Raw genomic sequence first — 115,343 nt, 5'->3', positions numbered from 1 at the left:
TTGACCAATATTCCTCACTGCTGCCTCCCGTAGGAGTCTGGTCCGTGTCTCAGTACCAGTGTGGGGGATCATCCTCTCAGAACCCCTAGACATCGTAGCCTTGGTAAGCCGTTACCTTACCAACTAGCTAATGTCACGCATGTTCATCTTGTACCGCCGGAGCTTTAATCACCAAGTCATGCGACTCGGCAATACTATGGGGCATTAATCCAAATTTCTCTGGGCTATTCCCCTGTACAAGGCAGATTACATACGCGTTACTCACCCGTGCGCCGGTCGTCGTCTAGTAGCAAGCTACTTCCGTTACCCCTCGACTTGCATGTGTTAGGCCTCCCGCTAGCGTTCATCCTGAGCCAGGATCAAACTCTTCGTTGTATAAAAAGTTAATTAATTTAGCTCAACAAAAACTCAAAAATCTATTAGATTGACGGTTGCTTTTTTGTACTTGTCATTATCAAAAAAAATCTTCAAAGAACGTTTAGTTCATAAAAAAATCAACTCTAGTGAATTGATCTTTTACTAAAACGGCGGCGACCTACTCTCCCACATCTCTGCAGTACCATCGGCGCGGTAGGGCTTAACTTCTCTGTTCGGAATGGGAAGAGGTGGAACCCCTATGCAATAACCACCTTAAATTCTAAATACGGTTATTTATATCTGACTTAAATGTTATAATCTAACATTATCAGCATACATAGTTCAATATATCTTTTTGACATGCTCCTGGAAAAAGTAATCTAAATACAACTAATCTTTTGTTCTAATGAAAGTTTCGGGTAATTAGTACTGCTCGGCTTTGGTCTCACAACCTTTACACCTGCAGCCTATCAACGTCGTAGTCTCCAACGACCCTCTAAGGAAACCTCATCTTGAGTGGAGCTTCGTGCTTAGATGCTTTCAGCACTTATCTCTTCCAAACGTAGCTACTCAGCAATGCACCTGGCGGCACAACTGATACACCAGAGGTTTGTCCACCGCGGTCCTCTCGTACTAGCAGCAGCTTCTCTCAAGTTTCCTGCGCCCACAACAGATAGGGACCGAACTGTCTCACGACGTTCTGAACCCAGCTCGCGTGCCACTTTAATGGGCGAACAGCCCAACCCTTGGGACCTTCTCCAGCCCCAGGATGTGACGAGCCGACATCGAGGTGCCAAACCGCTCCGTCGATATGAGCTCTTGGGAGCGATCAGCCTGTTATCCCCGGAGTACCTTTTATCCTTTGAGCGATGGCCCTTCCATACGGAACCACCGGATCACTATGCTCTACTTTCGTACCTGATCGACGTGTTGGTCTCACAGTCAAGCACCCTTGTGCCATTACACTCTACAGACGGTTACCAATCGTCTTGAGGGTACCTTTAGAAGCCTCCGTTACTCTTTTGGAGGCGACCACCCCAGTCAAACTACCCACCACACAATGTCCTCATTGCTGAGTTAGGTTTCAAACAAGCAAAGGGTCGTATTTCAAGGACGACTCCACAACGCCTAGCGACGCCATTTCATTGTCTCCGACCTATCCTACACATTACTTGCCCAAAATCAATGTGAAGTTGCAGTAAAGGTTCACGGGGTCTTTCCGTCCCGTTGCGGGTAATCGGCATCTTCACCGATACTTCAATTTCACCGAGCTCATGGCTGAGACAGTGCCCAGATCGTTGCACCATTCGTGCAGGTCGGAACTTACCCGACAAGGAATTTCGCTACCTTAGGACCGTTATAGTTACGGCCGCCGTTTACCGGGGCTTCATTTCAGCGCTTCTCCGAAGATAACGCCCCCACTTAACCTTCCGGCACCGGGCAGGTGTCAGGCCTTATACATCATCTTTCGATTTAGCAAAGCCCTGTGTTTTTGATAAACAGTCGCCTGGGCCTTTTCACTGCGGCTCCCCTTGCGAGGAGCGATCCTTCTCCCGAAGTTACGGATCGATTTTGCCTAGTTCCTTAGCCATGAATCACTCGAGCACCTCAGGATTCTCTCCTTGACTACCTGTGTCGGTTTGCGGTACGGGTCTATATAATCTACGTTTAGAGGTTTTTCTAGGAAGCCCTTAGGCACACTATCCAATCGTCCGAAGACTCTCGGTACTATCGGGTTTCAGCTCAACGTGCGGATTTGCCTACACATCTCATAACCTACGCCCTTCAACGTACTATTCCGTCAGTACGCGGTGCTTTCATCACTCCGTCGCCCCATCACAACTATATAAAGTACGGGAATATTAACCCGTTGTCCATCGAGTTCGCCGTTCGGCTACCCCTTAGGTCCCGACTAACCCTGATCCGATTAGCGTTGATCAGGAAACCTTAGTCTATCGGTGGGAGGGTTTCTCGCCCTCCTTATCGTTACTTATGCCTACATTTGCTTTTCTAACCGCTCCAGCGCGCCTCACAGCACACATTCAACGCAGTCAGAATGCTCCCCTACCACTTAATGGTAGTCCATTAAATCCATAGCTTCGGTGATATGTTTAATGCCCGATTATTATCCATGCCCGATCGCTCGACTAGTGAGCTGTTACGCACTCTTTAAATGAATGGCTGCTTCCAAGCCAACATACTAGCTGTCTATGCAATCAGACCTCGTTTGTTCAACTTAACATATACTTGGGGACCTTAGCTGATGGTCCGGGTTCTTTCCCTTTCGGACATGGACCTTAGCACCCATGCCCTCACTCCTGGTAATCATATTACAGCATTCGGAGTTTGTCTGGAGTTGATAGGCGGTGAAGCCCTCGCATCCAATCAGTAGCTCTACCTCTGCAATACTATATCCAAGGCTGCACCTAAATGCATTTCGGGGAGTACGAGCTATTTCCGAGTTTGATTGGCCTTTCACCCCTACCCACAGGTCATCCAAGAGCTTTTCAACGCTCCCTGGTTCGGTCCTCCATCTTGTGTTACCAAGACTTCAACCTGCCCATGGGTAGATCACACGGTTTCGCGTCTACCCCCACTAACTTCGACGCCCTATTCAGACTTGCTTTCGCTTCGGCTCCGAGCCTTAAGCTCTTAACCTTGCTAGTGAGGAGTAACTCGTAGGCTCATTATGCAAAAGGCACGCCGTCACATCTAATGATGCTCCGACCGCTTGTAAGTGTATGGTTTCAGGTACTATTTCACTCCCCTGTTCGGGGTACTTTTCACCTTTCCCTCACGGTACTGGTTCTCTATCGGTCTCTTAGGAGTATTTAGCCTTACCAGATGGTCCTGGCAGATTCAGACAGGGTTTCACGTGCCCCGCCCTACTCAGGATACTGCTAGATCATATTTGCTTACGTGTACAGGACTATCACCCTCTCTGGTGTAACTTTCCAGTTACTTCTACTTCACGCATAATCTCATATCGCAGTCCTACAACCCCAACAACGCCGAAACGTCATTGGTTTGGGCTAATCCGCGTTCGATCGCCACTACTAACGGAATCACTTTTGTTTTCTCTTCCTCCGGGTACTTAGATGTTTCAGTTCTCCGGGTTTGCCTCTGACATAGTCAGATAACCAATAAATTGGCTGGGTTGCCCCATTCAGAAATCTTCGGATCAAAGGTTGTTTGCACCTCCCCGAAGCTTATCGCAGCTTATCACGTCTTTCATCGCCTCTAAGAGCCTAGGCATCCACCATACACCCTTACTTACTTTCTATTATAATTAACCTTTAATGTTAATCTCGATATCTGTTGTATTCTTTTACAGATTACTTTTTTCCAGAATGTCAAAGAACTTATATACACCGATCTAATCAAATTAAATCTAACTAAATCAATATAAATGTGTGGAGAATATCGGAGTCGAACCGATGACCTCCTGCGTGCAAGGCAGGCGCTCTAGCCAGCTGAGCTAATCCCCCAAATAACCTCGTATAAATAATATTACGATTGTAGTCCCGCCCAGACTTGAACTGGGGACCTCTACATTATCAGTGTAGCGCTCTAACCAGCTGAGCTACGGGACTATGTCTAAAACATAACCACCTTAGTTTTTCAGCCTAACGCTATCCACTTTGGTTATGTGGGTATATAAGGTTTTTTGATATGACAAGAAAAAACAACCTAATCTCGTCGATTTTCTTTAACCGTTCTTGTCGGCTCCAGAAAGGAGGTGTTCCAGCCACACCTTCCGGTACGGCTACCTTGTTACGACTTAACCCCAGTCACTAGTTTTACCCTAGGCCGCTCCTTTCGGTAACAGACTTCAGGCACCCCCAGCTTCCATGGTTTGACGGGCGGTGTGTACAAGGCCCGGGAACGTATTCACCGCGCCATGGCTGATGCGCGATTACTAGCGAATCCAGCTTCACGGAGTCGAGTTGCAGACTCCGATCCGAACTGAGACCAGTTTTAGAGATTAGCATCCTGTCGCCAGGTAGCTGCCCTTTGTACTGACCATTGTAACACGTGTGTAGCCCTGGACATAAGGGCCGTGCTGATTTGACGTCATCCCCACCTTCCTCTCACCTTACGGTGGCAGTCTCTCTAGAGTCCTCAGCTTAACCTGTTAGCAACTAAAGATAGGGGTTGCGCTCGTTATGGGACTTAACCCGACACCTCACGGCACGAGCTGACGACAACCATGCAGCACCTTGTACGTCGTCCGAAGAAAAGTCTATCTCTAGACCGATCGCCGTACATTTAAGCCCAGGTAAGGTTCCTCGCGTATCATCGAATTAAACCACATGTTCCTCCGCTTGTGCGGGCCCCCGTCAATTCCTTTGAGTTTCAATCTTGCGATCGTACTCCCCAGGTGGATTACTTAAAACTTTCGCTTAGCCACTGACTGTGTATCGCCAACAGCGAGTAATCATCGTTTACGGCGTGGACTACCAGGGTATCTAATCCTGTTCGCTCCCCACGCTTTCGTACATCAGCGTCAGTTATACCTTAGTAAGCTGCCTTCGCAATCGGTGTTCTGAGTAATATCTAAGCATTTCACCGCTACACTACTCATTCCGCCTACCTCAAGTATACTCAAGTAATACAGTTTCAATGGCAGTTCTACAGTTGAGCTGCAGGATTTCACCACTGACTTATATTACCGCCTACGTACCCTTTAAACCCAATAAATCCGGATAACGCTTACACCCTCCGTATTACCGCGGCTGCTGGCACGGAGTTAGCCGGTGTTTATTCATATGCTACCTTCAGCTACTTTCACGAAAGTAGGTTTATTTGCATATAAAAGAAGTTTACAACCCATAGGGCAGTCATCCTTCACGCGGGATGGCTGGTTCAGACTTGCGTCCATTGACCAATATTCCTCACTGCTGCCTCCCGTAGGAGTCTGGTCCGTGTCTCAGTACCAGTGTGGGGGATCATCCTCTCAGAACCCCTAGACATCGTAGCCTTGGTAAGCCGTTACCTTACCAACTAGCTAATGTCACGCATGTTCATCTTGTACCGCCGGAGCTTTAATCACCAAATCATGCGACTCGGTAATACTATGGGGCATTAATCCAAATTTCTCTGGGCTATTCCCCTGTACAAGGCAGATTACATACGCGTTACTCACCCGTGCGCCGGTCGTCGTCTAGTAGCAAGCTACTTCCGTTACCCCTCGACTTGCATGTGTTAGGCCTCCCGCTAGCGTTCATCCTGAGCCAGGATCAAACTCTTCGTTGTATAAAAAGTTAATTAATTTAGCTCAACAAAAACTCAAAAATCTATTAGATTGACGGTTGCTTTTTTGTACTTGTCATTATCAAAAAATATCTTCAAAGAACTTTGTATCTTATTCATCCATCGTCGCCGTTGCGCCGATGTTTTTGCGGTTGCAAAGATAAACGATTTTATCTTTAAACTCCAAATGTTTTCTTAAATAATTTCTCAACTTAATTGAGACTTAAAAAACACTCTCCGCTTTTTTCTAGAACGTGGCTGCAAAGATAACTCATTTCATTTGAAAGATCCAAATGAAAAGTGAAATATTTTTTCACCTTATATTCTAGTCAAAATTTCAATGTCCTACCTACCTCTAATCATGCCCTGTTTTTCTATCAGCTTCTTATGTCCTCTCTTTCTCATCTCGCTAGAATCAATGGAGCCACACAGCGGAAGGGATAATATTCAGTTCACTGTAAATATGTCGGTAGAACGTGTGCATTTGTTCTCAAATGCGATGCAAAGAAACATCATTTTCACCCACTATTCCAAATAAAATAACATGTTTTTTCTTAGAAAAAAACAGACCTCCACCCCCAGCCCCTTACGACCAACCTGTTACGCCCAAAACTTTTTTCAAACAAAACACACAACACCCCATATCCTATCCACACCACACTCCTCTCCCATCTCAAAAAATGCATCCGTTATATATATAGCCCCATTCAAAGAGAAAAAACACCAGAATCAAATTTCAAACACACCACATCAACCACGCCCTAAAATCAGCACGACAAAAACACCAACCCGAGATAAACAGCCACCAAAACCACACCTCTCCCTGACCAACCTCGCACCTAATACGTCGTTAATACGTCGTTAATACGTCCTTAATATATACTTAATCCGTCCTTTGTCCATGGTTTAGCCATGATTCGTCCATGGTTTGTCCATCGATTTCGGGGGTTTCGATGGCTGAACCATGGATCAATGATGGACGAATCTCGGACAAAGGACGTATTAAGGACGGGTTAAAGACGGATTAGGGATGAATTAAGTCCGAGGAAGGTACGAGGTTGGTCAGGAGGAAGTACAGGTTGGGTGTAGATTAAACTCCCAATAGATATATTGTAGAGCCACATAACCTTGATATACTGTTTAAAAGTTAGTGACACCTAACTTGCTTAAAACACCGAACACTTGTGAGGTAGAGCTCAAATAAAGATATATAGCTTCAACTATCCCAGCAGAACATTTAGGTATAAGTAAATAGTAGGTTCGATATAAGATAAGTATGATTATACTTTCGAGGGTTATGCAATGAAAAAATGAGAGGCAATAAAGAACTACCTACAGAGAAGTTATTTTTGGATGATGAAGAGGGTACTAAATCAATGGGGATTTTCTCAGAATAAAATACAAGTTAATGCAATATAAATATATTTTTGCATACAAATACATTTATTCACAACACTCTAATTGTACGAACCGTGTAAATTCGGAAGAGATATTCTGTCATTTTACATCGCGTGAAGGATAAATGATTGATATTTACCAATAATAACCACAAATACAGATGAAACACCTAACTTTTATTATTGCACTACTTCTTTGCATTAATGCGTTCTCTCGCAACACAAAGAACATAGATAAGCTAAGTACATCAGATGTAAGTGCAACCAACGATAAGAAGAAAATGCATCGATTTCTATCGATCAATGAATACAGTAATGCAAGAGAGGCATATCTCAAGTTACGCGATAATAAGCACTCAAACTCTGTCATGACATATTCGGAATGGATCTATTGCTCTATTATCTTTGGTGATAAAGAAAGGTTTTTAGAACTCATAAGACTTAACTACTATCCTAGCTCGACCAATACTACAAAAGGCAAACAATCTAAATATCACAACATTAATACTCATCTTATTCAATATTACCAATCCTATTGGGATGAAATTAGAGAACGAAGCAAGGTCGACAAGTCGATGACGCAAGAACAGATTAATATGTACACTTATTTCTACATGGCCACCTGCAAAAATCAAAGTGAGAATGTTAGAATAAAGACAAGTGACGCACTTAAGGCGTATATTAAGAGTAATTCTGCTTCGGAAAATATATACTTCATTGAATGGCTTCAAGGAGAAATGGTTCGGGAGAGTGAGGAAGATTTTCAAAAAGGTAAAAGAAGAGATAAAATGATTCTTCTTGAAGTAGGAGGATTTAATTCTAAAGGGGGTGCTGGTATATATATAAGCGGAGCAGATGTATACGACAACTTTATGATTATATCTACTTACGGTTTCAGTTTACCCAAAAGCAATCCAGAATATTCGAGTTCATGTAAGACCTACTACAAATTCGTAAATCTTGGAATAGGTCCCATCATCCATTTAGGCAGAGGTTTTATTGCTATAATAGGAAAGTTAGAGTATTCAAGGAGTATGATCAGTGTAGATAATAAAACATACCTTGAGGGGAATAGCCTAAATTTTGTTCCGTCATTAAAGTTACAGCAGCCAATTATTCCTATTCGAAGGAGTAGTTCTTCATTCAATCTACACTTAACCATAGAAGGAAACTATGGAATAAGTATTAAAGATTATAATGGAAAAGGGAGTACACATAAAACCCTACTATTTGGCTTACAGACCTATTTTTAAGTTGAAATATCTTGCATCAGGTTAAATCCTGTAATGAACCATATCCATGTGTCATAAAATCAATATAGCCATCACAGGGTTCTGAATGATTAACTATGCCACATGGATATTTTATTAGGTATGATACTAATATCCTACACCTAAAATAGTTTAAGCGTATAGATTACAGTTTCCATTTTCCACCGAGCCACACATAACCACCATTAGAAAGAGACCAAGCACCTGAAATCCACATAGCTTTAGTAGATGGTTTTTTTACCCATCGAGGTTCTACATATACATACTCATTGTATTTTTTGTCGTACCTCCACTCTCCTTTTATTAACACATAGCCATCACCTGGTTTTTGAATATGAACCACTACATTAGGATTTGCAGGGCGTTTTGTGACTACACGATAGTGATTGCATGTGTGGTAAACGGGTTTACTATGATAAGTACAACCATGATAGGTATACTTCTTTGGATGATGATGTTTTGGTTTAAGCTTATGGTGATGACCAGAATGATGATGGCAATGGTGATCACAATGTTTCTTTTTATGTTTCTTGTGATGATCCTTCTTCTCTTTATGTTTCTTTTCGTGATGTTCATGCTTAGACACGGAGGCGACATAAACATTCTTCATTCCGGTCTGAACATATGCCTTTGCATCTACACTTCCTATAAATATAAAGGAGAGTAGGCATGCGGTCAAAATAAGTGACATTTGTTTCATAACAATATATTTAATACACAACAATTGCCATTATACACATAATCATCATAACTACATAGTTAACAAAGAATAAAAGATGTTTCACGTGAAACACTTTTTACCATAAGAGGCTATAAAACATCAACTAAAATCATTAACCACTGTATATCAATGTATTATCTTTTTGGCACCTATAGTGTAATTAATATCTTGATAGTAATAGGCTCAAATCATACCTTTGAAGTTAGTACCAGATGTTAAACATCATTTTCCCCCACAATATTCCAACCATACAAATATTAATCTCAACAAAACATGAAGTATTTAATTACATGTATCATATTAGTAGTTACAGGAACAAAGTTGTTCTCTCAAGTGAAGCCCCTAATCAATGTCACAGATATAATCGAAGGAGAGTTTTCTACATTTCGAGTCGAACCACTAAGCACTAAAACTCTTGCAGATAAATATCATTGGTTGATTCGTAAAAAAGGTACAGGCAAGAGTATATATTATGAAAGGGAGATGACACAAAGACAATATACACAACAGTGGACCGATGTTGGAGATTTTACGGTATATGTACGCATGAGAGATAAAAATGGTTGTTTATCACCTCAGATCCCAATGGACTTTACAGTACATCCATCTCAATGGTATATCAAGCCTATACCATTAAATATAATACAATGTAGTTTAACACCAAGCAGAATATCTATAGGTACAATAAAGTTAGTACCAAAACCAGATGCTTCAATTTCTTTTAAAGTAGCATTTACTGCAACCATCGCAGGTGAATATACCATACAATATCAAGTGGAAGATGGGGCAAAACGGAAAGATATGGAGATACGCTACACAGCCAAAAGAACGACTATTCATGAAGCCAGCTATGTCGATATTAACATTGACCAAACCGAATTTGATAGCTACTATACGAATACGACTGATAGTCCAAAGATATTAACGATAAGTGTTATAAGTATCACTAATCCACACAAACAACCTGTAGCAGAAAAAACTGGTGGTATGAGTTCATTTACAGCAACCATTAATCCACGACCACAAATTGAGTTTAAATAGTAGTGTATTCTGAATTGCCATATTATTGTAACAATAAATCGATGAATAGCAGACCTAATAAGATTCTATTACTTCTTACCATAGTATTTTTAGTTTGTCAGGGAGGTAAAGCACAAACTAAAACATTTATTCAGGGAGAGCCTATCAAATTCTCACTTATCGAGAAGGATAAATGGACTTATGAGTGGTGTATTGAAAACTCAGTAGGAGCTATCAGTAAGCTGGCTTCAATAACTTCAGAGAGTGGAATAATTCCATTTACAGAAGTAGGGACATACAAGATACACGCAAGAGGTATAGATTCTCATGGATGCTATTCAGATTGGATAACAAAAAGCTTTAATATCATCAACGGAACAGTTGGAGTGGAAGATCACCTCGTATTATATGAAAACACATTAGAGAGTTTTGACCTATCGATAAATGATCAATATCTTCCAAAGTCTTCAGAATACGAGTGGATGACAATAAGTAGGAGTTCTTACTCTATATCTAGGCGAGGAAAGGTGGATATTTCGAGTAAACCGTTTAATTATGCTGAGGTTATTAAATATAAGTTGAATAAGTCACATAAGAAAGAGCCGTTAGTGATAATTCAGAGGCAACCCTCAGACTTCACTAAAAACATTTTGGTCTGCAACAATGAGAGCTATATTTTAAGATCTTCGGGAGGTGTCAAAGGGACTGTTTCGAATAATGACTACAGTACTTTTGGACATAAGTTATCCTATCATGGAGTTACAAAAAAGACAAAAATTGGGAATGCAGTCCATATGGATGAGAAAGGTTCATTTGAATACATTGGGACAAATAAGATTACTGGATATGATAGTTTTAATTACCATGTCACAGACTTATATAGTGGTATAATCCGCCGGGGCACGTGTTATATTTATCCACAACAGACAAATGACATTTGCTTAGACAACATATATTACATCCATACACACAACAACATAGAGGGAGACGTAAGTGTAAATGATCAAATTAAGACAAAGTCCTTTAAGAAATTGACCCAAGAAAAGTATGGCAAATTAATAGTTCAGGAAAATGGACATTTTAATTACACCACAAAACAGACTAGTGGCTTTATTGATAAAATTATACTAGAGACAAAGGTAGACGGGAAATCAATCAAGTCCAGATGTTATTTTATTTCTACACCAAAACATGAAAACTTCAAGTCAATAGGACTAGAGAGTAATGTTACGTGTGCGCCATATGATGAGCCTATTGAAGTCACGTTATTTAACCTTCAGAAAGAGACCTACTATGAGTTATTTGATGGTCAGCATCAACCCTTCACCCCCAACCTCACTGTATTTAGCAAAGATGGTAAGGATAAACAGGTAAGCATTCCAACGATAGGCAGGCAAACTCCAGAAGAGATCATTGTTGAAGCCTATCACCCTAATATTAGCACAAGAGAAGAAGTTGGAGTTCATCGATTCAAGAGACATCCTTCATTGGATTTTAACACCAATGTTACGACAGATATTAATAATTCAAATATCGTTTTTGAGTTTCAATCACTCCATGATATAAAGAGTCATTACTCCATATTTGATGCGCCATTTGACGGGGCATTGATTGGTGAAACAGACAAGGAGTTTATAAATATACTGAGTACGACAATACATGGAGAGAAGGTATATATCCAAAGTAATGACAAACTATGTTCCTCTCCGCTGAAGATGGTGAATATTGATATCTCTTCATTATTAGAGATAAAACCTTTCAACACAATAACACCTAATAATGATGGAAAGAATGACACTTGGATTATACGTAACATTGAGCGTTACCCGGAAAACAATGTACATATCTTTAATCGTTGGGGAGATCAGATTGCCAGCTTTAGCAACTATAACAACCAAAGTGTCGTTTGGAAAGGCATATCAAAGAATAAGAATTTGGTTACCGATGGTACATTCTATTACATGATTGAAGTTCCCAATTATCCTCCGCTAAAAGGATGGATCTACGTGAGAGGAGGTCGTGATGATATCTAAACTATTTAAATTTAGCATACTCTTTATTACTCTATGTACAATACGGTTTAATGCCATGGCCCAACAAGATGGGATGAATAGTCAGTATTTTTTTCATAAAATGTATATAAATCCTGGTTATGCTGGAACCATCGATGAAATTCAATCGACATTGACAAGACGAGATCAGTGGGTCAATATTCCAGGATCTCCCAAGACGACCTCAATAATGGTACATGGTCCCATGGGAGAATACAATTTTGGGGTTGGAGGTATTTTTATATTAGACCAACTTGGCCCAGAGAGTAAGAGCTCATTTCTACTGAATGTTTCTTACCAAATTCATATCAATTACAAGGTAAAGCTATCATTAGGAATTCAAGCGGGATTAATTAGTGACAACATTCGATGGGAAGATATAGAGGTAAAAGATAAGTATGATCCTCTTGTTTATGAACAGGAGAATAGTAGCCGATACTCTCCTGATTTTAATGTAGGGATATACTTATACGGATTATCATGGTATGCAGGTGTTTCAGCGAGACATTTAACCCAGAGTGAGTATGCATATTCAGAAGGTACGGTATACAAAAGTGCGTATAGTCTATTATCTAGACATATCTATCTATTCAGTGGTGTAATATTTCCACTTACTAGGGATCACTCTATATACATGAAGCCATCGTTTATGTTGAAATATCTTCAATCCACAGGTATACAGTATGATGTTACTACAAATTTTCTTTTTATGAACCGTTTTTGGCTCGGAGCGACCTATAGGAATACCAAAAGTATTATCGCAATGACTGCATTCAATATAACTCCATCAATCACACTAGGATACTCCTACGATATTGATCTGGGTAAGACATTAAAATTTGGTAGTAACAGTCATGAAGTAATGATTAGTTACAGTTTGAAAGATAAGAAAAGAATCATTAACCCTAGACAGTTTTAAACACATGCGAAAAGTTCTTCTACTTCTCATATTTATCGGGTTTCAATTCAGCATCTGTTTGGCACAAAAGAGGCAGGCAGATAGATACTACCGTAATGGTCGTTATAAAGATGCGGCCCCATATATTGTAAAACTATTAGCGTCAAATAGAATCGATACGGATAGTATTAGAGCACAGTACCACTATAAGTTGGGCAACTGTTATCAACATATCGGGGAAGAATCTAAAGCCTGTATACATTATAAACAATCAATAGATATTGATCCCCATTGGGAATGTATTAGACAATATACAGGTTTGTTGTATCAAGAGAAGAGATACACCGAAGCTCTAGGCTCTTTTAAGGATTACTATACGCATAGTTTATCAGAAGAAGCACTGCAATGGGTTTCATTCTGCAAGCGAATTATGATAGAGGACAAAGAGGTTCACCCAGCTATTGCATGTAAGAACCTTAAAAGTTTAAATTCGACACAATCAGAGATTGCACCAGTACTTGATGGTCATACGTTGCGATTTGCGAGCAACAAAGATCAGACAGATCTTAAGAATATGGAGTTTATGGTAGATCGACTAAATGTATACCACATTTATAAGCATGATACAATAAGTGAGCATACGCAGAAAGATTTTGTTAGTCTTGATAATAAATACCATTGTATACCGAATTTTGTTGATAAAGCACAATTGTGGTACACTAGAACTGACATCAATAGGGACCATAATGAATATACGAAGACTAAAAAGAGAAAGCTTTCGATATACAAGACTCAAAACAAAAGTGGTAATAAATGGGCTAAATCACATCGAATAGTATTTCCAGGATTTGAAGAGAAGTCTATCGGACATATCACTCTTAATAGTCAAAAAAGTGTAGCAGTATTTGTTGGAGAAGAGAAAGATAGTCCATCACAGTCTGACCTATATATCTCACACAAAAAGGAAGGGAAATGGGAAGTCCCAACAAACTTAGGAAATGTGATCAACACAAAAGGTAATGAACTGTTTCCTCGAATTATATCAGATAGCCTATTACTTTTTAGTTCTAATGGACACTATGGGTATGGAGGATACGATTTGTACTATACCCATCTTTACAAAACAGATTCTGTCGGAATTCAACATCTACCTCAGCGTATAAATAGCCCGTATGATGAGATAGGAATAGATTATAATCGAACGAACCAAACGGGATATATAAGTAGCAATAGACCACAAGGAGAAGGGCAAGATGATATCTATAAGTTTAATGCAGATATCTTTAGCTACTTTATTTACCATGTACATATAAGAGACACCAATAGTCGTAAGCCAATATATAAAGCGAGATTATTATGTTTGAATAGAGATTCTCTACATAAAGAGAGTGATTTAAATGGAAAGGTTCACCTTAAAAAGATCCCACAAAGTAGAATGAGGGTATTTATTCATGCAGCGGATTATAGAGATACGGTGGTATCCATCAAGGCCCAAAGTTTACTCAAAGAGAAAGTGTTTAATACAATCTACCTTAGTCCCCGTAAGAAAGAGAAGAAGCATGTTTACTTAACTCATCAAGTATATTTCGGGTTTGATTCATATCAAATTCCCAATAAAGACAGAAGTGAACTCCAAAGAATCGCAGATCAATTAAAGGAGAATCCATCTCTGAAGATTTACCTATCAGGCCACACCGATAAGATTGGAAGCAATCGATATAATGTTGTTCTTTCGAAAAACAGGGCTGCTTCAATAAAACAACAGTTAGTTGGCATGGGGGTTTCATCTAAGCAGATTGAGATGAAATATTTTGGTGAAGATATTCCTAATAATAAGAAAGTTAAACAGTTTAATCAGAATGCGAAGGATCGTAGGGTTGAAATATATATCACCTCTTTGGGAGTTGAAGAGCAACAGATTCCGAATTACATAAAAGATCAGTTACTATTTGAGAGATATAGAAAGAATCAACATGGTAATATAACAGAGAGAAATAAGGTTAAAAGAGAAACAACCCAAGGGGTAATTTACTTTAGATTTAATAGTATCCGTTTAGGTAAATATGATAAAGATAAATTAGACTTAATTGCTCAGAGACTACAAAACAAACCACATTTGACAGTTAAAGTTTATGGTCACACAGATGAAAGAGGTAGTTCTGTATATAATAAGAGGCTTTCAAGACTAAGAGCCGAGATGGTAGGAAATTATCTAAAAGATAGAATGACGAATACGATTTTGATACAAGTCAAAGGATACGGAGAGGACATTCCTTCACAGCAATCAATGAAAACAGATAATCAATATCTAAAACATTTGTATAATCGAAGGGTTACTATCACACTCTCAATTTAAACATACTAATATAAATATAATGAACAGATTTTTTTTACTACTTATTTATCTTCTACCAGTGATCTCATTTTCACAAGAAAAGATTATTCTTTGGAATAGCTCCAACATCAGTGTTACTGAAGTCACTTCAGATGGAAAACCATCCAAGTATCGTTGGGTGATAACTCAGAACAAGCCAAAGAGTATAATTATAAAGGACGATATATCAGTCAATAAATACATAACACATTCATGGGAAGAACCAGGAGATTTTGCAGTTGCAGCTCAGATGATCAATGAAAAAAATTGTGTAACAGAACAAATCCATGTAGACTACAGGATTATTGAACCAGAATGGAGTATCATTCAGAAGCGTAACTTGACACAATGTAGTTATATAACCCCAGCCAAATATGGGAGCCCATTACCTGCAAAAATGCTAGCATCAGCAACTGTTGATTTTGTTCAAATAGACTTACGGTATAATTGCATACCCAAAGGAGGATATAATATTGAAGTCACCTTTAACGATGGGAAAAATAATGAAAAGAAGACTTATAAATATGCATCAAAAGTTGATGTTCTTAGCGAACAAAATTATTCATTAAAGCTATATGCTAAAGATTTTGTAAAAACATGGACCAACAAAAGTGGTAGTGGAAAAGATATCACAGGAAATATTGTAATTAAATACACGATTAAAGGGAAAACTAAGATTGCGAAACCAGGTGCAGCTATTTCTCCATTTAAGGTTACCATATCACCAAAACCAAAGATTAAATTTGATTAAGATATTGAACGAGGATAACATCTAAATTATGGTGTTATCCTTAAAATTTAATGTTCCTATCTTATTTACTCTTTATCTTGAGGTCTAATGACGATGTATTACCATACCCGTTTATAAGTATTTTATTTTTCTCAAGGTTAATTTCAATGAGGGCATAATTATTCTCTTCAGTTCCATCCACAACTGATTTCATTGTATAATAATGAATATTATTATGCAGACAGTAGTTTCCATCGTGATGGTGACCTTGAAATACTGCCATTACCTTACTTGATTCTTCTAGTATCTTTCGTACTTGATAAGCATTCGTAATGGATATTCTTTTATCTGGAAGGTTGAAATCGTCTAAAGGATGATGGGTAAAAACGATTACAGGAAGAGACGTCTTGGTCAAATCCTTTTTTAACCACTCTAACTCTTCAGAAGGTATATATGCATCAAACCATTCGAAATTACCAGCATCGTAAGGTATACCATTCGACTTAAAACAGGTATCTAGAACAACATAGTGAACTCCACACTCATCAAAAGAGTAGTAGCTTTTTTCTTTCGATATTCCACTGTTTACCACCCTAGAGAGGAACTCTTCTTTTGAGATACTATCAAGGTCATGGTTTCCTAGAGCATGATATCTTTTTCCTTTAAATGCAGCAAAAGCGGACTCTATTCTCTCTAAGAAGTGAAGCGTGGTCTGCTTAGATGGGTTCTTTTTTTCATCTTTAATATCTCCGAGACAAACAACAAAAGAAGGTTGCTTTGAATTGAAAAAAGAGATTGCTTGTTTAAACTTAGCTAATGCTCTTCGATAATAACGATTCCATTCCAATTTAGGATCTCTATCGGCATAATGAACATCCGTAATCAATCCAAATGAACAAACATGAGAAGAGGATGAACTACGACATTGTGAAAATGTCAAGGCCATCCCCGTTAATACTGTATTCTTTAAAAATTCTCTTCGTTTCATATCCCCAAGGCTTTAGTATTTCATCAAAGATACAAAGAAATATTCTTATCTTTTATGATCCACATCTCCTCCAGAAGAGGATGATACATCAACTTTTTTTGGTGTTCCATAATAGTCGATTTTACCACCAGAGGAGGCACTTCCAATAAAAGCATTGAGAACAGTTAATGTAATGTCTGCCCCTGAAGATGCTCTAACCTTTGCAACAAGAGCATTTAGTTTAGGACTATCAAAGTCTCCACCTGATGATGCTGAAACATAAAGTTCATTTGCCTTTCCTTCTAATTCCACGTCTCCTCCACTAGAGACTCTTGCATCAATTCTTTTGGCATCCACATTAATTCTTACATTTCCAGCAGAAGAGGCTTCTGCATAAAAATTATCACAAACAAAATTTCCGACACCTTCTATTGTACCACTGCTTGTTGTCTTTGCTCCTTCGAGTCTTGGAAGGGTAATATAGACATTCATTTTGGATGATCGTTTTATGGACTTACTTACAAATATCCTTAACTCACCTCCTTGTACTTTGGTAGTGATGTTATCTTGTAAATTCTCATCTGTCTCCACGACAACTTCAAACTGATCACCAGAGCGAACTTTGGCAAAAATAGCTGTAGCAACATGTATCCGTGTGAAATTATCTATGTCTCTAGCCTCTCTTGTTACAATACCATTTCCCTTTTCACTTCTCTGCACTTTCATTGCAAAACTATCGTGTTGAAAGCTACAAAGAATCGTAAATATGACTGTAAGAAACAGTAGTCGATTCATCTTTTCATTCCAATACATTGTTCTTATATTTTAATAGATAATTGGTTAATTTCGAATAAATAACTGGCCATGTGATACTTGTTCCACCTTAGCGACAACAGGAGTACCTTTGACATTTACATTAGATCTGGTACTAATATCTCCAATAATTGTCTTTTCCGAAAATATATTTGCTTTTGTACTGTTCGATGCATGAATCTCCGTGTGGTTAGACTTAAAATTAGATGCTTGATATTTAGAACTATTCTCAGAATATATTAATTGTTTATCACAAGATCCCTTAAGAGACAAATAACTTGAGTTAGAGATATATGCCTCCATCTTTTTTGCCTGGATATGCATCTTCACTTTCGATGCATTCGATAGACAGATTACGACATGTCCAAAAACAAAAGTATCTTTTGAGTGAACCTCTGCCCCATCATCTATATTCAATGAGAATATTGTCGGCAAATATACCTTAACCTTGATTCTTTTGTTTAGCATCTTGTCAGTATCTACAAATACTCTCAACTTACTTTCCTTGACTTCTAATTTTACGATGGCTTCCGAAAGGTTATTCATCTGCTCTACGCCATAAAAATCAGACTTAACAAGCTCCACATCTAAGTTGTTTTGGATACACAAGGATGTGAATTCTTGTAGCTCATAAAACTTACTGTTCTTACTATTCTTCGCGTTACAATTAAAAATTGATCCTAAAGAGATCATTAAAACCAATGATATATAAGCTAATATTTTCATGATATTTTATTTGTTTATAAGCCAAAAGACTTAAATTTAGACAACTAAACACTTAATGAATACCAGTATATTTTTATTGAGATCTCATATGTATGACGTACTCCAATGAAAATAGTTACAATAAAAATTTGTTAATTCCTGTATCATGAGAAGTAGAAGACAATATTCGCAATTAAATCATATCTATGATCACTTGTATCAAGGAGAACTACTTCGTGCCATACAAGAGCTAGAAAAAGAGAGCACCAACCATAATGAATCAGATATTTCGTATCAAATTAAGATACAGAAAGATGTCTATAAAAACATGCTTCACTTTACCTCTCAAAATGCTGTAGATCCAGAGAGAGAGAAGGTATATCACCAATTAAAAGAGAAACTTCTTAAACTCACCGATAAGCTTCTATATAAGATTCAAATGAAGTTTCAGAATAGCTTTTATGGTGTCGAAGCGAGCAAAATAGAGAACGGTAGAATTCTATCCATTCAAAGTGTTATTGAATCTATTGATGATATCTATATACAAAGTGCGACACAGAAAGTACTAAAAGATGCATTTAATGAGAAAGAACAAAAATCACGTACCTATAATATTCTCAAAGAGTTATTCCATCATTGTGTATTTGGTAACCAATTAACGATTGATCACTTAAATCATATTGAAGGCCTTTCAAGTTCATCACCACTCGTCGAGAACTATATGAAGACATTAATTAGTGGTATTACAATTGGAACTTTATTGCATTTTAACTCAGAGAAGATCGAGATTCTTCTCTCCTACTGTTCTCATAAAGATGACGAGGTAAGCGTACGATCATTTATTGGCATTCTTCTTATTTATGCTTGGCACCATGAACGCTTCTTATCCAATATTCAACTTGCGAAAGGTGTAGATAAAGCGTTGGAGTCGATGAGCTATTTAATTCATCCCACCCTTAAGATGATGAGTCGTAACTACCATATTCCATGGGTGAAACGTTTTCTTGATAATGAGATTATGGAAGAGATGAAAGATCTTTCTTCAAAATACAAGAGTGATGATCTACATGCTCCATTTGATGATGATGAAGAGAATCCAGTATGGAAAAAGATTATCGAAGAATCCCCTAAACTAGAAGAGAAAATTCGGCATCTATCTGAACTTCAAGGTAAGGGAGTAGATGTCTATTACGCATCATTTTCAAATCAGAAACAATTTCCATTCTTCAAAGATCTATCATCTTGGCTAATGTCTTTTCAATGGGACTATCTTGACCTATCTTCATTCGCCTTTTTTGATCACGAGATGACCGATATTGTGAAGGAGTCAAATATGTTATGTGAAAGTGATAAGTATTCATTCTACTTCTTGCTTCATGCAACACCAGAACAACAAAGAGAGGCAATGATTCATGGGATTAAAGAGGAGTTCGCACAACAAAATGAAGTTGAAAAAGAAGAGACAAAGATTAACCCCAATAATGAGGAGAAAACTATTGCACGAAAATATTTAATGGATTTGTTTCGTATGATAAATCTATTCGGAGGTCTTCAATCACTAAAACCACTATTGAATGATGCAATAGAGCCCTCGACTCTTGAAATATTTCGTAAATATATCAACCAAGAAGTTGAACTAAATATTGCAGACTTCTATTTTGACAATAAATATTACGAGGCTGCGGGCGAAATATATCAGACATGGATTCAAAATGATACTGAAGGTAGCATTACACAAAAGTGTGGTTATTGCCTACAAAAACAAGAACGATATAAAGAGGCAATAAAAATATACAAAAGAGCTGATATCATCACGGACAAAACATTGTGGAACCAGAAAAAGATTGCTTTCTGTTATCGCAAGATAGGTCAATATAAAAAAGCCATTAAATGGTACCAAAGTGTATTAAAGCTCAATCCAGATCATATACCCTCAATTCTTGCGATTAGTAGTTGCTATATTGAAGAGCAGTTGTATGATGAAGCCCTAGAAATCTTATCCCAAGCATATTGTAATGTGTCAGAAGACCATAGAATACAAAGTGCAATTGGATGGGTATTATTTTTAAAAGGAGATTATCATCAAGCATTAAATTACTTCAATGAAATAGAGAACAATATATGGATGATAGAAGAGTATAAGGGACATGCCTACTTCTGTCTTGAGAGTTGGGATAATGCGATCGCCTCTTTTAAACGATGCATGAAACTATCTCCATATAAAAGTGTAGAGATGTATGAGAGGATTGTAGAGAAAGAGAGTATCTATATCCAGAATAAAATATCAAATACTTCTATATCTCTATTAAAGGATATGCTATATACTATAATGAAAGAAGAGAGCTTGTAGCTCTCTTCGACCTTAAAAACTAAATACCAAATTTTATAAACTATCGTTTATTTCCTTTGTTATGTCTTCCTTTATGATGCCCCATCTTTTTCTTTTGCATCATTTGGTCAAACTTTACTCTTTGTTCATCAGACAGTAAAGCTCTTATATCTTGAGTTGACTTTGCCTTCTCTTTTGCAATGTTAGTCATCAAGTCACTCATTTTATCAATATTCTTATTAATCGCCTTCATGTCAGGAGATTCTGCAGTTACAAGCGTTTGCTGGTGTGCTCTAGTCTCTCTTAATTCATCAGCCCATGGCTTACAAATTTTTTGAGAAGCCATACGAATATCTTTCATTTGAGCCTGCTGCTCTTCAGAAAGTTCCATAAACTTCATCATTTTACACTTTGCCGATTTCGGACACTGCTTTCCTTGAGGACCATTTTGAGCAGATACTGACATAACCCCAATAAAAAGGATCAATAATGTAGAAGCGATAGTATTTCGAATGATGTTTTTCATGATGTCTAAAATTTAATTATTACCCATGCGAACTGATGTAATTCTGTGATTCGAATCTTAATTACACTTAATTTGATCCTTTAAAAGAGAAAAGGTTTAATTAATGCGACATTTTTTTTAATTTTATTTCCACACTTCTCCCCTTCCCAAAACGACCAAGTACCAATCTACATAATAGTCATAGGAGTCACTTGAATGAAAAGAGAAATTACATTTGATCTAAAAGAAGAGAGTCACAGAAATTTTGCCAAATGGATAGTGGAAAGCTATAATGGCACATTTGATGGAACCTATGGTGTTTTTGATAACCATTCGGGTAAAGGTGAGGTTTGGTATTATGGATGGAAAGACCTTCTAGAAGTGGCTGTCATCGAAAATGTACTATACGAAGAGACTCATTTTATCAGAAAGGCAACACATGAGAACAAGTGGCTATTGCTTGTCTACAACCTTTCACAATCTGTTAATCAAGAGATCAAAACAGACAGGAATCTACTTGGAAAATTGAGCGATGGGATATTTGCTCATAGTCTTAGTTACGATTCAACATACATATATCAAGCTCATCAGTTAAACAGAGCCATTATACTACGTATAGATAAGTCTGCAATATCTCGCTTTACTAAAAATCATAAGATCCTGTCTTTTTTTGACAAGAACAATACTTTCGCTTTTTATGAACAGCTAAATGCTGAAACATTTAAGAAGGTAATAAAAATCTTCTCATCACAACAAGACCGGGACTTCTCAGAAGGACAAACGATGAATATATCTATCGAGTTAATCCTCTCCTTCTTCCAACAGATCAAAGAGAGACAACTTAATTCATCTATTGGTAGAGGATTACACCCCAAAGATATTCAACTCATGCAGATGGCAAGGAAATTTCTTGCCACATCATATTACAATAAAATAACACTTCCAGAGCTTGCCGACAAGTTAAATATTAGCGTCAGTAAATTAAAGAGAGATTTCAAAAAATATTACAACACCAATGTCACACAGTTTTATACTGACATCCGAATGACAAAAGCATTTGAACTTCTAGAGACTGGAAAGCACCAAGTCGGTGATGTTGCTGAAATTATCGGTTATGAAAGCTTACCTCAGTTTACGCAAACATTTAAGAAGTATCATGGTATTCTTCCAAATCAGGTAATTACAAAAACTACAAGAAATAACAGTTTGAGCTATATCAAACAATCATAGAGCTTTTTTGAAAAACAAAGAGGTGAAAACATGATCTATATTTGCAATACATTCAGTTACAAAATGGTAACGGTTATTTCAAATATCAAAAATTAGTACTTTAATTAGAATAGATCATGAAAAAATCATTAATGCTAATAGCTCTTTTTATACTAGGGGTATCCTCTAATGTAATGGCAGCGAAAAAAAGTGATAAACCCAACATCGTTGTTATCTTCGGTGACGACATAGGTTGGTTTAATATCAGTGCATACAATATGGGGATGATGGGATATAAAACTCCAAATATCGATCGTATTGCACATGATGGTATGATGTTCACTGACTACTATGGAGAGCAGTCATGTACGGCAGGCCGTGCAGCATTTATGACAGGTCAAATTCCAGTAAGAACAGGACTTACAAAAGTAGGGATTCCGGGTGCACGAGTAGGCCTTCAAGCTGAAGATCCAACCATTGCGGAGCTACTGAAACCACATGGATACGTGTGTGGGCAGTTTGGTAAAAACCACTTCGGAGACCGTGATGAATTCCTTCCAACCAACCATGGTTTTGATGAGTTTTACGGAAACCTGTACCACCTAAACGCAGAAGAAGAACCTGAACATGCAATGTATCCCAAAGATGCTGCATTCCGTAAGAAGTTTGGACCTCGTGGTGTTATTCATTCATATGCAGATGGACGTATTGAAGACACTGGTTCATTGACTATCAAAAGAATGGAGACATGTGATGAAGAGTTCAAAGAGGCTGGATTCGATTTTATGGAGCGAGCTGTCAAATCAAATAAACCATTCTTTGTATGGATGAATGCAACAAGGATGCATGTAAACACTCACTTAAAAGATGCTTCTAAGAACAAAACAGACTATGGTATCTATGCTGATGGTATGGTAGAACATGACCAATGGGTTGGAGATATTCTTGACAAACTGAAAGAACTAAAGGTAGACGAAAATACTATCATTATCTATACTACGGATAACGGTGCTGAAGTATTCTCATGGCCTGACGGAGGTACAACACCATTCCACGGAGAGAAAAACACATCATGGGAAGGTGGATTTAGGGTTCCATGTATGATCAAATGGCCAGGTCATATACAACCTCATCAAGTATCTAATGAGATTGTATCCGCTCAAGATTGGTTACCTACGATTATGGCAGCAGTTGGGGAAGACCATGTAAAAGAAGACTTATTGAAAGGAAAGAAAGTAGGGGATAAAACATTCAATGTACATATTGATGGTTTCAACATCCTACCATACCTAAAAGGAGATATGAAGGGCTCTCCAAGAGATTACTTCTTCTATTTTACGGATGATGGTAAATTGGCAGCAGTTCGTATGGGAGACTGGAAACTTATGTTCCTTCGCCAAGATGCTAAAGGATTTGATGTGTGGGGAAATCCATTTACACCACTCAGATTACCTAAGATCTATAATTTAAGAATGGACCCATTCGAAAGAGCAGATGAAGAGTCTATTAACTACGATCGTTGGATGTTTGACAATGTGTTCTACCTATACATGGGACAAGATAAAACAGCTGAATTCTTAAAAACATTCTTAACCTACCCTCCTCGTCAGAGACCAGGAAGCTTTAATGTGGATGAAATCACTGAGAGATTCTTGAAAGTACAAGACTAATTTGATGTTTGAGTAACCAAATATTGCAAAGAGAGGTTTTCCTATTAAGGAGCCTCTCTTTTTGTAAAAAGCAGAATCATGATTAGAAACCAAATACTTGATCTTAAAGCGCAGATGTCTAATTCAATAATTGGACAAGAGAAGCTTATCGATCGACTCATCATTACAATTTTATGTAATGGTAACCTGTTGTTAGAAGGGCTACCAGGGCTGGCAAAAACAAGAGCAATTAAAAGTATGTCAAAATACATTGATGCCGATCTTAGTCGTATCCAATTCACTCCCGACCTACTTCCATCAGATATTACAGGAACAGAAATTCTAAATAAAAGTGACAATGAAATTACTTTCACTTTTGAAAAAGGCCCAATATTCAGTAACCTAGTTCTTGCAGATGAAATCAACCGAGCTCCTGCAAAAGTGCAATCAGCACTACTAGAAGCGATGCAAGAGAAACAGATATCCGTTGGAAGTACGACACACAACCTGCCCAAGTTGTTTATGGTTTTAGCAACACAGAATCCAATAGAACAAGAGGGAACTTATCCTCTACCTGAGGCTCAAATGGACCGTTTCCTAATGCATGTAACCGTACAATACACAGATAAAGATGCAGAAAAAGAGATTCTTAGATTGGTTCGTAATGAGGAGTTAAAGGATGGGAAATATGAAGACGACTGTAAAAGGGTTATACCACAAGAAGCAATATTTAAAGCAAGAGAGGAGATTGGAAATATAAAAGTAAACGATATCGTTGAACAGTACATTGTGGATATCATTGATGCCACCAGATATCCAGAAAAGTATGATCCTGAAATGAAAGGATGGATTGAAGCAGGAGCATCTCCACGTGGAACTATTGCTTTAGACAAAGCTTCTAGAGCAGTTGCTTGGCTTCAAGGAAGAGACTATGTTACACCAGAAGACGTAAAAGAGATCGCTCTTGATGTACTCAGACATAGAATTATGCTAAGCTATGAAGCAACGGTTAAGAACATCAACATTGACCATGTTGTAGATCAATTACTATTGAATGTTGCAGTAATATAATATAAGGATATGAAAACACATCTCTCTACCACCATCAACGAAGATCATCGAATTGTAACCAACAATTCAAAGTTACAACAACTACAATATGATATTGCGAAAGTGGGATTTTCACCCAAGAAGGTGGTTCAAACTATACTTACGGGAAGCCATAAATCAAAACTAAGAGGTAGAGGAATGGACTTTGAGGAAGTACGTAACTATGCTAAAGGAGATGATGTAAGAAACATTGATTGGAAAGTAACTGGTAGAACGGATGAGCTACACTCTAAAGTCTTCACCGAAGAGAGAGAACGTCCAGTTTTTATTATAACAGATCAATGTAGTAGTATGTTTTTAGGTACCAAGGAGTATTTAAAATCAGTAATTGCAGTAGAATCAGCTGCACTAATCGCTTGGAAAGTCCTTGCTGTTGGAGATAGAATTGGAGGACTAATATACAATGATACCAACAAGTTTACACTTCCACCAAGGAAAAATAAGTCTCATGTTTTAACCATGATAGATCAGCTCACTGATTTTAATCACGCTCTACTCAACAGCAAAGTTCTAAAACCAAACGATAACACCTTGGGGGAGATTATCTTTGAGATAAAAAAAAGGATAACCCATGACTACTTGGTTGTATGGATCAGTGACTTCAATCAATATAGGTCATCACATACAAAAGATCTTGTCGCGCTAAGTGAGCACAATGACGTTATTCTTGTTCAAGTATCAGATCCTTTAGAGACCAATTTCAATCCACAACAGATTACATTCTCCAACGGAGATGACCAATTTCAATTTGAGAGATCATCTGAAAAAAGAGTTAAAAGAGTAACAAATCATTTTAAAGAGAAACAGAACCAGTTGGAAGCACTATCCACCAACTACCCTATTACACTTCTTAAGTTATCAACAGAAAGTAGTGCAACACATCAGTTTAAAGAGATTTTGAGAAAAAGCAGATAGTTTGTTATGATAGATATTACACCCCAAACGTACTTCTACAAGCTTAAGGACATGCACCCTATAGCAAGACCTAAAGATGTTATCTTTTGGCCAGAGACCATTGGCTGGAAAATAGTTACATTGCTTCTACTTCTAACAATTTCGTATATCATATATAAGCTGATCACTAGATACAATCGTAGAAAGTATCGAAAACATGCAATAAAAACCATTACAGATGCATTCCGCTTACAAACCAAAGGTGATCTATCACAAGAAGAGTATATCAAGATATGCTTAAGCCAATTTAAAATCGTGGGGATAGAGAGTTATGGTCGAAAAGAGGTTGCATCATTAAAAGGGGAAAGGTGGGCTATATATATAAATGATCGAGCTGGTAAAGAATGTATTGCCCCAAACCTGTTATGTAAAGCAGAGAAGACACTCTATAGTCTAACAGAAAAACAGATGATGGATACCAAAGAGTTAAATAAGTTGAATAGACAAATTATCAAGTGGATTGGAGGTCATCATGTTTGAATTTGAACATCTAAATATTCTATACATTCTCCCTCTTCCACTTCTGATTTGGTTTATTATGCCAACCCTTCATCATAAAAGATCTGCACTAAAAGTCCCATTCTTTGATGAAATGCTTCAAGCAGGAGGCCTTAAATCACGAAAAAGAACCGCAATATATAAACGAAAGTTAATGGAGTGGATATGTTTATCATTGTGTTGGATACTAATGGTTATGGCACTTGCTAAACCACAAATTGTTGGAACACCAGAAAAGGAAGTAAAGAATGCACGAAACTTACTACTTGCAGTTGACCTATCTGGAAGCATGGCTACAACAGATTGGGAAATAAACGACGAAAGATGTTCACGGTGGACAGGAGTTCAAGATGTCCTACACCACTTTATTGAAAAACGAAATGGAGATAGAATCGGTGTCATTTTCTTTGGATCACAAGCATACCTGCAAGTCCCATTTACCACCGACCTCAATGTCGTAAATCATTGGATTGATCAGGTGGCTGTAGGGATGGCTGGAGGTAAAACAGCAATGGGAAATGCCATAGGTTTAGGTATTGAACTTTTCAAGAAAGATAGCATCGATACCAAAACGATGATACTGCTTACGGATGGTGTTGATAGTGGAAGTCACATCAATCCTCTACAAGCAGCAAGACTTGCGTCAAAAGACTCTATTGTAATCCATACCGTTGGAATAGGACGAAAAGGCTCGGGAGTCTATGATCTTGATGAAAAATCGCTAAAATCAATTGCCTCTCAGAGTCATGGAACCTACTTTAAGGCAACAAATCAAATTGAACTTAATCGAATCTATGATACTCTAGACAAGATGGAGCCAATTGAATTTGAAGATAATGGATTTACCCCAATTACACCACTGTATTATTATCCTTTAGGATTAGCATTAGGCATCCTATTACTTCTTAATACAGTTCATGTAATTGTTCTAATCATAAAACGAACTAAAAGTGATGAATAAGCTAAACATCAACTTCGAAGCATTCCATTTTATTCGTCCGAATCTTCTGTGGCTACTGATACCTATCGCACTATTGTCACTGTTTGTATTCTTAAAACAGAAAAGGGATGTTAAATGGAAGAATCAGATTGCAGGTCACCTTCAGTCTGTAATGATATTAAAGGGATATGAGGGAGTTGCAAAAGCCAACTATCTTCATCTTTTTATCTTGACACTATCGGCCCTAGCGCTAAGTGGACCAACCTACAAAAAATTTGAAAAACCAGGTGCCAATATAAAAACCAAGGTTACGATTATGTTGGATGCTTCTCGTTCGATGAAATGTAAAGATATCTCGCCGAACAGGATAACTAGAGCAAAACAGAAAATTACAGATCTTGTGGATATGAATTATGGAGCAGAAACTGCCCTGATCGCTTATGCTCAAACGGCTCATATTGTTATGCCATATACAAGCGATCCCAATATTATCAAGATACAATCAAAAGCCATTAATACTGATATTATGCCTATACAAGGGACAAATTTAGAGGCAGCATATCAATTAGGAAAGCAATGGAGTTTGAAAGATTCAATCCCTACAACATGGGTGGTAATAACAGATGATATTTCCCATAAAGAGAGAGTTATTACAGAAGCTTTTTTGAACTCAAACCCCCAACTATATATTGATTTTCTACTTGTATCTACTCCTGAAGGAGGACCTATACCTATTTCAAAAGGAAGATTTCTTAAAAATAAGCAAAGACAAACGATAATATCAAAACTATCAACAGAAGAGGTTCTGTTGTTAAATAGACATAGCCGAGTTACGATACAACCTGTTTCAGTAACCCAAGAAGATGTTGATGGCATCTCATCAAACATCAGACAGAGGTTGTTATATCAAAAAAATGGAGAAGAGAAAGCCGACGATTGGGAAGACATGGGATACTATTTATTGGTAGTTATAGCCATAGCAATGTTACCTCTTTTCAGAAAAGGCTCAGGAATCCAGTGGGTAATATTGCTCCTAATAGCACCACTATTCAACAGTTGTAATAACACCCATGAAGGGATATCTAACTCATTGGATGAAACAAATCGATGGCATTGGGAAGAACTTTGGTCTACTCCAGACCAATTAGGAATGAAATATTATCACAAAGGAGATACCTTAAAGGCAATGAAACATTTTAAAGACCCAATGTGGAGGGGGTTTTTACTGTATCATCAAAACAACTACGAAGCAGCTGCAGCAGAGTATTCAAAAATTAGAAATAGTGAAGGATATCTAAACTTCGGAATGTGTATGTCTGAATTAAAGAACTATAGTCGTGCAAAGGAGGCATTCGAACATGCACTCTTAGCAGATCCAAAGAATAGTAATGCAAAAGACAACCTAAAGGAGATAAACCGACTGATAGAACAGAAGCTTAAAAATTATCATGAAATTAGTAATGATGAGGATCGACAAAATGGTAAATCACAAGAGGATGAAACACTCAAAGAGAATAAGGGGGACGAAGAACAACAAGAAGGCAAAGGAAAAAACCCTCCACCTGAAGAGAACGACAACATTAACCCTGATAATAAAGGGGATGATGACTACCAAGCAATAGATCCCAACGAACCGTTAACCAAAGAGGATGTTTCAAGCAAGATACTTAATCAGATGAATAATGATCCATCGATATTCTTACGACGAAAATTTCAATACGACATTACACAGGTAAAGATTAGTAGCGAACTAAAAACAGAAACACCATGGTAAGAATCAACAATATACCTTTTACTAGAATATGGACTAGTACCATCTGTTTTTTCGTCTTTTTATTTCCAGTAAAAGCAGACTATTTCTCAAAAGTAACTCTCTCAAAGAGAGAAGTGTTACCGATGGAATCAACAGTACTCTCAATATCGGTCTATACAACAACATGGTTTACAAGATCTGCAGATCTCTACGACTTACAAATTAAGAATTCGTTTACCATTCGAACAGGAAGGCCACAAAGCTCATATGAAAACTTTAATGGGAAAAGATATAATATTCAAACCTTTACATATCATATTTATCCACTTAAAGTAGGAAAACAAGAAGTGCCGCAAATTGAAATACACTTTGCGACACCAGAAGAAGGTCAATATAAAGGAAAAGAGGTAAAAACAGTCACAAAAACAATATCGTTTGAAGTAGTACCTATAAAACAAAAGTTTCATGGTAAAGAATGGTTAGTCGCAAATGACATATCTATCCACCGAGTGTTTAGCCCAAACAAAACACACTGGAAAGTAGGTGATGTCGTAACAGAGACCATTAAAATTAGGGGGAAAGGGACATTAGCCTCTTTGATCACTCCTATTGTTCACGACACTCTTGAGTGGGCCACAATATACCATGGGAAGATTAAGAGAACACAAAAAGTGTCCGAAAATAATGTGATAGCAACAGTCATCCAAGAGTCGCAATTTTTAATCGAAGAAAAGGGAACATACTCAATTCCTGCAATACAACTGCACTATTATGACCCTACTCTTAAAAAAAATAGAACAGCAAATGCACGAGGTACGCAATGGAAAATTAAAAGCAACCCAAATTTAACAGCTCTAAAGCAACTTCAAGACTCGCTTAAAAAACAGAATAGAGCAAAGATCACTTCAGATGAAGAGATTTCACATCCTTGGTATGACAAACTTCATTGGAAGCATATACTAATAGGAGCTATACTATTAGTAATTATATGGAAGTTCGCTGTTCTTCTTATTCGGATAGGAAAGAAGTTAATCAAACGTTTTTGCGACATGAGAGATCAAGAATGGTATCTATTTTTTAGAATCATAATATGTTCAAATCAGAAAGAACTCTACATTCGAATAAACAAGTGGTATTTAAAACTAGGAAGGAAAAACAATGAAGCATTTACTACTGCTATTCAAGATAGCAAACAAAACAACCTTATCCACTCATACAATATGTTATGTGCTTCACTTTTTGATCCTAACAACAGAAGAAATATATCCAAAACAAGGCTTAAATTGGGATTAATCCGATGGAGGTGGACAATGTATAAGAAAACAGAGATCATCCCAAACATAAACCCCCAATAGTTAGTATAAGCTTATACAGAGGCTCAAGAGATAGAAAGTAAGTCCACACACAATTCATCTTAAAAAATTAGTATCTAAGTTATGATTGTAGTGGACTTAATTTATTATCCCTGACATATATAGGTAAATGATTTGACAGACAATTAAATATCTCGACTTCTACCCTCTTCTCTATATTTGTCTAGTAAATTCTTCATCATCTTAACCTTTTCAGGATATTTCGAAAATAGATTGTTTCGCTCTTGAGGATCCTCTTTTAAATTAAAAAGCAGACCATGTTGACTCTTATCATCAGCAGTATAGTTTTCTTGCTTATTATACCACCCTGGTACAGGTGTATGACCACCTGAATAACTATCAATTAGTACCCAATCTCCCACTCTGATAGCATATCTATCTTTCTTTGTATTTTGCACTGTTCCTCTTCGAATCGGCTCTTTATATCTCTTCCCTTCTAACAACGGTAATAGATTATAGCTATCAACGGCATCGTTTCTTTCTAGATCATATCCTACAATTGTTGCAAGAGTAGAGGCAATGTCAACCTGACTAATAACTTGATCAGACATACTGTTTTTCTTAATATGCTTAGGCCACTTCATCACAAAAGGTACACGGTGACCACCTTCCCATGTATCTCTCTTTAGTCCTCTCAATTTCCCCATACTTCTATGGTCAAAGTTACGAACTCTTGCATAAGCATATTTTTCTGGTCCATTATCAGCAGTAAAAATAACAATGGTGTTATCATCTAACCCTGCACGCTTCAATGCTCTATTAACACGTCCAACAACATCATCTGTTTGCACAACAAAATCGCCATAAGCACCTGCTTCCGATTTTCCTCTAAACGCTTCGTTAGGTATAATTGGTGCATGAGGACATGGAAGGGCTAAGTAAAGAAAGAACGGCTTATTCTTCTTCTGTGAGGCGATATAATGCTCCATTTTAGATGTTAATGTTGGTAGAACATTATATGGGTCCCAACCTTTAACCATTGGACCAGGACGAAATTCCCATCCACCTTCTAATGGCCGCTTATCTTTCAACTTTAAGGGAACTGTTGGCGCCTCTACAAATTGATCATTCTCAATAAATGCATATGGTGGGAAGTTGATTGTACCATCACCAAAATAGTAATCAAAACCTTGGTTTAATGGTCCCCCTTTGATTGGTTGGTCTGTAACAAGTTCATTTGGAGCATATACTTTTTTTCTACTCTTCTTTGAACTGTTTGGATCAAGATTAAATTTCCAATCCCAACCTAAGTGCCATTTACCAATACATGCGGTCTGATAGCCTTTTTTCTTTAACATTCGTGGTAACGTAAACTCATCCTTCTTAAAAACAGACTTCCCAAATGCATTCACAATATTATGCATTCGACGCCAATGGTATTGACCTGTCAATAGAGCAAAACGGGATGGGCTACAAATACCAGAACTACTATGTGCATCACAAAATTGGATGCCCTCACTGGCAAGTTTATCGATATTTGGGGTCTGTATCTTTCCTTTCGGATTCTGATACGAGACATCACCATATCCCATATCATCAGCATATATAATGACAATATTAGGGGTTTTAACACTCTTCTTTGCTTTTGATGTTGTTCCGAAGAACATACAACTGACAAAAGCTAGTGCGGTTAGATTGTTGATCAAATGTTTCATTAGTTTGTATTTTGATTTAATACGATCACACCAAAATTACCGAGATCGGTGGATTCCACGTGAAACAAACGAAACAGATGGTAATAGTTCTGTAACTATTATCAGGAAGTAGATCCCATCTACTCATTTTTTCAAACCATAAAGATTGGGACTATATGAAATGATACTAAAAGAGACTGCTATTTGGCTATTCCACGATTTTCATAATGTGTATCCACACTCACTCTACAAGTATTATACCATCAATCAACAAATATTTCCCACTACTCTAATACAGTATAAAAACGGTTTTTAAACGGTTCCAATACGGTGATGGTTCAATATTCGTTCACGGTTCCTCATAGTTCCTTCAATAATTCGGTCATTTTTATGGAGCAACTATGAATGAGTTCTAAGTTAAGATTAAGGCTCTTTCCGAAACTTGTTGGTGACCATCTTGAATAGAACAATGCTCATATACCATTATCACATCCGACGACATAAATATCACCTTACTCTGACCAACAAGCTACTATCACCTGCTTTTCCCCTGAGATGGCTCGAAGTTCATTCCAAGTTCACTCGAAGTTCATTCATCGATTTCCCATTTTGGGTGAGGGAATTTCGAATATAGTTCGAATGATACCCAAGAAAAAGCAGGTGATAGTAGCATGTTAGTCAGGTGATGGTGGCTCTAAGGGTTCTTTATGAATCTCTATTTATCTAAAATGTCATCATCTCGCAGGTTGTAACCTTTAGGACAATATTTCAATGATTCGTGATCTTCTTCCATCTTGAATGTGTTGTCCAATAATCGCACCGCTTGAATAGGCATCTAAACTCTTCTATGTTACTAGTTTTGGTGAAGGCGATATGTGGCATGGAGAAAACAGGAGTCTGATTGCAATCGATTCTATTTCCAAGCTCGAGCTGCGTGTTCCTAAGAGGGTACATAAAGACCATGAATTACCCTATTAAGATCGTTCATGATTCTTATGATAACTTGGATTGGGAAAGTGCTTCTACTTTAGGAAATAACCGACATCTTAGATAGGGTTTCCTTCGTAGTTTATTGATACTTCAAGGATACTTCATTGATAGTTCATTCATCAAAAATGTTAAATTGATCCATAATCTATCAAAATACAATGAATTCACTTTCATAATGACAACCTTCAAATATTGTACATAGCAAAGAAGTACATTTTTTTCAATATGATTATCACATAAAGGCTATAGAATCTTTTTGGACATCTTGATGTCCTTGCAATTGTACATAAAAGGCTATCGTTATAAGTAGTCAATGAACTAAATGCGAATTCCTCCATAAAGCTCTATTAAGTGAGGCGATTAATAAAGATGTATAAGTTGGATGAAAGAGAAGTTATTGAGGTAGATTAATAAAAAATCCCCTATTTATTTCTGATAGAATAAATAGGGGACAAAATATTTTGTTATGAACACGAAAACGTTACATCCTTTCTAACAAAGATGTAACGTTATGAAGAAACCTGATGCTTTTTTTAGAAAAAAAGCAAACCACTTACTTTTGCAAATCATACTTATACGTTTTAGAACCAGAATTTACAATAACATTTAGTGAAGCACCATCCTTGATTCCAGATAACGCGAAAGCTTGAGAGATTGCCGTTTTAGACCCCAAATTTACTCGATATAAAACTTTAGCTTCTTTATTGAAAGTAATTTCAATATCGTCACTCGTTTTATTTACATAACTAACAAAAAGTTTCCCATCTTTAATAAAAAGCATAGGTTGATTTGAACTGTTGTTCAATGCAGACGCATCTGCGAATTCAATGTTTACAATCTTCCCAAGGCTATCAGTAGAGTTATCTGTATCTGCTGCTGATACACTAAGAGTAGAAGTGATAAATACGATTGCTAATAAAGTAAGTAGTTTGTTCATAACACAAAAAGATTTACAGAAATAATTAAAATTCGATTAGTAGTATTACCATAAGCGTGCCAAAAAATATCACCAAAGAATAATAATACTGGTTATCAGTGACATACAGAAACAACATTTATGGCACATCATTTTAGACAACAATAATCTACATAAATGTAGCAAACACATAAACTGGTTACATTTATGTAGATTATATAATAAACACTCTCACAACAAACTGTAATACTACTAGTTACATAGAATGTAATATATACAATTCATTTAAAAGATTTGTATTGTGTTATAAAACACATACATTTATGTAGATTTACACATGCCATCGATTGCAACAATTCATATCTAATTAGTTAGTGGCAATAATTCGTTACCTTCGTGAAGAATAACAATCGCAAAATAATGAAGAAAATAAGCGCTGTATTATTTGATATGGATGGTGTTTTATTAGATACAATGCCACTACATGAGGCTGCATGGAGCCAACTTTTCAATGAAGAGAATATTCCTTTCGATGCAGAAGATGCCTACTTAAATGAGGGAAGAACAGGTATTAGTATGATTGAAACGGTGTATCATAAAACGAAAGGTAGTACACCTAGTAAGGAGTACACACATAAGTTATATGAAAGGAAAAAAGAGATTATGAAGCGCTTCCCTCCTGTTGTAGAAATAATAGGAATGCCTAAAGTATTAGAATTCCTCTATTCAAAGGGAATTAAAATAGGTGTTGTAACAGGATCTGGACAAAGGAACATTATCAATAAGTTGCAACAATTTTACGACAAAATTGTTATAGAAGAGAACATTATCACCGGTTTAGATGTAAAGAATGGTAAGCCTCATCCCGAACCATATGTAAAAGCATTAGACCGAGTAGATATTACTGCAGAAGAAGCTATTGTAATCGAGAATGCCCCACTAGGTGTAGAAGCAGCAAAGGCTGCTAATATATTTACCATCGCTATTAACACGGGGATTTTGGATGATAAAGTTTTAGAAGAAGCAGGAGCTAATAGGGTCTGTAAAGACAGTGAAGAACTGCTTCAAATGCTCAGAGATTATATCCACTAGGCAACAAGGTGAATGTAATAAGGATTCGAAGCCCAAAAGCCAACTCAGTATGGAAGCTTCAACAATACCAATTATTTTTTTTCTAGAAGAAGATAAATCTACGAGAGAGAAACTTAAAAAGATGTTTAAAAAGCTCGGAGATCAAAACATTAAATGGTTTGAAAAAGAGGTAGATTGTTTGTCAGAATTAGACAGCAAACCAGACATCATCATTCAAGATAAAACAGAAGATAGGACGGGTGGGTATACATTACTTTATGAGACAAAAAAAATGTGTCCACACACTAAATACTACTTTTGTTGTTCTGAAAAAGATAAACTGTATGCTGAAAAGGGAGTAAAAATTGGAGCCGATGAAGCATACATTATTAACGACGCTAACTTTGAGGTTATTGCAACAAAAATTCATCAAGAGATTATTAAAAAACGTCTTGAAAAATTCTATCATAGTGCAAACGTTGGCATGTGGGAGTTTTTTGGAATTATTTTACTATTCATGATAATTGTTTTATCAGTAATCTTTTTAAATCCAACTCTTTTTTAATAACAATATTACATAAAAGGCAGTTTCATTAGTTTGAAACTGCCTTTTATGTAAGTTAGATATACCAAACTAGTCTTCGTGTTTGATTACACGGCCAGCTTCAAGGTATTCTTTATATTCATCCATATTTGCAAGAAGTTCCTTAGCTTTTTTGATCTCTATATCATCTTTTAATGCCGATTTAATCTGCCCCTTTTGATAATAATATCTTACGATCAATTCACCTTTAAGAAGGTCACAAATCTCAGGTTTAAAAGCTTTAATATCTTTCTCTAGGTTTGGAGCAAGTTTCTTCTTCAATGCATCAAAGTCATCTTTCGAAAGATCATAGTACTTCTCCTTCTTAGCTTTTGCAACCACCCTTTCAAGTAATTTTTCACTCACACTCTCATATGTAAAGTCATGCTTGGTTACATAGCTTACGAAATCATTATAAATATCGTCTGTAATCTCAAAGTCTTGAACAGAAGGTATCTCTTTGTGCTCAGCAACAAATTTAGTTGCATAGTCAAAGATCATAAACTCTCGAATTAAATTTATTGAAATGCTACTGAAATATTCAGGCTTGATCTCAAGATCAGGAGTAATACCACCACCATCATATACCTTACGTCCACCCCTAGTGTTGAACTCAGTAATTAATGAGTCAGGAATAGTTCCTACACTACCATCATCATTTCGATGAGAATAATCTAAAGCTTGAATACATCTTCCTGAAGGGATATAATATTTCGCTGTAGTCACCTTTAATTTAGAGTTGTAGCTTAAATCACGTGTTGTTTGAACAAGACCTTTACCAAATGTTCGATTACCTATAACAACACCTCTATCCAAATCTTGAATAGCACCAGTAACAATCTCCGAAGCCGAAGCTGATCCTCTATTCACCAACACTACAAGTGGCATTAATGTGTCGAGAGGAGCTACAGGTGCTTTATAAACCTTATCCCAAGTAGATACTTTTCCTTTAGTACTTACGATCTCTTCTCCTTTATTGACAAACAAGTTTGCAATTTTCACGGCTTCAATAAGAAGACCTCCAGGATTTGAGCGAAGGTCAAACACTAGCTTTTTCGCGTGATGTTTCTCTTTTAATTCAAGAATGGCACGTTTCACATCATCACCACAATTAAGGGTAAAGCTTTTTAATCGAACATACCCCACTTCATCATTTAACATTCCATAATAAGGAACCGCATCCACATGAATCTTTTCTCTTTTCACTTTGAAAGTAAGAGGCTTCTTTTCACCAAAACGGCTAACCTTAATCTTAACTTCCTCACCTACGGTACCTTTTAGAAGGTTACTAACCTCTTCAACTTTTTTTAATCCTTGTATTTTTACACCATCTATTTCAACGAAAACATCACCAGCTTTCAGACCTGTCTTTTGGGCTGGAAAACCTTCATATGGCTCTGCCACAACTACCAAACTATCATGCTTACTAATAACAGCACCTATACCACCATATTCACCAGTGGTCATAAATTCAAAATCATCCATATCCTGTTCAGGAATATAGACCGTGTATGGATCTAGTGTTTCAAGCATCTTATCGATACTTGTCTTGACAATCTTATCTGGTGAAATACTATCAACGTAAAACAGGTTCAGTTCTCTAAACAACGAGTAATAGATATCTAAATTCTTCGCAATAGTAAAATTCTTACTATCTCGATTAAAACTAAGCAGTCCAACCATTAACGTCCCTAATATGACAAAGGACACTACAATTTTTGTATACTTTTTTTTCATCTATGGAAAGTGTTTTTATTGTATTTATTATTTTTTTCAGCACTAATAAATAAAAGCTAATTATATGATATTCTCCATTCTATCGACAAACAAAAATAGGCAAACAAGCTCTAAATAAAAGCATAAACTATTCTTACTATAATGATTTAGGTTTACTTTAACAGTTTGCATCTCAATAAAGATTCATAATAGAGTTAAAAATAGAACATATTACGACCTAACATGGTTTAGATAGAGTAGGATATAAATTAGACAAAAAGCAGAGTCAAGGTACTATTATATTGAGAATAACCCAACTATTAGAATCTATCATTGAATGTTTTTTTGTTACTTTGAACCAAAATAATCAAAAACAATATAGAAATATCACTTATATGACAAAAGGATTGGTCATTAAATCAACAGGTAGTTGGTATACAGTAAAAGACGATGAAGGACAACTACACTTGTGCAAAATAAAGGGGAAATTTCGAACGAAAGGCATTCGAACTACCAATCCTATATCTGTGGGTGATATGGTTTATTTTGATCTAGTGGTAAATTCTACAGATAAAAATGAAGAGCCTGTTGGCTTAATTAAAAAGATAGAGCCACGAAAGAATTATATCATTCGTAAATCATCAAATCTATCCAAACAGAGTCAGATTATTGCTGCAAATGTGGATCAGGCATTTTTAATTGTTACCATATCACACCCAAGGACGTTGACAGGATTTATTGATCGTTTTCTAGTATCTGCAGAGGCTTATAGGATTCCAGTAAGACTTGTATTTAACAAGTTAGACATCTATAATGAAGAGGACTATGAAATCCTTGAAGATTATCTACACATTTACGAAGGAGCTGGTTATGAATGTTTTCAAGTATCCGCAGAAAAAGATTTTAATATCGATAAGCTAAGGAATAAAATGGCAGGAAAGATTAATGTTCTTTCGGGACATTCGGGTGTGGGTAAATCGACCATTATTAATAAGCTTGAACCAGGTTTAGACATTAAAACAGCAGAGATATCTGAAGTGCACCAACAAGGAAAACATACCACGACTTTTGCCGAAATGCATGAGATGAAAAATGGTGGTTATATCATTGACACACCTGGTGTACGTGGTTTTGGTATTACAGATATTGACAAAAAAGAGTTATCTCATTACTTCCCTGAAATATTCCAGCATTCGAATGAGTGCCAGTTTAACAACTGTAGTCATCAACACGAACCAAGGTGTGCGGTGAAAGAAGCTGTAGAGAATGGAGACATTGCATATACTAGATATGACAGCTATATTTCGATGATGGAAGACTCTGACGAAAAGTATAGATAAAATCAATTTAATGTTAACAATTTAAGAATCGTCACCAAATATTGATTTATTTCATATATTTGTGGGGTAAGCATTTAAAAAAATAATAGAATGATTCTACAGAACAGTACATTTTACTTTTGGTTTTACTATTACGGCTCCAACTAACGGGATCGGGTAGATTTGTATTGTCAAAATATAAATAGAAGGTCCTCAAAAAGAGGGCCTTTTTTTGTATCTCATCGTTCGTAATAAATATTAAAACAATGTAGTAGGTCTATTTTACCAAAAGAGAGTACTACAGATAAATATGCATTCTATGCAAGTAAGTATTATAGGTTTAGGTTTAATCGGAGGATCTATCGCTAAAGATCTAAGACAGAAAGGTTTTTGCAGACATATTGTCGGAATCGATAGCTCTGATTCTAATGCACAGAAAGCATTAGACTTAGGAATTATAGATCAAATTGCATCTTTAGAGGAGGGGGTACAAAATAGCGACTTGGTTATCATTGCCATTCCTGTTGATCACACTTTGGTTATTCTTCCCGAAGTCCTTAACCATATCAAAGAAACTACTACAGTGACAGACATGGGTTCTACGAAGCAAATGATTGTAGATCGTGTTAAGAAGCATCCTAAGAGATCTAATTATGTTGCAGCACATCCAATGTCAGGAACTGAAAATAGTGGACCAGAAGCTGCATTAGAAGGCTTATTTGAGAATAAGATTGCGATTATATGTGATCACCAAGACTCTAGTGTTCAACACTTGGCCTTAGTTGAAAAAATGCTTCAATATTTAGGAATGTCTATAGCATATATGAGTTCTGAAGAGCAAGACCACAGCACGGCATTTGTTTCACACCTGCCCCATGCTGCATCTTATGCTTTGGCTAATGCAGTACTATCCAAAGAGAATAAAGAGATCATTTTCGATTTAGCATCAGGTGGTTTTAGATCGGCAGTGAGACTAGCAAAGAGTTCCCCTGAAATGTGGGCACCAATATTTAGTCAGAATAAAAAGTCTGTTCTTGAAGCAATGGATGTATATATCAGACACTTACAAAGCTTCAGAGATAACATAGCAGAAGATGATCCTTCATCTATGTATAAGGATATCGAGAATGCAAATAAAATTCGAGCGGTTTTAGATAATCACAACCCTCAATTAATTAAAAATGAGCAAAAAATAATCAAATTATATACCCGAAATAACTAGTTATGGTAACCGAATTAAATATTCGTCCAATATCACATTGGACACAAGATGAAAAGTACCCTCTTTTGGTCGCAGGACCTTGTAGCCTTGAAACAGAAGAACAGACATTAGATACAGCAAGACAGCTTGCAAAAGATCCACGTGTACATGTATATCGAGGTGGTGTATGGAAGCCAAGAACAAGACCAGGATCATTCGAAGGAGTAGGTGAGATTGGCTTAGAGTGGCTAAAGAAAGTAAAAGAAGAAACTGGGCTTAAAGTCGGTACAGAGGTAGCAAATGCACAACACACTGAAGCTTGTCTAAAAGCAGGAATTGATGTATTATGGATTGGAGCAAGATCTACAGCAAGTCCATTTGTTGTTCAAGAGATTGCAGATGTTCTTAAAGGTACTGATGCGACTGTAATGGTTAAAAATCCGGTTAACCCTGATGTTCAACTATGGATTGGTGCTGTTGAACGACTACACCAAGCTGGAATTAGGAATTTAGTTGCAATTCACCGAGGTTTTACACCATTCCAAGAAACAAAATATCGTAACTATCCTAGATGGAAGACTTTGATAGAGCTTAAAAGACTTGTTCCAAACCTTCCAGTTATTTGTGATCCAAGCCACATTGCAGGAAAAAGAGAGTTGCTTCATGAAATAAGCCAAAAGGCTTTCGATATGGGTATCGATGGTTTAATGGTAGAGTCACACAGAGACCCTAGTTGTGCACTTAGTGATGCAGCTCAACAGTTGACACCTATCGATCTTGGTCTAATGCTAGATAAGCTCGTATTGAGAAATCTACATATTGATAATCCTAGTTTTGACAATAAACTAGACGAGCTAAGAAATCGAATAGATGCAATGGATCATGAAATTATGGAGTTGTTATCTTCTAGAAATAAGATTGTTGCACAGATCGGAAGCTATAAGAAAGACAACAATGTGACTGCATTACAAATAGATCGTTGGACACAAATGATGAATGATAGAACAAACCTAGCAAACAAGCTTGGCGTGGACGAGACTTTTGTGAAGATTCTATTTCAATTAATCCATGAAGATTCAGTAAGACAACAAACAGAATTTATTGACAAATAAGAGTCTTATAATACCAATTGCATTTTGAAATGAGGGATAAACACTTGCGAAGATATTTTTATTATACAAGGCAAGAAATGACAGCATAGTTTTTCCCTACGGGGATATTTCTTAACGATGTGCAAGTATGATAGAACGTAAAGATATAGCTCATTTAAATCTGTAATGTATATAACGAAAGAAGGTGATCATTATTGATCACCTTCTTTCGTTATAATTGATTGTGATATCTTCTTCATCACTTTCTTCATTGCTTGTTCAATTCGGTCATAAGGCAACTCTTCTTTTCCTATAAAAATAAACATCACGGAAATAACCTCACCAGAAGGTATTAATGATTTATTAAGCCTATAGGCTTCTTTCATTCTCCTTTTTAATAAGTTTCTTTTATTTGCCCTTTTAAATAACCTCTTGGGTACTGTAAAAGCAGCCTGATTTCCAACATTTTGGTCAGCATACGAAGAGTTCGTTATATAAACTGCTTTTATTGGAAAACTTAATGTCGACAGTCCAGATGAGAACATCTCTTCGATCACTTTCTGACTACATAGTCTCTCCTGTTTCTTAAATGTGTTTTTGTCCATTTATCAAAGCAAATAAAAAGAGGGAGACCATCTCCCTCTTCAAAAATCTCCTATAATTTTTCACTTTTCGCCCTTATTCATCTTGATATATCTATCAATGGCCATGGTCATCGAAGGAGCTTCTGGTATAGGTGCATTTACATCTAAACGTAATCCTGCATCTTCCACTGCTTTAGCAGTGGCTGGACCAAAAGTCGCAATTCTCGTATCATTCTGTTCAAAATCAGGGAAGTTTTGCATCAATGATTTAATCCCAGATGGACTATAAAAGACCAACAAGTCGTAGTTTACATCCTTCAAATCAGAAAGATCACTACTTACTGTTTTATATAAAATAGCCTTTGTAAACTTAAGTTTAGCTTTTTCCAAAGACTGAGGCATTTCAGGCTTATGGATATCAGAAAGAGGGAACAAATAGTTTTCCTCTTTGTGCTTTTTCATTAAGTCTACCAAATCATTAAATCTACCACTACCCACAAATATTTTGCGTTTACGGTAAACAATATATTTTTGCAGATAAAAAGCTGTTGCTTCTGAAATACAGAAATATTTTAACGAATCAGGAACTGTAACACGAGTTTCTTCACAGATTCTAAAAAAGTGATCTATAGCTGTGCGACTAGTAAAAATCACCGCAGTATGATCAAGAATTTGTGTACGAGTCTTACGGAATTCTTTTGCTGGAATTCCTTCTACATGAATAAATGGACGAAAATCAATTTTTAAATTGTTTTTCTCAGCTAAGTCAAAAAAAGGTGACTTACCTGCCGCTGGTTCTGGTTGAGAAACTAATATCCTTTTGATCTTCAAAGCTCTAAAGATTTATGGGTTTACTTCATAATATACCCTGTATCTATCCAAGTAACCACTTAGATATCAAAAGTATTGGTAAAATTTCAAGGGTACAAAGGTACAAAATCAAATAAAAAATAGAAAAATGTTTTCTTAACAATACCAATATTGATCTAAAAAACATAAAGACAAAGCACATTGAAACTACCACTAAAGATGTGTTTATCAGTACATTAAAAGGTGTCTCCATATAAGTTACACATAGGTTTATAATTAGTAAAATAATACCTATAATTTTTATAAAGAGAGCATTATTGAATAAAAACTCCTCAGAAATGTCATGAATATCAAATATCCAAGACAGAAAAGAAATCAAATAATAACGGAAAAAGCTATATATAGCAGTAAAAGAAAGAACAGCTAATAACAACACAGGTTTAGGGTACAAAATATTTGTAAAGTGTTGGACTAACTCAACTCCATAATACGAGATCATCAACCATGCAAGAACGTCAAGACGAAAAGCTGCATGTCCAATTCGATAAGGCATTTCGCGATATAATCGATCGGCTACATTCCCATAAACTAAAGATTGGAAAATCATATTAAGATACTTAGGAAATATAATCTTGACTGAAACAAGAATCATAAAACCACCTAACAGAAAACCAAATCCAATATTATCATAGATATCTAATTTTTTCTCAACACCATCCATGCGAACTACAGATGTTGTAACAAAAGAAACCACAGAACTTGAATCAATGCTATTTGCTAAGGAATCTTCTTTAAAAAAAGAGGTAGTATCTTGTATTATCATACTTCGGAATATGGCTTGTCTTATAAGAATTAGTAGCTCTGAGATTGTAATCGCACAAAATTAAAGATAAAATGATGAATATACACTAGTTTAAATGTAAATATTAAAAAACACATACGACTTGTTGATATTCTCTTTACTATCACCACACATATTACTCGTTACAACTTCTTAATATATTTTTTATTGACAGAATACAACGAAAAATAAATTCCTCATTATAAACAGAGACACTTAGCTATTTACTTATACTTCATCTCCTAATTCTTGTCCTTAATATAATTAAGAGTTAAAAATCAAGGCATATGTTTCATTGGAAAAAAATATTCTCATCACATAACAGAGAGTCGATTTTATGATTTTTATTTTAAGAATCAAACCTCTATCTTATATCAAGGTAAGTATATATAGACCAATAATTCATTCATTAATCGATTAAAAGTTAATACTTTTGCCTCCACACAAACAAAAAATAGTTCTCATGGATTTATATCTTGCACCATTACAAGAGTTTACTGAATACAGTTATCGAAATGCCATACAAAAGCATATAGGAGGTTTTGAAAAGTATTTCATACCATATATCAGCTTTCAGAGAGACCTGAAATTGAAAAACAGACAAAAAAGAGATATTGCTATTGAGAATAACCCTCATCAAAATATAGTGCCTCAGATATTAGCAGCAAATAGAGAGGAAGTAGAATATTTACTTCCATTCTTAGACCAATATAATGAAGTAAATATCAATTTTGGATGTCCATACCCAATGGCAACAAAAAAAAGAAGAGGTGCAGGTATTTACCATGATATCAACATGGCTAAGGAGATCATAGAGAGTACTATATCCATCTTTAAGGGCAAAGTGTCAGTTAAACTTCGTAGCGGTCTTGAAACGCACGAAACATGGAAAGAGATGATCGATATTCTAAATCAATACCAGCTTGAAGAGATTATTATTCATCCAAGAACTGCAAGCCAATTATACAAAGGAACGGTTGAACTATCTTACATGAAGGAACTTATAGAAAAAAGTAAACACCCTGTTATTTACAATGGCGATATTACAACAATTGAAGAGTTCGATAGAATTAATGAGATGGTTGGCATCAAAGGTGTCATGTTAGGTAGAGGAGCTTTACAAGATATTTTTTTAGCATCAAAAATTAAAGGAAAAGAAATTTTGATGCCGAAGAAGATATTGGAATCTATACATCAAGATGTATTTGAATGCATATCTAAGCAAACAGATATTGAAAAGCAGGTCGTTCAAAAGATGGAGAGATTTTGGTCATACTTTTCATACCATTTTGTAGACAGTAGAAAAGTATATAAGAAGTTTAAGAAGTCAAAAAATATGCTGAATTATAACGAAGCCATTTCGCATGCTTTCAGTAAAATGATAATCGGGTAGATGGCTGGAAGATATTTTATCTTCCAGTACACCTCCCACACCACCGTACGTACGGGTCTCGTATACGGCGACTCCCTAAATCACGGCTTTACTTTCTGATAATAATCACTTAGCGTAATATAGCCTGCCTTTTCCAAATTCTTATTCGTTATAGTCGTTTGTAGAATTGGACTCTTTGAAATGCGCCAATACTTTTTCCTCGTATTAGCATATTCATACGCTTTGTTCTTCGAAACTCCGAGTTTCATTAAATTCTTCATCTTCGTTCTTACTCTTTTCCAACATTTCCATATTACCATACGGATACGTCGTCTTAGCCATTCATCTACTTGTTTCAGAAATGATTTCATATCTGCCAATCGATAATAGGTTACCCATCCTTGAATATAGCTTTTAAGCTTGGATTTGATTTCATCGTAACCAATACTATTATTCCGTGCTACAATTCCTTCCAAAGAGCGCTTCACTTTCCGTTGTGTCTTTTTCGACAATCGAAAACGAACGACACCTTTTGTTTTGTAAAAACTGTAGCCAAGAAACTTAATCTGATTGTAGCGCACCACTTCTGTTTTATCTCGATTCACTTTTAAGAATAGAGTATCTTCTATAAAACGAATTGTAGAATTCATCGTGCGTGTAGCTCCTCGCTTGCTTTTACATAAGATGACAATATCATCTGCATAACGAACAAACTCATGACCTCGTCTTGTGAGTTCATGGTCTAATTCATTCAGCATAATGTTGCTTAGCAATGGACTTAATGGTCCTCCTTGAGGAACTCCTGTTTCTGTTTCTTGAAACTGCTCTTCAACAACAACTCCGGCTCTTAGATATTTATGGATTAAGGAAACTAATCGACCATCTTTTATCGTTCGTGATAAGATCTCTATCAACTTGCTATGATTTACGGTATCGAAAAATCTTTCCATATCCATATCGATAGCATAATGATAACCTGATGTGATCGTTTGGCTACAGGCTATAATAGCTGTATGTGCTCCTTTATTCGGACGGAATCCAAAGCTATAATTGGAAAACTGTTCCTCATAAATAGGACTAAGAACTTGTGAAATGGCTTGTTGAATAACTCGATCCACGACAGTAGGAATACCTAAAGGGCGTGTTTTACCTGGTTCTTTGGGTATTTCGACTCGTCGTACAGGATTGGGAAGGTACTTCCCTTCTCGTAGTTCTGCTATTAAAACTTCTCGATGAAGTCTGATATAATCTTTTAAGGATTCCACTTGCATCTCATCAACTCCATGACTCCCTTTATTACGATAAACCTGTAAATAAGCCTTATTTAGGTTACCTGATTCTAGGACACGTTCTAATAAATTATCTGTTGTAATGTTCGTTTCCATAATGCCTTCAGTTATCCCTTTGAAAGTGTGCGCTCTTGAGTTATTCTCGAGTTCCGCTCTACCTTCACTTAAGTAGCTATCTTCCGATATTTTCTGCATTGATCCTTTCATTAGGTAACAGTCTGTATTATGAACAATTTAAGATTCAGTCCTTCCTGTAAAGTGGCTACAGTACTATGACCTCGGCTGACTTCTCACAGTTAACTTTTTATGAATGGACAGGGAAAATACATTCTATCCACCTGTGAGATCTCCCATGGTAAGGGAATTAACTTTCACTCCATCTATCCGCCACATCTACGGTATAAACTCCGTGTAGAATTCGGACTTTACTTTGTTATGCAAGCTTATCCAGTTATATACCGCCTAATGCGATTCGTATACCTCGGATCAGAGTTTTGCATACGGCTTCCTTCAGGTTATACCTCACGATAAGCACCCTTGCCTTCTGCTAGGTGGTTGGCTCTACAAACCTCCACTACGGACTTACACCGATTAGTTAATTTCCATGCATGGCACACATACAAAAAGGAGAACTTAAATAAGCTCTCCTTTCTTTAAAATACATTGAAAAGTTACGGTTAAATACAACTTCCCATGAAATTGGAATCCGCAACCTCTTCTAATACATCGTCCTCCATCACTTGTGCTTCATAAGCATCAAGAAGTGAAGAAATAGGATCTGATGAACTCTCTGCATCAGTCTCGCCCTTTGCCAAAGAAAGCAAATGCTTCATTAGCAAAGAGCGGTACTCTTCCTCTGTGTTAATCCCCTTTTGTGACATAAATCAATTCATTAAAAAATAAGTATTAAAGAGTATTAGCGAGAAATAGATACGTTAGATCAATGTGCCTCAAGCCAGTTTACGCCAAAACCAATATCTACTTTTAAGGGGACAGCTAAATCTACCGCATTTTCCATTTCCGATTTAATAATAGAACAAACTAAATCGAATTCTGTTTTACAAACTTCAAAATTTAATTCATCATGTACTTGAAGAATCATCTTTGATTTAAGTTTAAGCTCTTCTATGCGGGCTTGAATTCGATTCATGGCAATTTTAATAATATCAGCAGCAGATCCTTGAATTGGCGCATTTATAGCATTTCTTTCAGCCATACCTCTCACCATGCCATTTGCAGAATTAATATCACGTAGATAACGTCTACGTTTCAATATTGTCTCCACGTATTGATTCTCTCTTGCCACTTCTATCTGCATATTCATAAACTCTTTCACTTTTGGAAATGATTCAAAATACCCATCTATAAGATCTTTCGCTTCAGATCTTGAAATATTGAGTCTTTGTGATAAACCAAAAGCAGAAATTCCATAAATAATTCCAAAGTTAGCAGTTTTTGCTTTTCGTCTCATGTCAGAAGTCACCTCAGAAGTCGAAACTTTATATATCTTAGCAGCAGTAGCTGTATGAATATCAATATCTAAAGCAAAAGCTTCCAACATACCTTCATCCTGACTTAAATGAGCCATTATACGTAATTCGACTTGAGAATAATCGGCAGAGACAAATAAATGTTCCTCATCAGGAACAACAAAAGCCTTTCTAATCTCCTTTCCTTGGGCATCACGAATAGGAATGTTCTGTAAATTCGGGTTGTTAGAACTCAGTCTTCCTGTTGCAGTAACAGTTTGATTAAAGGAAGTATGAATCCTTCCAGTCCTCTTATTTATTAATTTAGGAAGTGCTTCTACATAAGTAGAAAGGAGTTTCTTCATAGATCGAAATTCCAACACTTTTTCAACAATTTGATGCTTTGATTTTAACTTAACCAACACCTCTTCCGAAGTGGAGTACTGATTTGTTTTTGTTTTCTTCGCTTTAGCATCTAGATTAAGTTTCTCAAATAAAATAATACCTAACTGTTTTGGGGAAGAGACATTAAATTCTTCACCAGCCAAAGAGATGATCTCTTTCTCTAATTGAATTAGCTCTCTTGTTAATCTAATTTGTGTATCACTCATCGAACTAGTGTCAAAACATACACCATTATTTTCAATGATAGCTAAAACATGAACAAGAGGCATTTCCACATTCAGAAACAACTCTTCTAGGTTCGACTCTTTTAATTTAGGTAAAAAAAGACTTTTCAACCTAAAAGTAAAATCAGCATCTTCACAAGCATAACGACAAACTTCATCTACAGGAAGGTCACGCATACTTTTCTGATTTTTCCCCTTTTTACCAATCAGGCTCTCCGTAGGAATTTTTCTATAGTTCAAATATTGCTCACACAAATAATCTAAGTTGTGTCTTAACTCAGGTTCTAATAGATAGTGGGCAATCATTGTATCAAATAACCTACCTTTAATTACTAATCCATATTGTAGTAAAATAAGCATATCATATTTGATGTTCTGCCCTACCTTTTCAATAGACTCGTCCTTAAATATAGAAGCAAATTCTTGCAAGATCTCTTTGGCTGTTGATCTATCGGAAGATATCGGGACATAGTAAGCTTCACCCTCTTTAAACGAAAATGAAATTCCAACAATCTCAGCAGATATTGGATCTAAACCTGTCGTCTCAGTATCAAAACAGAAAGATGACTGTATACACAAATCTGCACGGAGATCGGCTCGTAAGGCAGGCGTATCAACTAGATAATATTTTAATTCGCTATTTTCAAATGCAGCAATAGTTTCACGTGGAACCTCTACCTCTTCTTGTGCTAAATTATCAAATAGAGATGGTTGTGAAACTCTTCCAAACAAATCCCCTTGTTGCGGTTGAAACAGACCTTCTTGTGGAGTTTTAGAAACAGTACTACTATTATATTTCTGAATTAATGCACGAAACTCTAATTCACTAAAAATTGAGTTTAATTCACCTTCATTGGGATCTTGCCTCTTCATCTCATCAAAAGTGACATCAACAGGAGCATCCAGCATAATTTCAGCAAGAACCCTCGAAAGTTTAACTTGCTCTTCATTTTCCTCCAGTTTCTTTTTTTGAGCACCTTTAAGTTTTGATATATTCTCGTATACACCATTAATTGAGCCAAATTGATTAATCAATTTGGTGGCAGACTTCGGTCCAACACCAGGGCATCCAGGTATGTTATCCGAACTATCCCCCATCAACCCAAGTATATCAATGACCTTAATGGGATCATCTACACCAAACTTATCACAAACTTCGGCAATCCCCCAAATTTCAGTATCATTCCCCATACGTTTAGGTTTATACATAAAAACAGAGTCATTAACAAGCTGCGCATAATCCTTATCTGGAGTCATCATATAAGTTGTAAAATCCTCTGATTTTGCCTTAACAGATAGTGTTCCAATAACATCATCAGCTTCATAACCTTCAGATTCAACAATTGGGATATTGTAAGCCTTAATAATATCTCGGATATAAGGAATAGAAGCTCGTAGATCCTCAGGCATGGCTTCTCTATTCGCTTTATACTCTGGATACATTTTATGTCTAAAAGTAGGAGCATGGACATCAAAAACGACAGCAATATAATCAGGGTTTTCTTTTCTCAATAGATCCTCTAAAGTGTTAGTAAAACCTAACATTGCAGAAGTATTAAGCCCTTTCGAATTATACCTAGGGTTCTTGATAAAAGCAAAGTATGAACGATAAATCAATGCATAAGCATCGAGTAGAAATATTCTTTTCTCGTCAGCCATGAAGTATTGGGTTAAAACTGAGATTATCCCCAGTAATATTATTAATAAAAAACTCAATATAACGAACAAAGATATAAATTCATTGGTTCACAATATGAGCATTTATATCTTTTTCACTAGTACAATCATTAATAAATTGAATAAACAACAAGTAATATTACATACATATTTATTTAAAGAAAAATATATGTGAAAAGTAATTGATCACAAATAAGACTATAGAATTATATTATTACATTTGAAATGTATTCATAGAGTAATATTTATTGCAGAAAGGGCGTATGACAACATTCAATCAAATAACTTTCCCCATAAAAGATCATCTTGATAATTTCGAACCATTCTTTCGTGAAGCTGTAGTCTCTAACATTCCGATGCTAGATAAGATCCTACACTATATCATACGAAGAAAAGGGAAACAAATGCGCCCAATAATGATTTTTCTATCAGCGGGGTTATGTGGTAATATTTCAGAAAAATCTTATCATGGTGCACTTACCATTGAACTCATTCATTCAGCAACACTAGTTCATGATGATGTTGTTGATGACTCATTTCAACGCAGAGGAGCCTTCTCAATAAATGCTTTATGGAGAAATAAAATTTCAGTATTAGTTGGAGATTTCATTCTAGGGAAAGGGTTGACTTGGTGTATAGAACACAAGGAATACAAGTTTCTAGAACTAATATCTGAAACAGTATCTGCGATGAGTGAAGGTGAAATCATACAAATAGACAAAGCAAGAAAGTTAGATATAACAAGAGAAGTATATTTCGATATCATTGAAAAAAAGACAGCGTCTCTACTTGCTTGTAGTGCAGCAATTGGTGCAGCATCTACTACAGATGATGACGATACTATTAACGAACTAAAACAGTTTGGAAAAGACCTAGGCATAGCCTTTCAGATCAAAGACGATGTATTAGATTATCAAAATAGCAATATTATTGGGAAACCAACTGGAAATGATTTGAGAGAAAGGAAAGTGACACTCCCATTAATATATGCATTAGAGAAAAGCTCAACAAAAGAACAAAAAGCAATCCTTCGCAAGCTACGTAAGAAGAAGAAAAATAGTAAAGATATCTCAGAACTAACTGAATTTGTCATTACAAATGGTGGTCTTCAACATGCAAACGAACAGATGAATATATTTACTGAACGTGCACATGCAAGACTTATGAAATTTCCTAAAACAGAGTATCGTGATGCTTTAGAGCACTATATAGAGTTCGTTACTACAAGAAATAAATAACTATCTTAAGATTATATCTTATTCATCATTTTACTTGGAATCATCACTTTAAGTGACTTCCGTTGAAGTTTAACTTGTAATACTTTATCCGAACTTACAGGCTCTCCATCTACATGAAGTATCGTATCTGATTGCTCTACTTCACACGACTGACAATCGTATGCTTTGTAGATATTACAGCGATCCAATCGTTTTGTGAAAAATGCAAATGTCAAATATGGTATTTGATACCATTTAGGTTTAGCGATAGCACTAACAGAGAAATACCCATCTTGAATACTCGCTTTCGGAGCAATGTAAGCATTATTTCCAAACTGAGAGGAGTTCGCAAAAGAAACCATAAATGCCTCTACATCTTTACTCTCATTCTCCAACCTCAGTTTATAAGATCTATCCTTATATGAAAAGTAGCTAGAGAAAATAGCCTTAATATACGAAGAGAGTCCTCTATTATTCATTTTTGCAAACTCATGACTAATAAAAGCATCATAACCTATTCCCGATACATTAACAGATAGATAATCATTAACTCTTAACGTATCCACTTCACATGATATCATATTTTTAAATTGATCTATTGCTTTTAATGGAGAACATGATATCCCAATATGGCGAGCAAAACCATTTCCTGAACCACATGGAATTATTGCCATAGAAGTCTCTGTGTATAATACTCCTTGGGCAACCTCATTTACAGTACCATCACCACCAACAGCAACCACAATATCAATACCATTTTTCGATGCTTCATTGGAGAGAGAAACGGCATGACCTGCATATTCAGTTTCTTTAATCTCAAGATCGAATGAATCTAAGTCTAGTCTCTTCTCAATTTCTTTAGCAATATCTTTTTGTTTACCGGTTCCCGATATTGGATTGATTAGAACTAGTATCTTTGTTTTTTTCATTCTCTTAAAATTAAATTGATAACAATAGTTATACAGTAAAAAACCTAGCAGTAGAATCATTAGAAGCTTAAACAATTCATACTGAAATTAGAGTAAAAACCCTTAATCTATATTTTAATTAAGGTAATATTATGATTCAAAATTAAAAAATAAAACGAGTTAATTTAAATCACAGATGATAATAGGCAAAAAAAAACAGTAATAAGCCTACAAAGCAGGTATTATTACTGTTTTTAACTATAACGATCTTATTAGAAGAACTTAATTTCCTCACCTTTAATGCTAGACAATAAGTTGTTAGCTAATCGACTTGCACCAAACCTAAACAAACTTGAATTCATCCATTCATCACCTAGTATATCTCTTACAACTGTAATAAAGTCTATTGCTTCGTGTGTCTCAGCAATACCACCAGCAGGCTTAAATCCGACCTTAACTCCAGTTTCTTGGTAATAATAAGCAATAGCTTGAGACATTACATAAGAAGCCTCAATGGTAGCAGCAGGATCCATCTTACCAGTAGAGGTCTTGATAAAGTCTGCACCTGCATACATTGATAGCAAGCTAGCCTTCCATATTAGATTTGGATCTTCTAATATACCTGATTCTAATATAACCTTTAAATGTGCATTACCACACGATTTCTTCTGTGCCTTAACCTCTTCAAATACAGATGCATAATCACCTGAAATCATATCTCCTATTGGAATTACAATGTCTATCTCATTTGCTCCCGCTTCAACAGTCATCTCTGTCTCTTTACACTTAACTTCAATAAAAGTCATTGAAGAAGGAAAACAACCAGAAACAGCAGCCAAGTTTATATTGTCAACATTAAGGGTTTCTCGAACAGTCCTCACTAATTTAGGGTAAACACAAATTGCAGCTACATTAGATAGTTCAGGAAAAGCTGAACTAAATTCATTAACTTTTTGTGTAAAAAGGAGACCTTTCTCCTGAGTGTCAGTAGAATTTAATGTAGTTAAATCAATACATGATAAAGCTAACTTGTAGAAATCTAAAGTATCGCATTCACTCCTTTTAGTCTCTAAGATATTCTTTATCTCAGATCTAACATCTACTATTGAGAATTTCCTATCAAACTCTTTCCATTGTGAAAAATTAGTTTCACCCATAATTATTTTAATTTATTGTTGTTAATATGTCTTTCCGAATCACGTTTTGTCTTCTTCTTAAAGTTTTGTAATAGAGCATCTTCAAGATTAACACCTGTTTGATTAGCCAAGCAAACCAAAACCCATAAGACATCAGCTATTTCATCTGATAAAGCCTCTTTACTTGAATTTTCATCACCTTTAAACGACTGCTCCCCATAGGTCCTTGATATAACGCGAGCGAGTTCACCAACTTCTTCCATAAGAATAGCCGTATTAGTTAACTCAGAGAAATACCTCACTCCATATTTTTTAATCCAGTCATCAACCATAGACTGTAACTTGCCAATTGTTATTTCCTCTTTCATAATAAAATATTATACTATCTATTTTTGGAATCAATAACAATAGTTACAGGCCCATCATTAATTAATGAAACCTTCATATCGGCACCAAAAACACCCGTTTTAACATCGGTTGAAACAGTCTTACTTAGCTCATCTACAAATGAATTGTATAAAGGGATAGAAACCTCAGGTCTTGCAGCATCAATAAATGAAGGACGATTACCTTTTTTAGTTAAGGCAAGTAGTGTAAACTGGGATACAATAAGAACTTCCCCATTAACATCTAATATAGAACGATTCATTTGACCATTCTCATCCTCGAAGATTCTCATTTGACTTATCTTTTTTATTAGCCAATTGATATCTTCTGCATTATCTTCTTTTCCTATTCCTAATAGAATTAGTAGACCATTCCCTATTTGTGAGTGTATCTTTTCATCAATTTTTACTGAAGACTCCAATACACGTTGTAAAACTACTTTCATAATTTAAAAACAATAATGAGTTTTAACAGTTATATTAAAATACTTTTCATCAAAGGTACTTAAAGTAATACACTAAGCATGATAAAAATAATAAGTAGCAACACTACTGATCCATCGACAAACATTGCAACAGAAGAGTTTTTATTAAAAAACTCAAAGGAATCATTCTTATTTATTTATATAAATACTCCCTCTGTAATTATTGGAAAGCATCAGAATGCATTTGCTGAAGTATCCGCAAAATATATTATTGATAACAATATTCCTCTTATTAGAAGGATATCTGGTGGAGGTACGGTTGTTCATGATAACGGGAATCTAAATTTCTGCTTTATTTCAAATCATGAAAGCATTGAAACACTATCATACAAAAAATGTATCGAACCAATAAAAGATTTCCTAACTCACCAATATGGCATCTCCCCTATACTATCAGAACGAAATGATATTCAGGTAAATAACCGAAAAGTTACGGGTTCTGCATTTCATATTTATAAAAAAAGGACTATTGCACATGGGACACTCTTAGTTAATAGTGATATTAAAGAGATCTCTAAGATTCTTAAATCAGCTACAGCAATGTTTGATAGCAATGGAGTCAAATCGAAAAGAAGTAGGATTATGAATTTAGGAGAAATATCTAATATTCCTTCAAATATTGAAATATTCAAAGATAATATGATTAGCTTCTTTACTAAACAGGGCTATTCTTATGAAGATATATTGAATATTGTAGATTACAATATTGTAAAAAAACTATGCCAAGACAAATACACTAAATGGGATTGGAATATTGCATATGGACCAAAATTCACTTTCCATATTAATAAACCACAAGAAGATGCATCTTATAGGTTCCACGTGGAAAAAGGATATATATCTTCAGCTTATAAGAATGACTATATAATAATAAATACAGAAGACAAAGTTCATTTTAAGAAGAATGTGCTAGTCTCCTTTTTACAAAATAAAGGGCATAAAGAGATAGCTATTGAGATAGACAATTACTTGTTATGAAAACTACTTATTGAAATGATCAAATACTAATTGTCCTTTATTATTACCAATCAATTGCTGCAGCTGATCTTGGGAAGCACTTTTTATTGCAGCTACACTTCTAAAGTGAGTAAGAAGTGCTTCTTTAGTTTTTGGCCCAACCCCTGAAATACTATCCAGTTCCGAAGATATAAATCCTTTAGATCTTTGATTTCTATGAAAGGTTATTCCAAAACGATGGGCTTCATCTCTTAAGTGCTGAATAACTCTCAGAGTTTCACTCTTCTTATCAAGATACAACGGAATAGGATCTCCAGGGAAGAAAATCTCTTCTAACCTTTTAGCCAAACCTATAACGCATACTTTATTAATAATCTCTAGTTCTCTTAAAATCTTAACTGCAGCACTAAGCTGTCCCTTTCCCCCATCAATTACAATTACATCTGGTAATGGTAAGTTGTCATTTATTAACCGATGATACCTCCGATAAATAATCTCTTCCATCGAAGCAAAATCATTTGGTCCTTCCACTGTTTTAATATTAAAATGTCGATAATCTTTCTTTGACGGTTTCCCATTTTTAAAAACAACGCATGCTGCAACAGGATAATGCCCTTGTATATTACTATTATCAAAACATTCTATATGTCGAGGAAGTTTATTAAGTTGAAGATCTTTCTTTATCTTTTCGAGAAGTAAGTCACTTTTTATCTCAGGATTTTTTAATGACCTCACCTTTTTTTGTTCTAACTTATAATACTTTACATTTCGATTTGAAAGATCTAGTAGTTTCTTCTTATCTCCAATTTGAGGAACAATAAATTTTACACCTTCTAATGAGAATCCTATTTCAAATGGTATTAGTATTTCACGAGATACACTAAAAAATCGCTGTCTGATATCAATAATTCCTTTTTCTAGAATCTCTTCTAGACTTTCATCTAACTTCTTTTTATATTCAAGGGTATATGACTGAATGATAGCGCCATTTTTCACCTTTATAAAGTTTACATAACCTGATTTATCATCCATATCAACGGTAAAGACATCAATATCTTTGATCTTAGCACTTACAATTGTAGACTTACTTTTGTAATTATTCAAAAGTTCAAACTTTTGCTTGAAATCATTTGCTTCCTCAAATCTCAGTTCTTCGGATAATTTAATCATAGTATCTCTTAAATACTCTAATACCTCACCTAAATTACCACTTAATATATGCTTTACGCGTTGTATATCTAGATTGTAATCATCTTCTGAATAATATCCTTCACAAGGACCTTTACAATTTTTTATATGATACTCTAAACAGATATCAAACTTTCCAGACTCAATATTCTCTTTGGTTAGTTTGAATTTACAGTTTCGTAGTTTAAATATTTGGTGGATTAGGTCAATTAAAGCTCTAACCATAGAAGTAGAAGTATATGGTCCATAGTATATTGAACCATCTTTAATAACATTCCTAGTAATAAAAACTCGAGGAAAGTTCTCATTACTCACACAAATCCAAGGATAAGATTTATCATCTTTGAGTAAAATATTGTACTTCGGTTTATACTTCTTTATTAGGTTATTCTCCAATAGAAGTGCATCTTCCTCTGTCTCAACAACAATATGTTGAAGAGAATAAATCTTTCTCACAAGAATCTCTGTTTTCAAGTTATCATGTGATTTATTAAAATAACTTGAAACTCTTTTCTTTAAGTTCTTCGCTTTACCTATATAGATAATCGTACCATCTTTATCGAAATATTGATAAACTCCAGGTTCACTAGGAAGTAACTTAATTTTGTCTTTCAATTGATTCTTGTAAGAAGGATCTACCATAAGCAGTTAATTAGAACCTTAATAATGAATACACTTCGTATTTTTCATCTAATCTTTCACGACCTTTTAAGAAATCTAGTTCCACCATGAAATTAATGTACGTCTTTGTTACACCAATCTTTTCAACCAAAGATGTAGCAGCACAAACAGTACCTCCTGTTGCCAACAGATCATCATGAATTAATACCGTATCATCATTAGACAATGCATCCTCATGGATCTCAATAGTATCAGTTCCGTATTCAAGATCATATGATTGTTGGATAGTATCAGCTGGTAATTTACCCGGTTTACGAATCGGTACAAAACCTGCGTTCAATCTGTATGCTAAAGCACTTCCTAGAATAAATCCTCGAGATTCAATCCCAATCACCTTCGTAATTCCTTTGTCTTTATAGTAATTATATAGTTGATCAACACAATATTTAAAAACGGCAGGGTCTTTAATTGCTGTAGTTATATCCTTAAAGACAATTCCTTCTTTTGGAAAATCAATTACATCACGAATTGATGATTTTACCTCTTCTATTCCTATTTGTTTAGAATCCATGTAAAAAAAAAATGGGAAGAAAAATTCTTCACTTCCCACTATATTGTGAAACACTTAATTTATTATTAGCGCCCTAATAAAACTAGTAAAACATTTATATCACTTGGAGAAACCCCAGATATACGTGATGCTTGACCAATTGTCTTAGGTTTTATCTTAGTAAGCTTTTGTCTAGCCTCTGTAGATAGAGTATGTATAGACTCGTAATCAAATTTATTAAAAATATTGATATGTTCTAACCTTTTTAGTTTATCTGCAATAGCTTTTTCTCTTTCTATATAACCAGAGTATTTCATCAAAATTTCGGCTGCCTCAAATATTTCATCACGACGATTATCGGGTAATGAAAGATATAGGTTTTCGAAAGCAGGAATTGCTTTAATAAGTTTAAAGATAGTTAGTTGGGGACGCAATACCAAATTTATCAATTTACATCCTTGTTTAAGTGCAGTTGTACCATTGTCAACTAACCATTCATTAATATATTTTGCCTTGATACTATATTGTTGACAAAAATCAATGACCTTATCTCGAAGCTCAACTTTCTCTTCTAATAATGCAACTTGACGATCTGTAGCAAGCCCTAACTCATAACTCTTCGCTGTGAGTCTAACATCTGCATCATCTTGTCTTAACAAAATACGATATTCAGCTCTACTTGTAAACATACGATAAGGTTCATCCACACCTTTGGTAACAAGATCGTCGATAAGAACCCCGATATACGCTTCGTTTCTACCAAGTACAAACTCATCTTTATTATTAATCTTTAAGTAGGCATTAATTCCAGCCATTAAGCCTTGTGCTCCAGCTTCCTCATAACCAGTCGTTCCATTAATTTGACCGGCAAAATAGAGATTTGGAAGAGACTTAACTTCTAAAGTATGATGTAATTGTGTTGGGTCAAAATAATCATATTCAATAGCATAACCAGGTCGTAAGATGCGAACATCTTCTAACCCTTTCACTTTCTTAAGACCAGCAAGTTGTATATCCCATGACAAAGAAGATGAAAATCCATTTAGGTAATACTCAATTGTAGTCTCACCTTCTGGCTCTAAGAATAATTGATGTTGATCTTTAGATGCAAAGGTTATTAACTTTGATTCAATACTGGGACAATATCTAGGTCCTGTGCTTTCAATGGTGCCATCAAACATGGGTGAGTCCTCAAAACCTTGCTCCAGTTCACCATGAACATCTGGATTAGTGTAAGTAATATAACAAGGTTTTTGCTGAAGGTTTGTTTTTATATCTGGATCATATGAAAACTTACGAACATCATCATCTCCTCCCTGTGCTTCCATTACTGAGAAATCAACAGATCTTGCATCAATTCTCACAGGAGTACCTGTTTTCATTCTATCTGAAATCAAACCTTTTGACTTCAATTGTTCAGTAATACCTAATGATGTAGGTTCAGAAATACGACCTCCTTCAAGTTTTGTCTTTCCGAAATGCATCAATCCAGTTAAGAAAGTTCCATTAGTCAATACAACCGCTTTAGAGTTAAATACAACACCTAGCTCAGTCTTAACACCAGTTATTCTTTCACCTTCAAAAATAAGTTCCTGAACAGTTCCTTGCCAAAAATCTAGATTATCCAATTTTTCTAATTGGTCTCTCCAATTTTCAGAAAAACGCATCCTGTCACATTGAGCGCGTGGGCTCCACATTGCAGGACCTTTAGATCTATTCAACATTCTAAATTGAATAGATGAAAGATCTGTAATCTTACCACAGTAACCACCCAAAGCATCAATCTCTCTGACAATCTGACCTTTAGCAATGCCACCAATAGCAGGATTACAACTCATTTGAGCGACTTTATTAAGATCCATTGTAATTAATAAAGTCTTAGATCCTAAATTAGCCGCTGCTGCCGCCGCTTCACATCCAGCATGACCAGCACCAACAACAATTATATCATAAAATGGTAACATATAATTTTCCTATTAAAAAAACAAAAGCAGATGGAAGTACTATAAAGACATTTCAACCTTTACCTCATTAAAAATAACTATTGCTTTATCTTCCTCTAGTCTCATTTCTGCAGCTTCATCATCCGTTTTATCTTTAAATCCTAGAAGGTGTAATATCCCATGAGATAGTACACGTGCAAATTCTGAATCAAAACCGACATTAAGCACTTCTGCATTATCTTTTACCCTATCGATACTTAAAAAGACATCTCCAGAGATTAGATTACCTTCTACATAGTCAAAAGTAATAATATCCGTATAGTAATCATGCTGCAAATAATCAATGTTTATCTTAAGAAGATAAACATCAGAACAAAAAATATAAGAGATCTCCCCTACTTCATTATTCTTTGAAGTTATTAAACGTGTAATAAACGTCTGCAAAAAACTCTCCTCATAAGCAGGAAAATCGATATCCTCTGCAAAAAATTCTATAGCCACTTTCCTTTGTTTTTATGTATTAAATTAAGAACACCCTAATTTAGAGTCAAAAGTAAAAAATAAAAACTAATTTAAATGTAATTACACAAAAGGATTTGAAAGAAATAAACAAAATGAACCGTATTTCACTAGCTGTATATCAAACAGATACATAGTTATAAACAATACTTATTCACAATGAAATACTTTTTCTATAATTAAATCGGACCGTATAAAACCTTGGGAAGTCATTTCCCAACCATCATGTATATAAACCACTTCATTACTATCAATAAATGGTTGAACTTGTGTAGTGAAAAAATCCACAAATGAAGCACCAAACTGCTCTAGTATTTGTCGTTTTACTCCCCATTTTGTTCTAAATGAAGTAATCACATAGTCATTATATTTATCTTCATTCGATAATATCTCTTCTTCAAAATAGCGCTCATTTTCATTTAGAGCATCTATATATTTTTTATTATTAGAAATATTCCATCGACGACTATGCCCATCAAAGGAGTGAGCAGATGGACCAACTCCTAGATAAGAGGCTCCATTCCAATAGGAGCTATTATGATTCGAAATTCTATCATTTTTACAAAAATTGGATATCTCATATTGCTCAAAACCAGCTTTATTTAATGAATCAACCAAAATTTCGTAATGTTTCAGACTCTCATTCTCATCGACTGGCTTTAGTTGCCCTTTACTTAAACGTCGATGAAATACTGTTCCTTCATGATATGTAAGATGGTATGCAGAGATATGAGAAATTGGCAACTTAATTACACTATCTATGGTTTCTTTCCATAAAGAAAGAGTAAGATTCGGAACGCCATAGATTAAATCTATCGAAATATTATCTATTCCTACTTCAATGGAGTTGCTCACAGCATTAAAAACATCTTTAACACCGTGACGACGGTTCATATCTTTCAATATAGTACCGTCAGTAGATTGAACACCAATACTCAGTCTATTAACCCCATTACTTTTTAATTCTCTCAAGTATTCCTTTGATAAATCATCTGGATTTGCTTCAACAGTGATCTCAACTAGGTCCGAAACATTATAATATTCCTTTACAGAAGATATTAATTTACCGATTTGGTCCGTTGTTAATAGAGACGGAGTACCCCCACCAAAATAAATGGTATTAATGATTGGATCATGCTTTAAATAATCCTTTCGAGAAGTCAACTCTTTCATTAATGCAATGAACATCGGTTCAATTAATACTAAGTTTGTACTTGTGTGAAAATCACAGTAAAAACACCTAGTTTTGCAAAAAGGAATATGAAAATAAATTCCGGACATAAAATAAGTGAGTATATGATAAAATTAATTGACATCTCTATTAAGTATGCCAAATACTTTTTTGTTTTGTGGTGTGGTATTATCCTTTATGGATGCCTCATGCCATCGAACGAAGTACCAAATGTAAGAATCCCAAATATTGATAAAATTGTTCATATGGTTTTCTATATTGGATTTACCTATCTGCTCAGTGCAGTATCATACAAGAAGTGGAAAAAACGATTTACACTTCTTATTGCAATATCATTCGGTATTGGTATCGAAGTAATACAAGGATTGCTTCCTTTCGAACGCTCTCCTAGTTTTGCCGATGCTGCAGCCAATACAATAGGTGCAATCATCGGCATAATACTATTTAAAATACTCTATAAAAAGAGTCAATTATCAAAATCTTAGATTTGCAGGAGTTTGATCATTATTCGCATCATCTAACAATTCACCAATCATTTTATTTTTAAACAGGTTGGTGATATCTTCTCTAATATCCTTAAAGCCAAGATGTAATGCACAAAAATCATCATGTTCTTCTCTTTCAGAACAAGTCATATCACAAATTAAGCATTGTTCAAAGAAATCCTTTCCATCAATGACATTTACCACATCAAATAATGTGATAAGGTTTGGATCCTTTGATAAACAAAATCCTCCATTAGGTCCTTTGTTGGAATTCAAGACTCCTGACTTAACAAGTTTTTGTAATATCTTTCCTAAAAAAGGTGATGGTATCTTTAGATCTTCCGAAATTTTCTTTATTCCATACTTATGATCACCATCAAAACCAGAAGCAAGATATATTACAGCTCTAACTGCATATTTACATGTATTTGACAACATAGGTTCAGAGTATTTAAATAGACAATTTCAATGATAATAATTATTACTGCTTTTGAATTGCGATTTTCTCAACTCTACGAGTATGACGACCTCCTTCAAAATCTGTATTCAGAAATGTCTTTACAATATCTAGTGATACCTCTAATGAAGTGAACCTAGCTGGAATTGCACAAACATTTGCATCATTGTGTGATCTAGCTAATTCAGCAATCTCACTCTGCCAACACAAAGCAGATCTAACATTTTGATATTTATTTGCAGTCATATTAACACCGTTAGCACTTCCACAAATAATAATCCCCCTTTTTAGCTCGCCTTTATCAATTTTTGAAGCCAAAGGATGTACATAATCAGCGTAGTCACAGCTATCTAATGAGTTACATCCAAAGTCAACTACTTCAAAACCTTGCTCATTTAAATACTTGATAACATCTATCTTTCTTTCGTATCCTGCATGATCGCAAGCAATTGCAATTTTATTCATCTCGTATTACATTTTAGAATGCAAATCTAATAAAAAGAGATAAAACAATCTTAATTATCAAGTAATAATCGTTTACTATTTAGTGAATTATTAAAAAAACCAACAATCATTGTTACAAAGATGTGTATCAAGTAGTGATAAGAGGGTGAAAAGTTGATTACAAAAAACTGTTTTCTTTTTTTGTTTTATTAGATCCTTCAAAACATAGGTAGATTCTCATACTATCCAAATTTTAATGCATATATTTAATGACATTAATCGAACGCGAAACACACATTATTTTGTAGTCAAAAATATCACTAACAACTATTGATAACCTTCCCACAACATTGTAAGATAACCTTAACGTATATCTAATAATCAGATCATTAACATGTGTAAAAACTATCACTAATTGTTAATTGAAAGTTAATCACGTAAAATCAAAATCCCAACAAAAATCTTTTTACACTACATCAACAGCCTATTATTATTATATTCTTTTCCTTTTATTAAATATACATATAAGAATTAAAAGTATATGATATAATAAAAAGAGAGTTGGAAAACGTTGAATAACTTCTGACCCAAAAATTCATTAGTTAAGTCAATAACCACTATTTTTGTAAAAAATATTTTTAGTGTTATGGATGATAATTTTGATTTTAGAGAAGAGAAGACATTTGATTCGGATAGTGACTTAAACAACAAGTTACGACCATTATCCTTTGATGACTTTAAAGGTCAAAAAAAAATCGTTGATAATCTAGAGATTTTTGTTGAAGCTGCCAAAATGAGAGAGGAAGCTCTTGATCATGTCCTTCTCCATGGCCCACCTGGTTTAGGAAAAACTACTTTATCTAATATCATCGCTAACGAATTAAATGTAGGTCTTAAGATTACTTCAGGTCCTGTTTTAGACAAACCAGGAGACTTGGCAGGTCTATTAACTAACTTAGAACCACATGATGTGCTTTTTATTGATGAAATCCATCGATTATCTCCTATCGTTGAAGAGTATTTATATTCCGCGATGGAAGATTTCCGTATTGATATCATGATAGATAAAGGGCCTAGTGCTAGGTCAATACAGATTGAAATCAACCCTTTCACTTTAATAGGGGCAACAACTAGATCAGGGTTATTAACAAGCCCTTTAAGAGCTCGATTTGGGATTAATAGTCATCTTGAGTATTATGATATTGATGTATTAACAAAAATTGTGGTCCGATCATCCGCTCTACTCAATGTACCTATTGATGAAGCTGCAGCGCATGAAATTGCGTTTAGAAGTAGAGGTACGCCACGTATTGTGAATAGCTTGCTTAGAAGGGTAAGAGACTTTGCAATGGTTAAAGGAAATGGGCAAATTAATATTGAAATAACTCGTTATGCTTTAGAGGCATTAAATATTGACAAATATGGTCTTGATGAAATGGATAATAAGATTTTAGCTACGATCATTGATAAATTTAAAGGTGGTCCTGTTGGAATATCAACCATTGCTACTGCTGTTGGAGAAGATGCTGGAACAATTGAAGAGGTATATGAACCGTTCTTAATAAAAGAAGGTTTTATTAAGAGAACACCTCGTGGACGAGAGGTTACAGAGTTGGCATATACACATTTAGGAAGGGCTTCAATAGATGATAGTTCTAATTATAAGTTATTTTAATATCGATAACATAATAATATAAAGAGTAAAATATATACTTTTGTTCTCTATTGTCAACAACTTTTTATAGTGACACTCTATAAGAAAACAACACTTCAATAATGAGAACGTTAGAGAAAATTTTAGAATTTGTACTATTTATTGGCATTGTCTTTCGGGTAATGCTAGTAAATAATGGATATCTTCTAGAGGGAATTGCTCTCGGTGCCTTGGGAGTTTTTTACCTCATTTGGAGTTTTATCCGCTTTCGAGACTACAGCTTTATTAAAAAAGATAATGCCACATGTCAGTATGATCCAATAACGAAACGAATGTCCCTTTTTGCTGGTATTGGCCTTTTTATTACATGTGTAGGAGCTGCAGAACACTTAATTTTTATCACAAGTAATAATGTGATAGTACTTATAGGAATGCTTCTACTACTTTTTGTAGCAGTATCAGAAATTATAGTCTATAAGAAAGAGAAACGTGTATATATCTCAAGGGTATTTAAACGAGTCTTTGTATGGTTAATATTGGGTTGTGTGGTTTGGTATATCTCAGGAGTATCATCTATTGAGATTATCTATCGAAAGCACCCTCGTTTTATTAAAGCTTACAAAGCCGTTAAAAAGAGTCCAGATAATGAACAGTTAAGAGATATTATGTGGAGAGAGTATGATAGAGCTATTGGAAAAGATGGTGGTTCAAGTCACTCAAATATCAAATAAGGTATTAAAAAAAGAGATACATAAAAAAGGATTACTTCATATGAGTAATCCTTTTTTTATTTAAATTAATAGATTTACTATCAATCAGTTGTAGTATAATAAACGTTTTTGTTTTCATAGATTTAGTATAGTTCCTTATTTATTGGTATTTTGTTCCTATTGAGATGGATATAACAAATGTTGATATCTATTTTTGTGGATATCTCACTTCATTAATTATAGTCTATTTCCCATCTAGTATATGATGTTGAAAATATTTTGTAGTGTAACAGAGTTAAACTAAATATATTAGATGATATGAGTTTGTGTTATTAAGTTGAAGTGCATAAGTAAGGGAAATAATATATGCAAAAGTTAAGTTTACAACAGAAGCTTCTTCAGAAGTTGTCTCCTCAGCAAATTCAAGTGATTAAATTGCTTGAATTACCTACGATGCAGTTAGAGCAAAGAATCAAGAAAGAATTAGAGGAAAACCCAGTATTAGAACTTGAGAGGTCTAGTTCTGAAGATATCGATGACGATTATAATGGAGATTTAAAATCGAATTCTGATTCCGATAATGAAGAATTTTCAGTTGATGATTACTTGAATGAAGAAGATATTCCCTCTTATAAGTATCAAGCAAACAACTACTCCTCTGATGATAAAACACAAGAGATGCCATTAACTGAGGGAGCTTCATTTCATGAAATATTAATGGAGCAGCTTAGTCTTATTGACTTGAATGATGAGGAGATGATATTAGCTGAAAATATTGTCGGCAATATTGATGAAGATGGCTATCTAAGAAGAGATTTAGAGTCTATTATGGACGATCTTCTTTTTATGCAAAATATCCATACAGATGAAGATGAATTAGCTAAGGTTCTATCTAAAATACAAACCTTAGATCCTTCTGGTGTAGGAGCTTCTGATTTAAGAGAGTGTCTGTTACTTCAACTGTTACGTAAAAATGCATCAGACCCAGTCATTGCAGTTGCTACAGAGCTTATTAAAGACCATTTCGATGAATTCTCTAAGAAGCATTACGATAAATTAATTAAGCGATTAGATATTGATGATGAAATGCTTAAGGACGCAATCCAAGAGGTACTAAAGCTTAATCCAAAGCCTGGAAGTTCTTTTAGCAATACAATAGGTAGAACTAGCCAAGCCATTATTCCTGATTTTATTCTTGAACTTGTTGATGGGGAGCTGGTCTTATCACTAAATCAACGTAATGTCCCGGAATTAAGAGTTAACAACACCTATTCTAACATTCTAAAGGATTACAAAGCAACAGGAAGGAAAAGTAGTTCTCAACAGAAAGATACAGCTCTCTTTGTTAAACAGAAATTAGACTCTGCAAAATGGTTCATAGATGCTGTTAGACAACGCCAGCAGACACTTCTATTGGTAATGAATGCGATCATCAATTATCAAAGAGAATATTTTATGGATGGTGATGAAACTAAAATAAGGCCGATGATATTGAAAGATATTGCTGATCGTACGGGTTTAGATGTTTCAACAATATCGCGTGTCTCGAATAGCAAATATATCCAGACCCATTTTGGCACATTTCAAGTGAAATATTTCTTTTCTGAAGCAATGCAGAAGGATGATGGAGAAGAGGTTTCAACAAGGGAGATTAAGCAAATTCTTAAAGAGTTCATCGAGGGAGAGAATAAGAAGAAGCCATTAACAGATCAAAAGCTCTCAGATATACTTAAGAGCAAGAGTTATAATGTTGCTCGTAGAACGATTGCGAAATATCGTGAACAGATGGGATATCCAGTAGCTAGATTACGTAAAGAAATATAGTAGATAGATAATACACATTGTTGATAACTCAGATTAAATGTTCTATATATGATTTTATTCGACTGACATATAGTTTGTTATATCGATATATACAATATGTATAAAAGAAAAAGGAAAGAGTAATGGATCTAGTCCAGTCTCCTTCCTTTTTCTTTTAATTAAATAACCACATTATTAAATTGGGTTTTTATTGAATGGTTTAATCTCTCCTTTTCGTTTGAAGATCCAACTGTGTTTCAATAGTTTCTTTCCTTTCATAAGATTCGACATCTCATTTTCAGCCTGCTTTAGTGATTGGAATGATTCGATAGCTACTTTGAACTGACCATTCTCATCTTGCATGAATACAACAGGACTGTAGCCTAGCTTTATTAGCTCAGTTTTTAAGACCTCAGCATTGTTGTAAATATTATAACTTCCAACAATAATAAAGTATCGATCCTTAAGGTTGACTCCTCTTATAACCACTGTTTCTTCAACTTCTATGGTTTCTTCAATAGGAGTCACAACTTCAGTAACAACCTCCTCAATAACAGGAACTTCTTTGGGGACCTCCTTTACTTTCTTCTCTTTACACCCCCAAAATGTAACAGAAAAGACAATGGCGAAAAGTGAAAAAATTCGTTTCATAGCGTATTCTTTAATTCTTGACATAGATTCAATTAGGGTGATCTACTATCATATATAACAATCTCCCTAAACTAAAAGTTTGATTCCTTTTTCTTCCTATGGTAAAGTAACTAAAGAATGTAATGAATTTAAGATAAAAAAATATGTTATTCAACAAATTTATACCCAACACCTTTGAGTGTTTTAATATGCTCACTACCAATTTTTTCTCTAAGCTTACGGATGTGTACATCAATAGTTCGATCACCAACAATAACATTGTCTCCCCACACCGTATTATATATCTCCTCTCTAGTAAATACTTTACCTGATTTTGATACCAATAAAGAGAGTAATTCAAACTCTTTACGAGGTAAGATCATCTCCTTCTCATCTTTGATCAAAAGATATTTCTCTTTGTCAATAATGAGATCACTTATCTTAAGGATATTTTTATCTTCGACAGCCTCCACTGTGTTAGAATCATGTCTTTTAAGCAGTGCTTTAACACGACTTATCAACACTTTTGGACGGATTGGTTTCGTAATATAATCATCCGCTCCCGCTTCGAAACCAGCAATTTGTGAATAATCTTCGCCTCTTGCTGTAAGGAAAGCAATGATACATCCCTTTAATGAAGGGATTTTACGAATCTCTTCACAAGCAACAATCCCATCCATTTCTGGCATCATCACATCTAGGATAATCAGATGAGGACTATATTTTGTAGCTTGTTGGATTGCTTCTTCTCCATTTCTTGCGGTATGTACATTAAATCCTTCTCTACGTAAGTTATAGCTAATGAATTCAAGAATATCTTCTTCGTCATCCACAAGTAGAATCGTGTATTTGCTGTAATCGTCACTCATTTTTAATATTGTTTTGGATGTAATCAAATATACATAAAAAAGATGATAAAAGTCGTAATCTATTTCTCTAAGGTAAAAGTAAATGTACTTCCTTTATCTAGGGCACTTTTTACCTGAATAGATTGGTTATGAGCTTCTAATATATGTTTCACGATGGCTAGACCTAAACCTGTCCCACCCTCTTTTCTTGATCTACTTTTATCAATTCGATAGAATCGTTCAAAGATACGATGTACATGATCATTCTCAATACCAACGCCATTGTCAGTAATCTCTACCATAATATGATCCATCATATCGTAGAAACCAACCTTCACAAATCCTCCTTTTGAACCGTATTTCACCCCATTACCAATAAGGTTTCTTAAGACATCAAATATCTTCATTCGATCTCCATAAACAGTAATAGGTTTTTCAAAAATTTTACCGAAACGAAGCGTAATATTCCTCTCAGTGGACTCTCTCTCCTCAAGGTCAAAAACCTCTTGTGCCAACTGTACGATATCAAATCTAGTTCTATTAAGTTTCAACTCTCCCGCTTCAAGTTTTGTGATCGATTCTAAATCATCAACTATAGATATCATTCTATCTACACTCTTTTCTGTTCTTTCAAGATATAGTTTATTAATCTTTGGATCGTCCATTCCACCATCAAGCAGGGTCAATACATATCCCTGAATATTGAAGATAGGAGTTCTAAGTTCGTGAGAAACATTTCCGATATAGTCCTTACGGTATTTCTCTAACCCTTTAAGACGTTTAATTTCAGCTATTTTAAGGTGTGACCACTCCTCTACTTCTCTATGTACTTCATTGATCAAATCGATCGAATTCATTAAGTTATTTTTCGTTTTTCTATCCGACACAGGGATAGAACGAACAATTTTATAGATAGGTTTCAACTTATCGTAGACCAAACTGTTTAAGATATAGTTAACAATGAGTATGGTAACAACAAAAAGTATAGGTACAGAGATACATAAAAACCATAATCGATGGTAAACAAAGTTGATTGTAAGAAATACAACGAATATCAAAGTCAGTGCTAGAGACAAATATACTGACAAGCTTTTTAACGTATAGGATTTCATGTAGTTATGCGAATTATTCAAGATCTATTTAATCATCCAAAGATGAGCAAAAAATATTATATAACATGGCAGTTAACCTAAACTTAACAGTATCAAAATGTCTAACAAATAAATCAAATTGATTTAACATTCAAGTAATTTCAAATAAGGTAATTGCAGTCATAAAATCAAAAAACCAAATTAATTATTTATTCATGGAAACGTTTTATTTAACGCTAGTAGTTATACTGTTCGCCTTGGCGATTTCTGACCTTATAGTGGGGGTTAGTAATGATGCAGTAAACTTCTTAAATTCGGCTATTGGATCAAAGGCTGCACCCAAATGGGTCATCTTTGCCGTAGCGAGTTTGGGTATTTTAGTTGGGGCCACATTCTCTAGTGGGATGATGGAGGTGGCTCGTAAGGGTATTATGAATCCAAATATGTTCATGTTCAATGAGATTATGATCATATTTGTCACAGTCATGATTACCGATATTATCTTATTAGACCTCTTTAACTCATTGGGACTACCTACTTCTACAACTGTATCAATTGTATTTGAATTACTAGGTTCTTCTGTAGCTGTTGCATTGGTGAAAATATCAAACTTAGGGCAGTCTATTGCTGATATTCACCAATATATTAATACAGATAAAGCGTTGGCCATTATATTTGGCATACTATTCTCTGTCGTTATAGCCTTCTCCATTGGAGCTTTAGTTCAATGGATAACGCGTTTGATCTTTACATTTAAGTTCGATAAGAAGATCAAATACTACGGCTCTATCTTTGGTGGACTTTGCCTAGCATTTATTACATACTTTATACTTATTAAAGGAGCAAAAGGTGCATCTTGGATTGATCCAGAACATGTAAAGTATATCAAAAGCCATACGACAACAATCATTAGCATCTGTTTTATTTCTTGTACTGTGATCCTCCAATTGATTTCGATGATATTTAAGAAGGTAAATATCTTGAAGGTCGTTGTTTTGATTGGTACATTTGCACTTGCAATGGCATTTGCTGGTAATGACTTGGTTAACTTCATCGGAGTTCCTTTAGCTGGTTTTGAGTCATTCAATGCATGGAGAGTATCAGGATTAGCTCCAGATGCGATGTCGATGTCTATTCTTACTAAACCAGTAGAAACAGAAACATATATGCTGTTGATTGCTGGTATTATCATGATCGTTACTTTGATCACTTCGAAGAAAGCAAAGAAAGTGATTGCCACTTCTCTTAACCTATCTAATCAAGGAGAATCTGAAGAACGTTTTGAATCGTCAGCAGTATCTAGAGCCATTGTAAGATCTTCCATTTCTGTCTCTCAAGGGTTAGGTAAAATAGTTGCTGAAGGTATTAAAGGACGTATTAGAAAGCGTTTTACAAAACAACCAAAAAATGAAGATGACACTGCTTTTGATCTTATTCGTGCCTCTGTAAATCTGGTGGTTGCTAGTATCTTGATATCGATAGGTACTTCTTATAAACTGCCTCTCTCTACGACATACGTAACTTTTATGGTAGCTATGGGTACTTCCCTTGCTGACAAAGCCTGGGATAGAGAGTCTGCCGTTTATCGTATCTCTGGTGTTTTTACTGTTGTAGGTGGATGGTTTATGACTGCCATTGTTGCTTTCTCGAGTGCAGCGATCATCGGAGCAACTATTAGTGTTGTTGGTGATGGAACAGTATTCTTATTCTTAGCTTTAGCTATATTCTTGGTGTTTAAATCTACTTTTAAGAGTAAAAAAGACAATGATAACGAAGAGGAAGAAGAGTTAACAGAAGAGGTTTTAGAGACGACTAAAGTGCTAGAAAAGAGCAAGCAAAGAGTTACTAACTCTGTGTTGATAACTTCAAAAGGCTATCTTGTTGCAATTGAAAGCTTCCTAAATGAAGATCGCAAAAATATCAAAGAGATATTAGAAGAGGTTGACTATTTAAGTCAGAAAACTAAAAAGTGGAAGAATAACGTAAATAGTGTTGTTCTAAGGCTTCAAGCAGACTCTGTTGAAACAGGTCACTATTATGTGCAGATCGTCGATTATCTTCGTGAGTTATCACATTCATTGAATTATATCATCACTCCGCTTTATGAGCATATCAGCAATAATCATAGACCTTTTGTAGATGTTCAAGCTGAAGAGTTAATACAACTTGTTAATAAAGTCAATGACTTCTACAATTCAGTAATACATGTAGTTAAAGAAGAGCGTTTTGATAAAATTGATGAACTTATCAACGAACGTGGAGAGGTACTTGAGTTTATGTCAGAGCTTGAAAAGCTTCAGATTAAAAGAATTAAGAAGAAAGAGGTTAATACCCGTAATTCAGTACTATTCTTTAATATTTTGTCAGAATCTAAGAATCTGCTTTTCCACTCAGTAAATATTGCAAAAGCATATAGAGACTTTGTTCATTATTCAAAGAAATCAATTTAAGATGATCAGCCTTATCCCATATGGAAATTGCGATTAATCATCAAATATCTAAAAAGAGAATTCATTTCGATGAATTCTCTTTTCTCATTATCTCTCATTACTTATTGGCTCTTTCCGAAACTTGTGGGTAACCACATATCGTTGCAACCAAATCATCAATGCAACGTTATATTCTCCAATTAAATTACAACAAACAGACCATCGTTTATTGTAGGTTTAAGCTTTTTGAACCCATTACTATAATAATTTCATCATAACCATCACGAACACATATCGTTATGGTTTCTTAACTCTTTTGCATCACCAAACCTATAGTGTGACAATAGAATATTGATCTATTAAACATTTTTGATGAATGAACTATCAACGAAGTATCCTTGAAGTATCAATAAACTACGAAGGAAACCTTATCTAAGATGTCGGTTATTTCCTAAAGTAGAAGCACTTTTCTGATCTTAGTTATCATAAGAATCATGAACAATCTTAATAGGGTAATTCATGGTCTTTATGCACCCTCATAGGAACACGTAGCTCGAGCTAGGAAACAGAATCGATTGCAAGCAGACTCCTGTATTCTCGATGCCATATATCGCCAAAATTAGTAACATAGAAGAGTTTAGATGCCTATTAAAGCTGTGCAATTATTGGACAACATATTCAAGATGGAAGAAGATCACAAATCATTGAAATATTGTCCTAAAGGATACAACCTGCGAGATTAAGACATTTTAGATAAATAGAGATTCATAAAGAACCCTTAAAGCCGCCATCACCTGACTAACATGCTACTATTACCTGCTTTTTCTTGGATGTCATTCCAAGTATATTCGAAATTCCCTCACCCAAATAGGGAAATCGATGAATGAACTTCGAGTGAACTTTGAATGAACTTCGAGCCATCTCAGGGGAAAAGCAGGAGCAAGTAGCTTGTTGGTAAGAGTAAGGTGATATTGATGTGTCGGATGTGATAATGGTATATGAGCTTTGTTCTATTTAATATGGTGAACCACTAAGTTTTGGAAAGAGCCCACTTCCTACTTATTTACACTTGCGTAAGTGACCAACTATAGAAAATAATAAAACAAAAGAGGCTTACACTTGATCGTGTAAGCCTCTTAAAAATATCTATTGACAAGATTGATTTCGATTACATATTAGCAATTCGTGTCAATCTAGGAAGGTTAACGAATTTAATTTCTCTTCCTTTTATCTCTATAATCTTATCATGTTTAAACTCTGAGAGTAGTCGAATTACTGATTCGGTGGCAGTTCCGACCATATTTGCAATCTCTTCTCTAGTTAAAGAAACTTGCAGTACATTATCTTTATTTACACCAAATTTATCACGAAGCATTATTAGTACTTCTGCGACTCTCTCTCTTACTGTCTTATGTGCAATATCTGTGATATAGTTATTGGCATCCTTTAGTTCTTTACACACCACCTGTAAAGTATTCAATGTGAATCTATGGTTAGTAGAAAGAATAGATGTCAAAGCATTATATGGTACATGCACCAAAACAGCTTGTTCAATAACTTTTGCAGTAGTACACGCTCCTTCTTTACTCAGAAGCGAACGATAAGCGATAATATCTCCTTTGGTTACAAATCGTATAATCTGCTCTTTACCGTCACTACCTGTTTTAATAATCTTGAGTACACCACTCATGATACAATAGAAGCCAGTTAGGCGTTTCCCTTCATGATAAACTACATCGCCTTTTTTATATTGACTAGTAGAAGCTTGACTTTCTAATAACTTTAATTCGTCAGGTGTTAATGACTTAAAAAAGTTAAATGTAGATAAATCATACTCTTCTTGGAGGGGGTGAATATAACTCTTCATAGTAAGCATTTAGTTTGTTGGATCAATTAGATTGAATGTAAAAGTATAACAAAAGGTTGGAGAAAAAAAGCCTCAAAAAGGAGAAATAACTGTTTATTTATAAGGTTATTACTGTTATATAACAGAATTTACACCATGCTTTTCTGTTATGTAAATCATGAAATATATCATTAGGTAAGAACTTTTGTAATTCATCGGTTGTTTTATATAAAAATGGAGTAATCATAAGACAATTTGATATGCATAAGCTTGCTTTAGTAACAGGTAGTAGTCGACGTATTGGAAGAGAGATAAGTTTGAAATTAGCCTCTATTGGTTACTCTCTTATTTTACATTATTCCAATGATTATAATGGTGTGGAATCATTGAAAAAAGAACTTGAGGAGAGCTACTCGAATCTTCAATTCTTCTCTTTTCAAGGTGACTTAAGATGCCCTACTTTTGTGGATGAACTATCACAATTTTGTGATTCGAAATGTGTTATTGTGAATCTGCTAATTCATAATGCATCGATATTTGAACCGGATGATCTGACAAATGTTTCGTTTAATTCACTGCAAGATCACTTTAGTATTCATCTTTTTCAACCATTGTTAATAACAAAGTGGTTCTCGAAGCAAGCCGTTAAAGGACAGGTTGTTACTATTGTTGATCAAGCTGTGACAAATAAACAATCTGCTTATCTTTCATATATACTATCTAAAAAATCCCTTCTAGAGGCAACCTATATGTTGTCACTTGCTATGGCTCCAGGCTTTCGTGTGAATGCCATTCTTCCTGGTATGATTTTACCTTCCAAACATGGTAATGCAGAGAAGTTCCATAAAGAGGTGCTAGAGACCCCATTAAAAATCGCGCCAGGAGTACAATCGATATTGTCAGCCCTAGTGTTTCTTATAGATAATGAATGGGCTACAGGCCAGACAATATATTGTGATGGTGGCGAACATTTGGTTTAATGATTAACAATTATACACATAATGCAAATAGGAATTAAAAAATTACATTTAAGGACATATATTGGTTTTCATGATGGTGAACAGGACAAAAAACAAGATGTCTTCATTCATCTCAAGATCAATGTCCCATTTCATTCATCCATGTCAGAGGATGATATTTCGAATATTTACAATTATAAAACGATAACTAAACAAATTATAAATTTTGTAGAGAATAGACGTTTTTTGTTATTGGAAAAACTTACCGATGATGTGGCCAATTTGATTCTAGAAGACCATCGTGTCTCATTTGTTGAAGTGGAGATCGAAAAACCATGTGCATTGAGGTTTACTGAATCAGTTTCTATACTTGTCCAAAAACATTCTTCTCATGAATAGAGTTATAGTATCAATCGGGTCGAATATTCAACCTGAATTAAATATCCCTGAAGCGGTTTTATCAGTATCATTGAAACATCGCTTATTGGAAGTCACTCACGTTGAAGAGACACAACCATTAGGTATTATAGATCAACCAAATTTCCACAATGCAGCCATGAAAATAGAGACATGGTTTTCACAAGACGGTTTTAAGATTTACTTGAAAGAGGTAGAGGACCTGCTCCTTCGTGATAGAACGACGGAAAAGTATGGTCCTAGAACCATTGATTTAGATATTGTTGTTTGGAATGATGAGGTGGTAGATGAAGACTATTATAGTCGAGATTTTCTTAAAAAACATACAGATCAGCTTATGAAATGGTAACCTATATATGGTAAAACCGATATTTGTTAATTCAAAACACTTAGGAGTCAAATTGTTCTAGGTGTATGGATAGAAAAAAATTATATCTTTGTGTGATTAACGATAAAAATAGAGGTAATACCATATAATATCATGAGTAATAAGTTTCGAGAATATAAAAATTTCGATCTCTCTCAAATTAATAAAGATGTATTAAAATACTGGGAGAAAGATGATACTTTCCATAAAAGTATGTCGACACGCGAAGGAAAACCAACCTTTGTATTTTATGAAGGTCCCCCTTCAGCTAATGGTCAACCAGGTATTCACCACGTTATCTCTCGTTCATTAAAGGATCTTATCTGTCGTTACAAGACAATGAAAGGATTCCAAGTGAAACGTAAAGCAGGATGGGATACACATGGTTTGCCAGTAGAATTAGGTGTTGAAAAAACTCTTGGTATTACAAAAGAAGATATTGGTAAGAAGATTACCGTAGAAGAATATAATGCAGCTTGTCGTAGAGAGGTGATGAAATATACCGATCTATGGGAAGATCTAACACATAAAATGGGATATTGGGTGAATATGGATGATCCATATATCACTTATGATAACCGTTACATTGAGACGTTGTGGAACTTATTGAAAGAGCTTTTCAATAAAGACATGTTGTATAAAGGTTATACAATTCAACCATACTCTCCTGCTGCGGGAACTGGTTTAAGTTCACATGAATTGAATCAACCGGGTACTTATCGTGACGTAAAAGATACTACATGTGTTGGCCAGTTTAAAGTGGTTCGTAATGATAAGTCTGAGAAATTCTTTGGTAATGAAGATCTGTTTTTCTTGGCTTGGACTACCACTCCTTGGACGTTACCTTCTAATACTGCACTAGCTGTAGGTCCAAACATTCAGTATGTACAAGTTCGTACTTATAACCCTTATACCGGAACACCAGTGTCTGTTATGGTGGCTAAAGATCTTTATCGTAAATTCTTCCCTGAGAAGAATGAAGGTCTAGATTTCGATAGCTATGAGACAGGAGCAAAGAGTATTCCATTCGAAGTGGTTGCTGAATATAAAGGAACTGATTTAGCAGGTATCTCATATGAGCAGTTGATTCCTTGGATGAAACCTGATGGAGATGCTTTCCGTGTGATACTTGGTGATTACGTGACCACTGAAGATGGTACAGGTATTGTTCATATTGCACCTACTTTCGGAGCAGATGATGACCGTGTTGCTAAGGTTGCTGGGATTGCACCAATGCTTCTTTTAGACAAAGAGGGCAAGCAACAACCAATGGTGGATAAGCAAGGACGTCTATTTCCTATTGAAGACCTTGATACGGAGTGGGTTGCTTCAAATGTAGATGTAGATCTTTATAAAGAGTTCTCTGGTCGTTATGTGAAGAATGCATACGATAAAGAGCTAACAGAAAAAGATCCTTCTTTGGATGTGGATATCTCGGTGATGTTGAAGAAGGAGAATAAAGCCTTCCGAGTAGAGAAACATGTCCATAACTATCCTCATTGTTGGAGAACTGATAAACCGATACTTTATTATCCATTGGATAGTTGGTTTATTAAAACAACTGCGGTTAAAGATCGTTTGATCGAACTAAATAAAACAATCAACTGGAAACCTGCATCTACAGGAACAGGACGTTTTGGTAACTGGTTAGAGAATCTTGTTGATTGGAATCTTTCAAGATCTCGTTATTGGGGAACTCCTCTTCCTATTTGGAGAACAGAAGATGGCACAGAGCAGAAATGTATCGGTTCGGTAGAAGAGTTGATGGCTGAAATAGAGAAATCTATTGAGGCTGGTTTCATGGAAAAGAATCCATACGATGAATTTATCGTTGGAGAGTATTCGAAACAGAATTATGAGAAGATTGACCTTCACCGTCCATATGTAGATGATATCTTTCTTGTTTCAGAGAGTGGTCATAAGATGACTCGTGAACTAGATTTGATTGATGTATGGTTTGATTCTGGAGCAATGCCATTTGCTCAGATGCACTATCCATTTGAAAATAAAGAGAACTTCGGTGAGGTTTATCCTGCTGACTTTATCGCAGAAGGGGTTGACCAGACACGTGGATGGTTTTTTACGCTTCATGCGATATCTACAATGATCAATGATTCTGTTGCTTTCAAAAATATCATATCTAATGGTTTGGTTTTGGATGCAAAAGGAAACAAGATGTCTAAGCGTCTTGGTAATGCTGTTGATCCATTTGAGACTATTGAGAAATATGGATCAGATCCACTTCGTTGGTATATGATCACAAATTCTCAACCATGGGATAACTTGAAGTTCGATGTGAACGGTGTAGAGGAAGTGCGTCGTAAGTTCTTCGGTACACTTTATAACACATATAGTTTCTTCTCTTTGTATGCTAATGTGGACGGATTCACATATAGCGAGCCTGATATTGAAATGGAGAAACGCCCTGAGATAGATCGTTGGGTATTATCTCTATTGAACAGTTTGGTGAAAGAGGTGAACGGAGCATTAGAAGCATATGAGCCAACAAGAGCAGGTCGTGCTATAAATGACTTTGTAACGGAGAATCTTTCGAACTGGTACGTACGTCTTTGTAGAAAGAGATTCTGGGGTGGTGAGTACGATCAAGATAAGATCTCTGCTTACCAAACGCTATATACTTGTTTGTCTACAATTGCGAAGTTATCTGCACCTATTGCTCCATTCTTTATGGATCAGTTGTATAGAGACCTTAATAACATTACGAACAAGGATTTCGATGGTTCAGTGCACTTAGCAGAGTATCCTAATACTGATGAGACTCTTATTGATGAGCAACTGGAAGAGCGTATGAATATTGCTCAGAAAGTTTGTTCTATGGTACTAAGCCTTCGTCGTAAGGAGAAGTTGAAAGTAAGACAACCTCTTCAAAAGATTATGGTTCCTATTCTAGATAATAATTTTGAAGCGCAGTTTGAAGCGGTGAAAGATATTATCTTGACAGAGGTTAATATAAAAGAAGTTGAATACATTACAGCTAACTCAGGTGTTATCAAGAAGAAGATTAAGCCAAACTTTAAGACTTTAGGTCCTAAATATGGTAAGATTATGAAGGGGATAGCTGGTGCTGTTAATGGATTATCTCAAGATGATATCAATCTCTTCGAAACAAAAGGTAGCCTTCAGTTGTTAGTTCAGGAGCAACAAGTAGATTTGACTCTTGAAGATGTTGAAATCATGTCGGAAGATATTCCAGGATGGTTGGTTGCAAACGAAGGGGCATTGACGGTTGCTTTAGATATTACAGTTACGGAAGAGTTGAGAGAAGAGGGTATTGCTCGCGAGTTCATTAACCGTATTCAGAATATCAGAAAAGAGAGTGATTTTGATGTAACAGACAAAGTTGTGATAACTATTCAACGTCATGAAAATCTAAATAGTGCATTAGAGAACTTTACAGATTATATATCAAAACAGACACTTGCTACAGAACTTAACTTAGTGGATACTATCGAAGAAGGTAGAGGACATGAGGTAGAGATCGAAGCAGATGTTCTAACTAAAATTGATGTTAAACGTGTTTAATTATTGATGTTTGCATTTGTTGTAGTGTGTCGTTTTAAAGATAATTTTATTAAATTAGTGGATCAAATCTAATAGGAACTCATAAAATTATTCTTAACCTTTATTATTATATGGTGGAAAAAGTAAGATACTCAGATGAAGACCTGGAGATATTTAGAGCAGTGATTCTAGGTAAGCTCGACAAGGCAAGAAATGATTATGAGTTGTACAAGGATGCCATTACCCAAAGAGACGGTAACGACACACAGGACACTTCTCCTACATTCAAAGTGTTAGAAGAAGGGGCAGCAACTTTATCAAAAGAGGAGGCTGGAAAGTTAGCTCAGAGACAGCAGAAATTTATTCAGCACTTAGAGGCAGCACTTATACGTATTGAGAACAAAACCTATGGTGTTTGTCGTGAAACAGGTAAGTTAATTGCTAAAGAGCGTTTGTTAGCTGTGCCTCATGCAACTTTAAGTATTGATGCGAAAAATAACAGAAAGTAATTCTTTCATAATAAAAATTGACAATCCGAGGAGAGGTAATACTCCTCGGATTTTTTTTTAATATTAGATTTGTATGTCAAAGCGTAACATAGCAATTGTGGTTGTACTATTGCTTCTTGTGATCGACCAAGCATCAAAGTTTTGGATCAAAACACATATGATGTTGGGAGATGAGTTCGATGTGTTTGGTGATTGGTTCCGAATACATTTTGTAGAGAATAATGGTATGGCCTTCGGGTTTGAGTTTGCTGGAAAATACGGTAAACCATTCCTTACCATATTTAGAATATTTGCATCGGCGGCGATTATCGTCTATTTAAATAAATTAATCAAAAAAGGAATTCCAACAGGAGCAGTAGTAAGTATATCTTTGATACTTGCAGGAGCTATCGGGAATATCATTGATTGTGCTTTCTACGGTGTTATATTTGATCATAGCTTTGGGCAGATAGCCACACTATTTCCAGACGGAGGAGGGTATGAAACGTTCTTCTATGGTAAAGTGGTCGATATGTTATATTTTCCATTAGTGGAAGGGAACTTCCCTGCTTGGTTTCCAAAGGTTGGAGGTAATCACTTCTTATTCTTTAGCCCAGTATTTAATATTGCTGATTCGGCTATCTCTGTGGGGATTGCTATCTTACTTCTTTTTTATCGAAAGATATTCGATGAGGAAAAAGAGGTACATAAGGCATAAGATTGAAAAAGCGATTATAAGTCCACCTTTTAATCGCTTTTTTAATTGCTTATGATACTATATCTGATCGGATAACCAATCTTCTGGATTCAGACACTCCGTCATCTTCCATATCTGAAACTTTAATAGCGTATTCGTTCCGTTGTGGCTATCTGTATACACATCACCTAACGTCTTCCCAAGCTTTATTGTTTGGTTCTTCTTGACGTAAACTGTTTTTAAATTGGAGTAGACAGTGATATAACTTCCATGTCGTACAAATACTGATAAGTTACCATGTTTGATTGCCATCACGGCAGTCACAACTCCATCATATACTGCTTTTACCTTTGTCTTAGGTAGCGTAGAGATCGTAATCCACTTGTTATTTACCTTCAACTTCTTCATTATGGTATGGCTATGTACCCCAAAATGGTCAATAACCACGCCATCTACAGGCCATATTAGCTTACCTTTATGTTTTTCAAACTCTTTTTGTAGTGTCTTATTGTTATACCCTTTGTTGGCCCCCTCAGATACAACCTCTTTCTGTAGTTTGGTCGCAATACTCTTCTGCTGTGATACGATAGCAGTTAGTTCTCTCTCCTTGTCTTTAAGGTTTTGATAGTAAGAGTTCTCAATCACAAATTCATTGTTGAGTATTTTACATTCATGAGAGACGCTATGGGTCATCTGCTCGACCTCATCACGATTCTTTTTCATCAGAACTTTACTTCGAGAGATGGTCTCTGCTAAAGAACTAATAAACATTATTTTTCTAGTCTGTATCTTTTGGTATTGCGCAGCCTCCCCCTCTTTCATATAGAAATCTTTGATGTCTTTAGAGGTGAATAATGTGATGAGCTTTTGATCTGGAGACCCTTCCAAATTCATTTTATTGAGAAATTTAGAATAGGACTCTTTTGCTTGTGTCAGGTCGTTATCTAATGAGGTAATAACATAGCTATAATCCTCTATACAACTATTGTAGATCTTGATTTGATCTTCATATTTCGTAATGAGGTTTTGACGTTGCCTGATACTGTTCTTTATTAACTTCAGTTGAGACAAAGAGATGTCTGCATTTTTCTGAGCTTGATTAAGAAGTTTCTGTGTCGTTTTTAACTCTCTAAGTATCTTTCGTTGTTGTTTTCTCATTGATGAGATATCTTGTCCTTCACTACTCATGAAGGACAGGATACAACATATCCATAAAAAATATTTAAGAAGAGAGTTTTTCCACATAACCTACAACACTTTACTCTTGTATGATGAGGGTATTGAGAATTTAAAAGAACTTTCTTTATCTACCCACATCTTATACAACTTCACTTTCAGTTCAAAGATAATATTCTCTTGCTTTTGAGAGGTCATTGTTACCACCGAAGGGTATAAAAATCCTTCCAATTCGACATATTTGTCAATATTTATGGTTGTCGAAGAGTTACTTTCGAGATCTTTATAGATCACTTTTGAAAGTTTAAACGTATGTGGGTCAAAGTAGAGACGTTCTTCTACCTTGTTTTGTCCTATATATATCTTATTTTCTTTTTTTATAACTACCTTTTTCTTCCTTTTATTGTGTTTCTCTTTTCGAGAGACGGTTTGCTTTAAAGATGTCAGTACATAATAACCATCTTCTGTAAAACTTTTATATTTTTTCAACATCCTTCCATTGGGGTTGATCTGCAGGGTTAGTGCATTTCCCATTAAAAGATCTTCTAATTTGAAAAGAGAAAGGTTGACACCAATATTCTCTTCCAGTCGTTCATAATTTGATCTCATTATTTCCCGACCAAGGTAGTTTACCAATATAAGGGTATCTTCTGTTGCAAGAAGTTTACCTATGGGTAATATACCCTTCTGTGCAGAGATAATAATCACGCTATCCATCTTTGCTTTTATAGAGGCCGTGAATGTGTTTTTGCTACCATTAAGCGTTGCACTTATAGATGCTTTTCTGGCACCATAAGTTTCATAACAGCTCTCTGCATTTCGCACATTCCTCATTAGCTTCGAAGCACTAATGGGTTTTAGTGTTTCCATACTTGCAGTTGGAGTAACACTCTTCTGTAACCTCTTCGTTGTACTACAACTCGTTGTGATTGCTATGAGAGCAATAAAAAGTACCGACTTTGTTTGTAAAAATCTAAACACTACTGACTGCATTAATCTTTCAGATTTAAAGAAGTATTACTCGGAGTAATACTTCTTACCTTTAATTTTTTTATCTAGGATCTCAGACTCTATTCCCTCTTTCTTAGCTTTATTCCAATTGTTTAAGGCTCCATCAATATCATCTAAGAAATATAGAATATCTCCATAATGTTCATAAAGAGTAGGATTTACATTGTCCATACTATCAATAGCATTCTTCATATAGAATTTAGCCAAACGATAGTCCTTTTTCATGAATAGTACCCAAGCATAAGTATCAAGATAGGTAGGGTTATTGGGATTTTTCTCCACAACCAAAGCACTAAGTCTCTCAGCCTTTTCTAACTGCTCACTACGAAGTGATAAATAATATGCAAAATTATTCATCGCCATATAGTTTGTTGGATCTAATTCAACAACCTTATCATATGCTTTCCATGCCTCTTCAAACTTATCAAGATTATAGAGTGCTTCTGCTTTGTAGGTATAGATCTGCGAAAGCATTGCCTTATTTACATCTGGTAATACCTCTGCTTTTTCAAGAATAGGAAGCATCTCTGTATACTGCTTATCTTGCAATAGTGTTAGCGATTTGAAGATGTACAAAAGAGGCTTGTTTGGAAACTTGAGTAATGCCTTCTCTGTATTTGCTTTCATTGCATCCCAATCAAGAAGTTGGTTATCCAGCATGATAACTCGTTCCCAATATATATAATTACTCCCCTCTAGGTCGATGGCATATTGAAACTGCTCTTGTGCTCTCTTAAACTCTTGCTTCTGAATTAAATACTCTGCAAAAAGTGCATGTGGTCTACTCTCACTAGGATTTGCAGCAATCATATACCCAAGCAACTTCTCTTTCTCTTCATCCGAAACTACAAACTCTGTTTTGGGTGCCGTTAGAAGAAGAAACATCTGAATCTTGGTACCAGTATCCAATGTAGTGCTTTGCATTGCTTTCTCGACATGAAAGAGCGCCTTCTGTGGCTGTTTACCTTCACGATAGTAGTTCGCAAGTGAGATGTGAACAAAGCCATCTTTAGGATCAATTTCAAGCACTTTATTGTAATACTTTAAAGCGGTTTCTCTATTATCCTCTTTCATGTATAGATCCGCCATAAGACCATAATATTTTGTCTCCTTAGGATTACTATCAATTAATCGCTGGATCTCTTCTCTCGCTTTCTTTGGCTTCTTTAATGAAAGATATATCTGTTCTTTTGCCACAGAAATACGTTCATTAAGCCCCATCTCTTTCTCTAAGCGATCATACATCTTTATGGCCTCTTCAAATTGATTTGATGAAGCATATAGTGCCGCGTTACGATATATATAGTCGAGGTTCGTAGGATGTTTGGCTACAAGCTGTTCATAAATATCTGCTGCTTTATCATACCTCTTTCGCTGTTCAAATACCTGAGCCAACAACATGGCATACGTATCATTTGAAGGCTCTAACAAATAAGCTTTTTCAAGCAGCCCTAATGCACTAGTGATATCTTTTTTTGCAATATGTATTGTAGATAACTCATACATAGAAATGGCAGACTTTGGGTCTATCTCTAGACACTTAGAGAATAGAGCAATAGCCCCCTCAAAATTACCAAGCATACGCTGTTTTAAACCTTCAATAAAAAGATATTCAAATTGAAGACTCATCTCCTCAGACAGTTTCGTGTCTGAGCTATTACCCTTCAAGGCAACAGGATTAGCTTTATTTTTTGAGGATGTAATCTTCTTACTCGTACTACATGAGAGTAAGGCTACAAGTAGCGTTGCTCCTATGAGTACTTTGTGTATTTTCATCATAATGCTAATATTTTTTGATGATAAGGGATTCTTATTTCTTTCCTGTGTGGCCAAAACCACCTTCACCTCTTTGAGTATCATTTAGCACTTCCACCTCTTCCCATTTAACGGTTTCGTGTTTTGCTACCACCATTTGAGCAATACGCTCTCCATTTTCAATAACAAACGGCTCTTCAGAAAGATTAACGAGGATGATACAAATCTCGCCTCTGTAATCCGCATCGATTGTTCCAGGACTATTTAGAACAGTGATTCCATGTTTGAAAGCCAGTCCACTACGTGGTCTTACTTGTGCTTCATATCCTACTGGTAATTCAATAAACAATCCTGTAGGAACCAATGTTCTCTGAAGTGGTTTTAATGTGATTGGTTCTTCTATATTTGCTCTTAGATCCATTCCTGCAGCAGCTTCTGTTCCATAATGAGGAAGGCTGTTTTTAGATCTGTTTATTATTTTAACTGATGTCATATATAAGTTTTTTTTATTCAAGAGTTTGACAAACGACTGTCGACATAAATCATGCCATCTATATGGGGTTTAACCTCTACCCTCTGCTTCTTTTTTCTAACTCCACTTTCAACTCCGGAAGAAGTGAAAGTACAAGAAAGACTAAGATAGTAAATCCCCTGAGAACAAATCCCAAGATAGTGTTAACGTCTGGAAGATATTGACCTGAAAAGTATAATGATAAAGCGAAGATCACTAATAGTATAACTCGCTTAACATTATAATCTATAGGGTAATATTTCCTCATATAGTAATAGCTTGCTACGGTCATCACCGCAAAACAAACCACCTGTGCTATAGCTGCAACTTTGTAGCCATAAGTTGACAAAAATAAGGAATTTATTGAGATCGTTATCAATGCACCCCCGATAGAAAAATAGGCACCAAAATAGGTCTTATCGGTTAGCTTATACCAAAGAGACAGGTTATAATAAATTCCCACCAGCATATTTGCGATCAGAATATATGGCACCACGCCCAACCCTTCGTAGTATTTTGGATCTAAGATCATTTTTATTTGATCAATAAAAAGTGTGATACCAAGGAACACTGCCAAGCAGAATATGACAAAATAGGTCAAAATATCTGCATATATCTTTTTATCCTCAGTCTCTTTTTGTCGTGCAAAAAAGAAGGGTTCAAAGGCATATCTAAATGCTTGAACAAAGAGGGTCATAATCACTGCCAACTTTGCATTTGCTCCATATATCCCCAATTGATACATCGCATCAGTATGTGGCTTAATTAACTTGGGAATTAAGACCTTATCAATATTCTGATTTACCATTCCTGCCACCGATACAACAAGTATGGGAATACCATATATCAAGAGTTGTTTTAGTAGCCTTGGGTCATATTTACGAATAGAGATATGCATCTCTGGAATTAACAATATAAGTGAAAATAGCGATGCAATAACATTGGATATAAGAACATAACCTACACTAATATTGGGATCATATATGTGCAGAAGAACACTATCAGGACTCTCTTTCGTTAACCATGGACACAATACCAAGAAAAACAGGTTAAAACCGATATTGATAGATACGTTCAGTAGTTTGATAATCATAAACTTAACAGGTCGCCCTTCAAGCCTTAGCTTTGCAAATGGAATAGTGGATACCGCATCCAATACGAGTATGTATGACAACCATCTTACATATTTATCAGCATTATGGTAGCCAAAAAAATCAGCCAATGGCGTATTGAAGAGGAATGTCAAAGACAAGAATACCATTGAACTGACCACCATCGTAAGAAATGAAGTCGTAAATACAGATACAATATCTTGCCCTTTTTGTGATGCATATCGAAAGAATGCTGTCTCCATACCATAGGTTAATAGTGCCATTAAAATGGCTACCCATGCAAACATGTTGGTGATCTCCCCTAACGATTCGGGAAGAAAAATACGTGTGTAAAATAGAGCTAGGAAATAGTTGAGAAACCTTGGAAGAATTGAACTCAATCCATAAATTACAGTTTGTCCTGCTAATTTCTTAATGGTACTCATATATGTTATATATCAATAAGATTACTGCTAATAAAGATACAAAAGTAACTTATAATTATTTTTTTGACGACTAGAATAGGAGTGAAATACTATTTTTATCATCGATAATCTCTTTTGACTCTTTTGTTATGATACACTTTTATATCTTTATCGTATAGAATGCTATTTTTAAAATGATTATGAAACGAATTAGACAAGTCAGTACACTATATTTCTCAATAATAATTACCTTACTTTTGTTCGGAAATACCTCATGTAAAACGACTTCGAATACACGAAAACCTGTCTCTGTGGTGAAGATGACAAAGAAGTCAACAATCGGTAAAGAGGTGTTAATAACTATAAAGGTGCTACCCAAAGGTGGCCAAATAGAGAAAGCATCTCTATATGTGAATAATACAAAAGTTAAGGATCTAGAGAGCTTTGAGTGTAGTGAAATCCTTCCTAAAGAGCTTCTTCGCATTGGAAAAAATAGTATAAAAGTCGAAGCATTAAAGGATAATGGTCAGACGGGAACCACTCGTCGTGAACTTATCTTATTTGCATCCAAGGCTCCTGAAAAATTGGGGTATAGGGTTGTCGGTAGCTACCCTCATTCACCCGAACATTTCACAGAAGGTCTCGAATTTAATAATGGACTTCTATATGAAAGTACAGGAGAGAATGGAACTTCGGTTATCTATAAAACAAAGTTCCAGCGTGGAGAGATTGTCTCCGCTACAGCATTGAATAAAGAGTTCTTCGGCGAAGGTATAACCCTGTTAGATGGTAAGGTGTATCAGCTAACTTACAAGAAGCAGAAAGCTTTTGTTTATGACAATACCACCATGGCTCAAATTGGAAATTTTTCCTTTCCTAACAAAGAAGGATGGGGACTAACGAATAATGGTAAAGAGCTCATCATGAGTGATGGTTCCTCCACCATATATTTTGTAGATCCATCTACCTTCAAGGAGGTTCGTAGAGTAAATGTATTCTCAAACCAGAGAGAGTATACCTATCTGAATGAACTCGAATATGTGAATGGTTATATATATGCCAATATATGGACCACAGAAGATATAGTTAAGATCGATAGTAAAACAGGAGAAGTGGTTGCGATTATTTCTTTAACAGGACTCTCTAGCTCTGCCCAAATGAAGAGCAAAAAAGCGATAGATGTAATGAACGGCATTGCATATAATCCCAAAGATAGCATGCTCTATGTAACGGGTAAATATTGGCCCCTACTGTATAAAATAGAGCTTACAAAAGAGGATTTACCTGTTAAACCTTAAACCCTTATTGGCAACCAACCATTAGATAAACAAAATGATATAGAACTTCTCAACTCATTTTGTTTATCCTATCTTCAAAAGGAACATCGTTTCAAAAGCGATTCATCCACCTCCTGCCCTATCCTAATTCAACCTCTCTAAAGTCAGATCATTAATTAATAAAGCATTACCCCAAGAGTTTAGATGCCTATTAAAGCAGTGCAATTATAGAACAACACATTCAAGATTGAAGAAGATAACGAATCATTGAAATAGCATCCTAAAGGATGCAATCTACGAGATTACGACGTTTTAGATAAGTAGAGATTCATAAAGAACTTTTAAAGCCCCCATCACCTGACTAAGATGCTACTATCACCTGCTTTTTCTTGGGTATCATTCCAAGTATATTCGAAATTTCCTCACCCAAAATGGGAAATCGATGAATGAACTTCGAGTGAACTTTGAATCAACTTCGAGCTATCTCAGGGGAAAAGCAGGAGCAAGTAGCTTGTTGGTCAGAGTAAGGTGAAATTGATGTGGTCGGATATGATAATGGTATATAAACACTGTTCTATTTAATATGGTCACCCATCAAGTTTAGGAAAGAGCCTGATTTTTTGTGTTTTGAGAGGAGGTACAAATGTAGATAGAGTATTTAGTTGTGGAGGGATTTTAAAAATACGGGGTATCTGGTGTGAGGGGGTATTTCTTGTTTGAATTTTGTTGGGTGTAAAAAAGATAGAGGCTGCATCCACCATTGAAAGGGATACAGCCTCTATTATTATCGTTTGTATGTGATATTAAAATTCACATGTTTTAGGTGCACGTGGGAATGGAATTACGTCACGAATATTACCCATGCCTGTAACAAAAGTAATAAGTCTTTCGAAGCCTAAACCGAAACCAGAGTGTGGTGCTCCACCAAAACGACGGGTATCAAGATACCAGCTCATTTCATCTTTAGGGATCTCCATCTCATCCATTTTAGCTTCAAGAACGTCTAGACGTTCTTCACGTTGAGATCCACCAACAATTTCTCCAATTTGAGGGAATAGAATATCCATTGCAGCAACAGTTTTTCCATCCTCATTTACTCTCATGTAGAAAGCTTTAATGTCTGCAGGATAGTCTGTAAGAATAACTGGTTTTTGGAATTTCTTCTCTACTAGATATCTTTCGTGTTCGCTTTGAAGATCGGTTCCGAATCCTTCGATAGGGTATTTAAATTTACCTTTCTTGTTTGGCTTCGAATTACGTAGAATTTCAATAGCCTCTGTATATGTTAACCTTACGAAATCATTGTCAGCTACAAGCTGAAGTTTTTCGATGAGGTTCATGTTACGCTCCTCTTTAGGCTTGTTCTTCTCCTCTTCTTCTTGACGCTTTGCAAGGAATTCAATATCCTCTTTACAGTTGTCTAAAGCATATTGAATAAGGTATCTTAAGAACTCTTCTGCAAGATCCATATTGTCATTAAGATCAGCAAAAGCCATCTCTGGTTCGATCATCCAAAACTCTGCCAAGTGGCGTGATGTATTTGAATTCTCAGCACGGAATGTAGGGCCAAAAGTATAGATCTGACCTAAAGCCATCGCAGCTAATTCACCTTCTAACTGTCCTGATACAGTAAGGTTTGTCGACTTTCCAAAGAAGTCTTGAGAGAAATCAACCTCTCCCTCTTCTGTTCTAGGCGTATCGTTAAATGGTAGTGTTGTAACTCTAAACATCTCTCCTGCACCTTCAGCATCCGAGCTTGTGATGATTGGAGTGTGAATATTGTAGAAGTTTTTATCACTAAAGAATTTATGCACTGCAAAGATCATGGCGTGGCGGATGCGGAATACGGCACTAAAAGTGTTCGTACGCATTCTTAGGTGTGCATTCTCGCGTAGAAATTCAAGTGTATGTTTTTTAGGCTGGATAGGGTATTTTTCTGGATCTGCTTTTCCTAATACCTCTATTTTTTCAGCTTGAAGCTCAACGGATTGTCCACTACCTTGAGATGCAACCAACTTACCTGTAACTGAAAGAGCAGCACCAGTAGTTGTATCTCTAAGTGTCTCCTCTTCAAAAGATGCAACATCAGCAACCACTTGAAGATTACCTAGGCAAGTTCCATCATTCATTGCTATGAAGTTGACACTTTTACTACCTCTTTTGGTCCTTACCCATCCTTTAATATTTACTTCAGTACCTGGTTGTCCCGAAAGAAGGATTTCTTTGATTAATGTTCTTTTCATCCTATGATATATTTTGCAATAATTCTCGACTTAAAAAGATAAAACAACCCTTGATCTGCACAAAGGCCAGATGGCGTTGTTTCATGTTTAAGAGGAGACAAATTTTTTAGTTACTGTATGACAACATATTGTCTATGACTTAAGATTACGTGTCAAGATTACAAATGTACAATTTTTGTTTTGATCTTTTTTCATTCAACGCAGTAACTGACTTTTTTTTGTACATTTAGATAGTAAGGATAACAAATAATTGATTTCTTGCAGTATATGATTACGTACCTCTGGAATGTAATCTGGTTATCTCTTCGATAGGGCTGTTGTTATGGCTTGTGAGCGTTACTTCAATGTGTTTTGTTTGTGTCAGAAATATTGTGGTAATCGAAGAGGAGGCTCATTGAAATATTAATAAAAAAACAAAAATGTAATGTCAAAAAATAAAATACAGAATTGGACCCAACTATGTTTCCGTTTAGGAGAGATGTTTCAAATGGATTTAGATGAAAATGGTGTTTTTATGCTTATTGGTATCCGAGAGAGAGGTTGGGGATTTAGAGAGTATTCCAAGGAGGAGAAGATGAATTTGATACATCTTGGAACTTCTACACTTTTGTGTGAGTTGGGTCGTATAGAGAAGATTGCAGTCGATAGAGATGGTTGGCCTGTGTTTAAAGAGCCAAGTGTGGTGGTTAATTGGGCAGAGGCACAGAAGATAAATGAGCTTAAGCAGGCTTCGATTACCTATTTTAATAAAGTGTGGAAATTGACTAATGATTAATCTTGGCATGGAAATTGGACTGTTAACATTGTTAATAAACTAAATTGAAGTAGTATGATTAAGCGAATCTTGAGTGTTTTCATTTTAACTCTAATGGTGATAGTACCATCATTCGGACAGAATAGTGATATAAGTAGTGAAAGTGTTGTATGGGTTTCAGGGAAGGCAGAACAGATGGTCTCTCCTAAGCGTGTTTACATGAATATCTTTTTATCTAGTAATCCAAAGATGAAGGATGCTGAATCAATAAATCAACTAGAGAAAGATTGCTATACGATTCTAAAACGCTATGATATCAATAAGTCGGATTTAAAAGTTGTTGATGTGGACAATCAAGTGGTAGTAAAAAGAAAGCATCAACTGGGGGTTCATGAAACACGTTCTTATGAATTAGAGGTGAAGGATATCTCTTTGCTTGATGAGTTGTTCTATGAGTTTAGTCAAAATCGTTATATCGAAGTAAGTCTGGGTCGATTTGAGTATGGCGACTTAACCCAAATAGAGAATGAGTTGGCAGTGAAAGCGACACTTAAGGCAAAGGCTAAAGGAGGTCAAATTATTAAAGCACTAGGTAATGAGATCTTGCGTGTTGTAAGTGTGGATGTAAATAGCTCTCAACAACAAGACTATAGGGCTCCTAGATATATGAAGGCTTACAGTGCTGTTAAAATGACTGCTTCTGATCATAATGCTCCTAACACTCAGGATCTGCAAGTGAAGAAGATGAAAGTCGTATCACGAGTAAGGATGTGTGTATCTATGAAATAAGACAATGGACCTCTATAAGAGGCTCGTGACAGTATAAATATATTGATTATAAAAAAACCATCATACTTTAAAGTGTGATGGTTTTTTCGTTCAAAGAAGAGTTGATTATTCAACTACAACTTCTACAATTTTGTTTAGCGCTTTACTGAATGCATCTACTTCTGAAGGCGATAGAACTTCATTGATTTTATTATTACAATGTTCTCTCGCATCTTCAATTTGTTGGGCTACATCCTCCCCTTTTTCTGTTAATCTTAGAGTTATTGCACGTCGATCAGCTACTGATATAGAACGATCAAGAAAATCGTTTGTAACTAATCTGTCGACAATTCTACTCACTCTTGACGGAGAAAGATTCATTTTCTTTCCTAGTTCAGAGCTAGATATATTACTACATTCTTTTAGGGTAGAGAAGAATTGAAGCTCGGAATGTGATAAACCCATTCTGTTCATTATCTCTACATCCATCATTGAGCATCTTTTTTTGAGCTCAAATATCATTTCTAAGATTGTTTTAGAACTTTGTTCCATAGAACCTGACGTTATTATGTTGTGTTGTTGTTTGTCCTGCAAAAATAATAAATAGCACAAATAAATTCAATGGTTTACGAAAATATTGGGCTTTTGTTATGATAAATCCTAATAAATATGCACCACTTTTGTTTTATTAGAATAATCTATTAAAATGTTTAACTATTAGATTTGTGTTTTTGATATGAGTATAAGTGATTTAAATCCGCCTGTTTTGAGGTATAATTAATTGAGATATCAATTTGATATTATCATTATAAGAGCTTGTTATTTAGAAGTGTTAATGTGATACTATTAGTGGTATGGATAAGTGTATAACAACTTTATATTACTTAACATGTTGTTACATAAGCTCTATCTCTAAAAATTACAATCTATAGGTTCAGATGTCCATGTCTTTTTTATGGAATTTAATCTAAATTTATGAGATAACCGTTTTGGGGGAGGTGGTATGGTAGTGCTATTATTCTATTTTATCCCCTAATATTCAAAATAGAATAATCTATATAAATAAAAAAGCACCTACCAGTAGGTAGGTGCTGTGCATTATTTTGATAATGTTTCAATCGAACATCAAGTTAGATGAACAAATTTACGTTTGATTTCTCTGCTGCCTCTAGGTAGTTTGCAACACCACCTACTTTGACTCCAGAAATGAACTCTTGTGAGTCAACGCCCATCACATCCATGCTCATTTGACAACCAATGAGTTCTATTCCAGACAGTTTCGCTTTGCCTATCATGGTTTCAAGCGCATCTACCTTTTTAGATAACATTCTGTATCGCATCATCTTAGAACCCATTCCCATCATGTTCATCTTTGATAGCGTAAGGGCCTTCGAACTGCTTGGCATCATCCACCCAAACATTTTTCCCATCATATCTTTGGGTGCCTTAGGTGCTTTGGGATCTTTAAGGATATTTAGTCCCCAGAATGTGAAGAACATGGTTACATTCTTCCCCATCGCTGCTGCTCCATTTGCAATCACAAAGCTTGCTAGTGCTTTATCTAAATCATCACTAAAAACAACGATTGTTTTGTCATCTCCTTTCGATGTAATAGAGAATCCATCATTGTTTTCTGTCTTCTGTATTTGAGCGGTAATCATTCCGTCTTTTTTTGACTTCGAGATTAAAGTGTTTCCAGTGACATTACACCAGCTTTCAACATCTCTATAGAAACCCATATCCGAAGCGGTAATCTCAAGCGTTTCATTCAATTGAATTTTGTCCACCTCTTCTTTTAGTAGAGAGATCGGACCAGGACATTGAAGACCTGTTGCATCTACCTTATGCATATTGTTGGTTTTACTTTCTGTATGAGTACTTTCATTGTTTGATTGCTTCTTCTCAATCAGGATTGGATTTTCCTGTATATCAGTAGCAGAGGTGTATAGTTTATACCCTCCTGATAGGTTATACACATGTTCATAACCATTTTGAAGTAGTATTCTAGTAGCAACATATCCTCTTAAGCCAATCCCACAATATAGGTATATAGTCTTTTCCTTAGGGATTCGGTTAAGATTCTGTCTAAGCTCATCTACCTCAATTTGAATCGCACCATCTATGTGACCAAGGTCATACTCCATTGGTGTTCTTACGTCTAGTAAAAAGATATCCTCTCCTCTGTTTTTCATCTCGTAAGGAGAGAGATGGTTTGATAGTCCTTTTAAAATATTTTCTGCATTGAATGCTACTTGGTTTACTGGATCCTTTGCTGAAGAGAATGGTGGAGCATATGCATGTTCTACATCTTGAAGGTCGTAGATATCTCCATTTACTCCAATGATGGTCGCCAACATATCGATTCTTTTGTCCACTCCTTTTTCTCCAACGATTTGGGCTCCCAATACTCTTCCGTCATCTGAAGAGAAGAGTATTTTTGAGGTCATCTGAGTCGCTCCAGGGTAGTACCCTGCATGAGACCCATTAATGGTGATTGAAACTTTATATGGTATACCCTCTTTTATAAGTTGTTTCTCACTTAGTCCGGTGGTTGCTACTGTTAAATCAAATACTTTCGCAATCGCGGTACCTATAGCCCCTTTATAGGCTCTTTTATGACCAAAAGTCATGTTGTCCGCAAGAAGTCTACCTTGTTTGTTTGCAGGTCCAGCTAGATATGCGATTGTAGGTTTATTGGTAATTGGATGAGGAAATTCCATACTATCTCCTAAAGAGTAAATATCCTCTTTAGAGGTTTGTAGATATGGATCCACTTTCACTCCACCTGTAACGCCTAGTTCTATTCCAGCCTTTTGTGCTAAAGTTGTATCTGGCTTCACTCCAATAGATAGAATAGCAATGTCAGCCACGAGTACCCTTCCGCTATTTAAAGTAATGTGGACTTGGTTATTGATCTCTTCGAAGGATGCTACGGCATCGTCTAAGATCAATCCGACCTCCTGCTCTTTGAAATGTTGATGAATGATAGAAGCCATCTCAGGATCAATCATATTCATCACCTGTGGTGCTGCTTCTACTACGGATACTTGTATATTTCGATGGTGTAGGTTTTCAGCCATTTCAAGACCTATGAAACCTGCTCCAATAACTACAGCTTTTTTTGGTGCTACCTTGTCAACAAATTCCTTAATTCTGTCCGTATCTTCAACATTTCTTAATGTAAGGATCTTGGGACTATTAATACCTGGTATCGGTGGAATTACTGGCTTTGCTCCTGGTGATAGCACAAGTTTATCATAAGAGAGCTTGTATGTCTCTTTTGTTTGATGGTTTAATACAGAAACCTCTTTCTTCTCACTATCGATTTCGATCGCCTCAGAAAGTGTTCTTACATCAATATTAAATCGTTTGCCAAAGCCTTCAGGTGTCTGAACAAGAAGTTTGCTGCGATCCTTAATAATGCCACCAATGTAGTATGGGAGACCACAGTTAGCATAGGATATATATGGTCCTTTCTCTAACATGATGATTTCACTATTTTCATCTACTCTTCTTAATCGTGCTGCAGTTGTGGCTCCACCTGCTACACCCCCGATAATAAGGTACTTCATTTTGTCTAAGGCTATTTATTTGTTGATAGCAAAGATATATGTTTTGATAATAACAAACAAATTAAGTTTGTGATTGTATAGTGTTGTTTATCAGTTGTTTGCGTGTCTTAAAAGGTTGCTTTGTGACAAAAGTCACGAACAAAAAATGTTGATGAAAGTGAAATGTTCCAGAAGTGATATATGTAATTAGAGGAACACATTTTAATGGTATCACAACTGTGTCATGTGAATATCATGCATCTGGATGATGAGTGACTTGATGATTGATAATCTAAGAGAAGAGAGTCTATATGAATCAATGAGATGGTGTGTCTATATAGTTAGGTATATCGGTATTGGAAGGTAATTTAGTTATTAGGGTGTTTTACACACTTTTCATTGATCTATAAGTCTTCAATTGGATGATTAAGATCCAGTTTAACTCATTGATCAATGAAAATGTATGTCTATCAATTGAGATCTAATACAGTTAGAATGTTATCTCTGCACGGAATCTAAATCCAAAGTTCTCTTTCTTCACCTCAAATTGGTGTGTCGCACGGTAGATGGCTTCAATTCGAAGGAATTGAAGTATGTTACTCACACCAGCACCAAATTCGATAAATGGGACGTTGTCTAGTGATTTCAACGTTTTAGGAGCATCAAGTCCCACAATTTGATTTCGATCAAGTTGACCTTGTAGGAATTTGGCAGAGAATGACTCTCTCCAGTCCCATCTTTTGATTAATGGTATGTGTTTGAAAACTAAGCCATTTAGGTTGTAGTCTAAGAATAAACTAGCAAACTGTGTACTAGCAAACTCCATATCGTTCATGGTGTTGAAGTTGTATCTAGCAAGCCCATATGTTTGGTTTGATCTATGTACCTCTAGCAAAGTATAAGGAACTTTACCGAATTGATATCCCGCTTCTGCCACATACTTAAGTTTTGTTAGACCAATGTTGAATTTATGTTTCCAGGTAGCCCTAATCTTATAATAATTCCCTTTTTGGGTGTCAATATTGTAATTTCCTGCTGTTAGTTTAAGGTTTATAATTGGATATAGAGAACCAACATAGTATCGTCTAAAGTAAGATTGGTCAAGCTTTTCATCCCAACTAAAACGTGTAATCAATGAAACTTCATTGTTTGTGTAAGAGGCCAGTGGGACATTTTTGACAGTGAATGGCACGTACATTCCAGAGTATACTTTATGGTGAGAGACATTAAGTTTTGAAACCAACCCCTCTTTCCATTCATGAATGATTCCAGCAGATACTGATTTGTCTCTAACCAGCTTGTCGATATCTTTTCTAGAGATTAGTGAATATAGAATGTTCTGCTCTCCTGTATTTTCAGTGTTTTCTCTTAAAAGCTTGATACTCCCATTGTCTCCAACTTTTACAAGATCATCTTTATAGTTGAACGTTAAGAACCTCCACTTCTCTTCGCTGGTTCTAAATTTAACCCCTGCAGAATATTTGATCTTTTTGTCTTTGAATCCATAACCAATTTGACCTGTTAGCATCGTATTTTTGATCAGATCTTCACTTGTTCTAAAGTTGGCATTGACACGGATTCCTTCCACTTTGTTCTTCAGCATCCACTCTGTGTATGGACCATAGTCGATGTATTTGCCTTCGATATATCCTGTTAATATCATTTTAGTCACAGCATCCCCTGTTCTAATCAGCCAGTGGTTGTTAAGAGAGTCTAAGGCGCCAGTAACTTGCTGTTCGACTAAATCGAGTTTTTCTGGACGGTAATCATCCAAAGAAACTATGGTCTTATTATTATCTTTTGCAATTAAAGGGTCTTTGAAGTCATTTTTTTCATTCTCAGGGTTCAACTTATGCTGATTGACACGAACATCACTATAGTGATTTGTTTGTCTCATATGGAACTTCTCTTTGGGTGCGAGAAAGTTTTTCTCTTCATCCAAAAGTTCGAAGTCTGCTTCCATTCGACTTGTCTTCCAGAATAATGTTGTATCGTTTATGTACTGAAATGATTGAAGGAACTGTAACTTATTAACAAAGTTAATTTGTGCCTCATCGGGTAGTTTTGCTTCAATCTCCATTAAGGCCCATGAGTCTTCTCTTACTTTGAATTCTCCAGTAAATAGTGGGTCTAATGGATTTTTAGGGCGGAATGATACCGTATATTGCCAACCATCATCTGTAAATAAACTATCTGTAATAAGATATTTGTAATACATTAATCCTCTTTTTCTTACAGGACTCGCAAATGATTTACCAAATAGCTCTATAAATCGGTCGTAGAAATTGATTCGAGAGGTCATCTGTTCAGCATACCCACTAATATCTGCATCCTCTAGGAACCCTAAAGCTCTTTTATTCTGAGTCAGTTCTTTGGTGTAATCAATATCTGGGTTTTTTTGTTTTACATTATGCGTAAGCCTTTCCATGAAAAGAATAGGTAGCTGATCACTTTGTGTGCTATCCTGACTTTTAATAAACACACCCTGATGGTTCTTAAAAAGAGAATTCTTACGGATTACGTCAGATAGGTTTGTAAGAGTAGCAGTAAGTTTTGTGTAGGTTTGATAATCTGTACTTTCAAATCTATCAGGGTTGTTCTTTCCTCTGTGATCACTGATATTTCTAACAATACGTAAGGCAGGATTCTCTCTTGGGTGAATCTTGACCTCAGATAGTTCAGTTACATCAGGGGAGAGTTTGATGATAAATTTTTTACCAATGTATTTACCAAACATTTTTTTAACGATATACTCTCTCTGTTTGTAACCAATAGCAGATACTAAGATTGTATCTTTTGTGGATAATCTCTCAATACGGAAATTTCCATCTAGATCAGAAGTCGTTCCTCTAGTTGTACCTTTAATCAATAAGTTAACAAAAGGAAGCGTCTCTTTGGTGTTCGCATCTTTTATAACCCCTGATATCTTAATCTTTTGTTGCGCACTCACATTAATGCACACCAATAGAATAGATAGTAGTGTAATTGCTATCTTCTTCAAAATTTGTTGTTTTGTTATGTCTTTACTGCTCAATCTAATTGTAAATAGCACTTTATATTTGCCTGTTCTATATACGTCTGCAAAAAAAAGCAAAAATTACAATATTATACTAAATATAACGGTGAAATCTGTATTAAATTATATCAGCTCTTTACTCTGTATTATTCTGGTTTAGGGATAATTGAATTGGTTTTTGTATATCTTTGTCGTAAGTAGAAATAGATGTATTTTTTTATGGGTAAAGTGAATTGGAAACCGGGAAATATGATTTATCCACTACCAGCGGCTTTGGTGTCCTGTGGGTGGTCTCCTGAAAACTATAATTTGATTACGATATCTTGGACAGGAACAGTCTGTACTAACCCTCCGATGGCCTATATCTCTGTTCGACCTGGGCGTCATAGTTATGACCTTATAAAAGAGTCTGGCGAGTTTGTGATTAATGTTACAACCAAAGATATTGCAAAGGAAACGGATTGGTGTGGAGTCAAATCAGGTAGAGATTTTGATAAGTTTAAAGAGACGGGATTAACCCCGTTACCTGCGACAGTGGTTAAGGCTCCATTAGTTGAAGAGTCTCCAATATCTATAGAGTGTAGAGTAAAAGAGATTATCTCTTTGGGTTCTCATGATATGTTTATTGCTGATGTCGTGAATGTGGTCGCTGATGATAAATATCTCGATCCTGAGACTGGAACATTTGATCTTTCAAAGTCTACTCCACTAGCCTACTCTCATGGACATTACTTTGCTTTAGGGGAAGCTATGGGGAGGTTTGGACATAGTGTTCAGAAAAAGAAAAATACCAAGAAAAAGAAAAAATGAAATAAACCTGCTTAGTTGTAACGAATTTCATTCGTTGTTCGTCATATAAATGTATTTTAGGACATCTTTTTTAATACAAATAGATCTTATGAGAACAAAACTAATTGCAGGTGCTTTGATACTGATGAGTATGAGTGCATGTCAACAAAAAACTAAGTCTGTGAATAACCCATTATTGGAAGTATGGTCAACGCCATATCAAACTCCACCTTTTACATCTATCAAACCAGAGCACTATAGACCTGCGTTTGATGTTGCTATTAAAGAAGCACGTGAAGAGGTAGATGCGATCATTAATTCAAAAGATAAACCTACTTTTGACAATACTATCTTGGCTCTTTCTGATGCTGGTGATAAGTTAGGTCGAATCATGGGCGTACTTTATAATTTAGATGGTGCCGAGACATCTCCTGAACTACAACAGTTTCTTGAAGATATTAATCCAATTATATCTGATTATAGTAGTTACTGTAATCTTAATGAGGGTTTATTTAAGAAAGTTAAAGCAGTATACGAAGGTGATGAATCACTGAATGCTGAGCAGAAAAAACTTTTAGAAGATACCTACATAGGTTTTGTAAGAAGTGGTGCAGAGCTGAATGAAGAAGATAAGAAGAAGTTAGCTGCAATAAATAAAAAGCTATCTGAATGTAGTTTAAAATTCGGACAGAATGATCTTCATGAAACGAATGCTTATACTATGTTCGTTGAAAATAAAGAAGATCTTGCAGGCCTTCCTCAATTTGTTATTGATGCAGCAGCTGAATCTGCTAAAGAAGCGGATAAAGAAGGTTGGTTATTTACGATGCATGGTCCTTCGTTTGGTCCTTTCCTAAAATATTCGGACAATCGTGAGTTGAGAGAAAAGATTTATCGTATGTATACGTCTATGGCTAATCACGATAATGAGCATAACAACACGGAGATTATCCGAAATATAGTTAACCTACGATTAGAGAAGGCAAAACTATTGGGATACAAGAACTATTCGTCCTATCAATTGGAGAGACGTATGGCAGAAACTCCTGAAAAAGTGAACGCTTTCTTGAGTGAACTACATGAAAAGTCTAAACCTGCTGCTCAACGAGAGTATAACGAGGTGTTGGCCTTTGCAAAGAAAAATGGTTTCAAAGGTGAGCTTCAAAGATGGGACTGGTCTTATTATACTGAGAAATTGATGCAAGAAAAATATGGTTTCAATGAACAAGATATTAAACCATATTTCGAGCTATCTAAAGTAAAAGCAGGTGTGTTTACATTGGCCAATAAACTTTATGGTGTTGAATTCAAGGAGAATAAATCTATCGATAAATATCATGCTGATGTAGATGCATACGAAGTATACGATAAAGATGGAACACTTCTTTCAATTCTTTATCTTGATTTCTTTCCACGTAAAAGCAAAAGTTCTGGTGCTTGGATGACGACTTATCGTGATGAAAAGAAGGTGGATGGAAAACGTGTAATTCCTTTTGTTTCATTGGTGACAAACTTCACGAAGCCAACAAAGGATACCCCTTCTCTTCTTACATTTAGAGAAGTGACTACTTTCTTGCATGAGTTTGGACATGGACTTCATGGTATGTTCGCTAACACGACTTATGAAGATCTTTCAGGAACTAGTGTATATCGTGATTTTGTGGAGCTACCTTCGCAAGTATTGGAGAACTGGGGTGCTGAGAAAGAGTGGTTAGACCTTTTTGCTGTTCATTATCAAACAGGAGAGAAGATTCCTGAAGAGTTAGTTAAGAAGCTGATTCGTTCTCAGAACTATCTTGCAGGTTACCTTTCGGAAAGACAGTTGAGTTTTGGAATAAATGATATGAACTGGCACTCAATTACTGAGCCATTTAGTGGGGATGTAAAAGAGATGGAAGACAAAGCAATGTCTCCAATGGAGCTTTTCCCTCCAGTTGACGGTAGTTGTTTCAGCACAGGATTCTCTCATATTTTCTCAGGTGGATATGCTGCAGGATATTATGGCTACAAATGGGCCGAAGTACTGGATGCCGATGCTTTCAGTGTGTTTAAAAAAGAAGGTCTGTTTAACAGTGAGACTGCAGAGCGTTTCCGTCATACTATTCTTGAAAAAGGAGGTACAGAACACCCAATGAAGCTCTATATTGATTTCAAAGGATCTGAACCATCTGTAGATGCTTTATTAGAAAGAAGTGGCTTATTATAGAGTATTTTAACTCTAGTAAATATATAAAAAAGGCTGTGTTTTATTAAACATAGCCTTTTTTTATGTTGTAATTATACCTTAAAACTAAAGATCATTCTCTATATTTACTCCTTTACCATCATTCCTTACTATTCTTATCACACAATTATGATGTTAGAGGAGAAAGAATTGCTAGAAAGGCGCAAGCAGCTAAGAGAAGAAGCAATTATCAATGAAATGAGTCGTTTAAAAACCAACAATAGCAAGTTAAGTCTAAAGTACAAAGTGCTACTTTCAGTCTTGATTGGTTTTGTTGTAGGGTTTGCTGTGCTCCTTTACTACTTTAAGAATGATATTCTAAATGAGATAGAGTACAATAAGCCGATAAAAGAACAGAGTGTTGAAGTTCTACAGCATAGATTTAAGATTGTCTATTTCCGCATACAAATAGGCTCCTATGTGACAAGACATCCTGAACTGATTGAGAGAATATTTGAAGAGGGATATGTGGACGAATATAAAGATAGTCGATACCGATACTTTATTGGTGAATTTGTTACACTCGAAGAGTCTAATAGAATTCTAGAGGAGATAAAACGACAAGGGTATATGGATGCTTTTATTGTTCCTTTTCGTAATGATCTACCAGTGAGCTGGGATAAAGTGTGGTCTGAATTAAGGGCGAAGAAACGATAGTTGATATCGCCTATTCATCACTCTTTTTCTTTAATGGAATACGGTAAAGAAGTTTAATTGTTATTGGAGTCCCTTTATACTTTAATGAAGAGTTGTTTTTTGAAGTGACATTAATATCATTTAATCCATAACTAAACTTCACCCCTAAAGCGCCTTTTCCTAGTTTTTGAGAAACTCCTAGATTTAACGCATATTTTAAGTCCTCGCCATTAACAGTATCTTTGTTATTCAATAACATTCTATATTCTGCTCCGATAGAGATATTCCATTTTCCATTAGGAGACATCACTAGCTCGATAGGAATAGTAATGAAGTTGTTGTTGATTGTTTCAGAAACTTTGGGTGCTAATGGACCATTATAATCAATTTTATTTTGGGTAAAGTCATAACCTATACCACCTTTGACTCCCCATTTCTTGCTTAGGTCATATTGCACATAACCCTCTACTCCTGCGGCCAAACCAAAGGAGTTGTTCGATTCATTATCACCACCAAAATAAGATACTCCAGCTTGTGGCGTAACGCCATATTTAACTTGAGCATTAGTCGTGTTAACCAAAAAGATTAGAAGAAGGCTAAATAATAGAAGTGCCTTACAAATATGTTTCTTGATGGTATTCCCCATGGTTTGAATGATTAAAGTTATCTGCAAATAATCTCTTCTCGTGAAAGTTGTGTATAATTACACTATTTTTGACACAATAGTAAGATAAAAATATTGATTATCACTTATAATTCTCTTAAAAATAGAATAATAATATCATTTTTGGAAGATATTTTTATGATAATTTGAATAAATATAGTCTAATCATTCATTTTGAAGTAGTTTGTGCCAATTGGATTAATAAATGAGCGATAAATACTCGGTAATTTATATTGTTTAAACAAGGTTTAAAAATAGAACACGTGGATATTGATCATTCATAAATGTAATCGGTATTATACCTATCTTGAGAGTGATTTGGGATGAAATAATGTTTGCAAATGAAATGGTTTAAAAACGGAGAGAAGCTCTACTATACTGCACTTAAATATATAGATCAAGGGAATGAGAAGAGAGCGATAGACTACTTATATGCTGCATCTGAAAAGAAATATGTGGAAGCAAAGTGTGTTTTGGCATTCCATGAGCTCTTTGACTTTGACAGTAAAGAGTGGAATATTTTCTTGTCCTTATCACTTATCGATAAGATTGTATTTATTGCAGATAATTTTTTAAGTGTTGATAATATCATTAAAGCGGATCGTTGGTATAGGTTTGCAATAAAACGAGGTGCCGATAATATATGGTCAATTCTTGGAGATGCTTATGAAGCAAGAAAGCTTTGGGAGGAAGCAATCTCTTGTTATATGAATGGTGTTAAAGAGCAAGATGCCTATTGTGCTTATAAAGCTGCTAGAATAGCAAATACCCATCCATATTCTGTACACCATATCACGATTGAAGAGAAGGTTGATCTGTATTTCTACGCGGCCAAAGGGGATGTAAAAGAAGCGTATGAGCCCGTTGCTTCATTCTTTGAAGATGGAGTTACTGTTGATGTCTCTAAAAAACTTGCCATCTATTGGAATGAAAAGGCTGCTGAATTTAGTGTACAGGCACAATTTAAACTGGGTGAATTATTGAAATATGACCAACCAAGGAAGTCTAGGTATTGGTTTCTAAAAGCGGCAAAATCGGGTAATCATCAAGCCTCATTGGAGATTGCAAAAGAACATATTGAGCGTAATGAAATCGTTGATGCTAGAGAGATCCTATCTCCTATTATTGACAATGCTGATGAGCATATTATATACCTCTATTCTACCTTAGTTGAAGAGGAGGAGAGAGAGAAATATCTACTGATGGCCTCGGATAAGAAAAGTACAGATGCCTATTTTGATCTCTATACAATCTATCTGAATCATGGTAACATCAACAAAGCATACGATTATTTAGATTTAGCTGTAGATGCCCATCATGTCAAGGCCCTATTCCATCAAGGGAGAAGATATGCTAAAATGAAAGATTGGGATAAGGCTTATATGTACTTCTCAAAAGCTTCAATACGATCTGATAAAGAGGCATTAAGAATGATGGCGAAATACTATTGGATAGGAAGAGGTGTGGAAGTGGATAAGAATCAAGCATTACTCTATTTGAGGCGAGCTACTTCTGAGGAAGATCAGTTATCAAGATATATTTTAGCTCTTCTGTATTTGAAAGGAAAGTTGGTCGTTCAGAATCCTATGCAATCCAAAACTCTGTTTTCACAAGTGAAAGAAAAATGGGAGAAGTATGCTCTTTTTCATTTGGGCCTCCTATATCTATCCGAGGATGCTGAAGAGTCAAAGAGATGTTTTGAAAGAGCATTGTCTTGTGGGAATAGTGGAGCAGCATGGCATCTAGGTTATGGTCATGAAACGAACCAATGGCGTATCTCTCGCATGTCTGAGGCGGTATTAAACTATCGAATTGCTGCTCATAATGGTTATCCAGAATCGTTTAATAATATTGGAGTGATTTACCATCATGGAAAAGATGGTATCATCGACTTAGATCGTGCTGAAACGAATTACTTGAATGCAATTGACCATTCTGTTATACATGCATATTATAACTATGCTGTGCTTCTATTGCAGTTACCTACTTTTGAGAGTGATGAAAAGGCAATAGATCTACTTAAAGTTGCTGTGGATAGAGAGTTTGTTCCAGCAATGGTACTTCTTGGAAGGCTTCACATCGAAAATCAAACAATTAATGCCGATAAGAAGGAGGGCATTTTGTTATTAAAAAGAGCTTCTGATCTAGGTGATGTGGATGCGAAAGATCTCCTTCTTGAGACATTGGGTTAAAATACTTTTATCTGCCAAACATGTAGGTAAGAGACCAAATTGCCTTTGCTATGATACACATTGAAGGTATCGATGTGATGACAAATTATAAGATAAATGGAAAGGTGATGTTCTGATTTCAATAATGGTATACGTGAAGCTAATTATTTTAGCTCCACGTATATCTATTTAGAACTCCAATGTTATGTTCTTAACTTGATCTGAAATGGTTATTTCAAATGTTTTATTTTCTTTACTCCATACTCCATTTTTATTCTGTATCTTATCTTCTATCAGTAGCTTGTGAGGTTTATCCACATTGTGAATAACGATGTGAATATCTCTTTCATTCTTCTTTCCTGTTAAGTAGTGTTTCCCTTTATGTTCTAATCGAAGAGACAATGATTTGCCATCTTGATTAGCATCAATTTTGATCGTTTCAAACATCTCCTTGCTGATACTATTCTTGTTTTCACCATCATCATTAAACCAAGTATAGGTGCTATTAGGAACTGTCATATCTGCATAATAGTGTAGATAAAGTTTTTCAGTACTATACTGTTTGGTGTTCTGGAATGTATCAACCATGGGTACGAAACTTCCAGCTTTAACAAAAACAGGAATATGTTCCATTGTTACATCTATGTCTATATTACTATTTCCGAAATATCGCTCTCCAGAAAAGAAGTCAAACCATACTCCTGATGGAAGAAAAACTTCCTTCTTTTGAACTTTCGCTGCTAATATAGGATAAACCAAGAAGCTTGATCCCCACATATAGACATCACTTCTATTCCACATCTCTTTTGGAATACTGTTCTCATAAAACCAAGGTCTAGCCAATGGTGTACCATCTACTGCCTGTTCCCATGCCAATGTGTAGTTATATGGCATCAATTGGTATCTAAGTTCAATGGCTTTTTTAACGATCTGTTTAACAGAATCTGGATATGCTACAACCTCAGATGGAACATCAGCTCCGTGTGGTCGGTATATTGGGTTAAATACCCCAAATTGAAGCCACCTTGTATACAGTTCATTATTCTGTGGCCCTGCACAAAATCCGCCTAAATCTGAACTAGCGTAAGGCATCTGCCCCATGCTTAATCCTAACATGATTGGCACTTGAGGGCGCAGTCCTCTCCAACTTCTTGAAACATCTCCAGACCATGGATAGCTAGAGAATCGTTGCGTCCCTACAAACCCAGCTCTATTTAAATGAAACAACCTCTTGTTTGGATATAACTTATTGTATTTGTCCGAAAGAAGTTTACTCCAATAGTGTCCGTAGATATTGTGTACTTCGTTTGTTGTTCCAAGGCTATAATGAATACCATTAGGATGCATCTCTGGCTCTCCAAGGTCTCCCCACCAAGCAGATACCCCCTCCTCAATAAGAGGTTGATATTTTTTCCAGAACCACTCTTGTCCTTGTTTTGAGAAGACATCTACCAATGAAGCTTTACCAAACCAAAACTTCTCAATAACAAATGGCTTACCATCTTCCGAGAGTCCCAATGCATTTGCTTTGTTCGCACTTTTGTGACTTGCTGTTGATTCTAAAATAAAAGGCTCAGCAATAAGAATCGTTTCGACTCCCTTACGTTTAAAATTACGGATCATACTTCGGTGTGTAGGAAATGAATCTGTATTCCATTTTAGGTCTCCCATTCTCCAATTCTCTTGTCCATATCCAAACCAATAAAGATCCAAAATGATAGCATCTACAGGTATTTCCTCTTGTTGCATTTTATCCAACATCTCTTCAGCTTGTTTCTGACTAGTATATCCAAAACGAGACATCAAATTACCCATTGCCCAACGTGGAGGAAGTGGAGCTGTTCCAACTAGACTTGCGAATTTATGATGCAAATCTATTGGTGAGTTTCCAATGGTGATGTAGATGGTATTACCACTAAAGCCAGAACCAATACTTAGAATATCTCTCTTCGTACTGGCAATATCGACCTCTCCAGTAGCACCACTATTGTAGAAAATATTGTAGTTATTCGATGAGATAAAAAGCGGTTGTGAAAAGTTTAAATTCTTCTCACCCCACCCATAAGAGTAGTGAGGTTCATTATGTAGCTTCAATTTCTCTCCCCTACGATCCATGTCTAGAGCCCTTGATCCTCCTCCATATATCTGCTCCGATGGAGACAGTTTGAAATCAAAGGAGAGCTGTTGGTTTTGAAAAGATATATCTACTAACCTAGCAATAGGGTTGGTTAAGTCAACTTTGTTATAGAAAACCAATTGAAATGGTTGTTTGGTCAACTTTGCTATCCACTCCTCTCCTTCTAATACAACCTGTCCATCGACCTCCGTGATGTTATCAACATGTTGATTCTGTCCAACCAGAGCGTAAGTCTCCAGTGCCTTGTTCGCCTCTAAAGCTTTTACTTCAATGGTGTAAGGGTTGAATATCGAGATCTCTATAGGGAGTTCGTTTAATTGAAAGGATAACATCTTTTTATCCGTTACCTCCACATGACTTACTTGTGCTTGAACACGCCATGAGTAGAGTGCGACAAAAAGCATTAGGTAGTACTTTACATGAACTTTTTTCATAAGAAAGTGTATCTATATGGTTTAAATTATCGTGTGATACCAATTGGTATTACTCGTATCCTGAATACAACGGATTGACTGATGGGTATTTCGTAACCCTTCTCTTAGATACAAAAAAAGGTTGAATGCATTGCTGCAAATCCAACCCCCTTCTCATAGATGTCATCTGTTGACGTATAATGGTTTTCACTTTAAAAAGATGAGAAGAAAACACCACAAAGATGCCTTCTTCTCTATGCTATGTTTAGTGAAGTTCAAGAATTATTACACTCTTTCCGTCAATGTGGATAGGAGTTGTCACATCCACCTCTTTATTATCAAGTACAGAATGTCCTTTTGTAAAACCTTTTAGAACTTGTTCATAACGTAGTGGATCCACATCTTTAGCCTCCTCATTCTTATTTAGAATGACTACGACTCTCTCACTATTAGTATATCGAGAATATAGGTATATGCCGTTCTCTGGGATAAAGTGAATAAGTTTACCTTCAGTGATCGCCTTAGATCCTTTTCTCCATTTTAATAGTGTACGGATATATTTTTGAGCATCTTTTTGATCTTTATTTAGACCTTCTCCTGTGAAAGCGTTGACCTTATCACCACTCCAACCACCAGGGAAGTCTGCCCTCATCTTACCATGTCCATCATGAGCGAAACCTTCCATTAACGTCTCTGTCCCATAAAATATCTGAGGAATACCTCTTGTTGTAAGCACTGTTGCTATCCCCATCTTCCAAAGATCTAGATCTTTATTCAACACAGAGTAGTAACGAGATAAATCGTGATTATCTGGGAAAGTAACAAGGTTATATGGATTGCTATATAGAAAGTCTTTGGCTAACGTTAAGTAAATTCTCATTAACCCATTTTCCCAACCTTCTTCTTCAGTGAATCCTTTACACAATGCACCTTGAAGAGGGAAGTCCATCATTGATGGTGTGTAAGGGATATAACCATCTTTATTGGCTTCATTTCCCTCCCAGTATGATACGATAGATGGATCAAAGAACATCTCTTCTCCCACAATCGTGAAGTTTGGATATGCTTCCAACACTTCCTTATTCCATTGTGCCATCATGTTCTTGTCAGGGTATGGGTAAGTGTCCATACGGATACCTGCAAGATGAGCATACTCTATCCACCATATCGAGTTTTGGATAAGATATCTAGCCACATAAGGATTCTTTTGGTTTAGGTCTGGCATAGAAGGAACAAACCATCCATCTACCATATGATCTTGATCTCCTTTTGCCACATGAGGGTCTTGGATCACTGTCTTTCTATGGGTTGTAATGGTAAATGCAGACTTGTCCATTTTATTCATGGCCTCGTCTGTATATTCAATTTTACCCATATCTACCCCTTCAGGCATATTGTTGATCCAATCATTTGATGGAAGATCTTTCATCCACCAGTGTAATGCACCACAGTGGTTAAAGATCATGTCCATAATCAACTTAATGTTTTTGTCTTTAGCATCTTTTGCAAAAGCCCTATAATCTTCGTTTGAACCATAGTGACGGTCAATTTGATAAAAATCAGTCACTGCATATCCATGATATGAATTGGCTGGCATATCGTTTTCAATTACGGGATTTAACCAAATAGCAGTGTATCCTTGATCGATAATATAGTCTAAGTTCTTTACTATACCTGCGATATCTCCACCATGACGCCCTAAAGAGTTCTCACGGTTAAGGTTCTCTCGCATTACTTTGATATTATCATTAGAGGTATCCCCATTTGCAAAACGATCTGGCATAATTAGATAGAGTGCATCTTTGGTGTTGAAACCTTCTCGCATAGCAGAACCAGCTTCACGAGAACGTAGCTCATAAGCATATTTTGCAATAACCTTATTCTTCTGCTTAAAAAGAATATCAAATACTCCAGCTTTAGCATCTTTGGAGATGTTTAAATCAATAAAGATGTAGTTCTTGCTATCTAATTGGGTTACACCTTTTACCTCCACTCCTGGGTAATTGATGGATACCTGAGTTAAAGCAATATCTTGACCATGAACCATCAATTGTAGATGGGGATTATGCATCCCTGCCCACCAAAACATCGGTTCTACTCTATCCAATTTAGGCTTTGCTGCGATAAGATTAAAGCTAACAAAGAAGGATAGAAGTAGGCATAATATAGTTTTTCTTTTCATCTCTGTATGTGTTTTTTAATGCAAATAAACCCTATACCTCACTTCTTTTAATAACAAGAGAAGGAGGATAGGGTTTATTAATATAGGTATATTACAACTTTAGCGTATCGTTTCCAGCTAAAGTATACTCTTTATCAAATACAGTCAATTCGCATGGTACATCAGAGATATTTTCAATGATGATATTGTCATGAGTAGCTTGAACTTTAAGGTGTGCACCTCTGAAGTTAACTTTAAAGCTATAGCCTTTCCACTCTTTTGGTAAGAATGGGTTAAGGACAAGACGGTTGTTTCTTGCACGGAAACCACCGAATCCCATAACGAATCCCATCCAGGTTCCACCCATCGAAGTGATGTGTAGACCATCTTCTGTATCGTTGTTATAATCATCCAAGTCCAAACGAGCAGTACGAAGGTACATCTCATAAGCTTTGTCATGATTACCAATTTTTGCCGCTAAGATATTATGGATACATGGTGATAAAGACGACTCATGAACTGTAATTGGTTCATAGAAATCGAAGTGTCTTTTAATCGTCTCTGTATCGAACTCATCTTCGAAAAGGTATAGACTCTGAAGTGTATCAGCTTGCTTTATATAACAAGAACGAAGAATTCTATCCCAAGACCATTTCTGGTTAATTGGACGATTTTCCTCTCCCATCTCTGCCGTAGGGACAATCTCTTTATTTAAGAAGTTATCCTGCTGTAGGTAGACCTGACGAGTCTCATCATAAGGGAAATGCATGTTATCAACAATATCCAACCACTTCTCTACCTCTTTTGCTTCATCGAAGTTCCACTTCTCTTTTAGTGTCTCATACTCTGCAGCATGATTCTCTTTCAAGTAGTCGACAACCTCTTTCGTATATTTAAGTGTCCATTGAGCCAAACGGTTCGTATGGTAGTTGTTATCCACATTGTTCTCGTACTCATTTGGTCCAGTTACTCCTAACATCACATACTTGTTAAGGTGGTTTGACCAATTCACACGTTGTGCCCAAAAACGAGAGATTCCTAGCAATACTTCAAATCCATGAGGAGCTAGATATTCAAAGTCATTGGTGTAGCGGATATACTCATAAATTGCAAAAGCAATCGCTCCATTACGATGAATCTCTTCAAATGTAATTTCCCACTCGTTGTGACACTCTTCACCATTCATTGTAACCATTGGATATAGTGCAGCACCATTAGTAAAACCTAATTTACCTGCATTCTCAATAGCTCTATCCAAATGTTTGTGTCGATAAAGGAGAAGGTTCTTTGAGATCTCTTCTGGAGCTGTTGCCAAATAGAATGGCAAACAGTATGCCTCAGTATCCCAATATGTACTTCCTCCGTACTTCTCTCCAGTAAATCCTTTAGGCCCAATATTCAATCGTGGATCCTCACCGGTATATGTTTGGTTTAACTGGAAGATATTAAAACGAATACCTTGTTGTGCAGCAGCATCACCTTCGATAATTACATCACTGGTCTCCCATTTAACTGCCCAAGCATCTTTGTGCTCTTTAAGCATTTGGTCGAATCCTTTATCGAAAGCTTTATGCAAAAACTGCTTTGCATCGTTCATCAACTCACTCTTCGAAGTATATTCTGATGAAAGATTTACACCAAATTTCTCTACAGTTAATGTCTGACCCTCTTTCACATCAAGAGTCACGATGTTTGAGACATATTTGTTACGCTCTTCTAAATCTGCGCTAAGACGTTGCTTTTCGCCATCTACAAAGATCTGGAATTTCATACCAGAAGTAACGTGGAATAGCGTTTTTCTCGTCTCTGCGGTAATATAACCTTCACCAGTAGTTATCTGCTTCTCCACTTCGTCCCAAAACTTCTCATCGTAGTTGGTATCCTTATTCATTACGTCGAAATCAACGTAAGGCTTGATCGTAATACGGTCAGAGAAGTTTACGGCTTTAACACTATATCTAATGGCACCTGTTTCTGAGTCTACAATACTCATAAAACGTTGTGCATGTACTTCTACGATTTTACCACTAGGAAGCTTTGCAGTGAAACGACGAACCAAGTGTCCCTCTTTCATGTCAAGCTCTCTGTGGAAATCCAATACTTCACAAGTTGCTAGGTCTAGATCTTCATCACCAATAGTGACATCTATACCAATCCAATTTGCTCCATTAAGAACTTTAGCGAAGTACTCAGGATATCCATTTTTCCACCAACCCACACGAGTTTTATCTGGATAGTAAACACCTGCTACATAGTTTCCTTGTAGGGTCTTTCCTGTGAATTTCTCCTCAAAATTAGCGCGACCTCCCATGCGTCCATTTCCAAGACTCATTAAACTCTCGCTAATCTCATTCCATTCTGGGTGATATTGGTCCTCAATTACTTTCCAATTATCATGTATGATAAAATCTTTCATATCTAATCTCTTTTTCTTTCGTTACCCTTAAAACTTAAGACGATCCAAGCTCATCTCTTCAAAACCTTTGATCACAAAATCTGCTTCTGACAGTGTCTCTTGATCTCCTACACCAATACAAAACATGCCACCTGCTTTAGCAGCTTCGATCCCTGCTACGGCATCTTCGAAAACGACACACTCTTCCGCAGGAACACCTAACAACGAAGCCCCTTTCGTGAATACCTCAGGATCTGGTTTTGCTTTCGATACACTGTTTCCATCTACTATCTCATCAAAGTATGAGGTCAATCCTATTTGGGTAAGAATTAAAGGAGCATTTTTACTTGCCGATCCTAAAGCGATCTTTATACCGTTCTCGCGTAGTATATTTAAGAATGTTGTTACACCTGGAAGAATCTCATCTTCTTTCATCTTCTGGATGTAAGAAACATAGTTCGTATTCTTCTTTTCTGCATAGTGAAGCTTCTCCTCTTCTGTTAGCGTTTTGTTTCCAATCTCTAACAATATGTCCAAAGAGCGCATTCTACTCACCCCTTTTAGTCTCTCATTATCATCTTCTGTGAAATCGAAACCTAACTCATTAGCTAACTCTTTCCATGCAATGTAGTGGTACTTAGCAGTATCTACTATCACACCATCTAAATCGAATAAACAAGCTTTTATCTGTACCATTTTATCACCCTTTAATTTTGTTGCTTAGGAATTTTTACGAAACTTACAGCTGCTGCTGCCAATAACATGGAAACACCACATATGATCATCATATAGATTGCTTGATTGCCAAATAATGAAGACAATATTGCTCCTCCGAGTAAACCTGAAATAATCTGTGGTCCTGCAATGGTGAAATTGAATATCCCCATATAAACTCCCATTTTATCTGCAGGAAGTGCTTCTGAAAGAATAGAATATGGCATCGCCAAAACTGCTGCCCATGCAATACCTACTCCGATCATAGAGAAAATAAGTGCATTGGGAGTTGTGATGTAGAACATCGAAATATACCCAATACCTCCAAGAAGCAAGCTGACCATGTAGGTGGTCTTACGACCTATCGCATTTGCTATGCGAGTCATTAACATCGAGAATATTGCGGCAAAAAGACTATAGGCACCAAACATTACACCTACCCAGTTACCTGCCTCTTGGTATGCACTTGAACTTGTATCACTGATAGCCGTACCCCAAACATGTTGTGATACTGCTGATGTGGTATAAACCCACATAATATATAATGCGAACCATGAGAAAAATTGAACAATGGCTAATTGCATCATGGTTTTTGGCATCTTCTTCATTAACCCACCAAATTCGGATAAGTTTTGACCAAAACTCTTCTTCTCGTTCTTTTCACTTATCCACTGGTCGTGGTCTAAACCGTTTTGTTCACAGTAAGTTTTAGGATCGTACTCTTTGGTTCTGAAAACGGTCCATATAACAGAAACTAAAAGAATTGCACCTCCAATATAGAACGACCAAATTACTGAGGCTGGAACCTCACCGTCAGGTGCTTCATTGGCAACATCTAATACATTGGTTAATACATAAGGAAGAATCGACCCAACCACAGCTCCTGCATTGATAAGAAAACTCTGAACGGAATATCCTAAAGTCCTCTGTTTTTCAGGCACCATATCGGCAACCAATGCACGGAAAGGTTGCATCGTAATATTAAATGATCCATCCATCAATGCGAACATCAAAGCCCCAAAGACTAATGCTGGAATCAAACTTATTACCAATGATGCATTGGGCATAAGCCACATCGAAAGAGTCGCTACAATAGCTCCACCTAAAATATAAGGACCTCTTCGCCCAAATCTATTCCATGTTCTGTCAGACGCTGCTCCTACAATGGGCTGAACAATAAGCCCCATCAATGGAGCTGCCAACCAAAAGATAGGTAGTGAATGTAGGTCTGCTCCTAAGTTGGAAAGAATTCTACTAACGTTTGCACTTTGAAGTGCAAAACCCATTTGGATTCCTAAAAACCCAAAGCTGACATTCCATATCTGCCAAAAAGATAATTTTGGTTTCGTCCTCATATTAGTATCGGTTAATTGGGTCATTGGTTAGACCTGATTACGTATTAACTTCTAAAATCTAGCTCTCTACTTCATCGCAGAAAAGAGAGTATTATTTAATATTTAGTTAATACAAAAATAGTTTCGTAATCGTGTATTCAAAACAGTTTAACTGCTTGATAAGTTGTATATTGTCTTTGCAAACGTTTGCTATGTTGCATAACATTTTTTCAAACGTTTGCGGTTTTTTAAAAAATAAAATCATTTTTTCAACCTTCTTGAGGTCCCTCAATATGTTCTATTGATTAGGCTGGTTACTATAACAAAAAAAGAAAAAGGAATGTTCATTCATATTGTTGATAATCAGTCGTTAAATTGATAGGTGTTTCTTGGTGAAAACAATAGTCGTAATCTGAAGACATTTAGTGATACGACTGTTTTGAGAAGAGTATGATCAGTTTGGAAATACAAACTAGTATCCAATCGGTTATTAAAGATCGAGAGATCTAAATGGATACAAAAACATTGAGGTCTGTTTAATTGGTCAGAAAAGGAGATCTAGGATTAGGTATAGATCAATAAAAAGTCCCATTATTTCTTTCGTATCTAACGATTGAATTAATGAGACTTTTTATATCAAAATAGAATCTAATCTCGATGGATAGAAGATTCTCTAATAATCAAATTTGTTTCAATAAAGTGATTGACAAATGTTTCTGGATCTTCCTCACTTTCGATTCTCTCTATAAGTAATTGGGTTGCTTTAGCTCCCATTTCATAGCCATGTTGATCCACAGACGTTAAGGTGGGTTCTGTAATGTCAGAGAACCTACCAGAGCTAAATCCTACAATAGCAATGTCCTTGGGGATATGTAATCCTTTATTATGGACAGCCTTGATGGCTCCAATAGCCGTAAGATCGTTAACAGCAAAGATACCATCAGGAGGAGTATCTAGACTTAGAAGTTGACGTGTAGCTACCTTACCTAATTCAAAATTATCAGCATCAATAACATACTCTGGTATAAATGTAATACCTGCCTCCTCTAAGGCTTGTTTATAACCTTGAAGACGTTTCTGTGCGATCTCTAGACTTTGTGGTCCACATAGATGTGCGATACGCTTACATCCCGATTGAATTAAATGTTTTGTTGCCTTATATCCTGCTCCAATATCATCAATAAGAATTCGATCCCCCTCGATCTCTTTCGCGTCCCTATCAAAAAAGATCAGTGGTATTCCCCTTCTTGAAAATTGCTTTAAATGATCAAAATTATCACTCTCTTTCGTAACAGATACCAGTATACCTTCAACCCTATTGGATAATAAGGTTTGAGCATTTGTAACTTCTCGCTCATACTTCTCATTTGATTGACAAATCATTACACTGAAGCCTGCATCGTAAGCAACATCTTCAATCCCGCTGATTACAGAAGAGAAAAAGTAGTGAACAATTTCAGGAATAATGACGCCGATGGTATGAGTTCGGGAGTTTTTTAAACTTAATGCTACCGCATTAGGTTGATAGTTGAGCTTATCTGCAAGTTCGTGAACTGCATCTCTAGTTTTTTGGCTAATATCAGGATGATTTTTTAACGCCCTCGAAACAGTGGACGCAGAAATTCCTAACTCTTTTGCAATATCTTTTATGGTGACCTGACTCTTCTTCATATGCTATATGATAACGACAGTTTAGTGTTTTAAATACGTTTGCAGTTTTGCCGCCATTAAGGTAGCGATTTTATCGTAGATTCTTCATGCTATAGAATATAGTATATCATCTATTCTAAGTTAAAAATCGTTAGACAAAAATGTCTGTTCTCGTATTGTAATTTGGCTCCTTGCGATTGTTCTATTGCTTTCAAAGATACGTATTCTTAACGTTGAAACCGATTATTATAACTATTTTGAAGTTGCTGTCCCTTTAACTCAACTGCTTTTAGTGGTGAATAAATATTACTACTGTCAACGAAGTGCTGAAAAATGAGCCACTACTCATTACCCGCTTTGGTTATTTCAGATTGTATCCCTTCTAGTACATCATCTTTTATATTATAGTGTAATCAGAAAGATCCATTAACATCATTAGAAGAGATATCAAAGACTATA

General features: G+C 35.8%; 86 protein-coding genes, 2 tRNA genes and 4 rRNA genes (1 of these 92 running past the window's edge). 41 read left to right on the top strand and 51 right to left on the bottom strand.

Going from position 1 to position 115,343, the window contains the following annotated elements:
* From K5X82_12250 to K5X82_12225, 6 genes are all read right to left on the bottom strand, one after another.
* Window positions 1-375 (bottom strand): 16S ribosomal RNA (locus tag K5X82_12250) (it extends 1,149 nt beyond the left edge of the window).
* 147 nt (window positions 376-522) lie between these two features.
* Window positions 523-633, bottom strand: a 5S ribosomal RNA gene (gene rrf / locus K5X82_12245).
* Window positions 634-761: 128 nt separating this feature from the next.
* Window positions 762-3,640: ribosomal RNA gene (locus K5X82_12240) — 23S ribosomal RNA — on the bottom strand.
* Window positions 3,641-3,771: 131 nt separating this feature from the next.
* Window positions 3,772-3,845: transfer RNA gene (locus K5X82_12235), tRNA-Ala, on the bottom strand.
* Window positions 3,846-3,876: 31 nt separating this feature from the next.
* A tRNA-Ile gene (locus K5X82_12230) sits at window positions 3,877-3,950 on the bottom strand.
* 139 nt (window positions 3,951-4,089) lie between these two features.
* Window positions 4,090-5,613: ribosomal RNA gene (locus K5X82_12225) — 16S ribosomal RNA — on the bottom strand.
* Together the 16S, 23S and 5S rRNA genes with 2 tRNA genes alongside form the textbook arrangement of a ribosomal RNA operon.
* A gap of 1,555 nt (window positions 5,614-7,168) precedes the next feature.
* Between K5X82_12225 and K5X82_12220 the strand changes: the two genes are divergently transcribed.
* Window positions 7,169-8,260, top strand: coding sequence for a hypothetical protein (locus K5X82_12220; GenBank protein QZT36060.1), 1,092 nt, complete (start codon window positions 7,169-7,171; stop codon window positions 8,258-8,260).
* A 163-nt stretch (window positions 8,261-8,423) separates the two neighbouring features.
* Here the strand turns inward: K5X82_12220 and K5X82_12215 are convergent, their stop codons facing one another.
* The gene (locus K5X82_12215) at window positions 8,424-8,978 is read right to left on the bottom strand and encodes a hypothetical protein (GenBank protein ID QZT36059.1); all 555 of its coding nucleotides are present in this window, start codon (window positions 8,976-8,978) and stop codon (window positions 8,424-8,426) included.
* Window positions 8,979-9,272: 294 nt separating this feature from the next.
* Between K5X82_12215 and K5X82_12210 the strand changes: the two genes are divergently transcribed.
* From K5X82_12210 to K5X82_12190, 5 genes are read left to right on the top strand one after another with little or no spacing between them, the layout of a single operon-like run.
* Window positions 9,273-10,040 carry a hypothetical protein gene (locus tag K5X82_12210; protein ID QZT36058.1) on the top strand — a complete coding sequence of 256 codons (768 nt, stop codon included), beginning with the start codon at window positions 9,273-9,275 and terminating at the stop codon, window positions 10,038-10,040.
* A gap of 41 nt (window positions 10,041-10,081) precedes the next feature.
* Window positions 10,082-12,052 (top strand): gliding motility-associated C-terminal domain-containing protein, encoded by a 1,971-nt coding sequence (locus K5X82_12205; protein QZT36057.1) that lies wholly within the window; start codon window positions 10,082-10,084, stop codon window positions 12,050-12,052.
* Complete coding sequence (locus K5X82_12200; GenBank protein ID QZT36056.1) at window positions 12,042-12,989, top strand: type IX secretion system membrane protein PorP/SprF; 948 nt, start codon at window positions 12,042-12,044, stop codon at window positions 12,987-12,989. Before K5X82_12205 ends, K5X82_12200 begins: the two co-directional genes overlap by 11 nt.
* A gap of 4 nt (window positions 12,990-12,993) precedes the next feature.
* Entirely contained in the window at window positions 12,994-15,324 is a 2,331-nt protein-coding gene (locus tag K5X82_12195; protein QZT36055.1) for an OmpA family protein, read from the top strand.
* Between the two features lie 19 nt (window positions 15,325-15,343).
* On the top strand, window positions 15,344-16,093 hold the full coding sequence (locus tag K5X82_12190; protein ID QZT36054.1) for a hypothetical protein: 750 nt from the start codon (window positions 15,344-15,346) through the stop codon (window positions 16,091-16,093).
* Between the two features lie 61 nt (window positions 16,094-16,154).
* Here the strand turns inward: K5X82_12190 and K5X82_12185 are convergent, their stop codons facing one another.
* The 3 genes from K5X82_12185 to K5X82_12175 are packed head-to-tail and all read right to left on the bottom strand — an operon-like array spanning window position 16,155 to window position 18,578.
* The gene (locus K5X82_12185) at window positions 16,155-17,060 is read right to left on the bottom strand and encodes a metallophosphoesterase (GenBank protein QZT36053.1); all 906 of its coding nucleotides are present in this window, start codon (window positions 17,058-17,060) and stop codon (window positions 16,155-16,157) included.
* A 45-nt stretch (window positions 17,061-17,105) separates the two neighbouring features.
* Complete coding sequence (locus tag K5X82_12180; GenBank protein QZT36052.1) at window positions 17,106-17,852, bottom strand: DUF2807 domain-containing protein; 747 nt, start codon at window positions 17,850-17,852, stop codon at window positions 17,106-17,108.
* Between the two features lie 27 nt (window positions 17,853-17,879).
* Entirely contained in the window at window positions 17,880-18,578 is a 699-nt protein-coding gene (locus K5X82_12175; GenBank protein QZT36051.1) for a DUF2807 domain-containing protein, read from the bottom strand.
* Window positions 18,579-18,723: 145 nt separating this feature from the next.
* On the opposite strand from K5X82_12175, the gene K5X82_12170 reads away from it, so the two are divergent.
* Entirely contained in the window at window positions 18,724-20,907 is a 2,184-nt protein-coding gene (locus tag K5X82_12170; protein QZT36050.1) for a tetratricopeptide repeat protein, read from the top strand.
* A gap of 40 nt (window positions 20,908-20,947) precedes the next feature.
* Here K5X82_12170 and K5X82_12165 read toward each other — a convergent pair whose 3' ends face one another.
* Window positions 20,948-21,412: a Spy/CpxP family protein refolding chaperone gene (locus K5X82_12165; GenBank protein QZT36049.1), complete on the bottom strand. Its 465-nt coding sequence runs from the start codon at window positions 21,410-21,412 to the stop codon at window positions 20,948-20,950.
* Window positions 21,413-21,607: 195 nt separating this feature from the next.
* Between K5X82_12165 and K5X82_12160 the strand changes: the two genes are divergently transcribed.
* The 8 genes from K5X82_12160 to K5X82_12125 all read left to right on the top strand — a co-directional run bounded on the left by K5X82_12160 (window position 21,608) and on the right by K5X82_12125 (window position 30,859).
* A complete protein-coding gene (locus K5X82_12160) occupies window positions 21,608-22,621 on the top strand; it encodes a helix-turn-helix transcriptional regulator (GenBank protein ID QZT36048.1) in 1,014 nt (337 codons plus the stop codon).
* A 116-nt stretch (window positions 22,622-22,737) separates the two neighbouring features.
* Window positions 22,738-24,270: an arylsulfatase gene (locus K5X82_12155; GenBank protein ID QZT36047.1), complete on the top strand. Its 1,533-nt coding sequence runs from the start codon at window positions 22,738-22,740 to the stop codon at window positions 24,268-24,270.
* 78 nt (window positions 24,271-24,348) lie between these two features.
* A complete protein-coding gene (locus K5X82_12150) occupies window positions 24,349-25,320 on the top strand; it encodes a MoxR family ATPase (GenBank protein ID QZT36046.1) in 972 nt (323 codons plus the stop codon).
* A 9-nt stretch (window positions 25,321-25,329) separates the two neighbouring features.
* Window positions 25,330-26,274 carry a DUF58 domain-containing protein gene (locus tag K5X82_12145; GenBank protein QZT36045.1) on the top strand — a complete coding sequence of 315 codons (945 nt, stop codon included), beginning with the start codon at window positions 25,330-25,332 and terminating at the stop codon, window positions 26,272-26,274.
* A gap of 6 nt (window positions 26,275-26,280) precedes the next feature.
* Complete coding sequence (locus tag K5X82_12140) at window positions 26,281-26,793, top strand: DUF4381 domain-containing protein (GenBank protein ID QZT36044.1); 513 nt, start codon at window positions 26,281-26,283, stop codon at window positions 26,791-26,793.
* A complete protein-coding gene (locus K5X82_12135) occupies window positions 26,786-27,772 on the top strand; it encodes a VWA domain-containing protein (GenBank protein ID QZT36043.1) in 987 nt (328 codons plus the stop codon). The genes K5X82_12140 and K5X82_12135 overlap by 8 nt, the downstream gene beginning before the upstream one ends.
* On the top strand, window positions 27,765-29,525 hold the full coding sequence (locus K5X82_12130; protein QZT36042.1) for a VWA domain-containing protein: 1,761 nt from the start codon (window positions 27,765-27,767) through the stop codon (window positions 29,523-29,525). Before K5X82_12135 ends, K5X82_12130 begins: the two co-directional genes overlap by 8 nt.
* Window positions 29,519-30,859, top strand: a complete 1,341-nt coding sequence (locus K5X82_12125) for a BatD family protein (protein QZT36041.1) — start codon at window positions 29,519-29,521, stop codon at window positions 30,857-30,859. Before K5X82_12130 ends, K5X82_12125 begins: the two co-directional genes overlap by 7 nt.
* A gap of 143 nt (window positions 30,860-31,002) precedes the next feature.
* Here the strand turns inward: K5X82_12125 and K5X82_12120 are convergent, their stop codons facing one another.
* Together K5X82_12120 and K5X82_12115 are read right to left on the bottom strand one after the other, a co-directional pair.
* Window positions 31,003-32,532, bottom strand: a complete 1,530-nt coding sequence (locus K5X82_12120; protein QZT36040.1) for a sulfatase-like hydrolase/transferase — start codon at window positions 32,530-32,532, stop codon at window positions 31,003-31,005.
* Between the two features lie 1,522 nt (window positions 32,533-34,054).
* Window positions 34,055-34,438: a hypothetical protein gene (locus K5X82_12115; GenBank protein ID QZT36039.1), complete on the bottom strand. Its 384-nt coding sequence runs from the start codon at window positions 34,436-34,438 to the stop codon at window positions 34,055-34,057.
* A 399-nt stretch (window positions 34,439-34,837) separates the two neighbouring features.
* Between K5X82_12115 and K5X82_12110 the strand changes: the two genes are divergently transcribed.
* Window positions 34,838-35,509: an HAD family phosphatase gene (locus tag K5X82_12110; GenBank protein QZT36038.1), complete on the top strand. Its 672-nt coding sequence runs from the start codon at window positions 34,838-34,840 to the stop codon at window positions 35,507-35,509.
* 49 nt (window positions 35,510-35,558) lie between these two features.
* A complete protein-coding gene (locus K5X82_12105) occupies window positions 35,559-36,053 on the top strand; it encodes a hypothetical protein (protein ID QZT36037.1) in 495 nt (164 codons plus the stop codon).
* A 69-nt stretch (window positions 36,054-36,122) separates the two neighbouring features.
* On the opposite strand, the gene K5X82_12100 is transcribed toward K5X82_12105, so the two are convergent.
* On the bottom strand, window positions 36,123-37,808 hold the full coding sequence (locus tag K5X82_12100; GenBank protein QZT36036.1) for a S41 family peptidase: 1,686 nt from the start codon (window positions 37,806-37,808) through the stop codon (window positions 36,123-36,125).
* A gap of 374 nt (window positions 37,809-38,182) precedes the next feature.
* On the opposite strand from K5X82_12100, the gene rsgA reads away from it, so the two are divergent.
* The 3 genes from rsgA to K5X82_12085 all read left to right on the top strand — a co-directional run bounded on the left by rsgA (window position 38,183) and on the right by K5X82_12085 (window position 41,419).
* On the top strand, window positions 38,183-39,127 hold the full coding sequence (gene rsgA, locus K5X82_12095) for a ribosome small subunit-dependent GTPase A (protein ID QZT36035.1): 945 nt from the start codon (window positions 38,183-38,185) through the stop codon (window positions 39,125-39,127).
* Window positions 39,128-39,425: 298 nt separating this feature from the next.
* Window positions 39,426-40,328, top strand: coding sequence for a prephenate dehydrogenase (locus K5X82_12090; GenBank protein QZT36034.1), 903 nt, complete (start codon window positions 39,426-39,428; stop codon window positions 40,326-40,328).
* Window positions 40,329-40,330: 2 nt separating this feature from the next.
* Window positions 40,331-41,419 (top strand): chorismate mutase, encoded by a 1,089-nt coding sequence (locus K5X82_12085; GenBank protein ID QZT36033.1) that lies wholly within the window; start codon window positions 40,331-40,333, stop codon window positions 41,417-41,419.
* Window positions 41,420-41,610: 191 nt separating this feature from the next.
* On the opposite strand, the gene rnpA is transcribed toward K5X82_12085, so the two are convergent.
* The 3 genes from rnpA to K5X82_12070 are packed head-to-tail and all read right to left on the bottom strand — an operon-like array spanning window position 41,611 to window position 43,615.
* On the bottom strand, window positions 41,611-42,003 hold the full coding sequence (gene rnpA / locus K5X82_12080; protein ID QZT36032.1) for a ribonuclease P protein component: 393 nt from the start codon (window positions 42,001-42,003) through the stop codon (window positions 41,611-41,613).
* Window positions 42,004-42,063: 60 nt separating this feature from the next.
* A complete protein-coding gene (locus K5X82_12075) occupies window positions 42,064-42,813 on the bottom strand; it encodes a uroporphyrinogen-III synthase (protein QZT36031.1) in 750 nt (249 codons plus the stop codon).
* 43 nt (window positions 42,814-42,856) lie between these two features.
* Window positions 42,857-43,615 carry a DUF4271 domain-containing protein gene (locus K5X82_12070; protein QZT36030.1) on the bottom strand — a complete coding sequence of 253 codons (759 nt, stop codon included), beginning with the start codon at window positions 43,613-43,615 and terminating at the stop codon, window positions 42,857-42,859.
* A gap of 481 nt (window positions 43,616-44,096) precedes the next feature.
* On the opposite strand from K5X82_12070, the gene K5X82_12065 reads away from it, so the two are divergent.
* Window positions 44,097-45,026, top strand: a complete 930-nt coding sequence (locus tag K5X82_12065; GenBank protein ID QZT36029.1) for a tRNA-dihydrouridine synthase family protein — start codon at window positions 44,097-44,099, stop codon at window positions 45,024-45,026.
* Window positions 45,027-45,106: 80 nt separating this feature from the next.
* Here the strand turns inward: K5X82_12065 and ltrA are convergent, their stop codons facing one another.
* From ltrA to polA, 3 genes are all read right to left on the bottom strand, one after another.
* Window positions 45,107-46,489 (bottom strand): group II intron reverse transcriptase/maturase, encoded by a 1,383-nt coding sequence (ltrA, locus tag K5X82_12060; GenBank protein QZT36028.1) that lies wholly within the window; start codon window positions 46,487-46,489, stop codon window positions 45,107-45,109.
* 482 nt (window positions 46,490-46,971) lie between these two features.
* Window positions 46,972-47,175, bottom strand: coding sequence for a hypothetical protein (locus K5X82_12055; GenBank protein ID QZT36027.1), 204 nt, complete (start codon window positions 47,173-47,175; stop codon window positions 46,972-46,974).
* 59 nt (window positions 47,176-47,234) lie between these two features.
* Window positions 47,235-50,051 carry a DNA polymerase I gene (gene polA / locus K5X82_12050; GenBank protein QZT36026.1) on the bottom strand — a complete coding sequence of 939 codons (2,817 nt, stop codon included), beginning with the start codon at window positions 50,049-50,051 and terminating at the stop codon, window positions 47,235-47,237.
* A gap of 281 nt (window positions 50,052-50,332) precedes the next feature.
* On the opposite strand from polA, the gene K5X82_12045 reads away from it, so the two are divergent.
* Window positions 50,333-51,307: a polyprenyl synthetase family protein gene (locus tag K5X82_12045; protein ID QZT36025.1), complete on the top strand. Its 975-nt coding sequence runs from the start codon at window positions 50,333-50,335 to the stop codon at window positions 51,305-51,307.
* A gap of 11 nt (window positions 51,308-51,318) precedes the next feature.
* Here the strand turns inward: K5X82_12045 and K5X82_12040 are convergent, their stop codons facing one another.
* The 4 genes from K5X82_12040 to dtd all read right to left on the bottom strand — a co-directional run bounded on the left by K5X82_12040 (window position 51,319) and on the right by dtd (window position 54,162).
* Window positions 51,319-52,215, bottom strand: coding sequence for a diacylglycerol kinase family lipid kinase (locus K5X82_12040; protein ID QZT36024.1), 897 nt, complete (start codon window positions 52,213-52,215; stop codon window positions 51,319-51,321).
* 251 nt (window positions 52,216-52,466) lie between these two features.
* Entirely contained in the window at window positions 52,467-53,351 is an 885-nt protein-coding gene (deoC, locus tag K5X82_12035) for a deoxyribose-phosphate aldolase (GenBank protein ID QZT36023.1), read from the bottom strand.
* 2 nt (window positions 53,352-53,353) lie between these two features.
* On the bottom strand, window positions 53,354-53,686 hold the full coding sequence (locus K5X82_12030; GenBank protein QZT39126.1) for a nucleotide pyrophosphohydrolase: 333 nt from the start codon (window positions 53,684-53,686) through the stop codon (window positions 53,354-53,356).
* A 26-nt stretch (window positions 53,687-53,712) separates the two neighbouring features.
* Window positions 53,713-54,162, bottom strand: a complete 450-nt coding sequence (dtd, locus tag K5X82_12025; GenBank protein QZT36022.1) for a D-tyrosyl-tRNA(Tyr) deacylase — start codon at window positions 54,160-54,162, stop codon at window positions 53,713-53,715.
* Window positions 54,163-54,240: 78 nt separating this feature from the next.
* On the opposite strand from dtd, the gene K5X82_12020 reads away from it, so the two are divergent.
* Window positions 54,241-55,179: a lipoate--protein ligase gene (locus tag K5X82_12020; GenBank protein ID QZT36021.1), complete on the top strand. Its 939-nt coding sequence runs from the start codon at window positions 54,241-54,243 to the stop codon at window positions 55,177-55,179.
* 3 nt (window positions 55,180-55,182) lie between these two features.
* Here K5X82_12020 and uvrC read toward each other — a convergent pair whose 3' ends face one another.
* The 5 genes from uvrC to hemW all read right to left on the bottom strand — a co-directional run bounded on the left by uvrC (window position 55,183) and on the right by hemW (window position 61,260).
* Complete coding sequence (gene uvrC / locus K5X82_12015) at window positions 55,183-56,988, bottom strand: excinuclease ABC subunit UvrC (protein ID QZT36020.1); 1,806 nt, start codon at window positions 56,986-56,988, stop codon at window positions 55,183-55,185.
* Window positions 56,989-56,998: 10 nt separating this feature from the next.
* Window positions 56,999-57,538: an adenine phosphoribosyltransferase gene (locus K5X82_12010; protein ID QZT36019.1), complete on the bottom strand. Its 540-nt coding sequence runs from the start codon at window positions 57,536-57,538 to the stop codon at window positions 56,999-57,001.
* 65 nt (window positions 57,539-57,603) lie between these two features.
* Window positions 57,604-59,481, bottom strand: coding sequence for a tRNA uridine-5-carboxymethylaminomethyl(34) synthesis enzyme MnmG (mnmG, locus tag K5X82_12005; GenBank protein ID QZT36018.1), 1,878 nt, complete (start codon window positions 59,479-59,481; stop codon window positions 57,604-57,606).
* 39 nt (window positions 59,482-59,520) lie between these two features.
* Entirely contained in the window at window positions 59,521-59,961 is a 441-nt protein-coding gene (gene ybeY / locus K5X82_12000) for an rRNA maturation RNase YbeY (protein ID QZT36017.1), read from the bottom strand.
* Window positions 59,962-60,129: 168 nt separating this feature from the next.
* Complete coding sequence (gene hemW, locus K5X82_11995; protein ID QZT36016.1) at window positions 60,130-61,260, bottom strand: radical SAM family heme chaperone HemW; 1,131 nt, start codon at window positions 61,258-61,260, stop codon at window positions 60,130-60,132.
* Between the two features lie 15 nt (window positions 61,261-61,275).
* Between hemW and K5X82_11990 the strand changes: the two genes are divergently transcribed.
* Window positions 61,276-61,656: a VanZ family protein gene (locus tag K5X82_11990; GenBank protein QZT36015.1), complete on the top strand. Its 381-nt coding sequence runs from the start codon at window positions 61,276-61,278 to the stop codon at window positions 61,654-61,656.
* Here K5X82_11990 and K5X82_11985 read toward each other — a convergent pair.
* Complete coding sequence (locus K5X82_11985; GenBank protein ID QZT36014.1) at window positions 61,645-62,094, bottom strand: Rrf2 family transcriptional regulator; 450 nt, start codon at window positions 62,092-62,094, stop codon at window positions 61,645-61,647. The two genes, K5X82_11990 and K5X82_11985, sit on opposite strands and share 12 nt — an antisense overlap.
* A 43-nt stretch (window positions 62,095-62,137) precedes the next feature.
* Window positions 62,138-62,578: a ribose 5-phosphate isomerase B gene (gene rpiB / locus K5X82_11980; GenBank protein ID QZT36013.1), complete on the bottom strand. Its 441-nt coding sequence runs from the start codon at window positions 62,576-62,578 to the stop codon at window positions 62,138-62,140.
* Between the two features lie 625 nt (window positions 62,579-63,203).
* Here rpiB and ruvB point away from each other — a divergent pair.
* The 3 genes from ruvB (at window position 63,204) to rpoN (ending at window position 66,745) form a co-directional block, all read left to right on the top strand.
* The gene (gene ruvB / locus K5X82_11975; protein QZT36012.1) at window positions 63,204-64,232 is read left to right on the top strand and encodes a Holliday junction branch migration DNA helicase RuvB; all 1,029 of its coding nucleotides are present in this window, start codon (window positions 63,204-63,206) and stop codon (window positions 64,230-64,232) included.
* 101 nt (window positions 64,233-64,333) lie between these two features.
* Window positions 64,334-64,942 carry a hypothetical protein gene (locus K5X82_11970; protein QZT36011.1) on the top strand — a complete coding sequence of 203 codons (609 nt, stop codon included), beginning with the start codon at window positions 64,334-64,336 and terminating at the stop codon, window positions 64,940-64,942.
* A gap of 345 nt (window positions 64,943-65,287) precedes the next feature.
* Window positions 65,288-66,745 carry an RNA polymerase factor sigma-54 gene (gene rpoN, locus K5X82_11965; protein ID QZT36010.1) on the top strand — a complete coding sequence of 486 codons (1,458 nt, stop codon included), beginning with the start codon at window positions 65,288-65,290 and terminating at the stop codon, window positions 66,743-66,745.
* A gap of 174 nt (window positions 66,746-66,919) precedes the next feature.
* Here the strand turns inward: rpoN and K5X82_11960 are convergent, their stop codons facing one another.
* The 3 genes from K5X82_11960 to K5X82_11950 all read right to left on the bottom strand — a co-directional run bounded on the left by K5X82_11960 (window position 66,920) and on the right by K5X82_11950 (window position 69,314).
* Window positions 66,920-67,375 (bottom strand): SPOR domain-containing protein, encoded by a 456-nt coding sequence (locus tag K5X82_11960; GenBank protein QZT36009.1) that lies wholly within the window; start codon window positions 67,373-67,375, stop codon window positions 66,920-66,922.
* Between the two features lie 146 nt (window positions 67,376-67,521).
* Window positions 67,522-68,223 carry a response regulator transcription factor gene (locus tag K5X82_11955; GenBank protein QZT36008.1) on the bottom strand — a complete coding sequence of 234 codons (702 nt, stop codon included), beginning with the start codon at window positions 68,221-68,223 and terminating at the stop codon, window positions 67,522-67,524.
* A gap of 59 nt (window positions 68,224-68,282) precedes the next feature.
* Window positions 68,283-69,314: a sensor histidine kinase gene (locus K5X82_11950; protein ID QZT36007.1), complete on the bottom strand. Its 1,032-nt coding sequence runs from the start codon at window positions 69,312-69,314 to the stop codon at window positions 68,283-68,285.
* A gap of 194 nt (window positions 69,315-69,508) precedes the next feature.
* Between K5X82_11950 and K5X82_11945 the strand changes: the two genes are divergently transcribed.
* Window positions 69,509-71,743: an inorganic phosphate transporter gene (locus K5X82_11945; protein QZT36006.1), complete on the top strand. Its 2,235-nt coding sequence runs from the start codon at window positions 69,509-69,511 to the stop codon at window positions 71,741-71,743.
* Between the two features lie 1,147 nt (window positions 71,744-72,890).
* Here K5X82_11945 and K5X82_11940 read toward each other — a convergent pair.
* A complete protein-coding gene (locus tag K5X82_11940) occupies window positions 72,891-73,589 on the bottom strand; it encodes a Crp/Fnr family transcriptional regulator (protein QZT36005.1) in 699 nt (232 codons plus the stop codon).
* A 239-nt stretch (window positions 73,590-73,828) separates the two neighbouring features.
* On the opposite strand from K5X82_11940, the gene K5X82_11935 reads away from it, so the two are divergent.
* From K5X82_11935 to K5X82_11910, 6 genes are all read left to right on the top strand, one after another.
* Window positions 73,829-74,548 (top strand): SDR family NAD(P)-dependent oxidoreductase, encoded by a 720-nt coding sequence (locus K5X82_11935; GenBank protein ID QZT36004.1) that lies wholly within the window; start codon window positions 73,829-73,831, stop codon window positions 74,546-74,548.
* Window positions 74,549-74,569: 21 nt separating this feature from the next.
* Window positions 74,570-74,926: a FolB domain-containing protein gene (locus K5X82_11930; GenBank protein ID QZT36003.1), complete on the top strand. Its 357-nt coding sequence runs from the start codon at window positions 74,570-74,572 to the stop codon at window positions 74,924-74,926.
* Window positions 74,919-75,293, top strand: a complete 375-nt coding sequence (gene folK / locus K5X82_11925) for a 2-amino-4-hydroxy-6-hydroxymethyldihydropteridine diphosphokinase (protein ID QZT36002.1) — start codon at window positions 74,919-74,921, stop codon at window positions 75,291-75,293. Before K5X82_11930 ends, folK begins: the two co-directional genes overlap by 8 nt.
* A 132-nt stretch (window positions 75,294-75,425) precedes the next feature.
* The gene (gene ileS, locus K5X82_11920; GenBank protein ID QZT36001.1) at window positions 75,426-78,854 is read left to right on the top strand and encodes an isoleucine--tRNA ligase; all 3,429 of its coding nucleotides are present in this window, start codon (window positions 75,426-75,428) and stop codon (window positions 78,852-78,854) included.
* A 110-nt stretch (window positions 78,855-78,964) separates the two neighbouring features.
* Window positions 78,965-79,342, top strand: coding sequence for a TraR/DksA C4-type zinc finger protein (locus K5X82_11915; protein QZT36000.1), 378 nt, complete (start codon window positions 78,965-78,967; stop codon window positions 79,340-79,342).
* 73 nt (window positions 79,343-79,415) lie between these two features.
* A complete protein-coding gene (locus tag K5X82_11910; GenBank protein ID QZT35999.1) occupies window positions 79,416-80,039 on the top strand; it encodes a lipoprotein signal peptidase in 624 nt (207 codons plus the stop codon).
* Window positions 80,040-80,096: 57 nt separating this feature from the next.
* Here the strand turns inward: K5X82_11910 and K5X82_11905 are convergent, their stop codons facing one another.
* The 5 genes from K5X82_11905 to K5X82_11885 all read right to left on the bottom strand — a co-directional run bounded on the left by K5X82_11905 (window position 80,097) and on the right by K5X82_11885 (window position 86,008).
* Entirely contained in the window at window positions 80,097-81,176 is a 1,080-nt protein-coding gene (locus tag K5X82_11905) for a peptidoglycan DD-metalloendopeptidase family protein (protein QZT35998.1), read from the bottom strand.
* Between the two features lie 90 nt (window positions 81,177-81,266).
* Entirely contained in the window at window positions 81,267-82,187 is a 921-nt protein-coding gene (locus tag K5X82_11900; GenBank protein ID QZT35997.1) for a DUF4292 domain-containing protein, read from the bottom strand.
* Between the two features lie 24 nt (window positions 82,188-82,211).
* Window positions 82,212-83,984: a tetratricopeptide repeat protein gene (locus tag K5X82_11895; protein QZT35996.1), complete on the bottom strand. Its 1,773-nt coding sequence runs from the start codon at window positions 83,982-83,984 to the stop codon at window positions 82,212-82,214.
* A gap of 31 nt (window positions 83,985-84,015) precedes the next feature.
* Complete coding sequence (dut, locus tag K5X82_11890) at window positions 84,016-84,453, bottom strand: dUTP diphosphatase (protein ID QZT35995.1); 438 nt, start codon at window positions 84,451-84,453, stop codon at window positions 84,016-84,018.
* A gap of 76 nt (window positions 84,454-84,529) precedes the next feature.
* Window positions 84,530-86,008: an oligosaccharide flippase family protein gene (locus tag K5X82_11885; protein ID QZT35994.1), complete on the bottom strand. Its 1,479-nt coding sequence runs from the start codon at window positions 86,006-86,008 to the stop codon at window positions 84,530-84,532.
* Window positions 86,009-86,187: 179 nt separating this feature from the next.
* Between K5X82_11885 and K5X82_11880 the strand changes: the two genes are divergently transcribed.
* A complete protein-coding gene (locus tag K5X82_11880; protein ID QZT35993.1) occupies window positions 86,188-87,285 on the top strand; it encodes a glutaminyl-peptide cyclotransferase in 1,098 nt (365 codons plus the stop codon).
* Between the two features lie 782 nt (window positions 87,286-88,067).
* Here K5X82_11880 and asnS read toward each other — a convergent pair.
* Window positions 88,068-89,507, bottom strand: a complete 1,440-nt coding sequence (gene asnS / locus K5X82_11875; protein ID QZT35992.1) for an asparagine--tRNA ligase — start codon at window positions 89,505-89,507, stop codon at window positions 88,068-88,070.
* 424 nt (window positions 89,508-89,931) lie between these two features.
* On the opposite strand from asnS, the gene K5X82_11870 reads away from it, so the two are divergent.
* Both K5X82_11870 and K5X82_11865 read left to right on the top strand, forming a co-directional pair.
* Entirely contained in the window at window positions 89,932-90,282 is a 351-nt protein-coding gene (locus K5X82_11870; GenBank protein QZT35991.1) for a hypothetical protein, read from the top strand.
* A gap of 54 nt (window positions 90,283-90,336) precedes the next feature.
* The gene (locus tag K5X82_11865; GenBank protein ID QZT35990.1) at window positions 90,337-91,050 is read left to right on the top strand and encodes an SIMPL domain-containing protein; all 714 of its coding nucleotides are present in this window, start codon (window positions 90,337-90,339) and stop codon (window positions 91,048-91,050) included.
* Between the two features lie 105 nt (window positions 91,051-91,155).
* On the opposite strand, the gene K5X82_11860 is transcribed toward K5X82_11865, so the two are convergent.
* From K5X82_11860 to K5X82_11850, 3 genes are all read right to left on the bottom strand, one after another.
* Window positions 91,156-91,521, bottom strand: coding sequence for a MarR family winged helix-turn-helix transcriptional regulator (locus K5X82_11860; GenBank protein QZT35989.1), 366 nt, complete (start codon window positions 91,519-91,521; stop codon window positions 91,156-91,158).
* Window positions 91,522-92,159: 638 nt separating this feature from the next.
* On the bottom strand, window positions 92,160-94,601 hold the full coding sequence (locus K5X82_11855) for an FAD-dependent oxidoreductase (GenBank protein QZT35988.1): 2,442 nt from the start codon (window positions 94,599-94,601) through the stop codon (window positions 92,160-92,162).
* Window positions 94,602-95,070: 469 nt separating this feature from the next.
* Window positions 95,071-97,581, bottom strand: coding sequence for a DUF5686 and carboxypeptidase regulatory-like domain-containing protein (locus tag K5X82_11850; protein ID QZT35987.1), 2,511 nt, complete (start codon window positions 97,579-97,581; stop codon window positions 95,071-95,073).
* A 234-nt stretch (window positions 97,582-97,815) separates the two neighbouring features.
* Here K5X82_11850 and K5X82_11845 point away from each other — a divergent pair, with 234 nt between their 5' ends.
* The 3 genes from K5X82_11845 (at window position 97,816) to K5X82_11835 (ending at window position 101,266) form a co-directional block, all read left to right on the top strand.
* Window positions 97,816-98,406 carry a flavin reductase family protein gene (locus tag K5X82_11845; GenBank protein QZT35986.1) on the top strand — a complete coding sequence of 197 codons (591 nt, stop codon included), beginning with the start codon at window positions 97,816-97,818 and terminating at the stop codon, window positions 98,404-98,406.
* Between the two features lie 88 nt (window positions 98,407-98,494).
* Window positions 98,495-100,591 carry a M3 family metallopeptidase gene (locus K5X82_11840; protein QZT35985.1) on the top strand — a complete coding sequence of 699 codons (2,097 nt, stop codon included), beginning with the start codon at window positions 98,495-98,497 and terminating at the stop codon, window positions 100,589-100,591.
* A 147-nt stretch (window positions 100,592-100,738) separates the two neighbouring features.
* Window positions 100,739-101,266, top strand: coding sequence for an SPOR domain-containing protein (locus K5X82_11835; protein QZT35984.1), 528 nt, complete (start codon window positions 100,739-100,741; stop codon window positions 101,264-101,266).
* 10 nt (window positions 101,267-101,276) lie between these two features.
* Here the strand turns inward: K5X82_11835 and K5X82_11830 are convergent, their stop codons facing one another.
* A complete protein-coding gene (locus K5X82_11830) occupies window positions 101,277-101,891 on the bottom strand; it encodes a PorT family protein (protein ID QZT35983.1) in 615 nt (204 codons plus the stop codon).
* 359 nt (window positions 101,892-102,250) lie between these two features.
* Here K5X82_11830 and K5X82_11825 point away from each other — a divergent pair, with 359 nt between their 5' ends.
* Window positions 102,251-104,101 (top strand): hypothetical protein, encoded by a 1,851-nt coding sequence (locus K5X82_11825; GenBank protein ID QZT35982.1) that lies wholly within the window; start codon window positions 102,251-102,253, stop codon window positions 104,099-104,101.
* A 168-nt stretch (window positions 104,102-104,269) separates the two neighbouring features.
* Here K5X82_11825 and K5X82_11820 read toward each other — a convergent pair whose 3' ends face one another.
* From K5X82_11820 to K5X82_11795, 6 genes are all read right to left on the bottom strand, one after another.
* Window positions 104,270-106,651, bottom strand: coding sequence for a DUF5110 domain-containing protein (locus tag K5X82_11820; GenBank protein QZT35981.1), 2,382 nt, complete (start codon window positions 106,649-106,651; stop codon window positions 104,270-104,272).
* Between the two features lie 244 nt (window positions 106,652-106,895).
* On the bottom strand, window positions 106,896-108,812 hold the full coding sequence (locus K5X82_11815; protein QZT35980.1) for a glycoside hydrolase family 13 protein: 1,917 nt from the start codon (window positions 108,810-108,812) through the stop codon (window positions 106,896-106,898).
* Window positions 108,813-108,903: 91 nt separating this feature from the next.
* Window positions 108,904-111,207: a glycoside hydrolase family 65 protein gene (locus K5X82_11810; protein QZT35979.1), complete on the bottom strand. Its 2,304-nt coding sequence runs from the start codon at window positions 111,205-111,207 to the stop codon at window positions 108,904-108,906.
* A 27-nt stretch (window positions 111,208-111,234) separates the two neighbouring features.
* Entirely contained in the window at window positions 111,235-111,882 is a 648-nt protein-coding gene (gene pgmB / locus K5X82_11805) for a beta-phosphoglucomutase (GenBank protein ID QZT35978.1), read from the bottom strand.
* An 11-nt stretch (window positions 111,883-111,893) separates the two neighbouring features.
* Entirely contained in the window at window positions 111,894-113,255 is a 1,362-nt protein-coding gene (locus K5X82_11800; protein ID QZT35977.1) for an MFS transporter, read from the bottom strand.
* A gap of 627 nt (window positions 113,256-113,882) precedes the next feature.
* Entirely contained in the window at window positions 113,883-114,905 is a 1,023-nt protein-coding gene (locus K5X82_11795; GenBank protein QZT35976.1) for a LacI family transcriptional regulator, read from the bottom strand.
* Window positions 114,906-115,343: the final 438 nt, after the last annotated feature.

Source organism: Prolixibacteraceae bacterium (genome assembly GCA_019856515.1).
Lineage (GTDB): Bacteria > Bacteroidota > Bacteroidia > Bacteroidales > Prolixibacteraceae > Halosquirtibacter > Halosquirtibacter xylanolyticus.
This window is presented reverse-complemented; position numbering and strand designations above follow the sequence as displayed.

Bases quoted from the DNA above. Each gene is read 5' to 3' on its own strand.
- K5X82_12220 (QZT36060.1), top strand. From the start codon at position 7,169: ATGAAACACCTAACTTTTATTATTGCACTACTTCTTTGCATTAATGCG.
- K5X82_12215 (QZT36059.1), bottom strand. From the start codon at position 8,978: ATGAAACAAATGTCACTTATTTTGACCGCATGCCTACTCTCCTTTATA.
- K5X82_12210 (QZT36058.1), top strand. From the start codon at position 9,273: ATGAAGTATTTAATTACATGTATCATATTAGTAGTTACAGGAACAAAG.
- K5X82_12205 (QZT36057.1), top strand. From the start codon at position 10,082: ATGAATAGCAGACCTAATAAGATTCTATTACTTCTTACCATAGTATTT.
- K5X82_12200 (QZT36056.1), top strand. From the start codon at position 12,042: ATGATATCTAAACTATTTAAATTTAGCATACTCTTTATTACTCTATGT.
- K5X82_12195 (QZT36055.1), top strand. From the start codon at position 12,994: ATGCGAAAAGTTCTTCTACTTCTCATATTTATCGGGTTTCAATTCAGC.
- K5X82_12190 (QZT36054.1), top strand. From the start codon at position 15,344: ATGAACAGATTTTTTTTACTACTTATTTATCTTCTACCAGTGATCTCA.
- K5X82_12185 (QZT36053.1), bottom strand. From the start codon at position 17,060: ATGAAACGAAGAGAATTTTTAAAGAATACAGTATTAACGGGGATGGCC.
- K5X82_12180 (QZT36052.1), bottom strand. From the start codon at position 17,852: ATGTATTGGAATGAAAAGATGAATCGACTACTGTTTCTTACAGTCATA.
- K5X82_12175 (QZT36051.1), bottom strand. From the start codon at position 18,578: ATGAAAATATTAGCTTATATATCATTGGTTTTAATGATCTCTTTAGGA.
- K5X82_12170 (QZT36050.1), top strand. From the start codon at position 18,724: ATGAGAAGTAGAAGACAATATTCGCAATTAAATCATATCTATGATCAC.
- K5X82_12165 (QZT36049.1), bottom strand. From the start codon at position 21,412: ATGAAAAACATCATTCGAAATACTATCGCTTCTACATTATTGATCCTT.
- K5X82_12160 (QZT36048.1), top strand. From the start codon at position 21,608: ATGAAAAGAGAAATTACATTTGATCTAAAAGAAGAGAGTCACAGAAAT.
- K5X82_12155 (QZT36047.1), top strand. From the start codon at position 22,738: ATGAAAAAATCATTAATGCTAATAGCTCTTTTTATACTAGGGGTATCC.
- K5X82_12150 (QZT36046.1), top strand. From the start codon at position 24,349: ATGATTAGAAACCAAATACTTGATCTTAAAGCGCAGATGTCTAATTCA.
- K5X82_12145 (QZT36045.1), top strand. From the start codon at position 25,330: ATGAAAACACATCTCTCTACCACCATCAACGAAGATCATCGAATTGTA.
- K5X82_12140 (QZT36044.1), top strand. From the start codon at position 26,281: ATGATAGATATTACACCCCAAACGTACTTCTACAAGCTTAAGGACATG.
- K5X82_12135 (QZT36043.1), top strand. From the start codon at position 26,786: ATGTTTGAATTTGAACATCTAAATATTCTATACATTCTCCCTCTTCCA.
- K5X82_12130 (QZT36042.1), top strand. From the start codon at position 27,765: ATGAATAAGCTAAACATCAACTTCGAAGCATTCCATTTTATTCGTCCG.
- K5X82_12125 (QZT36041.1), top strand. From the start codon at position 29,519: ATGGTAAGAATCAACAATATACCTTTTACTAGAATATGGACTAGTACC.
- K5X82_12120 (QZT36040.1), bottom strand. From the start codon at position 32,532: ATGAAACATTTGATCAACAATCTAACCGCACTAGCTTTTGTCAGTTGT.
- K5X82_12115 (QZT36039.1), bottom strand. From the start codon at position 34,438: ATGAACAAACTACTTACTTTATTAGCAATCGTATTTATCACTTCTACT.
- K5X82_12110 (QZT36038.1), top strand. From the start codon at position 34,838: ATGAAGAAAATAAGCGCTGTATTATTTGATATGGATGGTGTTTTATTA.
- K5X82_12105 (QZT36037.1), top strand. From the start codon at position 35,559: ATGGAAGCTTCAACAATACCAATTATTTTTTTTCTAGAAGAAGATAAA.
- K5X82_12100 (QZT36036.1), bottom strand. From the start codon at position 37,808: ATGAAAAAAAAGTATACAAAAATTGTAGTGTCCTTTGTCATATTAGGG.
- rsgA (QZT36035.1), top strand. From the start codon at position 38,183: ATGACAAAAGGATTGGTCATTAAATCAACAGGTAGTTGGTATACAGTA.
- K5X82_12090 (QZT36034.1), top strand. From the start codon at position 39,426: ATGCAAGTAAGTATTATAGGTTTAGGTTTAATCGGAGGATCTATCGCT.
- K5X82_12085 (QZT36033.1), top strand. From the start codon at position 40,331: ATGGTAACCGAATTAAATATTCGTCCAATATCACATTGGACACAAGAT.
- rnpA (QZT36032.1), bottom strand. From the start codon at position 42,003: ATGGACAAAAACACATTTAAGAAACAGGAGAGACTATGTAGTCAGAAA.
- K5X82_12070 (QZT36030.1), bottom strand. From the start codon at position 43,615: ATGATAATACAAGATACTACCTCTTTTTTTAAAGAAGATTCCTTAGCA.
- K5X82_12065 (QZT36029.1), top strand. From the start codon at position 44,097: ATGGATTTATATCTTGCACCATTACAAGAGTTTACTGAATACAGTTAT.
- ltrA (QZT36028.1), bottom strand. From the start codon at position 46,489: ATGCAGAAAATATCGGAAGATAGCTACTTAAGTGAAGGTAGAGCGGAA.
- K5X82_12055 (QZT36027.1), bottom strand. From the start codon at position 47,175: ATGTCACAAAAGGGGATTAACACAGAGGAAGAGTACCGCTCTTTGCTA.
- polA (QZT36026.1), bottom strand. From the start codon at position 50,051: ATGGCTGACGAGAAAAGAATATTTCTACTCGATGCTTATGCATTGATT.
- K5X82_12045 (QZT36025.1), top strand. From the start codon at position 50,333: ATGACAACATTCAATCAAATAACTTTCCCCATAAAAGATCATCTTGAT.
- K5X82_12040 (QZT36024.1), bottom strand. From the start codon at position 52,215: ATGAAAAAAACAAAGATACTAGTTCTAATCAATCCAATATCGGGAACC.
- deoC (QZT36023.1), bottom strand. From the start codon at position 53,351: ATGGGTGAAACTAATTTTTCACAATGGAAAGAGTTTGATAGGAAATTC.
- dtd (QZT36022.1), bottom strand. From the start codon at position 54,162: ATGAAAGTAGTTTTACAACGTGTATTGGAGTCTTCAGTAAAAATTGAT.
- K5X82_12020 (QZT36021.1), top strand. From the start codon at position 54,241: ATGATAAAAATAATAAGTAGCAACACTACTGATCCATCGACAAACATT.
- uvrC (QZT36020.1), bottom strand. From the start codon at position 56,988: ATGGTAGATCCTTCTTACAAGAATCAATTGAAAGACAAAATTAAGTTA.
- K5X82_12010 (QZT36019.1), bottom strand. From the start codon at position 57,538: ATGGATTCTAAACAAATAGGAATAGAAGAGGTAAAATCATCAATTCGT.
- mnmG (QZT36018.1), bottom strand. From the start codon at position 59,481: ATGTTACCATTTTATGATATAATTGTTGTTGGTGCTGGTCATGCTGGA.
- hemW (QZT36016.1), bottom strand. From the start codon at position 61,260: ATGTCCGGAATTTATTTTCATATTCCTTTTTGCAAAACTAGGTGTTTT.
- K5X82_11990 (QZT36015.1), top strand. From the start codon at position 61,276: ATGATAAAATTAATTGACATCTCTATTAAGTATGCCAAATACTTTTTT.
- K5X82_11985 (QZT36014.1), bottom strand. From the start codon at position 62,094: ATGTTGTCAAATACATGTAAATATGCAGTTAGAGCTGTAATATATCTT.
- rpiB (QZT36013.1), bottom strand. From the start codon at position 62,578: ATGAATAAAATTGCAATTGCTTGCGATCATGCAGGATACGAAAGAAAG.
- ruvB (QZT36012.1), top strand. From the start codon at position 63,204: ATGGATGATAATTTTGATTTTAGAGAAGAGAAGACATTTGATTCGGAT.
- K5X82_11970 (QZT36011.1), top strand. From the start codon at position 64,334: ATGAGAACGTTAGAGAAAATTTTAGAATTTGTACTATTTATTGGCATT.
- rpoN (QZT36010.1), top strand. From the start codon at position 65,288: ATGCAAAAGTTAAGTTTACAACAGAAGCTTCTTCAGAAGTTGTCTCCT.
- K5X82_11960 (QZT36009.1), bottom strand. From the start codon at position 67,375: ATGAAACGAATTTTTTCACTTTTCGCCATTGTCTTTTCTGTTACATTT.
- K5X82_11955 (QZT36008.1), bottom strand. From the start codon at position 68,223: ATGAGTGACGATTACAGCAAATACACGATTCTACTTGTGGATGACGAA.
- K5X82_11950 (QZT36007.1), bottom strand. From the start codon at position 69,314: ATGAAATCCTATACGTTAAAAAGCTTGTCAGTATATTTGTCTCTAGCA.
- K5X82_11945 (QZT36006.1), top strand. From the start codon at position 69,509: ATGGAAACGTTTTATTTAACGCTAGTAGTTATACTGTTCGCCTTGGCG.
- K5X82_11940 (QZT36005.1), bottom strand. From the start codon at position 73,589: ATGAAGAGTTATATTCACCCCCTCCAAGAAGAGTATGATTTATCTACA.
- K5X82_11935 (QZT36004.1), top strand. From the start codon at position 73,829: ATGCATAAGCTTGCTTTAGTAACAGGTAGTAGTCGACGTATTGGAAGA.
- K5X82_11930 (QZT36003.1), top strand. From the start codon at position 74,570: ATGCAAATAGGAATTAAAAAATTACATTTAAGGACATATATTGGTTTT.
- folK (QZT36002.1), top strand. From the start codon at position 74,919: ATGAATAGAGTTATAGTATCAATCGGGTCGAATATTCAACCTGAATTA.
- ileS (QZT36001.1), top strand. From the start codon at position 75,426: ATGAGTAATAAGTTTCGAGAATATAAAAATTTCGATCTCTCTCAAATT.
- K5X82_11915 (QZT36000.1), top strand. From the start codon at position 78,965: ATGGTGGAAAAAGTAAGATACTCAGATGAAGACCTGGAGATATTTAGA.
- K5X82_11910 (QZT35999.1), top strand. From the start codon at position 79,416: ATGTCAAAGCGTAACATAGCAATTGTGGTTGTACTATTGCTTCTTGTG.
- K5X82_11905 (QZT35998.1), bottom strand. From the start codon at position 81,176: ATGAGAAAACAACAACGAAAGATACTTAGAGAGTTAAAAACGACACAG.
- K5X82_11900 (QZT35997.1), bottom strand. From the start codon at position 82,187: ATGCAGTCAGTAGTGTTTAGATTTTTACAAACAAAGTCGGTACTTTTT.
- K5X82_11895 (QZT35996.1), bottom strand. From the start codon at position 83,984: ATGATGAAAATACACAAAGTACTCATAGGAGCAACGCTACTTGTAGCC.
- dut (QZT35995.1), bottom strand. From the start codon at position 84,453: ATGACATCAGTTAAAATAATAAACAGATCTAAAAACAGCCTTCCTCAT.
- K5X82_11885 (QZT35994.1), bottom strand. From the start codon at position 86,008: ATGAGTACCATTAAGAAATTAGCAGGACAAACTGTAATTTATGGATTG.
- K5X82_11880 (QZT35993.1), top strand. From the start codon at position 86,188: ATGAAACGAATTAGACAAGTCAGTACACTATATTTCTCAATAATAATT.
- asnS (QZT35992.1), bottom strand. From the start codon at position 89,507: ATGAAAAGAACATTAATCAAAGAAATCCTTCTTTCGGGACAACCAGGT.
- K5X82_11870 (QZT35991.1), top strand. From the start codon at position 89,932: ATGTCAAAAAATAAAATACAGAATTGGACCCAACTATGTTTCCGTTTA.
- K5X82_11865 (QZT35990.1), top strand. From the start codon at position 90,337: ATGATTAAGCGAATCTTGAGTGTTTTCATTTTAACTCTAATGGTGATA.
- K5X82_11860 (QZT35989.1), bottom strand. From the start codon at position 91,521: ATGATGGATGTAGAGATAATGAACAGAATGGGTTTATCACATTCCGAG.
- K5X82_11855 (QZT35988.1), bottom strand. From the start codon at position 94,601: ATGAAGTACCTTATTATCGGGGGTGTAGCAGGTGGAGCCACAACTGCA.
- K5X82_11845 (QZT35986.1), top strand. From the start codon at position 97,816: ATGGGTAAAGTGAATTGGAAACCGGGAAATATGATTTATCCACTACCA.
- K5X82_11840 (QZT35985.1), top strand. From the start codon at position 98,495: ATGAGAACAAAACTAATTGCAGGTGCTTTGATACTGATGAGTATGAGT.
- K5X82_11835 (QZT35984.1), top strand. From the start codon at position 100,739: ATGATGTTAGAGGAGAAAGAATTGCTAGAAAGGCGCAAGCAGCTAAGA.
- K5X82_11830 (QZT35983.1), bottom strand. From the start codon at position 101,891: ATGGGGAATACCATCAAGAAACATATTTGTAAGGCACTTCTATTATTT.
- K5X82_11825 (QZT35982.1), top strand. From the start codon at position 102,251: ATGAAATGGTTTAAAAACGGAGAGAAGCTCTACTATACTGCACTTAAA.
- K5X82_11820 (QZT35981.1), bottom strand. From the start codon at position 106,651: ATGAAAAAAGTTCATGTAAAGTACTACCTAATGCTTTTTGTCGCACTC.
- K5X82_11815 (QZT35980.1), bottom strand. From the start codon at position 108,812: ATGAAAAGAAAAACTATATTATGCCTACTTCTATCCTTCTTTGTTAGC.
- K5X82_11810 (QZT35979.1), bottom strand. From the start codon at position 111,207: ATGAAAGATTTTATCATACATGATAATTGGAAAGTAATTGAGGACCAA.
- pgmB (QZT35978.1), bottom strand. From the start codon at position 111,882: ATGGTACAGATAAAAGCTTGTTTATTCGATTTAGATGGTGTGATAGTA.
- K5X82_11800 (QZT35977.1), bottom strand. From the start codon at position 113,255: ATGAGGACGAAACCAAAATTATCTTTTTGGCAGATATGGAATGTCAGC.
- K5X82_11795 (QZT35976.1), bottom strand. From the start codon at position 114,905: ATGAAGAAGAGTCAGGTCACCATAAAAGATATTGCAAAAGAGTTAGGA.